The sequence below is a fragment of the Palleronia rufa genome (assembly GCF_000743715.1).
GTDB lineage: Bacteria > Pseudomonadota > Alphaproteobacteria > Rhodobacterales > Rhodobacteraceae > Palleronia > Palleronia rufa.
In genome coordinates this window covers 282,142-393,919 of sequence record NZ_JQEY01000001.1, presented here as the reverse complement: position 1 = coordinate 393,919, position 111,778 = coordinate 282,142, and the positions used below count along the sequence as shown (strand labels likewise).

The following is a 111,778-nucleotide window of genomic DNA, read 5'->3' as shown; positions in this document are numbered from 1 at the left end:
CCGCTTCCGGGGGCAGGGGAGGCTGCAGAACGGCAGGTTTCCGGCCGCCCCCGTATAGGCCACATCTCACCCGCCAACCGCAATCCAGTTATGTCCTGGTCCAGATAGAGCGCGGGGCGGCCTCTATCTATCGATACCGCCCCGACCCGAAACGCACTTTCGATCATCAAATGAATGGATCGCTGAACGACCATTTAACGGCGCGTTAATCGCCTCGGCATCGATTGACGAATTGGCCCTCGACGATTTCTACGCTCCCAGCGCCATCGTTGCTTCCGGGGCGCGCAGCATTCCGCCGCCGGTATGCCCCACGTCCCGTGCGAACACCAACCGCCAGGCAAACTCACAACCGTATTGGCGGGCGAATTGGCGCGCCGCCTCATAGGTGCGCACTGCCCGGTCGAGACGATTATCGCCCTGGCGCTGTGCCGCGCTGCTCATTGCCAGATCCTTGCTGCCAATATCGTCCGTGCCGAGGTAGATCGTGATCGGCATCCGCAGGTATTGGCGGATGCGATCCCGTTCTTCCGTTCCACCCTCTCCCCGGACCTCGAAGCCGTAGGGCATGTCCTCTCTGTCATCGGCGATCACGTAGGTCGAAGGGTTGGCGATGATGTACCGCTCGACCGTCAGATCGGGCGCGAAGGCCGCGACCCGGGACAGGAACTGGCCCCCCGCCGAATGCCCGAACATCCAGATCGGGATATGCGTCCGGTCCAGCCGTTCCGCGAAGACGCGCGCAAGCTCGGCTGCCGCACCCACGGTCCAGTCGGACGGATCGCTGCCGTACTCCAGACCGCCTCGATGGTATCGGGCGCTCGGGAACCGATCCTCATCGAACAGCGGCGCGACGACCTGGAGACCGCGCTCCTCGGCCAGATCGATGGCGGAGGCGCAGTATCCCTCCGCATCCCGGCCATTGCCATGAAACACCATCAGGATGCCGTTCAGGTCCGTTGGCGGGGTGTAGGTGAACACGTCGAAGTTTCCGTAGGACGTTCTGGCCTGGGTTTGCTCGATGCTGGGCATGGCTGCCTCCTTTTGATCGCTTGTTTCAGGTGATGTTGGCGGCGCCGGAGCCGTTGAAGACCTCGACCACGTTGCTTTCCGATGCCGCTGTGCCGTGATCGTTCGCGACGGCCGTGGAGAGTTTGAACTGTCCGGTCGTCGGGAAGTTGTAGGTCTGGTAGAGCGGGATCATGTAATCCAGCACACCGCGCCCCCGGTCATCGTCCACGAAGGTCGCGCCGCTGTCCTCCGACACCTTGAGCGTGGTTTCGTGGAAGGCGTATGGCCACCCGTCCGACAGCCCGTGGTCGAAATCCAGCAGGTTGAGCGCGAAGCTGTCGGCCCCGTTCGGGACGCGCGTCACGTCGATCTCCCCCATGTGGATGCGGGGCGTTTCCACGAACGCCGGGGGCGCGGCCCTGGATCGTGTAGGTGTTCGTGAACGTGGTCGTCTCGCCCGCATCGTTCTTGCCCGCATCATGTCGCGGATTGCGTGTCCAGCTTTCCAGGCGGCCTTCTGACTGACGCCGATCAACCGTACGAGCTCCACGGAAGAAATTCCGTTGAAGGCGTTCAGCACGGTATAGATGGCGGCAAGCCGGGCACGCAGGTCGAGTTCGGTACCGTGCATCGGGATCTTTACACTGATCGTGAGCTGACCGCGTCAGTCGTTGCCAAGGTAGGGTCCTGGGCGATGCGCAATGCTTTCAGGCCAGTCGATCGTTCAGGCCGGTCGACCGAAGCCAGGCGCAATGCGGGCAGACGCGCCCGTCGGGCCACATCTTTCCTGAGGGATGACGGTATTGGATTTTCTGGCAGGGGCAGGGGGACTCGAACCCACGACCCTCGGTTTTGGAGACCGATGCTCTACCAACTGAGCTATACCCCTGGGCCGGTCCCTCCGCTAACCCCCCCAGGTATCCCGGTCAAGCCCGATCCATCGGAACCCTGCCCCGCAGCGCGCGTTCTCCAGACAACCGACCCTTCCCCCGGAACAGGAGGCTCCCATGGCCATGAACTCTTTGAAAGACGTATATATCGACCAGATCCAGGACATCTACTCCGCCTGCAAGCAGTCGATCGAGGCGACCACCGCCCTCGGGCAGAAGGCCTCTGACGACGAGTTGGGCAAGGCCCTCGCCGCAGGCAGTGCCGGTATCGCAGAGGGCATGGAGAAGCTGGAGAAGATCTGCGGAGATCACGGCGTCGATCCCAATGGTGAATTCTGCAAGGGCATGGAAGGCTTGGTGAAAGAGGCCCACGCCCATGCTTTGGACGAGTCCTTCGGCTCGGACGCGGTGCGCGACGCCATGATCGTCACGCAATATCAGCGGATGGTCCACTATGCGCTGGCCGGCTACGGTTGTGTGGTGGCCTTCGCCAACCGCCTGGGACTCGACGGTGACGCGGCGCTTCTCCAGCAATGTCTGGATCAGACCTACGACGGCGACCGCCGCATGACCGAGATCGCGACACGCGGCGGTGTCAACGCCGACGCCGCCTGACCCGGCACCGTCCGGCCGGACGGCTTTACGGCCGGGGTTGCCTTGCCGACCCGCCCACCATCGTGGCCTGCTGCCGGTTTCGTGGACACGAAGATAAGATCGTGACCATGGAACTGGAGATTGGATATGACGAGACGGAAGTTCAGCCGCGAGTTCAAAATCGAGGCGGTGAAGCTGGTGACCGAGCGGGGCGTGACGGTGGCCCAGGCGTGCCGAGATCTGGACCTGGCGGAGAGTGTTCTGCGGCGGTGGATGCGTGAAGCGACGGTGGCGTCTGCCAGTGCCTTCCCCGGCAATGGCCAGCAGCGCGCCGAGCTGGCCGAGATCGCGGCCCTGAAGAAAGAGGTCGCCAAGCTCAGGGCGGAGCGTGACATCCTAAAAAAGGCCGCGGCCTTCTTCGCGCGGGAAGCGACATGACGTTCGCGTTCGTTGCGAAGCACCGGCATATCTGGCCCGTCAGCTGGATGTGCGCGGTGCTGGGCGTCTCTCGGTCTGGCTTCCACGCCTGGCTCAAGCGACCGATCAGCGCCCGGGCGATCTACGATGCGAAGCTCGTCTTGGAGATCGACAAGAGCTTCAAGGCCAGCGACCGCACCTATGGCGCACGTCGGGTCTGGCGCGACGTGCTCGAGGAAGGGTTGGCCTGCGGGCTGCACCGGATCGAGCGCCTCATGCGGCAGAACGCTATGAGAGCGCGACCAAAGCGGCGCGGGAATCCGAAGGATGATGGCGAACGCTCGGTCATCGCCGGCAACATCCTCGACCGCGACTTCCAAGCCGACCGGCCGAACCAGAAATGGACCTGTCGCGGTTTGATGCCGCTCCTTTGATAGCATTTACTGCAACAAAGGAGACGAACTATGGGATTGAAACGGACGGACGAATTCCGCCAGGATGCGGTGCGTATTGCGCTGACCAGCGGGCTGACGCGCAAGCAGGTGGCTGATGATCTGGGCGTTGGAATGTCGACGCTGAACAAATGGATCACAGCGCATCGAGACACGAACGTGGTTTCACAAGAGGATTTGGACCTCGCCAAAGAGAATGAGCGGCTTCGACGTGAGATCCGGCTTCTCAGGGAGGAGAGGGAAATCCTAAAAAAGGCCACCCAGTTCTTCGCGGGCCTAAAGCAATGAGATTTAGGTTTGTCGAGGAACACAGGAACCATTTCCCAGCCAACCGTTTATGCAGTGTCGTTGGCGTCAGCACACGTGGCTTGCGGGCCTTCCGTAGCCGCCCTGCCAGTCGCAGACAACGATCTGATATGGTCACGCTTGCACACATCAAAGAACAGTCCCGCCTGAGCCTTGGTAGCTACGGCAGGCCGCGAATGACCGAAGAGTTGAAGGAGATCGGCCTGGACGTCGGTCATCGCCGTGTGGGCCGTTTGATGCGCCAGAACGGCATATCTGTCGTCAGAACCCGCAAACACAAGGTGACGACCGATAGCGATCACAAGTTCAATATCGCGCCGAACCTGCTGGATCGAGACTTCAACACTGATGCGCCCAACCAGAAGTGGGCCGGTGACATTAGCTATGTCTGGACCCGCGAAGGCTGGTTGTATCTGGCCGTAATCCTCGATCTGCATTCACGGCGTGTGATCGGCTGGGCCGTGAGCAACCGGATGAAACGCGACTTGGCGATCCGGGCGTTGAACATGGCCATAGCTTTTCGGGCGCCGCCCAAAGGCTGCATCCATCATACGGATCGCGGGTCGCAATATTGTTCACACGACTATCAGAAGCTTTTGCGCCAGCATGGCTTCAAGGTGTCGATGAGCGGCAAGGGCAATTTCTATGACAACGCCGCTGTCGAAACCTTCTTCAAGACGATCAAGGCCGAGCTGATCTGGCGCAGGTCATGGGAAACGCGGCGGCAAGCTGAAGTGGCGATCTTTGAATACATCAATGGCTTCTACAATCCGCGTCGCCGCCACTCAGCACTGGGCTGGAAAAGCCCCGTCGCATTCGAAAGAAAAGTGGCTTAAACGAGCACTTGGGGCGGCACGAAATCGCGACAGGTCCAGGTGCCGTGGATGCGGCTGGCTTGTCTTGGGCCGTTTGTAAATCGCCTCCAACCCCATCTTGGCCATCAGCCGCCGAACCCGGTGGCGCCCCGCTACGATACCATCCCGGCGCAGATATGCCGCGATCTGACGCGATCCGAAGAACGGGTACTTGGTAAACACACGGTCGATGGCTTTCATCAGCGCCAGCGTCTTCGCATCGATCCCGACCGGCATGTAGTAGAACGCTGACCTGCTCAGCTTCACCAACCGGCATTGCTGACTGACGCCCAGTTCCGGATGGTCGCCGCGGATCATCGCTTTCTTCTTCGCAGGGCTCATCGCTTGAGCCCGGCGGACAAAAAATCGTTCTCGACCGCCAGCCTCCCGATCTTGGCGTGAAGCTCCTTCACTTCCGCCTCGCTCGGGCCTTCGGGCCTACTGCCACGGGCAAACACGTCGGCCATGCCGTCGACAGCCTGACGCTTCCAAGCGCTTACCTGGTTCGGATGAACCTGATGCCGCGCAGCAATCTCCTGGATCGTCTTGTCGCCTCGCAGCGCCTCGAGCGCGACCTTTGCCTTGAACTGATCCGTGAACTTCCGGCGTTTCGCCATTTCGTATCCCTCCAAAGGTTCGGGATACACCTTAGCTACCTGTCCGATTTCCTGGGACCACTTCAGATGCACAAGGGTCGGCGGGGCAGGCGGGTTGGGCGGCAAGGACACGGTTGGCGCGGGACGTCGCCGGAAGGGCGTTCCGGCGTTGCCGTAGGCCGCCTCTTGTGGCAAGCGATGTCCGAGACAGGAAGTACAAGGGTCTAATTATGGCCGATTTCGCAATGCGCCGCAGGATGATGGTGGACACACAGGTGCGTCCCTCCGACGTGACGCTGTTCCCGATCATCGAGGCGATGCTGACGATCCCGCGCGAACGCTTCGTGCCAAATCGTCTGCGGGAGGCCGCGTATCTGGGCGAGAACCTGCCCATTGGCCCCGGCCGCACGATCCTGGAGCCGCGCACTCTGGCCAAGATGCTGAACGCGCTGGAGATCGGACCCACGGACCTGGTTCTGGATCTGGGCACTGGGTTTGGCTACTCTGCCGCCGTGCTGGCCTGGATGGCCCAGGCCGTTGTCGCCGTGGAACCCGAAGAGCCCCTGGCCGCGGAGGCAGAGGCGGCGCTGGCCGATGCGGGCATCGACAATGCCGTGATCCACGTCGGACCGCTGGCCGAGGGCGCGCCGAAGCACGGCCCCTACGACGCCATCGCGATTCAGGGCGCGGTCAGCGTCCTGCCCGACGCGATAACCGACCAGTTGGCCGAAGGCGGCCGGATCGCCTGTATCTTCTTCGAGGACCGCCTCGGGACGTGCCGGATCGGCGTGAAGGCCGATGGCTACGTCAGCTGGCGGTTCGCTTTCAATGCTTCGGCCCCGGTGCTTCCGGGGTTCGACCGCAAGCCGGAGTTTACGCTATGACGTTCAAAGGGTATGCCATCGCCACGGCCACGGCCATGTCTTTGCTGATGGGGGCCGGGGCCGCGCGGGCGGAGTCCTTGGCGGATGCCCTGGTGCTGGCCTATCGCCATTCCGGTCTGCTGGAGAAGAACCGCGCCGTGCTCCGCGCCGCCGATGAGGGCGTGGCCCAGGCCATCGCCACCCTGCGCCCGGTGATCGACTACGTGGCGCAGGCCCAGCGAACCTACACATTCCCGAACGACAGTGCCGGCGCGACGCCCGTCAGGCGGATCAGCGACGGATTCGAGGACACCGCCAGCATCGCCATCACCGCGGATCTGCTGCTCTACGACGGCGGCCGGTCGCGGCTGGGGATCGACGTGGCGAAGGAGACCGTTCTGGCCACCAGGGAGGCGCTTGTCCAGGTCGAGCAACAGGTGCTCTTCAACGCGGTCACCGCCTTTTGGGGCGTGCGCGAGGCGATCGCCTTCGTGAACCTGCGACAGTCGAACGTGGATCTGAACTCCGAACTGCTGCGCGCCGCTCAGGAGCGTTTCGACGTGGGTGAGGTCACCCGGACCGATGTCGCCCTGGCCGAGGCGCAGCTTGCCGCCGCGCGGTCGCAGCTGTCCTCTGCCCGGGGCGATCTGGAAGTCGCGCGGGCGCAGTATGTGGAATTCATCGGTCAGCCGCCGGGAACGCTGACGGCGACCGACGCCGCCCCGGTCAGCGTTTCGACCCTGGAGGCGGCGCAGGCCGTGGCCCGCCAGAGGCATCCCAACATCCTTGCCGACATGCGCGGCATCACCATCGCGGAACTGAACGTGCTTAGGGCCGAAGCGGCGGTCCGGCCGACGGTATCCGCCGGGGCGCAACTGTCGGTGGACGACAATTACAACGAGGCCGCATCGTTCGGCGTGACCATGAGCGGGCCGATCTACCGGGGCGGGCGTCTGACCTCTGCCTACCGCCAGGCCGCCGCCCGTCGGGACGAAACCCGGGCCGACCTGCACGTGACCACCGACAATGTGCTTCAGAACGTGGCTCAGGCGTGGTCGCAGCGGGACGTCGCGCGGGCGCGCATCCAGTCCGGGCAGCTGCAGGTGCGCGCCGCGGAGATCGCCTATCGTGGCCTTCAGGAAGAGGTCAGCCTGGGCGCGCGGACCACGCTCGACGTGCTCAACGCGGACCAGGATCTTCAGGATGCGCGGGCCAACCTGATTTCGGCCCGGATCGACGATACGCTGGCCGGATACACCATCCTCTTCGCCATGGGGATGCTCACCGTGCAGCAACTGGGGCTGGGGATCACCACCTACGACCCGAGCGCCTATTACAACGCCGTCAGCGACGGGCCGGTGCGCAAGGTGAGCCCCCAGGGCAAGAAGCTGGACAAGCTGATGAAATCCCTGGCCCGTTAGAACAGGCGCGCCGGGGCGCTCCGCCCCGCCGGCGGCCCGGGTCGGGCCGAGCCGACCAAGGAGGGTCCGCCGATGTCAGATCCGACGATACCGGGTGGTTCGGATCCGGCCCCGGCATCCGGAATGCCGCCGGACGCGCAGGAACGGCCGGTCGCTGCGCGACCGGTGCTTCTGCTGGGGCCGGATCTTCGCGTCGATGCAGATGCCCGGACGCAGGCCGACCCCCTGCGGCTGGAACCCGGTGACAGGGCGCGCGACGGTCCCGCTGCCGGCTCAGTGGCCGCCGCGCCCGCGAAGACCGGAGCGGCGCAGGACGGCGGCAGCCCGGAAGACGCCGGTGCCGCGTCTCGGGCCAGGCCGCCCGGCTCCGAAGGGGCGGCCGACGACGTGTTCCGTGACGACCTCTCCCATGACGGGGCGGCGAGAGGAGTGGCTGCCCAGAGCGTATCGCCCCCGGACGGGCGGGAGGATGCGCCGTCCGGCGGACCGCAGGGCAGGAATACCGGCGCGGATATGGCCGACCAGATCCGGCAGGCGGTCCGCGACCCGGAAACTGCGCGGGACAGGGCGGATGCAGGCTCGCTGGAGGCGCTCGAACGGCAGGTTGCGGCGCTGAAGGCGGCGGTGTCGGCTTCTCATGCGGCGCAGGCGGACGGGCCGGACGAGACCCTCAGGCCAAGGAGCGGGGGCGTGTCGGCGCACGGAGCCGCGCACGAGCCCGGCGGCCCCCGGACCGCCGATGCGGCCAATGATGCCGACCAGCCCACGGCGACGCCGCGCTTTATTCACCGCAGGGGTGGCGAAGCGCAAATGGAGCCACGCCAGGCCGCGCGGAACGCCGTCCTGGATCCGTCGTCCCTGACCGAGGACATGCTTCGCGATCTCATTGCCGATGTGGTGCGCAAGGAGCTGTCGGGCGCGACGGGCCAGAAGGTCACCGGAAATATCCGCAAGCTGGTCCGCCGCGAAGTGGCCCGCCACCTGAGCACCCGCGACGACGAATGACGGAGCGCCGGGCAGTCGCGTGAATACGCCCGCACATCTGCTTCTCGGCGCCGCCGTCTTCGCGCGTCCGGACGACCCGCGCCGGACCTGGGGCGCCGTTCTGGGCGGGTTTGCGCCGGACCTGTCGCTCTATCTCATGGCGGGGGTGGCGATCGGGGTCATGGGCATCCCGCCCGAGCGCGTGTTCGGGACGCTCTACTACTCCGCCGCATGGCAGGGCGTCTTCGCCGTGGACAACAGCATCGTGCTGTGGGGCATCGGTTGCGCGCTGGCCATCCGGGCCGGATCAGGCTGGGCCGTCGCCCTGACAGGAGCGGCCCTGCTGCATCTGGCGACCGACCTGTTGCTGCACGGGCAGGACGCGCGGATGCAGTTCTGGCCCCTGACGGACTGGAAATTCTATTCGCCGCTGTCCTACTGGGACGGCACGTTCGGCCGGATCTGGACCGCGATCGAGATGGCCGGGGCTCTGGGCCTTGCCGTCGCGCTGATACGGCAGCCCTACGCCCGCGTCTGGCGCGTGGCTTTCGGTGTCATCGCCCTGGCCGAACTGGCGCCGCTTGCCATCTGGAGCGTGATGTTCTGACCTTGGGACCGGCCGCGGCACGCACCGGGCCCGGACAGACGGAAAGACGCCGCGAAGCGGGTCCGCGGCGTCCATCGGTATCCTCTGATCGGCCCGTTGGCAGAGGCCTCAGGCGGCCTCCGCCTCCGCCAGAGCGGCATTGCGGCGCTCGCTCTCTTCGCGGCTGAGGGCGACGGAAGTCCGCACACCCTTGCGGACAAACTCCATGAGACCGTTCACGACCCGCTCGTTGGGGTCGATGCCGGCACAACTCAGCACTTCGCGGCCGTCGCGCGACCGCGCCCAGCGCGCGATCTGCTCCGGACCGTTGCCGTATTTCTTGTCGTCGGCGATCGCATCGTCCAGAGCGGCGAGGACCACGGCAGCGAAGAGTTTTCGCGCGCGGTTGCCCTGCTCATGGTTGAATGCGGTTCCATCAACGAAGTCGGCCATTCGTCGTTCCTTGTTCTTGCTCTTGGCTTGGGGCGTAACGCTCCTTATGGACGCTTTGCGGGCCATGAGGGTTGTCTATTCAGAATATCACCCATGCAGGTAATGCATGGCTTTGGCGGTCCGCCTTCTAGATAGGCCATGTTGCGTACCGGCCGAGTGACAGATATAGGCGCAAGCAACGTTTCATCAACCGTCTGCCATGGTTTCGCCACATGCCGAAGATCAACGGAAACGAGATCCGCCCCGGAAATGTCCTTGACCACAACGGGGGACTCTGGGCGGCCGTCAAGGTCGACCACGTGAAGCCCGGCAAGGGCGGCGCCTTCGCCCAGGTCGAAATGCGCAACCTGAGGAACGGGTCGAAATTGAACGAACGCTTCCGCTCCGCCGACAAGGTGGAGCGCGTGCGCCTGGAGCAGAAGGACCAGCAGTTTCTCTATGAAACCGACGGGATGCTGGTGTTCATGGACAGCGAGACCTATGAGCAGATCGAGCTTCCGTCCGAGATCCTGGGCGACCGTCGTCCGTTCCTGCAGGACGGTATGATCATTCAGATCGAATACTACGATGCCGAGGCGCTCAATGCGACCCTGCCGCAGAAGGTCCAATGCAAGGTCGTCGAGACAGAGCCTGTGGTGAAGGGGCAGACGGCGGCCAACTCCTTCAAGCCGGCGATCCTGGACAACGGCGTCAAGGTCATGGTTCCGCCCTTCGTGGGCCAGGACGAGTACATCATCGTCAACACCGAAACGATGGAATATTCCGAACGCGCCTGATTTGCGGGAACCGACCTCTCGGTTCCGTGATTACCCCGGGGTACCGGGAGGTGGTCTGTAATGGGTGAGGCGCAATTCGAGCTGCACTGGATCGATTATCTGATCGTTGCGGCGTATTTCGCGGGCGTCCTTGCGCTGGGGCTCTATCATTCGAAGGTGCGCGGCGACGACGCCGACGACTACTTCCTTGCCGGCCGCAACCTGGGCTGGTTCGTGATCGGGTTTTCGCTGTTCGCGTCCAACATGTCAGGTTCCAGCTTCGTGGGACTGATGGGCGGGGCCTATGCCAACGGCATCGCGATCTACAACTACGAATGGACCGCCGCGATCGTGCTGATCGCATTCGCGATCTTCATCCTGCCGTCATACCTGCGTGCGCGCATCGCCACCACGCCGGAGTTCCTGGAAAAGCGCTACGATGTCCGGTCCCGCAAAGCGTATTCGCTGTTCACCATCCTGGCGGTGATGCTGATCGACGTGGCCGGCGCGCTCTACGCGGGCGGGCTGGTGATCGCGAACACGTTCTCCTTTCTCAACATCTGGACCGCAACGGCAACGCTGGCGCTGATCGCCGGGCTCTATACGGTGCTGGGCGGGCTGGCGGCGGTGGTCGTGACGGATACGGTGCAGTCGATCCTGCTGATCCTCGGCGGGCTGCTGATTTTCGTCCTCGGCCTCAATGAGATCGGCGGCTGGGACCAGATCTGGGTCGGGGTGGATGAGGGCAAGCAGCACCTGATCCTGCCGACAACGAACGACTTCACGCCCTGGCACGGACTCTGGGGGGTGACGCTGCTGTCCTTCTACCTCTGGACCATGAACCAGTTCGTGGCGCAGCGGACCCTGGCGGCCAAGGATTTGCGGAACGGCCAGATCGGAGCGCTGTTCGCAGGGTTCCTCAAGCTGCCAAACATCTTCATCATGATCATACCCGGCATCATCGCGCTGAAGCTCTACCCCAACCTGGAGACGCCCGACCTCGCGTTTCCGAAACTGGCCTTCGAACTCATGCCCATTGGGATCCGCGGCATCATCATGGCGGCGCTGATCGCGGCGATCATGTCGTCGGTGGACTCCGCGGCCACGGCGCTGTCGTCGCTCGTGGTCAAGGACTTCATCCAGCCCGCCAAGCCCGACTACAGCGACCGGAAACTGGTCCTGATCGGCCAGATCGCGACCGGCGGGTTCCTGGCCTTCGCCGCGGTATACGCGCCCTTCATCGGCAATTTCGGCTCTCTCTTCGGGTATTTCCAATCGTCGCTCAGCTATATCGTACCGACCATCGTGGCCACCTACATGGTCGGGCTGACGGTGAAATGGGCGAACGGCAATGGCGCGTTCTGGACGATCGTGCTGGGGCTCGTCGTGGGAATCCCGATCTTCATCCTCAAGGAGGTGTCCGGGGTCTGGGAAAGCGTCGGCCTGCCGCCGGTCCATTACACGGTGATGGGGACGATCTTCTTTTTTGCGGGTATCGCGGTGAACCTGGGCATTTCGGCCGCGACGCGCCGTCCGAACAAGGAGGGCGTGGACGAGCTGGTCTGGTCCGCGGACGAAACGCGCGAGGTTTTTGGACAGATCGGCAGCCCGTGGTATTTCAGCCCGCTGCTCTGGTCCCTGAGCCTTGGCGTGGCGACCGTCGGGTTCGTGGTCTGGCTCTGGTGAGCTAGACGCGCGCCGCGTTCAGGCAGGTCTCGACCATCCCGCGATAGCCGCCGCCGAAAAGCCGCAGGTGCAGCAGCGCGATCCACAGGCGGTAGACGGGGCGGCGGTCCTGCCAGCCGTCGCGGAGCGGGCCATAGCCGTGCCAAAAGCTTGCGGGCGGGGTGCCGAAGGTGGTCAGCGCGGCCAGGTCGACCTCGGCATCGCCGTAGTAGCTGGCCGGGTCGATGAGTCCCTGAAAGGCGCCGTCGAAGATCAGGTTTCCGGTCCAGAGATCGCCGTGCAGCAGGCTTGCCGGGGGGGCCTTCGGCAGCAGGTCCGGCAACCGCGCGGCGAGGGCGTCAAGGCGCTTGGCAACGTCGCCGGGCAGGGCCTCGGGCCAGGCCAGCAGGCGGCGTTCGGCCCAGAAGGCCGGCCAGTAGGCGGCGTTCGGCCCAGAAGGCCGGCCAGTCGTCCATCGGCGCGGCGGGCTGCAAGGCAGGGCCGATGGCATGGTCGGTCTCCCACCCGTACCGGGGACCGGTGGCGGCGTGGAGCGCGGCGACCGCGTGGCCTGCCTGTGCCCAGCCCGTATCGCTGGCGCGACCCTCCGCAAGCCGCTCCATCAGCAGGCAGCTGTCGTTCACCGCGACCACCCGTGCCGCCGGGCACCCCGTCGCGGCGATGGCGCGGAGCATGTCGGCCTCGGCCCGGACCGGGCCGCCGCTCTTGGCCACGATCCGGCGCCCGTCGGCAAGCCGCACCGCCGCGACCGATGACACGTCACCGCCCGACAGCGGTTGAAAGTCCACCACCGAACAGCCCGCAAGCCGCGCGATGGCGTCGCGCGGGGGCGTGTCAGCCAAGGGCGACCCGCGCTCCGCCAGCCTCCATATCCGGTCCGGCCCGATCCAGCCGCAGCCAGGCCAGCGCGCGCCCGCCGGACTGGGTGTAGAGCGTCCCGACGATACGCCCGTTCGCGGTGATCTCTGTGCCGACGGGAACCTCTCCATCGACCGCGACGGTCATAAGGCCCTTCTTGAGTTCTGTCTTGTGCTTCATTCGCGCGGTGACCTCCTGGCCCACGTAGCAGCCCTTGCGGAAATCGACGCCGTTCAGCCGTTCGAACCCCATCTCAAGGATGTAGCTGTCGTTCGGGACCAGTTCGATCCCGGCCTCCGGCACGCAGAGCGCCACGCGCAAGGCGTCCCAGTCGGTGCCGTCGTCGCCGCTGCCCGCCCCGTAGGCCCGCCAGCCCAGGTCGGGATGGCGCGGATCGGCCCGGGCGCCCTCTGGGGCCGGGCCGGTGCCGCGCGTGATGCCCAGCTCCGTCGCCTCGATCCCCACCTTGCGTCGTAAACGGTACATGGAGAGCCGCGCGGACAGGCTGTCGGCCAGATCCGCGTCCACGTCGATCAGCAGCCGCTCGCCGTCGTGAGCGACGAAGAAATCGGCCAGATACTTGCCCTGCGGGGTCAGCAGCGCGGCGTAGGTCAGCCGCTCGGGGCGGGTGATGTCGTTGGTCACGAGGTCCTGCAGGAAGTCCACGCGGTCCGCGCCGGTAAGCGCCAGGATGGTGCGGGTCATGTGTCCTCCGGGGATGAGAATTGCAGCCGGTAAAGATCGGCATAGCGGCCGCCGGCGTCAAGGAGGCTGTCGTGGGTGCCTTGCTCGACCACCCGGCCGTGGTCCATGACAACGATCCGGTCGGCGTCGCGGATGGTGGCCAGGCGGTGGGCGATCACCAGCGTCGTTCGGCCCCGCGACAGGCGCGACAGGGCCTCCTGGATCAGCCGCTCGGACAGGGCGTCGAGCGCCGAGGTCGCCTCGTCCAGCAGCAGGATCGGCGTGTCGCGCAGGATCGCGCGGGCGATGGCCACGCGCTGGCGCTGCCCGCCCGACAGGCCGGACCCGCGCGGGCCGGCGCGGGTGTCGAGCCCGCCCGGCAGATCGTCGGTGAAATCGCTGACATGGGCGGCCTCGACGGCAGCGCGCAGGCGCTCCTGCGGGATGTCGTCGCGGCCCACCAGAATATTGTCGCGGATCGTCTCGTCGAAGAGCAGCGCGTCCTGGGTGACGACCGAGAACATGGACCGCAGGTCGGCAAGCGACAGGTCGGTGATGGGCACGCCGTCGAGCGTGATGCGGCCCCTGTCCGGCTCGACCAGGCGGGTGAGGGTGTTGAAGATCGTGGACTTTCCGGCCCCCGATGCGCCCACCAGCGCGGTGGTCCGGCCCGCCTCCGCGGTGAAGGTCACGCCGCGCAGCACCGGCGTGTCGGCATAGTCCAGATGGAGGTCCTCCAGCGTGACGCGCGGCGGGGTCGTGGCCGGAGCGGCCCGTCCCGTCCGTGGGGCAAGGCGCGGGGCGGTGTCGAAGATGGCATAGACGTTCTGCAGCGACGCGGCCGCGACCTGGGCGGTGCCGGCGATGCCGCCGATGCGCCGGAGCGGCTGGAACGCCAGCGCCATGGCGGTGAAGAAGGACATGAACTGGCCGACGGATTTTTCCCCCTCCAGGATATCGCTGCCGCCCAGCAGCAGCACCCCGAAGAACCCCAGCCCGGTGACGATGTCGATCAGGCCGGGAATCATCGCGCGGCCGCCCGCGCTCTTGATCTCGGCCCGCACGATGGCGTCCACGAGGCCCTGGAACCGGCCCAGCTGGTAGCGTTCCATCCCGTTCAGCTTGATCGCGGCGATACCGTGAAAGATCTCGTCCAGGCGGGTGGCGCGGGCATGGGCGGTGGCGCGCATCTGCCCGGTCTTGCGGCGTACGTAGCGCTGCAGCAAGATCGAGGGCAGGATCAGGATGGGGACGCCGACGACGGCGGCGAGGGTCCAGCCCACGTCGATGCTGAGCGCCACGACGAAGAGCGACACCAGCGCCACCACATCGCGCCCCAGCCCCTGGATCAGCACCTGCCAGATGTTCTGTACCGCCAGCGTGTCGCCCTGCACCTTCTCGATCAGGGCGCCCGGCGGATTGGCCTGGAAGTAGTCGGCATCCAGCGTCATCACATGGGCCAGCAGGTCGGTCTGCATCCGGGTAGAGGTCAACTGCGCCACCCGCGTCAGGATCACGCGGTTCAGCACGCCGGTGACGGCCCGGACCACGAAGAGCGCGAAGATCGCGCCCCCCACCCACCAGATCGCAGAGCCGTCCCCGGCCACGAACACGCGGTCGAACATCGGCTGGAGCATCCAGCTCAGCAGGCCCAGGGTGGAGCCTTCGGCCACCATCAGCACCGCGGCGGCCAGAAGCCACCGCCAGTGCCGGCGCACGTAGTCGCGCCAGAGCCGGCCCATCAGGGCCCGCGATGTCTGCGAGAGGGGGTCGGCGCGGGACATGGACCTGCACCTATCGCGCCTGAAACCCAAGGGGAAGCGATTGACGGGCCGCGGAGATTGTCCCAAACCGCGCGCATGAGCCTTGCCCACGGACGCCCCTACCTTGCCATCCCCGGCCCGTCGGTCATGCCCGACCGGGTGCTGGCCGCCATGCATCGCGCCGCCCCGAACATCTACGAGGGCGAACTGGTCGAGATCACCCGCAGCATCGTCGCCGACCTCAAGACCGTGGCGCGCACCACGGCGGATTGCGCGATCTACATCGCCAACGGCCACGGGACCTGGGAAGCGGCCCTTGCCAACGTCCTGCGGCCGGGGGACGCGGTGCTGGTCCCCGCGACGGGCCGCTTTGCCCATGGCTGGGCCGAGGTCGCCCGCGCCATGGGGGCGGAGGCGCGGATCGTCGAATACGGCAAGGCGGCGCCCTTGGACGCGGAGCGGGTGGCCGACGCGCTGGCAGAAGACCGCGACCACACGATCCGGGCGGTCCTGGGGGTCCATGTGGACACGTCCACGGGCATCCGAAACGACCTGTCGGCGCTGCGCGCGGCCCTGGACCACACCGGACACCCGGCGTTGCTCATGGCCGACTGCATCGCCAGCATGGCCTGCGACCGGTTCGAGATGGACGCGCTGGGCGTGGACGTGGCGCTGACGGCCAGCCAGAAGGGGCTGATGACCCCGCCCGGGCTGGGCATCCTGTGGATCGGCGAAAAGGCCCAGGCTGCGCGGGCTGAGCTGGCCGCGGTCAGCCCCTACTGGGACTGGCGGCCGCGCTGCCGGCCAGAGGTCTACTACCAGCATTTCTGCGGCACGGCGCCCACCCATCATCTGTTCGGACTGCGCGCGGCCCTCGACATGCTGCTGGACGAGGGGATGGAGGCGGTCTGGTCCCGGCACGAGACCCTGGCCCGCGCGGTCTGGGCGGCGGTCGAGGCCTGGGGGGCGGACGGTCCCTTGCGGATCAACGCGCCACCGGGGCACCGCAGCCACGCGGTCACCGCCCTCAGCCTGGGCGGCGACCGGGCCGAGCGTCTGCGCGGCTGGTGCGCGGCCGAGGGCGGGGTGACGCTGGGCATCGGACTCGGGATGGCCGATCCGGGCGGTCCGGACGCGGGCGGGTTCTTCCGCATCGGCCACATGGGTCATCTGAACGCCCACATGGTCCTGGGCGCGCTGGGGGTCATCGAGTCCGGCCTGACCGCGCTCGACATCCCCCATGGTCCGGGCGCCCTTCAGGCTGCAGCGGCGATCTGCGCGGGAAAGTAGCGGTCGGCGCGCGATGCCGACGCGCGGTCAGGCGTCGCCGTGTGCGGCCCGCGCATCGTCCAGCGCCTGCGGAAGGGCCGCGGCGAACAGCGCCATCTCGGCCTCGCCGCCGCAGGAGACGCGCAGGCAGCGGTCGAGCGGCGCGACGGCGGGCTTGCGCACGAAGACACCGCGCCGGCCCATGGACGCGACCACGGCCGCAGAGAACGCGCCGTCGCGCTCCATGTCGAGCGCGACGAAATTCGCGGCCGAGGGCACGGCGGCGAAGCCATGATCCTGCCCGATCGCGGCGATCCGGGCGCGGCTCTCGGCGATCCGGCCGCGGATCAGCGACAGGTAGTCCCGGTCCCTCAGCGCGGCCAGAGCCCCCGCCTGGCTGACCCGGCTCAGGCCGAAATGATTGCGCACCCGCTCGAAAGCGGCGATCAGGTCGGGGTGGCCGATGGCATAGCCCATGCGCGCCCCGGCCAGCCCGTAGGCCTTGGAGAAGGTCCTGAGCCGGATCACCCGGCGGTCCGACGGGTCCATCGCCGGCGCGGTATCCTGATCGGAGCACTCGGCATAGGCCTCGTCCAGCACCAGCAGGCAGCCACCCGGGACGGCCGCGATCATGCGCGCCACCCGCCCGGCCTCGTGCCATGTTCCCATGGGGTTGTCGGGGTTCGACAGGTAGATCAGTTTAGCGCCGGTCTGTCGTGCCAGGGCCACCAGCGCGTCCGGATCCTCATGGTCGTCGCGGTAGTCGCAGGTGGCGATCTCTCCGCCGTAGCCCGCCACGTGATAGTTGAAGGTCGGGTAGGCGCCGCGGGAGGTCACGACGCGGTCGCCCGGGCCCACGGTCAGCCGCACGAGAGAGCCCAGAAGCCCGTCGATCCCGGCGCCGATGACGATGGAGTCGAACGGCACGCCGTGGTGCTCCGACAGGGCCTGCCGCAGGTCGAAACTCTCTGCGTCGGGGTATTTCCACGCCTCCCTTGCCGCCTCCGCCATCGCCTCCACCGCGCGGGGAGAGGGGCCGAAGGTGCTTTCGTTGGCGCCGATCCGGGCGTCGAACCGGCGGCCCATGCGGCGTTCGTGGGTTTCCGGCCCGACGAACGGGACCGAGGCGGGCAGGGAGGCCGCCAGGGGGGTGAGGCGCGGGTCGCTCACAACTCCGCCAAGCGCGCCCGGGCCGCCTGCAGCCGCGCGCGCTCCGCGGTCTTTTCGGCCAGCAGCGCCTCTGTCTCCGCCACGACATCCCCGGGGGCGGAGGCGCGGAACTTGGGGTTGTTCAGCCGCCCCTCCAGCCCGCCGATATCCTTGCCGATCTTTGCCAGGGACTTGTCGATGCGGGCCTTTTCCGCCGCCACGTCGATGATGTCGGCCAACGGCAGCGCAAAGCTGCCGCCCGGCACGGCCAGGATCATCGCGCCCTTCGGCGGCTCCGCGGCCTCCATCACCGGCTCCGTACGGGCCAGCCGCTCGATCAGCGCGGCGTTGCGGGCGTAGGCGGTGCGCCCGGCTTGGTCCAGCTCGACCATCAAGAGCGGCGCCTTGAGCGCGGCGGGGACGTTCATCTCGCCCCGGACCGAGCGGATCTGCTCGATCAGGCCGATGACCCAGGACATCTCAGTATCCGCCGCCGCATCGACCAGACCCGCGTCGAGCCGCGGCCAGTCTGCATGGACCAGACGGCCGGGGCGGTCGGTCTGGCCCCACAGCTCCTCCGTCACGAAGGGCATGAACGGGTGCAGCAGGACAAGGCAGTGGTCGAGCACAAAGGCCAGGGTCGCGCGGGTCTCCTGCGCCGCGTCGGGGTCGTCGAAGAGCGGCTTGGCCAGTTCCAGATACCAGTCGCACACCCGGCCCCAGACGAAGGCGTAGAGCGTGTTCGCGGCGTCGTTGAAGCGGTAGTCCGACAGCGCGGCATCCACGGTTTCGACGGTGCGGGAGAGCTCTCCGACGATCCAGCGGTTCGTCGTCCGAGACAGGTCGGACACCTGTGAGAGATCCGTATGACTTCTGTAGGACCCTGCGAACGCGCCGTTCATCTCGGCGAAACGGAAGGCGTTCCAGAGCTTGGTGCCGAAGTTGCGGTAGCCCGCGACGCGGGATTCGCTGAGTTTCAGGTCGCGACCCATGGCGGCCATGGACGCCAGCGTGAACCGCACCGCGTCGGCGCCGTACTTGTCGATCAGCGTCAGCGGGTCGATGACGTTGCCGAGGCTCTTGGACATCTTGCGCCCCTTCTCGTCACGGACGAGGGCGTGGACGTAGACGGTATCGAAAGGTTTCTGCCCCACCATCTGGAACTGCATCATCATCATCCGCGCGACCCAGAAGAAGATGATGTCGAAGCCGGTGATCAGGACGGAGGTGGGGAAATACTTCTGCAGCGCATCGTTTGCCGCGTCGGTCTCCGGGTCTCCGGTCCAGCCCAGCGTGCCCAGCGGCCAGAGGCCGGAGGAGAACCACGTGTCAAGCACGTCGGGGTCCTGGTAGACGGGATAGACCAGCTTCGTGGCGTCCTGGCTCACGTTGTATTCGGCCAGCGACGCGGCCAGCGCGTGGACGGCGGCCTCGCGGTCCCGGACCTCGATCACGCGCGCGGTGTTCAGCGGGTGCGGCAGACCGGCGATGTCGTCGCGGAACCGTTCGACAACGCCGTCGACGGCGATGGCGCTGTGCCGATGGTTGCCCGAATGGACGAGATGATCGCGGGTCAGAAGCGCCAGCAGTTCGACCTCGTCCAGCGCGTCGTTCTGCTCGTCGTCGCGGAAGCTGGAGGTGTGCAGGTCGATCCCGTACCACACCGGCACCCGGTGCCCCCACCAGAGTTGGCGGGAGATGCACCAGGGTTCGATGTTCTCCAGCCAGTGGAAATAGGTCTTGGCGTCGCGCTCGGGCAGGATCTTCGTGCCGTCCGACGAGCCGGCGTCACGGGCCTGACCCTCGCGCACCGCGTCGATGGCGGGGCCGACGATCCGCGCGGCGTCCACGAACCACTGGTCGGTCAGCATCGGCTCGATCACCACCTTGGATCGGTCGCCGAAGGGCTGGGTGATGACCTTTTCCTCCACCAGCGGGACCAGGCGATCCAGCCGGGACTCGCCGCCTTCCTCCGGGGCCGCGTCGGGCCTGGCGGCCCTGGCGCCGAGGCGCGGGTCGGTCGCGGGGACCATGACGGCGAGGCCCTCGGCGGTGATGTCCGCGACCACGCGGGCACGCGCGTCGAACCGGTCCAGGCCGCGGTAGTCGTCGGGCACCAGGTTGATCGGCGTGGCGTCGGCGGGGGCGTCCTCTTCGCCCCGCGCGATCCGGCCCGCCAGCGCCGCGGCATCGGCATAGGGCATCCCGTCGCTGCGCATCTTCGCGGTGGTGTCCATCAGCGCGTAGAGCGGGATGCCGTTGCGGGTGGCCACGCCGTAGTCGTTGAAGTCATGTGCGCCGGTGATCTTGACCGCGCCGGAACCGAAGGCGGGGTCCGGGTAGTCGTCGGTGATGATCGGGATCAGGCGGCGCTGCTCTTTCGGCCCGACGGGGATTTCGCAGATTTTCCCGACGATTGCCGCGTAACGCTCATCCGATGGATGAACCGCCACGGCGCCGTCGCCCAGCATCGTTTCCGGCCGCGTGGTGGCGATGGAGATATAGTCGCGCTCCTCCTCGAAGAGCGTGGTCCCGTCCTCGTCCCGCTCGACATAGGTATAGGTCTCACCGCCGGCGAGCGGGTATTTGAAGTGCCACATGTGTCCGGGCTGGTCGATGTTCTCGACCTCCAGATCGCTGATCGCCGTCTCGAAATGCGGATCCCAGTTCACCAGCCGCTTGCCGCGGTAGATGATGCCATCCTCGTAGAACGCCACGAAGGTGCGGATCACGGCGGCGTGGAAATCCTGCCCGCCCGCCGTGCCCTCGGGGTCACCCGGCGCGCCGGCCATGGTGAACGCCTCTCTCGACCAGTCGCAGGAGGCGCCGAGACGGTCGAGCTGCATCTTGATGTTGCCGCGCGACCGCTTCTTCTGGTCCCAGACGAGGGCGGTGAACGCCTCGCGGCTCATATCGGTGCGGCGGCGGCCCTCTGTGGCCAGCGCGCGCTCGACCACCATCTGGGTGGCGATCCCGGCGTGGTCGGTGCCCGGCTGCCAGAGCGTGTCGAAACCGCGCATCCGGTGCCAGCGGGTCAGGATGTCCTGCAGCGTGTTGTTGAAGGCGTGGCCCATGTGCAGGTTGCCCGTCACGTTGGGCGGCGGGATCATGATCGAGAAGGTCGCGGCGCCGGGGGCGGCATTGGCGCCGGCGGCAAAGCAGCCCTCGCGCTCCCAGTCGGCGAAGATGCGCGGCTCGGCCTCGGCGGCGTCGAAATGTTTCTCCATCGGCATGGGTCTGTCGTCCTCGATCCGGGTCGCCCGCGGCTTAGCCAATCGGCCGGCCGAGGGGAAGCCGGATTGGCTCTGGCAATCGCGGCGGACGGGGATAGGCTGTGCGCGACACAAGGAGACGCCGCATGAATGCCTTTGGCAAGAGCCAGCCCGTGACCCGCAGGGAGGACGCCCGGTTCCTGACCGGCCGGGGCCGCTATACCGCCGATATCGCGCCCGCGGGGGCGCTGGCGGCGGCCTTCGTGCGCGCGCCCGTGGCCCATGGCGACATCGCGTCGCTGGACCTGGAGGCGGCGCGCGGGATGCCGGGCGTGGTGCTGGCCATGGCCGCGGCCGACGCAGAGGCAGCGGGCGCCACGCTGGGCATGGGCTTTACGGTGACGTCGAACAGCGACGGCAGCAAGGGCGCGGCCCCGGAGCGGCCGTTCCTGGCGCGGGGGCGGGTGCGCTTTGTCGGTGAGCCGCTGGCGGTGATCGTGGCCGAAACCCGCGAACAGGCGCTGGACGCGGTGGAGGCCGCGACGGTCGAGATCGACGAACGCCCCGTCCACATGGACCTGGCGCCCGGCGGCCCGGCGCTGCACGCCGAGGCGCCCGACAACGTCGGCTACGATTTCGGGCTGGGCGACCGGGCGGCGACGCAGGCCGCGCTGGAGGCCGCGGCACACCGGGTCACGCTGCGGGTCGTGGACAACCGCATCGCCTCCAACCCGATGGAAACGCGGGCCTGCTGGGCCGAGATGGAGGGCGACCGGTTGCATGTCTGCTACGGCGGGCAGGGGGTCTGGAGCCTGAAGGGCGAGCTGGTGTCGCTTCTCGGTCTGGACGAGAGCCGGGTCCGGGTGACGACGCCGGACGTGGGCGGCGGCTTCGGCACCAAGGCGATGAACTACCCGGAGTATTTCTGCGTCGCTCTGGCCGCGCTGCGACTGGGACGGCCCGTCGCCTGGATGGCCGACCGCGGCGAGGGGATGCTGACCGACAACGCCGGGCGCGATCTGGTGAGCGAGGTCGAGCTGGGGTTCGACGCCGATCACCGGATCACCGCCTACCGGGTCGACACGCTGAACAACCTGGGCGCCTACAACTCCAACTTCGGGCAGCTGATCCAGAGCCACCTGTTCAGCCGCGTGCTGACCGGAACCTACGACATCCGGACGGCCTGGATGCGGTCGCGCGGGATCTACACCAACACCACCCAGACCGACGCCTATCGCGGCGCCGGCCGGCCCGAGGCGATCTTTGCGCTGGAGCGGATCATGGACCGCGCGGCGCGGGTGCTGGGCGTCGATCCGTGGGAGCTGCGGCGCAAGAATTTCATTGCGGAGGCGGCGTTTCCCTACCGGACCGTCGCCGACGAGACCTATGACGTGGGCGCGTTCGGGCGGGTGCTGGACCGGGCCGAGGCGGCGTCCGGCCGGGCCGGCTTCGCCGCCCGCCGGCGGGAAAGCGCGGCGCGCGGGCGGCTCAGGGGGCTGGGGCTGAGCTACTATATCGAGTCGATCCTGGGCGCGCCGTCCGAGGGCGTCACCATCGAGTTCCTGGAGGAGGGCGCGCGGATCTACGTGGGCACCCAGTCGAACGGCCAGGGGCACGAGACCGTCTTCGCGCAGTTCCTGGCCGACCAGACCGGGATCCCCGCCGACCGCATCGAGGTGGTGCAGGGCGATTCCGACCGCATCGCCTCCGGCGGGGGGACGGGGGGGTCGCGCTCTGTCACGGTGCAGGGCAATGCGACGCTGAAGGTCGCGCGGGAGGCCATCGCGGCGCTGGGCGCATTCCTGTCGGACGGGGGCGCGCCCGCCGCATTCGACGGGGAGCGGTTCCGCATGGACGGCACGAACGAGGCGCCGACCGTTCTGGAGGCCGTCGCCCGCGCCCGGGAGGCGGGGCGCGCGGATCTTGCGCGCGTCGCGGGAGAGGCGCGCCTGCCCGCGCGCTCCTTTCCGAACGGCGCCCATGTGGCTGAGGTCGAGGTCGATCCCGAGACCGGAGAGATCCGCGTGGAGCGCTATACGGTGGTCGACGATTTCGGGAACCTCATCAACCCCCTGCTGGCCGAAGGTCAGGTGCACGGCGGCATCGCCCAGGGTCTGGGCCAGGTGCTCTGGGAGCAGATCGCCCACGATGCCGACGGCCAGCTGCTGTCGGCCAGCTTCATGGATTACGCCATGCCGCGGGCATCCGACCTGCCGTTCATCGGCTTCGGCACGGAGCCGGTCCCCTCGACCGCCAACGCGCTGGGCATGAAGGGCTGTGGCGAGGCCGGGACCGTGGGCGCCATGGCCGCGCTGGTCAACGCGGTCGAGGACGCGCTGTGGGACCGCGGCGTGCGGGACCTGTCGCCGCCGCTGACGCCCGCCCGGGTCTGGAAAGCGCTTGGGGAGGCCGATGACGGCAGGTTCGCCGCGCAATAGGCTGGCGCGGCGCCTCCGGCACTGGCTCCGGCGGGCGCGGCTGGGCGGGCGCAGTGCCCGTGGCGCGCGGCGCGGCCCGGTCACACTGGTGGTGATCCTGGACGGCACCATGTCGAGCCTGGAGCCGGGGCAGGAGACCAACGCCGGGCAGATCTGGAAGCTGCTGTCCACCCGCGCGCCCTCTGCGTCCCTGGCGGTCTATTACGAGCCCGGGATCCAGTTCACCAACTGGCGGCAGCTGCGCGACGTGATCGAGGGGCGCGGGCTGAACCGCCAGATCCGCCGCGCCTATGGCTGGCTCGCGTCCCGCTACCGTCCCGGCGACCGGATCTTCCTGTTCGGCTATTCGCGCGGCGCCTATGCGGTGCGCTCCCTGGCCGGGGTGATCGACCGCGTGGGCCTGCTGACGGCGGCCGCCGCGACGGAGCGCAACGTGGCCCAGGCCTATCGCCACTACCGCACCATTTCCGAGAGCCCGGCGGCAGAGCGGTTCCGCGCCGTCAACTGCCATCCGTCGGTGGTCATCGACATGATCGGCGTCTTCGACACGGTCAAGGCGCTGGGCCTGCGCGCACCGCTGGTCTGGCGCTGGACCGAGGTCGCGCACCGGTTCCACGACCACGCCCTGGGCCGCTCCACGCGGCGCGGCTATCACGCGCTGGCGCTGCACGAGCGGCGCGAGGCTTATGCGCCGGTCATGTGGCGGACCGATCCGAACTGGACGGGCCTGTGCGAGCAGCGCTGGTTCCGCGGCACCCATGGCGACGTCGGCGGGCAGCTGGCCGGCGAGACCCGGTCGCGGCCGCTGGCCAACATCCCCCTGGTGTGGATGCTGGAGCGCGCCGAGGCGACCGGTCTGCGCCTGCCCGACGGCTGGCGAGAGGCCTTTCCCTGCGACCCGCGCGCGCCGTCGATCGGGCTGGACCGCGGCTGGGGGTGGGCGCTGCGCGCGCGAATGATGCGCCCCGTCGGCCGCGACCCCAGCGAGCGGGTGGACGACAGCGCCCTTGCGGGTCCCGAACCGCCGCCCTTCGCGGACGCTTTCCATCCCGCGGTGCGGCGCGCCGGGCAGACATGAGCGGCGCCGTTCGCATCGGGGGCGGGGCGAGGGGCCAGCCCCTCGCGCTCCCCGGGATATTTCTGGAAAGATGAAGGGGAGGGGCGGGTGTGGCGTGGCGGGGCGGACGGGACGGGATTTGTGGCCACGGCCGGGGGCCGGTGCGCTCGCGGGTCGCCCGGGCCGGGTCCGGCGCCGGGCGGCCGCGAGCGCGGCGATCTGTGCGCAGGCAGGAGCAGGGTCGGCGGCCCCCCCCCAAGGTCCGTCGCGTCAGCCCGGCGGGAGGGCGATGATCAGGCAGGTGGTCGATCCGGTGGCGTAGAGCGTGCCGGTCTTGGTGCAGCGGATCTCACCCCAGGCGATGCCGGTGGTGCGGCCGCTGTGGGAGACCTCTCCCGCGGCGCGCACCTCCGTGTCGGCGGGCAGGGCGCGGCAGATGTTCACCTTGTACTCCAGCGTCGTGTAGATCGAGCCGCGCGGGACGCGCGTCATCACGGCGCAGGCCATGCAGCTGTCCAGCAGCGTGCCGTACCAGCCGCCGTGGATGCCGCCCATGGGGTTGGCGTGGGCGAAGCGCGGCGTGCCGGTGAAGGTCACGCGCCCGTCCTCGACCGTATCCAGGCGGTAGTTCAGGCCCTGCGCGATGGGCGGTGCGGGCAGATCGCCCGACAGCATGGCGTCCATGAACTCCCGTCCCGACATGCTTCGGATGCGGTCCTCTCCGGGCAGGTCGGCGGCGCTTCTGGCGAAGGTCATGGTGCTGGTCTCCTCTTCGCCGCACCATGTAGCGGAACGGCGAGCCGGGACCAAGGGCCGCGGTCAGGCGACCTTTTCGAGCGCGGGGTCCGGGGCCAGGCCCAGGGCGTGGATCACGTCGCGCGTCAGATGCGGCTTGTTGAGCGTGTAGAAATGCAGCGCGTCCACGCCTTCGTCCAGGAGGTCCGAGCACATCTCTGTGCACAGGGCGGTGGCCAGCAGGTCCGACCGGCCGTCGCGCCGGGCGGCCGCGAAGGCGTCTTCGAGCCAGGCGGGAATGGCGGTGCCGCAAGACCGGGCGAACTTGGCGACACCGGTCCAGTTCTCGATCGGCAGGATGCCCGGCACGATGGGAGAGTCGATCCCGGCGGCGGCGCAGCGGTCGCGGAACCGCAGGAAGGTCTCTGCCTCGAAGAAGAACTGGGTGATCGCCTCCGCGGCGCCGGCGTCGAGCTTGCGCTTGAGGAACGCGACGTCGGCATCGGCGCTGGGCGCCTCCGGGTGGCGGTCCGGATAGGCGCCGGCCCTGAGCGTGAACCGGCCCGTGGCGGCCAGCGCGCCGATCAGCTCCACCGATGAGGCGAAGCCTTCCGGGTGGGGCACGAAGGCGCCACCGCCGGGCATGTCGCCGCGCAGGGCCACGATGTCGGTGATCCCGGCGTCCGCGTAGCTCCGGGCGATCTCCAGCGTCTCCGCCCGGGTCGCGTCCACGCAGGTCAGATGCGCCGCCACCCGCAGGCCGGTGGCGCGGTTGATCGTGGTGACCGCCTCATGGGTCAGTTTGCGGGTGGTGCCGCCCGCGCCGTAGGTGACCGACACGAAATCGGGCGCCGTGGGTGCCAGCGTGTGGATCGTGTCCCAGAGGCGGAACGACGCCTCCAGCGATTTCGGCGGGAAGAACTCATAGCTGATGCGGGTCATGGGGCGTGCTCTGTTCGGTGTTTCGCCGCTTGTCCCATGGATGGCTCTGTGAGACAAACTCATAATCCCGAAGATCATCATGAGCCGGACATGCATATCGAATTCCGCCATCTGCGCACCGTCAAGGCCATCCACGACGAGGGCGGGCTGGCCCGCGCCGCCGACCGGCTGAACATCACCCAGTCGGCGCTGAGCCACCAGGTCAAGAACCTGGAGGACCAGGCCGGGGTCGAGCTGTTCGTGCGCCGCTCCAAGCCGATGAAACTGTCGGCGGCGGGGATGCGCCTGCTTCGGGCGGCCGAGAGGATCCTGCCGGAGGTGGCCGCGCTGGAGGCGGAGTTCGCCGGGCTGGTGGCGGGGCGGTCCGGGCGGCTGCATATCGCCATCGAGTGCCACGCCTGTTTCGAGTGGCTGTTCCCCGTGCTGGAGCAGTTCCGCCGCGCCTGGCCGGACGTGGACGTGGACATACGCCCGGGGCTCGCCTTCGGGGCGCTGCCCGCATTGCAGAAGGAAGAGGTCGATCTGGTGATCTCCTCCGATCCGGAAAACCTGGACGGCGTGCGGTTCGTGCCGCTCTTCGACTACGCGCCGGTCTTCGTCGCGGCCTCTGCCCACCCCCTGGCCGCGAAGTCCCATGTGGAGGCCGCGGATTTCGCAGATCAGACGCTCATCACCTACCCGGTGCCGCGCGAGCGGCTCGATGTCTTTACCGAGCTCCTCACCCCCGCAGGCATCGCGCCGCTTGCCGTCCGGCAGGTGGAACTGACGGCGATGATCCTGATCCTGGTCGCCTCCCAGCGGGGGGTCGCGGTGCTGCCGGACTGGGTGGTGCGCGACGTGCGCCTTCAGTCGGATTACGTGACCCGCCCGCTCACCGCCGGCGGCCTCACCCGCAGGCTCTACGCCGCAATCCGGTCGGACATGGCAGACACCCCGTGGATGGCCCATGTCCTGCGCCTGGCGCGGACCGAGCCGTTGAAGCTCATGCGCGGCTAGGCTCGCGGCCCCGCCCGCCGCCGGAACCCCGCCCCCCTTCATCTTTCCCCAAATATCCCGGGGAGCGCGAGGGGCGGGCCCCTCGCTTCACCGCCGCCGCCGCGCGGGCGGTTGGCATTGGCCGCGCCGCGGGCTATGGCCCGGTCCGGGTCCAGGGAGTGCGACATGCAGGGCAGTGCCAACCTCACCATCATGATCAAGGCCGCGCGGTCCGCCGCGCGCAAGCTGGTGCGCGATTTCCAGGAGGTCGAGAACCTTCAGGCCTCGGTCCGGGGGGCGGAGGACTTCGTGGCCCGCGCCGAGGCCGAGGCCCTGCGGACCGTCCGCGACATCCTTACCTCCGAGCGACCCAACTACGGCTGGACAGGGGCGGGCAGCGACCCTGTCGAGGGCAAGGACCCGACCCGGCGCTGGATCGTCGATCCGCTGCAGGGCGGGCAGAACTTCGCCCACGGGTTGCCGCATTGGTGCATCTCCATCGCGCTGGAGCACAAGGGCGACGTGGTGGCGGGCGTGATCTTCGACGTGCCCAAGGATGACCTTTTCTGGGCCGAGCGGGGCGCCGGGGCGTTCATGAACGACCGGCGGATGCGGGTTTCCGGACGCGCCAGGCTGATCGACTGCGTCTTCGCCACCGGCCTGCCGTCCGGGGCGCGGCCGGACCTGCCGTTGACGCTCAAGGACCTGGCGCGGCTGCTCCCGGCCTCTGCCGGCGTGCGCCGCTGGGGCGTGCCGGCGCTGGATCTGGCCTATGTGGCCGCGGGCCGTTCGGACGGTTATTGGGAGCGTCGGCTGAGCCCCTGGGACGCGGCCGCTGGCATGATCCTGGTACGCGAGGCGGGCGGCTTCGTGGAGCCCCTGGCCGGTGAGGACGTGTTCGGTTCCGCAACGATCGTCGCGGCCAATTCGGAGGTGTTCCAGCCCTTCGCCAAGCTCCTGCGAGAGGACTGACCGCGCGGCCGGCGAGCTCTAGCGAACGGCCGGTATCCAGGTCTTGCGCTGCGAACCCCGGTCGGTTCGCGGCCCATGGTCCGCGACGATCGCGGGCGTCCTGAGGCGATGAATCACGCGGCGTACGACCGGGCCGCATATGTTGCGCTTCGACCGCCCTGCGCAAGAACGGTCTGGAAGCCCGGATCGGCGCGGGACGTGTCTCCGGGGTGCTCTCGGCGTCGATCTTGTCGGGTTGGGGGGCTGCCAATATGTCGAAGCCGACGATGTCGAGACCCCGGTCCCATCGACGTTTCTTGGTGAAAGTGAACGCATGCAGCGTCACCTGCACGAACGGACGCCGATGAACCGGCCCCGACAGGGCCGCTTCGCGGTGTCCCGCCCCGCCCGACAGAAATCCGACCCATTCCGCGGGCGGCTTGGTGTCCCTGATTGCGGGTAGCGCTGCAAAGAATGCGGCATCACGGGGTCATCTGGCGATTTGAACCCGGCCCGAACGCCCTGGTGACAAGCGCGTCGCCGGCGATCTCCCGCCCGTCGATCGGATCGAAGTCAGTGCCCGAGGGTCGATCGCCGAAAACGATCATCGCCGCGGCCGGGCTGTCGCGCACCGCGTTCCAGACGAGGCCATGCGCCCGCATAGTGTCGCGCCAAGCCATTTCCGCCAAGGCGCGGCACGCCCCAGAACCTTCGCCGGGGGCTGGAACAATGCGGCCCGATCCCATCGCGGTACGATCGGTTCCGGCGGGAAGAGCGGCACGAGATCGTGCCCGGCTTCGGGCGCGATGCGGCTGACACCCCGGATGTCCGGATCCTGCCGGGGGACGGGCGTGAATGGCCCCGGGGGTCCGGGGACCACGGTCTCACGGGCGGCACCATCGAAGGTCGTTGCGGCATGGGATGTCGGAATGCGGTCGCCGCCAGCGTTCGAGAGCGGCGCGAAGCGGGTCGCGCTGCCAGGGCATGGATCGAACCGGGCGCCGGGGCAGTCACGACGATGGTTGCGATAAGGACCGGTTCCGGAAGGGATCCGGTGCACCTGCGCCGGATGAACCCCGACCGGACGTTTCAGGGTCACCCGATCGGCATCCGGCCCGCATTCTCCGCGGCCTCGATGGCGTTCCGGTCGCCCGTCCGGAGTGCTTCATGGGGCAACCCTCCGTCGAGATGTTCGTTTGGCGACACCATCCGGAAGGCGCGCTACCAGGCCGACAAGTCAGAAGGCCACGTCCTCAGCACGTGCTGCATCAGCGGCCCGGGCTGGCCGTCCGCGTCGAACCGGACATCCGGATAGACCGTCTTGCCGGAGACGGGCAGGCCCGGGATGCGGTCGGACTTGCGCCATGCGGCGGCGGTCCGGGACTCGTTGGCCCCTTCCTGCCCGGCACGGTCATGCACGGCAGCGGCATCGCGCACCTTGGAGACTCCCAGGAATTCCCGCCCCATCTCGGCGTTCATCACGTCGATCCCGGCCTCGACTGCGTCGAGGCGGTGCAGATCGAGAAACTGTTCCAGCAGACCCTCGATCCGCTCTTCCTGTCGTTCCTTCGGTTTTCGGTTCAGATTACTGGGAACCCAGCCGCGAAAGCGCCTGTGATATTCTGGACATGCCTTCGTTCAGCGGTACGAACACGATCGCTCCCGCCCCCGTCCGGCCGCGAAGGAGGTCACCCATTCCCTCGACCGCAACCCTGCGCCCCCGGCTCTCAGGGACATTCTGAGGATCGAAGGCGAAGAGATCGCCGGACATGATGCACCTCTCTTTCGGGGCTTCGACGTAAATCGACCCCATGGGCCGCGCCACCCGCTACAACTATATTGCAGAAAAAGCATGCATCTTATCCGATGCAAGCCCATCCTGAGCGCCACGTGAGCGGCATCGGTATCGCCGAGGTGCAGACAGCGGGGGGCAAGCCTGACCTGTTCGCCGGCATTGACCGGACGGCCAGGTTCGCGGTCGCCCCACGCGTTGCGACGGCGGACAGAAAGACCGCACGCTTAAGGCCGTGCCCTGTCGGTCTACGCCAGTCTCACCGAAAACGGCATTCAGTTCCATTCGCTTCGACATGATCCCCGAGGCCAACGGCACCGAGCACGGGCCGCCGAAATCCATGGACGAACGGCCAGGTCGCGCGAATGAACCGCACGATCGCGGAGGCCACGGTCGAGCGCCTCCGCTCCGACATCCACGATCGGCTGCGCACGCAGCTCATGGACGTCCCGGCGCCCGACAACTCCGCCCGCCAAGGCACCACCCCGGACGGTCTCACGCCCTGCGGATACATCCGCAACATCCGGACACCAGTGCCGGATCGATTCATCCCGACCCGATCCACCGGATGCCGGGACGAAACATCCAGACACCGTTCTCCGCAGGAAAAAGGACGCCCCCGCCCGACGAACGTTGCCGTTCCGGCAGGTGCTCGGGCAGCCGGTGCTTCAGCCCATCATGTCCCCGGGACTTGTCGTGACACCGGGGATCACCCTTCTTGCCGGACGATCGGCATCCAGCAGGCGTGTCGGGCTCTGGAATTTCCAGCGGGGTTCGATGCGCGCGCGGACCGTGTCTTCCGCGTCGAAGACGGATGCGCCGCCCATGCGCGCGCTGCGGTCGCCTCGACGAGGTGCCTTCCCTTGACCTGATGAACGGCCGGACCCTCACCGGGCCTTGCCCGTCAGCGATAGACGTAGTCGATCCGGTCGAAGGCGCCGGCTTTGAAATCCTGCACGAACGCCTTGTGGTCGGCCTTGAGCCGGTCCGCGGCCTCCACGGTGAACCGCACCAGGTCTTCCAGGAAGAGCTCTCGCGGCTTGCAGGACTTCACGATCGAGGGCTCCACGTCGTAATCCACCTGCCCCAGGTCGTCGGACAGGGCGTGGGCCTGGGCCAGCGCCGCGCCGCAGACGCGGGCATATTCGCGCCAGGTCTTCTTGGACAGCTCATCGAGGTCGATGTCGTCGCGGAACGGCGCGCGCTCGCGGCTCATGAAGCTTTCGCCCTCGATCTCCACCGCGCCGTAGAACACATCGCCCTGGGCCAGCTGCACGGCCTGTCCGTGGGCGATGCGGTCGGCCTTGGTGCCGGCGTTGAAGTCGCTGGGCGGCACCAGCCCCTCCAGCGCGGAGCGCCGGGCGTGCTTGAACTCGATGATGATATCGTCGGTCGCATCCTTGGACGGTCCCTCGATCAGGACGTAGTAGCGCGGCAGGCCCAGAGAGGCGGTGCCCTGGCCGTGACGCTTGCACACATCCTTGACCTTCAGTTCGCCGGCGCGGGCGGGCACGTCCAGCCCCTTGGCCTTCATCAGCTCGTGGACCGCCTTCTGGAACGTCTCGGTGCGCGACGTCAGCGGCTCAAGCTCGTCATCCGCGCGGAAGCCGCGACCGTTCTCCTTGAGGTAGTCGCTCCAGAGCCAGCTCTCGCGCTCCTCCCAGGCCTCCTCGAAGAGCCGCCGGATCACCTTGGGGGAGTTGTCCATGCGGAAGGCGTCGCGCTTTTCGTCGCTCATCTCCGCAAACCCTTCGATGGCGTCGACATAGCCCTCGAAGAAGGCGCGCACGACGCGGCGGCGGTGCTTGCGCTTCATGCCGCCCTCTTCCTTGGCGGCGATCCAGAAGCCAACGGCGCCGCGCTTCATGTCCCAGGTGAACGGCGCATAGATGACCTCATCGAAATCGTTGACCGAAAAGATCGGCGCCCCGTCGCGGTTGGGCATGACGCCGAAATTCTCCGGGTGGACATCGCCCAGGGCCAGCACCGTCGGCATGTCCGCGTCGGTGCCGACCATGTCGCGGTAGAACAACAGCGCCGTGCCGCGAAAGAAGCTGAAGCGCGACTTGGCCAGCTTCTGGAACTTCTCGCGGGTGCCCGAGGCGCGTTCCTCGATGCGGTTCTGGTGATCCTCGCGCAGGGTGGCGCGCACATGGCGGCGGCGCTCGTGGCCCGACAAAAGCGCGGGCGGCACGATCTGCTCTCCCCGAGCGATCCGCTCCGCCAGGTCGCGATAGGCGTCCACGCGCCCTTCGGCCTTGGCGACCGGCGAATCCTTGGTCTTCGATCCGCCGCCGCCGCCGCCGCGGTTCGTCTTCGTCTTGGTCTGGCTCTTGCTCTGGGTCATCTGTGCGCCTCCTGGCGACCGAACGTCCGCGCGCCCCGTCGCGTTCCGGTCACGCCATGCGCGCGACAGGGGCGCGGCGGGGGCAGGCGGCCAGATGATCGTTCACAAGCCCGCAGGCCTGCATCCAGGCATAGGTGATGGTCGGCCCGCAGAACCTGAATCCCCGTGCCGTCAGGGATTTCGAGAGCGCGCGGGACGCGGGCGTCTGGGTCGGGACATCGGCCATGGCGACGGGCGCGTTCTGCAGCGGCGCACCGTCCACGTGGTCCCAGACGAAGGCGCTGAAATCGCCGATCGCCAGATAGGCGCGGGCATTGCCGATCGCGGCCTCGATCTTGCCGCGGTGGCGCACGATCCCCGAATCGCCCAGAAGCCGCGCGACCTCCGGTTCGCCCCAGCCGGCGATCACGGAGGGATCGAACCCACCGAACGCGGCGCGGAAATTGTCGCGCTTTCTAAGGATCGTGATCCAGGACAGCCCCGCCTGGAACCCGTCGAGGATCAGTTTCTCCCACAGCGCGCGCGGGTCGCGTTCCGGCACGCCCCATTCGGTGTCGTGATACGCGACATACAGGGGGTCGTCCCCGCACCAGGGGCAGCGACAAGCGGTTTCGGACATGGGCGGCGCTCCGGAATGAGAACAATTCGTGATTTTACCCCTTCTTAGCCTCGGCGTGACAGAACGATACCGTGAAATCGGGGATAACATGATGAAGGACGGCATGGGATACGGGGCCGACGGGCCGGGAACGGTGCCCGATCCGCTCAGTTACGCGGTGATGGAGCGGGACCGCAACACCATCGCCATGGTGGAACGGGCGATCGACCGGGCAGAGGTGATGCTGGCCTATCAGCCGGTGATGCTGGCCGGCCGTCCCGACCGCCCGGCCTTTTTCGAGGGGCTGATCCGCGTGCTCGACAGCACCGGCCGGGTGATCCCGGCGCGTGACTTCTTTCCGCAGGTCGAAGATCGGGAACTTGGCCGCAGGCTCGACGTGCTGGCGCTGCGCGCGGGGCTTGCCGCGCTGGCCGCGACGCCGACGCTGCGCCTGTCGATCAACATGTCGGCCCGGTCCATCGACTATCCGCCCTGGACGGCAGAGCTGGAACGCGGGCTGGCCGCCCACCCCCTTGTCGCGGAGCGGCTCATCCTGGAGATCACCGAAAGTTCGGCCATCACCATGCCGCGGGTGGTGATCGACTTCATCGCCCGCCTCCAGGACCGCGGCATCTCCTTCGCGCTCGACGATTTCGGGTCCGGCTACACCTCCATGCGGTATCTCAAGGATTTCTGCTTCGACATCCTCAAGATGGACGGTGAGTTCTGCACCGGCGCCGCCGAAAGCGCCGACAACCGCGCGCTGATCCGCGCCGTCGTGTCCATCGCGCAGCATTTCGACATGCTGGTGGTGGCCGAATCGGTCGAGACCAGCAGCGACGCCGCCGCGCTCACCGATCTCGGGGTCGATTGCCTGCAGGGCTACTGGTTCGGCGCGCCCGCCCTGCGGCCCCGCTGGCGCTCCTGCGTGCCGGAGGCGAAGACGGGCTGAACCGGCCCCCGCCGCGCCTGCCGGCGGTGGTCATTCCGAGGGCGCAGGCTATATCTTCCTTCCGAATCATCGGATGCGGCAAGCGGCCGCGCCCGCCAGAGGAGAGGGACCAGAATGACCAATATCGTAATCGCTTCTGCCGCGCGGACCGCGGTGGGAACCTTCGGCGGCGGGCTTGCGGATGTCCCGGCGCATGATCTGGGCAAGGCGGTGCTGGAGGCCATCGTCGAGCGCGCCGGCATCGACAAGGCCGATGTGAGCGAGACGATCCTGGGTCAGGTCCTGACCGCCGGCCAGGGTCAGAACCCGGCCCGCCAGGCGCATATCAACGCCGGATTGCCGATCGAATCGGCCGCCTGGGGCATCAACCAGGTCTGCGGGTCGGGCCTGCGCGCCGTGGCGCTGGGCGCTCAGCACATCATGCTGGGGGACGCCACGATCGTCGCCGCCGGCGGCCAGGAAAACATGTCCATGAGCGGCCATGTCGCCAACCTGCGCAAGGGTCACAAGATGGGCGACCTGAAGTTCGTCGACACGATGATCCGCGACGGTCTCTGGGACGCGTTCAACGGCTACCACATGGGCCAGACCGCTGAGAACGTGGCGGAGCAGTGGCAGATCAGCCGCGAACAGCAGGACGAATTCGCCGCCCGGTCCCAGAACAAGGCGGAAAAGGCGCGCGAGTCCGGGCGCTTCCAGGATGAGATCGTCGCCTACACGGTCAGCACCCGCAAGGGCGATGTGGTCGTCGACAAGGACGAACACATCCGCGAAGGCGCCACGGTCGAGGGGATGGCCAAGCTGCGCCCGGCCTTCACCAAGGACGGTTCTGTCACCGCCGGCAACGCCAGCGGCATCAACGACGGCGCGGCGGCCGTGCTGCTGATGACCGCGGAAGAGGCCGAAAAGCGTGGAATCGAGCCGATGGCGCGGATCGTCAGCTACGCCACGGTCGGGCTCGACCCGTCGATCATGGGCACGGGTCCTATCGGTGCAAGCCGCAAGGCGCTGGAAAAGGCCGGCTGGAAGGCGTCGGACCTGGACCTCGTAGAGGCCAACGAAGCCTTTGCCGCCCAGGCCTGCGCGGTGAACAAGGACATGGGGTGGGACCCGGAAATCGTGAACGTGAACGGCGGCGCCATCGCCATCGGCCACCCGATCGGCGCCTCGGGCTGCCGGATCTTCAATACCCTGCTGTTCGAGATGCAGAAGCGCGACGCCAAGAAGGGTCTGGCGACATTGTGCATCGGCGGCGGCATGGGTGTCGCCATGTGCGTCGAGCGGCCCTGACGGGGCCGGGGCCGCGGCGGACGCGGCCCCGACGCGCGCCATGGGCGACGCCACACTCTTCGACCAGCTGGTCTTTTCCGGCGGCGGCACGCGCTGCATGTGGCAGGGCGGGTTCATCCACGTGCTGCGCGATGCCGTTCCTCTGAAGCCCAAGCGCATCACCGGCGTGTCCGGCGGGGCGTGCTCGGGCTGCGGGTTCGTCACCCACCGCGGGCAGCAGGTTCTGGAGGCCTTCGTCGAGACGGCGGAATCGCTCGATTACAACCTGCCGACGTCGGAGCCGTTCGACGGCGAACCCGGCCGCTCCCCGCACCAGTCGCTCTACCGCGACGTGATCGAAAGCTGCTTCGGCGACGCGGAGGCGCGGCGCTCGGTCGCCGAAGGACCGTCCTTGCAGATCCTGATCGCCCGCCCGCCGGACACGTCATGGGCGCGGACGACCGGCGCCGCGATGACCCTGGTCTACGTGGCCGACAGCAAGATCCGCTCGAACCCGCATCTGACCTGGGCACAGAAGGCCGGCCTGACCGAAGAGCTGGTGGACGCGAACCAGGCCGCGCGGGACGGCCGCCTGACGGATCTGATCTGCGCCGCGGCGACGATCCCGCCGGCCTTCGATCCCCCGGAGTGGGACGGGCTGCCGGCCATCGACGCCGGGATGGCCGACCAGGCGCCGATGCCGACCCCCGACGAGGGCACGTCGCTGATCGTGCTGACCAAGCGGTTCCGCAACTTCCCCGACGTTCCCGGCCGGACCTATGTCCAGCCGTCCAAGGAGGTTCCGGCGGACAAGATCGACTTTACCGACCCCGACAAGCTGCGGCGGACCTGGGCGCTGGGAGAGGCCGACGCCCGAAGGTTCCTGAGCAAGATCGACAATCTGAGCAAACCCTGAGGAGGAGATCGACATGGGACGAGTAGCCATCGTGACCGGAGGCAGCCGCGGGATCGGCGCCGCCATCGCAAGAACGCTGAAGGAAGAGGGCCACCAGGTCGCGGCCACCTACGGCGGCAACGACGAGGCGGCGGCCAAATTCACCGAAGAGACCGGCATCAAGACCTACAAGTTCGACGTGGCCGACTACGAGGCCTGCAAGGCCGGCATCGCAAAGGTCGAGGAAGACCTGGGGCCGGTGGAGATCCTGATCAACAACGCCGGCATCACCAAGGACGCGCCGTTCCACAAGATGACGCCCGAGCAGTGGAACGCGGTCATCAACACCAACCTCACCGGCGTGTTCAACATGACCCACAACGTCTGGGTCGGCATGCGCGACCGCGGCTTCGGACGGATCGTCACCATCAGCTCGATCAACGGCCAGAAGGGGCAGTTCGCCCAGGCCAACTACGCGGCGTCCAAGGCCGGCGATCTGGGGTTCACCAAGACGCTGGCGCAGGAGGGGGCGTCCAAGGGCATCACCGTGAACGCGGTCTGCCCGGGCTACATCGCCACCGACATGGTCATGGCCGTGCCCGAAAAGGTGCGCGACCAGATCGTCGCGCAGATCCCCGTGGGCCGTCTGGGCGAGCCTGAGGAGATCGCGCGCTGCGTGGCGTTCCTGACCTCGGACGATGCGGGGTTCGTCACCGGCGCCACGATCTCGGCCAACGGTGGCCAGTACTTCGCCTGACGGTTGCGGATCGCGCAGGGAAAAGGCCGGCTCTTAGGAGCCGGCCTTCGTCGTTGGGAGCGCCCTGCCGCGGCAGGGCGCCGGGGTGCGCCTAGTGTCCGAGGCGTTCGATCTGTTCCTTGAGGCGCAGTTTTTCCAGCTTCATCTCTTTGATCGCAAGGTCGTCCGTGGATGGTCCGCGCTGCGCGGCCTCCACGCGATCCGACAAAGCCTGGTGTTTCCGTCGCAACTCCTGAACGTGCGAACTGACCGACATGCGTCACCTCCGTTGTTGATGATGCTTCCAATGTAGGAACTGTGTCGCGGCCTGTCACCGTTTCGTTGCAAAAGATGCGTCGATAGCGCGCACAACTTTCACGATATTACGGAATTTCCGCACCGTCCCTCAGGATTGCCTGCGCGACAGGCGAGAATCCGGCGCTTTTGTCCGTCCCGGAGGCTGCGTGGAGAATCAGATCCGGCAACAGGACGGCCGGGGCGCGGCCGCCCTTGGTCCCCTGCACGATGACCAGGCCGGCGGGACGGTCCGGCCGGGGCCGGACCGGGCGGACCCTCAGAGAGCCCAGCCGCGGGACCATGGCCGCCAGAAGATCGGGCAGCCGGTCGGCTTTCTGGATCACGGTGAACAGACCCCGCGGCACAAGCCGTTTCGCGCCATGGTTGATCCAGCCGTTGAGCGGAATGGCCTCTCCGATGGCGGTCTCCCGCGCGCTCCGGGGCGACGCCGTGCCGCTGCGGCGGTCGAAATAGGGCGGGTTGGCGATGACATGATCGAACCGCCTCTGCCGCAACGCGGCGGGCATCCGCGCCAGGTCGCCGCACCGGATGTCGGCGGCGATGCCGTTGGTCCGGGCGTTGCGGCGCGCCAGTTCCGCGGGGCCGCCCTGCAGCTCCAGCCCGGTGAGGTCCAGGCCGCCGACGCGCGCGCCCAGGCAGAAGAGCGCCGCGCCGACCCCGCAGCCCAGCTCCAGCACGCTCTGACCCGGCGTGGCGGGAACCGACGCCGCCAGCAGCACCGGGTCGATCCCGGCGCGGTAGCCCCGGGCGGGTTGCTCCAGGATCAGCCGCCCGCCCAGGAACGCGTCCCGCGTCGTGCCGGGCTCAGTGCCCGGTGTCGACATCGTTGTCCCTGAGGACCGCCGCAGCCTGGAAATGGTCGCGTCGGGCCACCATCAGCCGCCGCGGCAGGATGCCGATGGAGCCTTCCAGAACGCTCGTATGGACGTCCAGCTCGAACACCTCTATCCCCTCGCCGGACAGCAATGCCTTGGCGAACGCGATCACGGTCGGGTCGTTCGAGCGCAGGAGTTCCTTCATGGCATCCGGAATAGCCGCCGGGTCCGGCGGGGGAAAGGGGGTCCGATGGACGCGCAGGTGAAACCGCACGAACGAATGGCCAAGGCGCTGGCCGGGCCGCTGGCAGAGGTGGACGCGCTGATCCGCGACCGCATGGCCTCGCGGCACGCGCCGCGCATCCCGGAGGTCACCGCCCATCTGGTCGGCGCGGGGGGCAAGCGGATCCGCCCGATGCTGACCCTGGCGAGCGCCCGGCTGATGGGCTATCCCGGCCCCCACGACGTGCACCTGGCCGCGACGGTGGAGTTCATCCATACCGCGACGCTGCTCCATGACGACGTGGTGGACGCGTCCGACCGGCGGCGCGGGCGGCCCACGGCGAACCTTCTGTGGGACAACAAGTCCAGCGTCCTGGTGGGCGACTACCTGTTCGCGCGGTCGTTCCAGCTGATGGTCGAGACGGGCTCTCTGCGGGTGCTCGACATCCTGTCCAACGCCGCGGCGACCATCGCAGAGGGAGAGGTGCTGCAACTGTCGGCCATGAGCGACCTCGCCACCGCGGAAGAGACCTATCTGACGATCGTGCGCGGCAAGACTGCGGCGCTGTTCTCCGCGGCGACGCAGGTGGGCGGGGTGATCGCCGGCGCCGCCGAGCGTGAGGTCGAGGCGCTGTTCACCTACGGCGATGCGCTGGGCATCGCCTTTCAGATGGCCGATGACGCGATCGACTGGATGGAGGGAACCGGAAAGGGCGTCGGCGACGATTTCCGCGAGCGCAAGATGACCCTTCCGATCATCCGCGCCGTGGCGGGGTCAGAGGGCGACGATCGCGCGTTCTGGACCCGGACCATCGGCCAGGGCCAGCAGCAAGAGGGCGACCTGACCCGCGCCGCCGGCCTGCTGGAGCGCAGCGGCGCGCTGGCGAGCACGCGCCGGACGGCCCTGGGCTGGTCGGACCGCGCGAAGGGGGCGCTGGAACCGCTACCCGACGCGCCGCTGCGCGACATGTTGCGGGATCTGGCGGATTACGTGGTGGCGCGGCTGACCTGACGCCGCGGTGCCGGTTTGGGGCAGGGCGGCGCGCGCGCCCCCCGGTCAGCCAAGCACGGGGGCCGATGCGACCCACCAGCCGGGATGCCCGCCGGACAGGGCCGCCGCGGCGGTATCGGCCTGTGCCGCCGTGGCGTAGAGGCCGAAACAGGTCGCGCCAGAGCCGGACATGCGCGCGACAAGGCAGCCGTCCGTGTCCGCGAGGGCCGCCAGGACGGTGCCGATGGCCGGGTGCAGCGCACGTGCGGGCGGTTCCAGGTCGTTGCGGGCGGTGGCGAGCCAGCGGCCCACCGCCGCCGCATCGGGCATATCCGCCAGCGGCGGCAGCGGGGCGTTGTCGGGCGACGTCAGGGCGCGGAACGTGTCGGGCGTAGAGACCGGGACGCCGGGGTTCGCCAGGCAGAGATGCAGCGGGGGAAGGGGCGGAAGGGGTGACAGGCGCTCTCCGATCCCCTGCATCCGGGCCGGGCGGCCGTGGAGGCAGACAGGGACATCCGCCCCCAGGGGCAGCGGGTCCGGAAGGGCGCGGCCGTCCAGCGCGTGGAGCGCGCGGAGCGTGGCGGCGGCATCCGCGGACCCGCCGCCGATCCCGGAGGCGACGGGCAGGCGCTTGTCCAGCGTCAGCGCCGCGGGCGCCCCCCCCGTCAGCCGCGCGGCCCGGAGGCAGAGGTTCTTTGGCCCCTCCAGCCCGTGCGCGAAGGGTCCGGTGACCGCCAGCGACCAGTCCCGCGCCGGCTCTGCCGCGATCCGGTCGCCAAGGGCCGCGAAGACCACCAGCGAATCGATCAGGTGATAGCCGTCCGCCCGGCGCCCGGTGACGTGGAGCGCAAGGTTGATCTTTGCCGGCGCGTCCTGGACGACGCGCCGCGGCTCAGCCGCCATCGGCGACCTTGAGAGGTGGCGCGCCTTCCTCTTCCAGCACCCTGTCCAGCCCGACCTCCAGCTTGCGGCGGATGCGGTCCGGCTCGACCTCTCCGCTCTGGTCGTTGTCCACGAAGGACAGGGCGCGCTGCCACTGGAACCGGGCCTCCAGCTTGCGGCCCACGGCCCAGAGCACATCGCCCAGATGGTCGTTCAGCACCGGATCCACGGGCATCAGCTCCACGGCGCGCTCCATGGGTTCCACCGCCTCGCGGTAGCGGCCGAGCCGGTAGAGCCCCCATCCCAGGCTGTCGATGATGTAGCCGGAATTGGGCGCCTGGGCCGCAGCCTGCTCGATGAGGTCGAGCGCTTCCTGCAGCCGTTCGCCTCGCTGCAGCAGGGAATAGCCGAGGTAGTTCAGCACCTGCGGCTGGTCCGGGTTGAGCTCCAGCGCGCGGCTGAAATCGGCCTCTGCCCGGTCCCAGTCGCCCAGCCGTTCGGAGGTGATGGCGCGGGCGAAATAGACGATCCACTGGCCGCTCCGCTCTTCGTCGAACAGGGCGATGGCGGCGTCGTAGGCGTCGCGCGCTTCCGCGAAGCGGTCGGCGTCGCGGAACGCGTCGCCCAGGGTGACATGGGCCAGGGGCAGGTCCGGGTAGGCCTCGGCCAGGGCGCGCATGGCGGTCAGCGCCTCCTCTGTCCGGCCGGCGGCGCGCAGGGCCTCCGCGCGGGCCAGTTCGGCGGTCGGATACGCCGGCGCATCGGCGGGGATCGAGGCATAGGCGTCGATCGCCAGGTCGATCTGGCCCATGTCCTCAAGCAACACCGCCGACAGCAGCGTCGCCTCCACCAGATCCGGGCGCAGCCGTTCGGCCGCGCGCGAATAGAGCAGCGCATAGCTGGGGGCGGTGGAGCCGACCACCGCGTTGGCGATGTCCACGGAGACCTCCGCCAGCCCGGCGCGGGGGGTCGGCGCGATGGTGAACGCCAGCGTCTCGCCGGCCTCCAGCTCCGCGCGGGTGGTGTCGATGGTGGCGTCGAGCGCATCGCCCGTCTGCGCGTCCAGAAGCGCCAGCGCCTCCTCGTTTCGGCCCAGCTGCGACAGGATCTGCACCCGGGCGCGCAGGCCGCGGCGGGTCAGGCTGAGGTCACCGGCCCCCTCGAACGTCGCGGCGGCGTCCTCGAACCGGCCCAGCGACGCCTCGGCCAGGGCGCGGTAGTAGATGCCGTAGGCCGCCACGTTTCCCGTCCCGTCGTCGGACAGGCTGTCGAAGGCGGTCAGCGCCTCTTCGACGCGGTCCTCCGCCACCAGCGCCCAGCCGCGGGCCAGCCCGTCGAACAGCGGCCCGACGCTGATGCCGTTGTCCAGATCGTCCATGAGGTCGGCCCAGTTGCCCGATGCGGCCTCCTGGACCACAAGCGCCAGCGCCGCCACCTGGCTGGTGCCGTGGGCCGCGACAAGGTCGGAGGCGACCGCCTCCGCCCGGTCGAACCGCCCGAGCGAGACATAGGCGCCGATCAGCGCCTCCATCACCGGCAGGTTGGACGGGTCGCGCCTGTAGGCTTCGGCAAGATAGCGCGCGGAGGCGGCGAAATCGTCGTCGATCTGGGCGGCGCGGCCGGCCAGATAGGGGCCCGCGTTCTGCGCGGCCGCCGCGGTGAGGCCAAGGCTGAGACCGGCGGCAAGAAGCAGGGCGCGAAACATGGTTCGTCCTTTCCGTGACGGGACCGGGAGAGCCTAGTCCCGCCCGCGTCCGAGGGCAATGCGACACCCGGCGGCAGAATGCGTCGGATTGCTCACATATTGGGGTAGTTCGGCCCGTCGCCGCCCTGCGGCGTGGTCCAGACGATGTTCTGCGACGGATCCTTGATGTCGCAGGTCTTGCAGTGGACGCAGTTCTGGAAATTGATCACGAACCGGTCCTCGCCGCTGTCCTCGTCCTTGACGAATTCATAGACGCCCGCCGGGCAGTAGCGCTGCGACAGGCCGGCGTATTTCGGCAGGTTCACCTTTACCGGCACGTCCTTGTCCTTGAGCCGCAGGTGCGGCGGCTGGTTCTCGGCGTGGTTGGTGTTGGAGAACGATACGTTGGTCAGCCGGTCGAAGCTGAGCTTGCCGTCGGGCTTGGGGTAGGTGATCGCCTTGTGCTTGCCGGCCTCTTCGGTGGCGGCGGCATCGGTCTTGCCATGCTTCATGGTGCCGAAGAGCGAAAAGCCCATGGTGTTGGTCCACATGTCCAGACCGCCCAGCGCCAGCGACGCCTTGAGGCCCCATTTCGACCAGATCGGCTTGACGTTGCGCACCGGCTTGAGATCCTTGCCGATCGGCCCCTCGCGCACGTCGCGGTCGTACTCCTCCAGCAGGTCGGACGCGCGCCCGGCCTCGATGGCGGCATGGGCGGCCTCGGCCGCGGCCTTGCCCGACAGCATGGCGTTGTGGTTGCCCTTGATGCGGGGGACGTTGACCATGCCGGCGGCACAGCCCAGCAGCGCGCCGCCCGGAAACACGGTCCGGGGCAGCGACTGCCAGCCGCCCTCGGTGATGGCGCGGGCGCCGTAGGCCACCCGCTTGCCGCCCTTCAGCAGGTCCCTGACATAGGGGTGATGCTTGAACTGCTGGAACGCCAGGTAGGGGTTCACATGCGGGTTGGCGTAGCCCAGGTGGACCACGAAGCCGATGGACACCTGGTTGTCGTTCATGTGGTAGATGAACGACCCGCCGCCGGCCGTGTCGCCCAGCGGCCAGCCCATCGTGTGCACCACGCGCCCCTCTGAGTGGTTCTGGGGGTCGATCTCCCAGATCTCCTTCATTCCCAGGCCGTATTTCTGCACGTCGGCATCCGCGTCCAGACCGTATTTCGCGATCGCCTGCTTGGACAGCGATCCGCGCACGCCTTCGGACAGGAACACGTATTTGCCGTGCAGCTCCATGCCCGGCTCATAGCCGTCGCCGGGGGTGCCGTCGGGGTTGCGCCCGAATTCGCCCGCGACGACGCCCTTCACATGGCCGTCCGGTGCATAGACCAGTTCGGAGCACGACATGCCGGGGAAGATCTCGACGCCCAGCGCCTCGGCCTTTTCGGCCATCCAGCGGCAGACATTGGCCATGGAGACGATGTAGTTGCCGTGGTTGTTCATCAGCGGCGGCATCAGCGCGGTCGGCAGGCCCATCTTGCCGGATTCGCCCAGATAGAAGAACTTGTCCTGCGTGACCGGAACGGTGACCGGCGCGCCCTTGTCCTTCCAGTCGGGGATCAGCGCGGTCAGCCCGGCCGGGTCCAGCACCGCGCCCGACAGGATGTGCGCCCCCACCTCAGAGCCCTTTTCCAGCACGACCACCTGCCGTTCGGGGTCAAGCTGCTTGAGGCGGATCGCCGCCGACAGGCCGGCCGGTCCCGCGCCGACGATGACGACATCGTACTCCATCGCTTCGCGTTGGGTCTCGGGCTCTGGGTCGGGCATGGTCGGTTCCTCGGTTGGACGGCTTGTGGCTATGGTCACAGTGCAATATCGACTGGTGCGCGTCGCGGTCAATTGCGACGCCGTGTCAGGGCGGTCCGCGCGCCGCCGGCCCGGCGCCTTGCACTTTCGGTTGCGGGCGGCGATCTGTTGGCGTGACATGTGCGTAACGATGACAAGGTCGCCCCCCGTCCGGGCGGCAGGCAGGAGACCATGGACAAGATACCCCTGACCCGGGCCGGCCAGACGGCCCTGAACGAAGAGCTCAAGCGGCTGAAGTCCAGGGACCGCCCTGAGATCATCCAGGCGATCGCCGAGGCACGCGCCCATGGCGACCTGAGCGAGAATGCCGAATACCATTCCGCCAAGGAAAAGCAGTCCTTCATCGAGGGCCGCGTGAAGGAGATCGAGGGCATCCTGGCCCGCGCAGAGGTGATCGACCCCGCCAGGCTGTCCGGCCCGATCAAGTTCGGCGCCACCGTGCGGCTGCTGGACGAGACCACCGACGAGGAGAAGACCTATCAGATCGTCGGCGAGCCGGAGGCCAACCTGGAGAAGGGAAAGCTGAACCTGCGCTCGCCCCTGGCGCGTGCGCTGATCGGCAAGGATGAGGGCGACTCGGTCGAGGTGCGCACCCCCGGCGGGGAGAAATCGTACGAGATTCTCTCCGTCGCCTACGTCTGAGGGCCCGATGGATCTGCGCGGCGCATATCGACCGGAGCTTTCCGCCCTTGGGCGGTTCGGCGTGGCCTGGGGCGCGACCGTGGCCTGGCTGCTGATCGCGGCGGTCGGGCTGTTCGGCATGACCGGCGGAGAGGCGGACCTGGACCCGGTACGGATCATGGTCGTGCCGGTGATGGTGTTCGGCCCCATCGCGGTGATCTGGATGGCCGCGGTCCTGTCGCGCAGGCTGGCCGCGCTGACCCGGGCGGTGGCAAGGCTGCAGGACGCGGCCCCGGCGGCCGCGAACGCCGGGACGGACGACCTGGCCCTGCGGATCGAGCGTCTGGCGGCGGGGCAGAAGGCGATCCTGGCCGCGGTGGCGCGGTCGTCCGCCCCGGCGGAGACCCGCGCCCCGCCCGCGCCGGCACAGCGTCCCGCGCCGCCCCGTCCCGCGCCGCCCCGTCCCGCCGCGGCCCCGCCCGCCGCGTCGGCGCCCGCGCCCGCGCCCGCGGCCACCGCGCCTGCTCCGTCCGCTCCGTCCGGGCCGGAGCTCGATCTCGACGACCATGAGGGCCGGTCCGCCCTGGCGGCGGCCGATCTGATCGCGGCGCTGCAATTTCCCGAAGATCCCGACGACAAGCAGGGCTTCCGCGCCCTGCGCGCGGCGATGCGCGACCACCACGGCCGCCAGATCGTGACCGCCGCGCAGGACGCCCTGACCCTGCTGAGCCAGGACGGGCTCTACATGGACGATTTCGCGCCCCGTCCCGCCGCGCCCGACGCGTGGCGGCGCTTCGCCCGTGGCGCGCGCGATGCCGACACCCGCGCCGTGGGCGGGGTCGAGGACGATGGCGTCGTGTCCCTCGTGGCGCTCCGGCTGCGGTCGGACGCGGTGTTCCGCGACACCTGCCAGCACTTCATCCGGTTCTTCGACCGCCTCCTTGCCAGAGAGGAACCGCGTCTGAGCGACGCGGAGCTGCTGCTCTTGGCCGACACCCGCAGCGCCCGCGCGTTCATGCTGCTGGGCCGGGCGATGGGCACGTTCGACTGAGCCCCCCGGTTCCCGACCCGATGTCCGGCCCGACCCCATGTCCGGCCCGGCTCGGTGCCGGGCCCGCTGCCAGTCCGTGCCGGCGCCGCGTTGCCCGATGACCCACCGGCGCGGCGCCGGTCGGGCCTTCGCGCACTACGGCGCGCCGGCGGGCTCTGGGTATCGTGACCGGCAAGCCCGGCAAGCCCCGTGTCAGAAGCGGTCGAGCAGCCGCCTGAGGTAGTCCAGCTCCTGCTCGGGCCGCGCCTGGTCGCCGGAGCGGCGGCGGATCTCGTCCAGCAGTTCGTCGGCCCGCCGGCGGACGTCCTCGTTGCCCAGCATCTGCTGGTCAGACCCCATCTGGCCGGTCTCGCCCGCCTCGCGTCCCAGCGGATCGCGCGAGCGGCCGTTGGGGTCGCCCTGGGCCTGGGATTGTCCCTGGCCCTCCCGCTGCTCCTGGGCCAGCGCCTCGCCGAGGTTGCGCATCCCTTCGCGCAGGGCCTCCATGGCGTCGGCCTGGCGGTCGAGCGCGCGGGGGGTGTCGCCGTCGCGCAGCGCGTCCTCGGCGCCTTCCATGGCGCCCTCGGCCCGGTCCAGCGCCTCGCGGGCCGCGTCGCCCTCTTCGGTGCCGGCGCCGGGCAGGGTGCCGCGCTGGCGGTTCAACTCGTCCCGGAGCGCCTGCTGGCGGTCGGCCAGGCTCTGCTCGCCGCCGGGCTGCCCCTGGCCCGGCTGACCCTGGCCGGGCTGACCCTGGCCCGGCTGACCCTGACCGGGCCGGTCGCCTTGCTGACCCGGTTGTCCCTGCTGCCCGGGTTGGCCCTGCTGGCCCTCCTGCAGGTCGCGGAACGCCTCGTCGGACAGGCCCTGCTGGTCGCGCAGCGTCTCCTGCAGCCCGTCCATGGCCTGCTGGCCGGGGGACTGGCCCTGCTGGCCCTGGCCCTCGGCGACCTGCATGTTCTCCAGCATCCGGTTCAGCTGCTCCATGAGCGCCTGCGCCTCGGCCATGCGGCCCTCTTCCATGAGGCGCTGGATCTCGTCCATCATCTCCTGCAGCTGGTCGCCGGTGATCTCCTGACTCTCGCCCTGGGCCTGCTGGCGGTCCTGCTGCTCGCGGCTCTGCTCGGCCAGCTGGCGGATGTAGTCGTCCATCGCCTCGCGCAGCTCCTGCATCAGCTCGGCGATCTCGGCCGGGTCGGCGCCGTCCTGCATCGCCTCCGACAGCCGCTGCTGCGCGCGGGCCAGACGCTCGCGGGCATCGTCAAGGTCCCCGAACTCGATTTCCTCGGCGATGGCCCAGAGCTCGGCGGCGATCTCGTCCTGACGCTCGGCGGTCAGCGGCGCGACGCCCTGCCCGGCCTCCAGCCGGCGGATCGCCACGCGCAGGCGCAGGTAGAGCGTTTCGGAACTGAACACCTGCTCGGGGCGCCATGACACGGCGCGAAGAAGCTCCGCGACCCGGTCCGCATTCGCGCGCGACCAGAGCAGGTCGCGGCGCTGCTCCACGATCGCCCTGGCCAGCGGATCGAAGAACCGCTGTCCTGCCAGCTTGGTGGGGTAGGGGGCCGATGTGCCGGTCTGGCCCGGCTGGTCGGAGACCTCATAGGTGATGGTGACCGGCAGGTTGGCCCACGGATGCTGCGAGAAATCCTCGACCAGGGTGCCGGTGAACTCCGCCCGGTCGCCGGAGATCGGCAGCGGCAGGTCCACGGTGATCGCCTCCCGCGCGTCCGGCTCGGCCGCCAGCCCGTGGCGCCGGTCCACGGCCCCGAGGTCCAGCGCGATGGTGGCCTGTCCGGCGACCACCCCGTAGTCGTCGCGGGCCGAGAAGGGCTGGCGGAACTCGCCGCCCATGGCGCGCTCAGGCTCGCCCTCCGCCGACACGGCGGGGGCCGTGTCGGGCAGGATCGTCAGTTCCCAGTCGCGCCCGCCGGGCCCGTCGACCGACATCTCGCCCGACCGGGCGACGGTAAAGCTCTGCACCGGGTCGGACGCGGCGCCGGTGCCGTCGGTCCGCCCCGAAACCGTCTCCGCCACCGTCAGGTCGCCCACGTCGCCATAGAGCCGGAGCGTCACGGTGCTGCCTTCGGGCACCTCGACCGGCGCGTCCGGGAGGTCGGCCAGGTAGAGCGACGGCCGCCCGGTATGGGCCGGCGGCTCGACCCACCCTTCCCAGGACGGGCCGCCCGCGACGGCCTGACCGCCGCCCGGGGCGATGGCGGTCACGCTGCCGACGCGCAGGAAAGAGCCGAACAGCAGCGCCATGGCGAAGGCCAGAACCGCGACGTAGCGCAGGGCGTAGGGGTCGCGCGCGGCCAGGCGCAGGTCGGGCTCGACCGCGCGGGCGTCGCGGATGCGGGCGGCCATGCGGGTGACATGGGCCTCCCAGATCGCGCGGGAGGCGGGATCGCCGGCACCGACCACCTGCGCATCGGTCAGGGCAGCGATGGGCCGGCCGGGCAGGGTACGGTCGAGCCGGTCCAGCGCTTCGGCCTCCGACGGCCAGCGGAAGGCCCGGACGCCCCGCCAGAGGCCGGCGACCAGCCCCGCGGCCACCGCCACCGCCAGACCCCATGCGGCCTCCAGCGGCAGAACGTCCTGCAGGCCCAGCATCAGCGCGGCAAGCGCCGCAAGGGCGACGGTCCAGACCGGCCAGAAGGCACGAGTCGCACGCTCCGCTACCAGACCGGCGCGGGTCAGGAAAAGCGGCCGCTGCAATCCCCTGCGGGCCGCGTCGGGGAGGGGCGTCGTCGGGGGCATGGACCTCCGCGGTCGGTCCGGTCTGACGGCCCGATGCGGAGGATGCCGCGTTAGAGCCACGCCGGGATGGTATCGCGTGCCAGCATCTCGTCAATCGTGGGACGGGCGCGGATGACGGCGAATTGATCGCCCTGGACCAGGACCTCTGGGACCAGCGGGCGCGAGTTGTACTCGCTCGCCATCACCGCGGCATAGGCGCCGGCGGAGCGCAGCGCGACCAGGTCGCCCTGTGCCAGCGGCGGCAGCGGGCGGCCGCGGGCGAAGGTGTCGCCGCTTTCGCAGACCGGGCCGACCACGTCGGCGACGATGCCCTCCGCGCCCGGAGCGGATTGCGTCAGCGGCACGATGTCGTGATGCGCGCCGTACATGGCCGGGCGCACCAGATCGTTCATCGCGGCGTCCAGGATCACCCAGCGCAGGCCGGATTCCTCCTTGAGATACAGCACCTCAGAGACCAGGACGCCGGCGTTCCCGGCGATCAGCCGGCCCGGCTCGATCTCGATCTCGCAGCCCAGATCGCCCACGGTGCGGCGGATCAGGGCGCCGTAGTCCAGCGGCACGGGGGGGGCGGCATTGTCCCGCGCATAGGGGATGCCCAGACCGCCGCCCAGATCCAGGCGGCGGATGTCATGCCCGTCGGCGCGCAGCGCCCGGGTCAGGTCCGCCACCTTCAGATACGCCGCCTCGAACGGCGCGAGAGAGGTAAGCTGCGAGCCGATATGGACGTCGATGCCCACGACCGCGATCCCGGGAAGGCGCGCGGCCTGCGCATAGATGTCGCGGGCCCGCGCGATCGGGACGCCGAACTTGTCGTGCCGGCGCCCGGTGGCGATCTTCTCGTGGGTGCCGGCATCCACGTCCGGATTGACGCGCAGCGCGATCGGCGCGGTCCGCTCCAGCCCGGCGGCGACCTCGCTCAGCGCCATCAGCTCGGGCACGCTCTCGACGTTGAATTGCCGGATCCCGCCGGTCAGCGCCGCGGCCATCTCCGCGCGGGTCTTGCCGACGCCGGAGAACACGATGCGTCCGGGCGCGATGCCGGCGGCGCGGGCGCGGGCGTATTCGCCGCCCGACACCACGTCCATGCCGGCGCCCAGATCGCCCAGCAGCTTCAGCACGGCCAGGTTCGACAGCGACTTCATGGCAAAGCACACCAGATGGTCGAGCCCGTCCAGCGCCTCGTCGAAGAGGCGGAAATGGCGCGTCAACGTGGCGGCGGAATAGACATAGACCGGTGTGCCGACCTGCCGCGCGATGGCGGCAAGCTCCACGTCCTCGGCCATCAGCCGCCCGTCGCGGTAGAGAAAGTGATCCATCGTCGTCCTGCCAAGCGGAGCGGCTGCGCCGCATTCGATCCCCTGCGCGCCTCCGGCGCGGCCATGTCCGCAACGGGCGTATGTCCGCGCGGCGGGGGAGGCAACGAAAAACCCCCGAACGCGGGTCCGGGGGCCGTTGGCTTTCGCTTGTCGAAGGGTCCTAGAGGAGACCCTCGCGCTGGGCCTTCTTCCGGGCGAGCTTGCGCTGCCGGCGGATGGCCTCGGCCCGTTCCCGCGCTTTCTTTTCGGACGGTTTCTCGAAATGCTGCTTGAGCTTCATTTCGCGAAAGACGCCCTCACGCTGGAGTTTCTTTTTCAGGGCACGAAGCGCCTGATCGACATTGTTGTCGCGAACGCTGACCTGCATGTGGTTTTCACCACCTTTCTAGGCTGAAGTTGCGGAATTCTTGCAGGAGGTGGCCTTTTACAGGGGAATGGCTAGCTTGTCCAGCGAAGCGACAGGGTTTGGAGACTCTCGATGACCGATGCCATGAACCGGCTGCTGGACGCCGCCCTTGCCAACGTGGCCTTCGACGGCTGGAGCGACGCGACGCTGAAACGGGCCGCGGCCAAGACAGAGATGCCGCTGGCCGAGGCGCGGGCGCTGTTTCCGCGCGGCGGGGTGGACCTGGCGATGGCCTGGCACCGGCGCGAGGACGCGCGGCTTGCCGCCCGCCTGGCCGATACGGATCTGTCGGGGATGCGCTACCGCGACCGGGTGGCGCGGGCGATCTGGATGCGGCTGGAGGACGCGGACAAGAACGCGGTCCGCCGCGGCACGACGCTGTTCGCCCTGCCCATGCACACGGCGGTCGGGGCGCGGGCGCTCTGGGAGACGGCCGACACGATCTGGACCGCGCTGGGCGACACGTCTTCGGACGGCAACTGGTATTCCAAGCGCGCGACCCTGGCCGGCGTCCATGGTGCCGCGGTGCTGTTCTGGCTGGGCGACGACAGCCGCGACCATGAGGACACGCGGGCGTTCATCGACCGGCGGATCGACGACGTGATGCGGATCGAACGCGCGAAATCCGCGCTCGCGGCAAATCCGGCGGGCCGGGCGGTGCTGGCGGGGCCGAATTTCGTGCTGTCGCGGATGCGGCCGCCGAAGGGGCTGGCGGGGTTTCCCGGCCTGCGGCGCGGCCGTTAGCCAAGCGCGCATTTCGTGGTGCATCCCGGGCGGCTTGTCCTCTACCTTACGCGGGATGTCCGGTTCAGGGGAAAGTGACGATGGCCGACCGAATGCGCGTGATCGAGATTTCAGAGCCCGGCGGCCCGGAGGTTCTGCGCCGCGCGGAACGCGACGTGCCCCGGCCCGCGGCCGGAGAGGTGGTGATCCGCATCGCCTATGCGGGCGTGAACCGGCCCGATGCGCTGCAGCGCGCCGGCGCCTATGCGCCGCCGCCCGATGCGTCCGATCTGCCGGGGCTGGAATGTTCGGGTGAGGTCGTCGCCGTGGGGCAGGGCGCGGATCTGGACGTGGGCGACCGGGTCTGCGCGCTGCTGCCCGGCGGCGGCTACGCGGAATACGCCGCCACCCCCGCGGCGCACTGTCTGCCGGTCCCCGAGGGGCTGTCCATGAAAGAGGCCGCGGCCCTGCCGGAGACCTATTTCACCGTCTGGACCAACGTCTTCGAGAGGGGGCGCCTGGACGCCGGTGAGACCGTCCTGATCCACGGCGGCTCGTCGGGGATCGGGACGACGGCGATCCAGCTTGCGGCGGCGCGCGGCGCGCGGGTCTTCGCCACCGCCGGAAGCGCCGAGAAATGCGCGGTCTGCGAACGGCTGGGCGCCGAACGCGCGATCAACTACCGGCAGGAGGATTTCGGAGCCGTGCTGTCGGAGGCGGGGGGCGCGGATCTGGTGCTCGACATGGTCGGCGGCGACTACATCGCGCGGAACGTCAAGCTGCTGAGGCCGGACGGGCGGCTGGTCATGATCGCCTTTCTGGGCGGCCCGACGGCCGAACTGAACTTCGCGCAGGTGATGGTCAAGCGGCTGACCCTGACCGGATCGACCCTGCGGCCCCAGAGCGTCGCGGCCAAGGCCCGGATCGCCCGGGCGCTGGAGGCGGAGGTCTGGCCGATGATCGCCGCGGGCCGTCTCGGCCCGGTCATGGACCGAACCTATCCCCTTGACGACGCGGCAGCGGCCCATGCACGCATGGAGACCTCCGAACATATCGGAAAGATCGTGCTGGAGGTCGCCGGCGGCTGACCCACGTCGGACGCTAGAATGCGCCGGTCCGGCCCGTATCCACCAGATAGTCTGACCCGTTTGCCGACCGCCCGTGGCTCCCCGTGGAGATGGAGGCCAGCACGGCGATGCCGATGCCCAGAACGGCAACGGTCATCACCACCCAATCGACCGTGACCGCCCCGGGCCGGTCGTCCTCACACGTCTTGGGTTCGTTGACGGCACGCATTCCGCTTTTCCCTGAATGACTGGGTCAGACACCGTTCGGACGACCCGCGGCGTTCCTGTCGCCCCGGAATCCGGCAAGATCGCGGCAGCGATGCGACGCTTTCGGGGAATCGTCAATCCGGACCTTGCGGAACGCCGGGCGGCCAGACCATTTCGGGCCGAAAAACCCCGCAAGATCGGCCTGTTGGCGCGGTGTGCGCGACGGGTCGCGGCCGCCCCGCCGCGGCGATCCCGAAGGGCGCAGGCGGGCGCCTCAGACGATGGTCGCCTCTGTCGCCGCGCGCAGCGCGTCCTCGGACACCTCGGGGGCGGTCTCGACGATTCGGAGCCCCCCCTCGACCACGTCCAGCACGCCCAGGTTGGTGATGATCCGGTCCACCACGCCCGCGCCCGTCAGCGGCAGCGTGCATTCCTTCAGCAGCTTCGACTCACCGGCCTTGTTCTGGTGGTCCATGACCACCACCACGCGCTTGACCCCGGCGACCAGGTCCATCGCGCCGCCCATGCCCTTGACCAGCTTGCCGGGGATCATCCAGTTCGCCAGATCGCCGTTCTCGGCCACCTCCATGGCGCCCAGGATCGCGCAGGCGATCTTGCCGCCGCGGATCATCCCGAAGCTGGTGGCGCTGTCGAAATAGGCGGTGCGGGACAGTTCGGTGATGGTCTGCTTGCCGGCGTTGATGAGGTCGGGATCCTCCTCTCCCTCATAGGGGAACGGGCCCATCCCCAGCATCCCGTTCTCGGACTGCAGCGTGATGTCCTTGTCGCCGATATAGTTGGCCACCAGCGTCGGAATCCCGATCCCGAGGTTGACATACCAGCCGTCCGCCAGCTCGGCGGCGGCGCGCTCGGCCATCTGTTCGCGGGTCCAGGGCATCAGGCGGTCTCCGCTTTTCTGAAGCTGTCGTTCGACGGGCGTCTGAGCATCACGATCCCCGGTTGTGGATGACAAATTGCATGATCGAAGCGCCGAGAGTGGATGCGGCCGCGGCTTTCGCGTCCATTGAAGCTTTCGGCATCTGTTTTTCGACGATATCCTGCGCACGCGCCAGGCACTGCGTGGCGAGGTCCGAACCGGATCTCAAGAGCGCTTTGTCCGGATCGTTCGACGCACTCATCACGCCGCCTCCTTCTTGCGGGTCGTGCGCTGCTCGATGCGCTTCTCGTGGTCGCCCTGCACCAGCCGGTGCACGTAGACGCCGGGCAGGTGGATGGTGTCCGGATCGAGGCTGCCGCGGGGCACGATCTCCTCGACCTCGGCGACGCAGACCTTGCCGCACATGGCCGCGGGCACGTTGAAGTTGCGCGCGGTCTTGCGGAACACCAGGTTGCCGGTGTCGTCGGCCTTCCACGCCTTGACGATGGCCAGATCCGCGAAGATGCCGCGTTCCAGGATGTAGGTCTCGGTGCTGCCGTCGGGCCCCTCGAACTCCTTGTGTTCCTTGCCTTCCGCGATCTGCGTGCCGACGCCGGTCTTGGTATAGAAGCCGGGGATGCCGGCGCCCCCCGCACGCATCCGTTCGGCCAGGGTGCCCTGCGGGTTGAACTCGACCTCCAGCTCGCCGTCCAGAAACTGCCGCATGAACTCCGCGTTCTCGCCCACATAGGACGACATCATCTTCTTGACCTGCTTGCTGGCCAGCAGGATGCCGATGCCGAAATCGTCCACGCCGGCGTTGTTGGAGGCGAAGGTCAGGTCCCTGACGCCGCTCTTGCGGATCGCGTCGAGCAAAAGCTCGGGGATGCCGCACAGCCCGAACCCGCCCGCGGCGATGAGCATGTCGTCGCGCAAGAGCCCGTCGAGCGCGGCCTCCGCTGTGTCGTGGATCTTCTGCATGGACCGGCCTCTTTTCGTCAGATGAGGCATGTATCGGCGCGGTCGGCGTGACAGTCAACGCGTGCGAGCGGTATCGGCGCTGCGGCCGGAGCCGCCGCCGTAACGGGCCGGCGCCGGCCGCCCCGTCAGGCGGTCTTCTTGCCCGTGGCGGCCGGCGTCTTTTTCGGCGCGGCTTTCTTTTTCGGCGCGGTCTTTTTCTTGGCGGGCTTCTTGGCGGCGGGCTTCTTCTTGCCGGCCTTTTCCGCACGCTCGTCCAGAAGCTGCACCGCCTGGTCCATGCTCAGGCTCTCGGGCTCGATCGTGTCCGGAATCGTGGCGTTGATCTTCTCCCATTTCACGTAAGGCCCGTACTTGCCCTTCATCACGTTCACCGGCCCCCCGGCCGCGGGGTGCTCCCCCAGTTCGCGCAGCGGCTTGGCCGCGGCGCCGCGCCCCCCGCGGGACGCGGCCTTTTCGGCCAGAAGCTGCACCGCGCGGTTCATGCCCACGGTCCAGACGTCCTCCAGCCCTTCCAGATTGGCGTTGGTGCCGCCCTTGTGGGACGTGCTTTCGGCGTGTTTCAGGTACGGCCCGTACCGCCCGATATTGGCCCAGACGGGCACGCCGTCCTCCGGGTGGGGGCCGACCTCGCGCGGGAGCGCCAGCAGCCGCACCGCCTGCTCCAGCGTCAGATCCTCGGGCGGCCATTCCTTGGGGACGGACTGGCGGGGCGGCTTCTTGTCGTCCTCGGTCACCTCGCCGCGCTGGACATAGGGTCCGAACCGGCCCTTGTGGATCCAGATCTTGTCGCCCTGGTCCTCGCCCAGCAGCTTGCCCTCCGGCGGGATCGCGCTGGCCTCTGCCTCCGGGTCCGGCGGGCCGAAGGGCCGCGTGTACTTGCATTCGGGGTAGTTGGAGCAGCCGATGAAGGCGCCCCCGGACCGCGCCGTGCGCATGGAGAGCCGCCCCGCGCCGCAGTTCGGGCACAGCCGCGGGTCCGTCCCGTCGGGGGTGGGCGGGAACAGATGCGGCTCCAGCACCTCGTTGATCTTTTCCAGCACCTCGGTGATCCGCAGGTCCGACGTCTCCGCGATCGCGGCGGAGAAATCGCGCCAGAACCGCGCCAGCAGCTTCTTCCAGTCCTCGTCTCCGGCGGACACATGGTCGAGGCTGTCCTCCAGATCGGCGGTGAAGTCGTATTCCACGTAGCGGCGGAAGTAGTTCTCCAGGAACGCCGTCACCAGCCGACCCTTGTCCTCCGGGATCAGCCGGTTCTTGTCCTTGCGCACGTAGCCGCGGTCCTGGATCGTCGTGACGATCGAGGCATAGGTGGACGGCCGCCCGATGCCCAGTTCCTCCATCCGCTTGACCAGCGTCGCCTCGGTGTAGCGGGGCGGCGGCTGGGTGTGGTGCTGGAGCGCCAGGACCGCGCCGTTGTCGCTGATCTGCGCGGTCTCCGCGCGGGCGTGGTCGTCCTTCAGCGCGCCGTCGGAGAACGCCGTGGCGTCGCCGCGCGCGATCTGCGGCAGGCGGTTGTCGTCCTCATCCGCCGCCGGCTCGTCGCGCCCTTCCTCGTAGACCTTGAGGAACCCGTCGAACAGGATCACCTGTCCCGTGGCGCGCAGGCCCACGTTGCCGCCCGCATCGGCGATCTCGACCGTGGTGCGTTCCAGCCGCGCGGCCTCCATCTGGCTGGCCAGCGTGCGCTTCCAGATCAGGTCGTAGAGCTTGCGCTGGTCGGCGTCCCTGATGCCCAGGCTCTCGGTATCGGCGGCCATCTCCGTGGGGCGGATGCACTCATGCGCCTCCTGCGCGTTCTTGGCCTTGTTCTTGTAGATCCGCGCGCTTCCGGGAACGTATTCGGCGCCGTAGCGGTCCTTGATCGCGGCCCGCGCGCCCGCGACGGCCTCGGGGGCCATGTCGATGCCGTCGGTGCGCATGTAGGTGATGTGCCCGGCCTCGTAGAGTCGCTGGGCGGCGGACATGGTCTGGCGCGCGCCCATGCCGAACTTGCGGCTGGCCTCCTGCTGCAGGGTCGAGGTCATGAACGGCGGCGACGGGTTGCGGCTGCCCGGCTTGGCCTCGACGCTCTGGACGCCGAGCTTGCGGGTGGCCACGGCGCTCAGCGCCATTTCGGCCTGGGTGGCGTCGGCCAGGTCGAACCGGTCGAGCTTGCGGCCCGCCAGCGTGGTCAGCCGGGCCTCGAACTCCTGTCCGCGGGGGGTCAGCAGGCGGGCGCGGATCGACCAGTACTCGCGCGGGCGGAACGCCTCGATCTCCATCTCGCGTTCGACGATCAGGCGCAGGCAGACGGACTGGACGCGGCCGGCGGATTTCGCGCCCGGCAGCTTGCGCCACAGCACCGGCGACAGGTTGAACCCCACCAGATAGTCCAGCGCGCGGCGGGCGAGATACGCCTCGACCAGCGGCGCGTCGACCTGGCGCGGGTTCTTCATCGCCTCGGTCACGGCCGATTTGGTGATCGCGTTGAACACCACCCGGCTGACCGGCGTATCGGCCTTGAGGATCCTGCGGTTGCGCAGCGTCTCCTGGAGGTGCCATGAGATCGCCTCGCCCTCGCGGTCGGGGTCGGTGGCGAGGATCAGCTCGCCGTCGGCCTTCAGCGCGTCGGCGATGGCCTTGACGTGCTTCTTGGAGTCGCTGCCGACCTCCCATTCCATGTGGAAGTCGTTCTCCGGATCGACAGAGCCGTTCTTGGGCGGCAGGTCCCGGACGTGCCCGTAAGAGGCAAGGACCGTATAGCCGGGTCCCAGATACTTGTTGATTGTCTTGGCCTTGGCAGGCGATTCGACGACGACGACCGGCATGGGACTCCCTTCGGGCTGCGTGTCGCAGGCGGGGCTAGATGTGGGAGCGGGGCAGGTGTTGTCAATCGGGTCCGGCGGCGGAACCGGGTTTCAGCCCGCACCGGACAGCCGCAGGAACCCGCCCGGATCCCGCGCCACCAGCCCGTCGAGCTCCAGCCGGGTCAGCGCCGGAGAGATCGCCGATGCCGGCAGCCCCATGTCGTGAAACAGCGCGTCCTGGGGCGTCGGCGCGGGCGACAGCCGGTCCAGGATCATGCGGTGGACCTGCGCCGTCTCCGCCAGGCCCAAGGCCCCCCCGGGGGTTGCGGACGGGGCTGCGGACGGGGCCACGGAGGGTGCGGGACAGATTGCCCGGTCCGCCCCCTCCGGCCCTGCGGGGACGGCGTCCAGCACGTCGGCGGCGCCGCGCACCAGGATCGCGCCGTCGCGGATCAGCATGTTGCCGCCGGAGGCGCGCGGGTCGAACGGGTGGCCGGGTACGGCCAGGACGTCGCGGCCCAGGTCCAGCGCCTCCCGCGCGGTGATGAGAGAGCCCGACTTCGCCGCCGCCTCGACCACGACGAGGGCCGGGCACAGCCCCGCGATCAGCCGGTTGCGGCGCGGAAAATGCCGCGCCTGCGGGCGCATCCCCATGGGCTGGTCGCTGACCAGGCAGCCGGTTTCGGCGATCCGCCGGGCCAGCCCCTCGTTCTCTGTCGGGTAGATGACATCGACCCCGCCGGCCATGACGGCGACGGTGCCGCCGGCCAGGGCCGCGTCGTGGCAGGCGGTGTCGATCCCGCGCGCCAGGCCCGACACGATCACCCGCCCGGCCCCCGCCAGCCCGCGGGCCATGCCGCGCGCCATGCGCAGCCCCAGCGACGACGCGTTGCGCGCCCCGACCATGGCGATGGCCGGGCGGCGCAGCACGGCCGGATCGCCCACCACCCACAACAGCGGCGGCGGGTCCGGCATCTCTGCCAGCCAGGGCGGGTAGTCCTGCGTGCCGTGGGCCAGCGGGGCCGCACCGGCGCGGCGGGCGCGGGCGAATTCGTCGCGGGCGTCGTCGCGCGAGCAGACGCGGTAGTCGCGGCTTCCGGCGTCGCGCGCGATGCCCGGCAGGGCCGCCAGGGCGGCGCCCGCGGTGCCGTATTCTGCCAGAAGTCTGTGGAAGGTCGCCGGTCCGACGCGGCGTGAGCGCAAGAGACGAAGCCGGTCCAGCCAATCGTCCGAAGTGGGGTGTGGGGTGAGGGGGGAATCGGAAGATCCTGGCTTCACGTGTCGTCCCGTCTCCGTCTCTTGCACGATCACATTGCCACCGGGACTGTGAATTTTGCGTTAACGTGCGCCATGGTTTTCGCGCGGTTAAGCTTACCCTTTGATAAACCGCCCCATTCCGCATCGTGCTGCGGCGCGCGCCCGCGATGGGCGCGGCCCCGCGCGGCGACTCACCCCCCCCCCCCCCCCCCCCGCGGCCGGCCGCGGGCGGGCCTCGGTCCGGACCGCCCGCCCCGCGCGGGGCGGCCCGCCGCGGCCTATGCCGCCGATCCGCCCACCGTCAGCCCGCCGATCAGCAGCGTCGGCTGGCCCACGCCCACCGGCACCCACTGGCCCGCCTTGCCGCAGTTGCCGATGCCCGGGTCCAGCGCCATGTCGGTGCCGATGGCGCGGATCCGGCCCAGCGCGGTCGCCCCGTCGCCGATCAGCGTGGCCCCCTTGACCGGCGCGCCGAGTACCCCGTTCCGCACCCGGTACGCTTCCGTACAGGAGAACACGAACTTGCCGTTGGTGATGTCCACCTGCCCGCCGCCGAAGCCCACCGCGTAGATGCCGTTCTCGACCCCCGCGACGATGCTGGCCGGATCCTCGGGTCCCGCCAGCATGTAGGTGTTGGTCATCCGCGGCATCGGCGGGTGGGCGTAGCTCTGGCGCCGGCCGTTGCCGGTGGCCTCCACCCCCATCAGCCGCGCGTTCTGGCGGTCCTGCATGTAGCCCACCAGCACCCCGTCCTCGATCAGCGTGTTGCGCGCCGACGGCGTGCCCTCGTCGTCGAAGGTGATCGACCCGCGCCGGTCGGGCAGGGTGCCGTCGTCCAGCACGGTGACGCCGGGGGCCGCGATGCGCTGTCCCATCAGCCCGGCGAAGGCCGAGGACCTCTTGCGGTTGAAATCGCCCTCCAGCCCGTGGCCGATGGCCTCGTGCAGCAGGATGCCGGGCCAGCCCGGGCCCAGCGCCACGTCCATGACACCGGCCGGGGCGGCCTCGGCCCGCAGGTTCACCAGCGCGATGCGCAGCGCCTCGCGGGTGACGCCCTGCCAGTGGTCGCGCGCCATCAGCGGCAGGAGCCGGGTGCGCCCGCCGCCGCCCGACGATCCCTGCTCGCGGCGGCCGCTCTCTTCGACGATGACGCTGACGTTGAGCCGGGTCATCGGGCGGATGTCGCGGAAGATGCGCCCGTCGGGGCGCAGGATCTCGACCTCCTGGATCGACGCGGCCAGCGACGCGGTGACCTGCACCACGCGGGGGTCCAGATCGCGGGCGAAGGCGTCGATCTCGCGCACGGTGTCGAGCTTGGCGGCGAAGGGCGCGTCGGACATCGGGTCCGCGTCGGTGTAGAGGTGGCGGTTGGTGGCCGCCGGCGCCTCCGCCAGCGTGCCGCCGCCGTCGCCCACCGCCAGGCGGGCGGTGTCGGCGGCGCGCATCAGCGCGGCGGCCGACAGTTCGGTGGAATGGGCGTAGCCCGACACTTCTCCGCGGACGGCGCGCAGGCCGAACCCCTCGGTCGCGTCGTAAGAGGCGCTGCGCACCCGGCCGTCGTCGAACACGATCCCTTCGGACCGGCGCCGCTCGAAAAAGACCTCGCCATCCTCGGCCCCGTCCGTGGCCCGTCGCAGGGCTTTCAGCGCGGCTGCCTCGTCGATGCGGGTCTCGAGCGGGCGGAAGGGGGCGTCTGGCATGGGATCTCCGGGGATTGCGGCACGCGCTACAGGTAGGAGGCGGGCGGCCGGGAATCCATAAGGCGCGTTCAAGGTGGCACTAAGCCGCAACGCCGCGACTTGCCGTCATGGCCGCGATATGGTTCTAAGCGATGAGTTTCCTACGGACCGGGTCCGCGCGGGGTCGATCGCCGCGCATGTCCGGGTCCGGCCAGAGCCGAACAGGACCATCCGATGCGCGCACGCCACCTTCTCACCGCCATGTTCCCGCTCGTCGCCGCCCCGGCCGCCGCGCAGGAGGGCAATCCGATCGGCGACCTTCCGATCCTCGGCGCCCCGAAGCCCGGCGGGATCGACTTCCAGAACGCCGCCACCAAGATCGCGGAGGATCTGCAATGGCTCGACGGGATGGTGCTCATCATCATCACCGCCATCACGATCTTCGTCATCGGGCTGCTTGGCGTCGTTTTGGTGCGCTACAACCGCCGCGCCAACCCGGAGCCAAAGGCCTTCACCCACAACACACCGGTTGAGATCGCGTGGACCATCGTGCCCATCGTGATCCTGATCTTCATCGGCGCCTTCTCCCTGCCGGTCCTGTTCGAGCAGCAGGAGATCCCGGAGGCGGACGTGACGGTGAAGGCGGTCGGCTACCAGTGGTACTGGGGCTACGAGTATCCCGACAACGACGTGGCCTTCGACAGCTACATGATCGGCTCGCCCGCCACCGGGGGCGACAACCGCCTGACCGACGAGGTGCGCGCGCAGCTTCAGGAGGCCGGCTATTCGGAGGATGAGTTCAAGCTGGCCACCGACACCGCCATGGTCGTGCCGGTCAACAGCACGGTGGTGGTGCAGGTGACGGGGGCCGACGTGATCCACTCCTGGACCGTTCCGGCCTTCGGCGTGAAGCAGGACGGCATCCCGGGCCGTCTGGCCGAACTGTGGTTCGAGGCCAAGGAAGAGGGCGTCTATTTCGGCCAGTGCTCCGAGCTCTGCGGGATCTCCCACGCCTTCATGCCGATCACCGTGAAGGTGGTGAGCCAGCAGGAGTATGAGGCCTGGCTCGACTGGGCCATCGCCGAATACGGCGGCACACCGCGCCAGGTGGCCGACGCCGCCGCCGCCGCCGCGCAGCAGGGCGACGGCACCGAAGGCCAGGGCGGACTGACCGCCGCCGGGGACGCCGGGGACGGATCGTCCGGCGACGCCGCCGGGACGGGTGGCGACACGCAGGCGCCCGAAGGCGGGGACGCTGGCGCAGTGGCCCCCGCCGACGGGGACGGCGCGGAGCAACCCGCCGCCCGGCTGGTGCCGGACGAGGGTGAGACCGAGGGCGAGGCCGGCGGCAACTGAGCCGCCCCGAAGCAGGGGACCGCAGGATGACCGACGTCACGACCGCCATGGACGACGCGTACGAAGCCCAGTTCGGCGATTACTTCGCCCTGCTGAAACCGCGCGTGATGACGCTGGTCGTGTTCACCGCCCTTGTGGGGATGCTGGTCGCGCCGGTGCTGCCGCACCCGTTCGTCACCCTGTCCGCGATCCTGTTCATCGCCGTGGGCGGCGGCGCCTCCGGGGCGCTGAACATGTGGTGGGACGCCGACATCGACGCGGTGATGAAGCGGACCCGCAAGCGCCCGATTCCGTCGGGCCGGGTCACCGGGCAGGAGGCGCTGGCCATCGGCCTGGCGCTGTCTGGTTTCTCGGTGGCGATGCTGGGGCTGGCGACCAACTGGGCCGCCGCGGCGCTTCTGGCCTTCACCATCTTCTTCTACGTGGTGGTCTATTCCATGTGGCTGAAGCGATCGACGCCGCAGAACATCGTCATCGGCGGGGCCGCCGGGGCCTTTCCGCCGATGATCGGCTGGGTCGCGGCCACCGGGTCGGTCAGCCTGGAATCGGTGCTGATGTTCTCGCTCATCTTTCTGTGGACGCCGCCGCATTTCTGGGCGCTGGCGCTGTTCATGCGCTCCGACTACGACGACGCGGGGGTGCCGATGCTGACGGTCACCCACGGCCGTCCGGCCACGCGCCGCCACATCTTCGCCTATACCGCCGTGCTGGCCGCCTTCGCCGTCTGGCTGGGCTTCACCGCGGCGGGCGGTCCGGTCTATCTGGTGACCGCCGTGGCGCTGAACGCCTGGTTCCTCAAGGGCGCGTGGGAGATCCTGCGCCGGGACGAGGGCATGGCCGAGGCCGACAACTACAGGGCCGAAAAGGCGTTCTTCCGCTTCTCTCTGCTCTATCTCTTCGTCCACTTCGGCGCGCTTCTGGCCGATGCCGTGCTGCGCACATACGGGGTATTCGCATGATCCGGGCCGAGCATGAACTGCATCGCCGCCGCCGTTCCCGCAATTTCGGGGTCGGGCTGGTCCTGGTCGCGCTCATCGGCGTGGTGTTCGGGCTGACGGTGGTCAAGGTCAGGCAACTGGGTGAGATGCAGGCCTTCGACAGCGTGGTGCGGCCGGAAATCCTGCCCGGCGAAAGGGATGAGAAATGACCAGAATGGACGGCAAGACCAAGACCCTGCTCTCGACCCTGGGGGTGATCGTGTTCATGGGCGCCATGGCCTGGGCGGCGGTGCCGATCTACACCTGGTTCTGCCAGGTCACGGGGTATGGCGGCACGACCAACACCGCCACCGCCGGCTCCGACACCGTGCTGGACCGCACCATCAAGATCCGCTTCGACGCGACCACGGAGGCCGGGATGCCGTGGGAGTTCCGCCCCGTGGAGCGTGAGGTCGAACTGAAGATCGGCGAGACCGGCATCGCCTTCTACGAGGCCTACAACCCCACCGACCGCCCCGTCGCGGGGCAGGCCAGCTACAACGTCGCACCCTTCTACGCGGGCGAGTTCTTCACCAAGATCGACTGCTTCTGCTTCACCGAACAGGTGCTCCAGCCCGGTGAGCGGGTGCAGATGCCGTTGACCTACTACGTCGATCCCGCCATCGTCGACGACCGCGACGCGAAGTTTGTGAAACACATCACGCTGTCCTACACGTTCTATGAGATCGACCTGCCCGAAGACGACCGGCAGGCGGCGCTCGGGACCAACTGAAAAGACCACCTTCGAGGGACGAAATGGCGCACGAAAAGAACCACGACTACCACATCCTGCCCCCGTCGCTGCATCCGCTGGTGGCGGCAGTGGGCGCGTTCGTCATGCTGTTCGGCGCGGTCCTGTGGATGAAGGGCATCACCCTCTACATGTTCTTCATCGGCCTTGCCATCGTGCTCTACGCGATGGTCGCCTGGTGGTCCGACGTGATCCAGGAATCGAACGTCGGCGACCACACGCCGGTGGTCCGCATCGGCCTGCGCTACGGCTTCATCATGTTCATCATGTCAGAGGTCATGTTCTTCGCCGCCTGGTTCTGGTCGTTCTTCAAGCACGCCATGTACCCGATGCAGACCTTCTCCGAAGGCCAGTGGCCGCCCCCGTCGATCGAGACCTTCGACCCCTGGCACCTGCCGCTCATCAACACGCTGATCCTGCTCTGCTCGGGCGCGGCGGCGACCTGGGCGCACCACGCGCTGGTGCATGAGAACAACCGCAAGGACCTGGCCAACGGCATCATCATCGCGGTGCTGCTGGGCCTGCTCTTCACCACGTTCCAGGCCTACGAATACTCCGAGGCGGCGTTCGGCTTCTCGGGCAACATCTACGGCGCCAATTTCTTCATGGCCACGGGCTTCCACGGCGCCCATGTCATCATCGGCACGATCTTCCTCTTCGTGTGCTACCTGCGCGTCCGCGCCGGCCATTTCACCCCCGAAAAGCACATCGGGTTCGAGGCCGCGGCCTGGTACTGGCACTTCGTGGACGTGGTCTGGCTGTTCCTCTTCGCCTCCATCTACATCTGGGGGTCCTGACCCCACGCACCCGGTGATCGGCGTCCCGGGGCGGCGCGGCGTGCCGGCCCGCCCCATTCGGAGAGTTGCCATGCGGTGGATCGGTCTGGCGGTGATCGGGCTGGGCGGCCTTGCCCTGCTGCTGGCGCTGGGCGCCTGGCAGGTCCAGCGCCTGACCTGGAAGACCGCCCTGCTGGAGGAGATCCGCGCCGGCATCGCCGCGGACCCTGTGCCGCTTCCGGCCGCGCCGGACCCGCAGACCGACCGCTACCTGCCGGTCCGGGCGGCCGGGCGCACCACCGGGGCAGAGCTTCACGTCCTGACCTCCAGCGCCGAGACCGGCCCGGGCTACCGCGTCGTCGCCCCGTTCGAGACCGGCGGGCGGCGCGTGCTTCTCGACCTCGGGTTCATCCGCACCGCCGACAAGACGCCCTCTCGCGGCGCGCTCGGCCTGACGGTCCTGGGCAACCTCGACTGGCCGCGGGAGACCGACGGCTTCACCCCGGCGCCGGAGCGCGACCGCAACATCTGGTTCGCCCGCGACGTCGCCCTCATGTCCGACGCGCTGGGCACGGAGCCGGTGCTGATCGTCGCCCGCGACCTCAACCCCCCGGTACCCGGCGTCACGCCGCTCCCGGTGTCGCCGCAGGGCATCCCCAACGACCACCTGGGCTATGCGATCACCTGGTTCTCGCTCGCGGCGCTCTGGGCGGGGATGACAGGGTTCCTCGGCTGGCGTATGGCCTCCCGGACCGATTGAGGACAGCGATGCAGTACCATTCCACCCGCGGCACGGCGCCCGCGCTCGGCTTCGAGGACGCGATGCTGGCGGGTCTGGCCCGCGACGGCGGCCTCTACGTGCCGGCAGAGATCCCGCGGATGGACGCCGCCGCCATCGCCGACCTCGCCGGGCGGCCCTACGAAGAGATCGTGCTGCGCGTTATCCGGCCCTTCACCGGCATGGCGGAGTCGCGGCTGTCGGACCTGATCGGCCGCGCCTATGCCGGGTTCGGCCACGACGCCCGCGCGCCGCTGGTCCAGCTCGGCCCGAACCACTTCCTGCTGGAGCTGTTCCACGGGCCGACGCTGGCCTTCAAGGACTTCGCCATGCAGCTGATCGGCCAGCTCTTCCAGGACGCGATGCGCCGGCGGGGCCAGCGGATCACCATCGTCGGCGCCACCTCCGGCGACACCGGATCGGCGGCGATAGAGGCGTTCCGCGGCCTCGACAACGTCGAGTGCTTCATCCTCTTTCCCCACGGCCGCGTCTCGGACGTGCAGCGCCGGCAGATGACCACCCCGGCCGAATCCAACGTCCACGCACTGGCCATGGACGGCGATTTCGACGATTGCCAGGCCGCGGTGAAGGAGATGTTCGGCGACGGCGCGTTCCGCGACCGGGTGGGGCTGACGGCGGTCAACTCCATCAACTGGGCGCGGGTGCTGGCGCAGGTGGTCTATTACGTCTCCGCCGCCGTCAGCCTCGGCGCGCCGCACCGCGCCGTCGGCTTCACGGTGCCCACCGGCAATTTCGGTGACATCTTCGCGGGCGACATCGCGCGGCGCATGGGCCTGCCCATCGACCGGCTGGTGATCGCCACCAACCGCAACGACATCCTGCACCGCACCATCCTCACCGGCGACCACCGCAAGGAGGGGGTCGAACCCACCATCAGCCCCTCCATGGACATCCAGGTCAGCTCCAACTTCGAGCGGGCGCTCTACATGGCCTACGGGCGCGACGGGCGCGCCGTGGCCCAGCTCATGGATGAGCTGAAGTCCGACGGCGGGTTCGCCGTCAGCCAGGGCGCGCTGGGATCCCTGCGCGACACCTACGCCTCCGGCCGCGCGTCGGAGGAAGAGACCCGCGCCACCATCCGCGACATGCACCGCCGCACCGGCCAGACGCTCTGCCCCCATACGGCGGTCGGCGTGAAGGTGGCCGAGGAGCACATCGGCGCCAGCCCCATGGTCACGCTGGCCACCGCCCATCCGGCGAAGTTTCCCGACGCGGTCGAGGCCGCCACCGGCCAGCGCCCGGCGCTGCCGCCGCGCATGGCGGACCTCTTCGACCGGCCCGAACGGGTGACGCGCGTCGCCAACGACATCCCCGCCCTCCAGTCCCTGATCGAGGACCGCATCGCTTGACCGTCCACCTCCACACCCTGCCCAACGGCCTGCGCGTCGTGACAGAGCACATGCCCGGCCTCGAAAGCGCCAGCGTCGGCGTCTGGGTCACCGCCGGCGGCCGCCACGAACGCGCCGAACAGAACGGCATCGCGCATTTCCTCGAACACATGGCGTTCAAGGGCACGGCGCGGCGCAGCGCCCTGCAGATCGCCGAAGAGATCGAGGACGTGGGCGGCTATATCAACGCCTACACCAGCCGCGAGATGACGGCCTATTACGCCCGCGTGCTGAAGGCCGACGTGCCGCTGGCGCTCGACGTGATCTCGGACATCGTGCTGAACCCCGTGTTCGACCCCCGCGAGATAGAGATCGAGCGCGGCGTGATCCTGCAGGAGATCGGCCAGACGCTCGACACGCCCGACGACATCGTGTTCGACTGGCTGCAAGAGGCCGCCTATCCCGGCCAGCCCATCGGCCGGTCGATCCTGGGCCCCTCCGAGCGGGTCGAACATTTCTCCCGCGCCGATCTGTCCGGCTTCGTGGCCGAACGCTACGGGCCCGGGGATCTGATCCTGGCCGCCGCCGGTGCCGTCGATCACGACGCCATCGTGCGCTTCGCCGAAGCCGCCTTCGGCGCCATGGTCCCGCGGGAGACCCTTCGCGCAGAGCCCGCGCGGTTCATCGGCGGCGAGCGGCGCGAGACCCGGGCGCTCGAACAGGTGCATTTTACACTGGGGTTCGAGGCGCCGTCCTACCGGGACGCCGATTTCTACACCGCCCAGATCCACGCCGGGGCGCTGGGCGGCGGCATGTCCTCGCGGTTGTTCCAGGAACTCAGGGAACGCCGCGGCCTGTGCTATTCGATCTTCAGCCAGGCGGGCGCCTATGACGACAGCGGCATGATGACCGTCTATGCCGGCACCTCCGCCGAAGAGATCGCCGGGCTGGCGCGGGTCACCGTGGATGAGGTCCGGCGCGCCGCCGACGCCTTTTCGACGGCCGAGATCGAGCGCGCCCGCGCCCAGCTCAAGGCCGGTCTGCTGATGGGTCTGGAAAGCGCCTCCAGCCGGGCCGAGCGGCTGGCGCGGCTGCTGTCGATCTGGGGCCGGATCCCGGCCCTGGAAGAGACCGTCGCCAGGATGGAGGCGGTGACGGTGGACGACGTGCGCCGCTACGGCGCGGCGCTGGCCTCCGGCGGGCGGGTCGCCATGGCGCTCTACGGGCCGGTGGACGGCGCACCGGGTCTCGAAGAGCTCGGCGCCCGGCTCGCGGCCTGATGCGGCTGCTGCGCCGGGGGTTCCGGATCGAGACGGACCGGATGACCCTGCGCCCGCCCGAACATTCCGACTTCCGCGCCTGGACCGACCTGCGCCGGGCCTCCCGCGCGTTCCTCCAGCCGTGGGAGCCGACCTGGGCCGCCGATCACCTGTCGCGCAAGAGCTTCACCAACCGCGTCTACTGGGCGCAGCGGTCGGTGCGCGGCGAAACCGCGCTGCCGCTGTTCATGTTCCGCCGCGACACCGGCGACCTGCTGGGCGCCATCACGCTCGACAACATCCGCCGCGGACCGGCGCAATCGGGCACGCTGGGCTACTGGACCGGAGAGGCGCACGCCCGCCACGGCTACATGCGCGAGGCGATCGAGGGCGTCGTCCACCACGCCTTCCACCGGCTCGACCTCAGCCGGATCGAGGCCGCCTGCCTGCCGGAGAACGCCGCCTCCCGCGCGGTGCTGGAACGCTCCGCCTTCAAGTACGAGGGGGTCGCCCAGAGCTACCTGCAGATCGCCGGACGCTGGCGCACCCATGTGCTCTATTCCAACCTCAGGTCGGACCGGCGCGGCCGCACCGGTGCCGGCTGACCCTGCGACACCGCGGGCCCACGCGGATGTGGCGGCACGGCGCGCTTCGCGCTAGGATCGGCGCGGGAGGGTCCGCCATGACCAGTCGCCTCACGCCCGTCGCCGCCCTTGCCCTCTGGGCGCTCGCCCTGCCGGCCGCCGCGCAGGAGCGCCAGAGCCACTGCATCGCCATCGCCGAATCCGCCCCGGGGCTGACCTACCTGCAGCAGGCCGACTGGCGCGCCCCGCTGGAGGATTACACCGTCCGGCTCAGCTATCTCGACCATTCGATGTTCCTGATCCAGGCGCCCGACGGCACCACCGCCGTGACCGACTACAACGGCTTTCTCGGCAGCGTCGATTTCGTCCCCGACATCGCCACCATGAACTACGCCCATTCCTCGCACTGGACGCTCCGGCCCGATCCGCGGATCCCCAACGTGCTGGAAGGCTGGGGCGACGGAGAGACCCCGGCCCGGCACCGCCTGGAGCTGGGCGACATGTTCGTGCGCAACGTCGCCACCGACATCCGCTCGGGCATGGGCGGGGTCGAGAAATTCGGCAACTCCATCTTCGTGTTCGAGGCGGCGGGCCTGTGCATCGGCCATCTGGGCCATCTCCACCACGAACCCGATGAGGCGCAATACGCCGCGCTCGGCCGGCTCGACGTGGTGATGGCGGCGGTGGACGGCGGCATGACCGTCGACCTGCCGACGATGATCCGCGTGCTGGGGCGGCTGAAATCGTCGGTCGTCATCCCGATGCACTGGTTCGCAACGCCGACGCTGGGACGGTTCCTGGACGGCATCTCCAAGGACTTCACCGTCGAGATGCGCGACGAAAGCTCTCTGGAAATCAGCCTGCGGACCCTGCCGGACCGGCCCACGGTCATCGCGCTCCGGCCCGCGTTCCTGCGCGCGGAATGACCGCTCCCTGGCTGGACGATCTGGCCGGCGTCCTGTCGGACGGCGCCCTGCGCCAGGCGGGCCCGGCCTATCTGACCGAACCGCGCGGCACCTGGGCGGGCAGCGCCGGTGCCGTGGTCGCCCCCCGCGACACCGCAGAGGTCGCCCGCGTGATCCGCTTCGCCGGCGAGAGGCGCATCGCCGTGGTGCCCTGGGGCGGCGGCACCGGGCTGGTCGGCGGCCAGACCATGCCCGACGCCGCCCCCATCCTGCTGTCGCTGGAGCGCATGACCGCGATCCGCGCCGTCCACCCGGCCGAAAACGTCATGGTGGCAGAGGCGGGCTGCATCCTGGCCGACATTCAGAACGCCGCCGCCGACGCCGGCCTGCTGTTTCCACTGTCGCTCGCCTCGGAGGGCACGGCGCGGATCGGCGGGTGCCTGGCCACCAACGCCGGCGGGGTGAACGTGCTGCGCTACGGCAACGCGCGCGAGCTCTGCCTGGGGCTGGAGGCGGTGCTCCCGTCGGGAGAGATCCTGCACGGGCTGAAGCGGCTCAGGAAGGACAACACCGGCTACGACCTGCGCGGCCTGCTGATCGGGGCGGAGGGCACGCTGGGCGTCATCACCGCCGCGGCCCTCAGGCTGCATCCGGTCCCGGCGCGCGCCGGCACGGCGATGCTGGCGGTGCGCGACCCCGGGGCCGCGCTGGACCTGTTGTCCATGGCGCAGGCGGGGGGCGGGGTCTCGGCCTTCGAGCTGATGTCGGGGCAGGGGATGCGGTTCCTGGCGGAGACGGGCCTGCCGGTCCGGCTGCCCTTCGATGCGGCGCCGGACTGGTCGGTGCTGCTGGAGCTCGGCCTCGGCCCGGGCGAGGATCCGCAGACCCGGCTGGAGGATCTCTTCGCCGAAGGCCACGGCGCCGGCCTGGTCAGCGACGGCGTGATCGCCCAGAGCGAGGCCCAGCGGCGCGATCTCTGGGCCGTGCGAGAGACCATCCCGGAGGCCAACAGGCGCATCGGCGCGATCGTCTCCAACGACATCTCCCTGCCGCTCTCAACGATCCCCGATTTCATCGCGCGCTGCTCGGCCAGGCTGCGCGCGGAGACGGACCTGCGCATCAATTGCTTCGGGCATCTGGGCGACGGAAACCTGCACTACAACCTGTTTCCCGCCGAAGGCCGGCGCACGTCCGACGAGCAGGGCCGGGCGGCCGACCTGCGCGCCATCGTGGACGAGGAGGTGGCCGCCCGCGACGGCTCATTCTCGGCCGAACACGGCATCGGGCGGCTCAAGGTGGCCGAACTGGAGCGCTATGGCGACCCGGCCGGGCTGACGGCGATGCGCGCGATCAAGTCCGCCCTCGACCCCCTGGCCATCATGAACCCCGGCGCGGTCCTGCGCTGATTTTCGTTCCGAAAATCGGCCTCACCGCAGGAAATTCGGCCGCAGGCTCATCTTCCGGCGGCGCTCCGCGGGAAGGTGCCGGTTCAGCCGCCGGGATGCCTTCCCGAACAGCGCCGCGATGCAGAGCGTCAGACCGATGAAGTACAGCGCCAGGATCGGATAGGGCACGAAGGGGTTGAACGTCCTGTCGGCGAAATAGCTGGCGTAATAGAGCGCGTCGCCGCGCTGCTGCCAGGCCGGAAACCCGGTGAAGAAGACCAGCGTGGTGGCGTGGAACAGAAAGATCGCCTCGTTCGTATAGGCCGGCCAGGCCAGGCGCAGCATGGTCGGAAAGGTGATCCGCCGGAACCTGGTCCAGCCGGTAAGCCCGTAGGCCTCCGCCGCCTCCATGTCGCCCCTGGGGATGGCCCTGAGCGCGCCGTAGAAGATCTCGCCGGAATAGGCGGCGGTGTTGAAGAACAGCACCACCAGCGCGCCCGCCCAGGCGGCGGTGAACGGATCGAAGATCGCCGACCGGCCCTTGAGCGACAGGAACACGAAATAGGCAAAGAAGAACTGGATGAAGAGCGGCGAGCCGCGGAAAAGAAAGATGAACCATTCCGACGGCTTGCGCAGCACCGTCCGGCGCGCCGCCTTGCCCATGGCCAGCGCCACGGCCAAAAAGAACCCCATCGACAGGGCCAGCACGCCGAAATAGACGTTCCAGATCATCCCCGACCCGATCAGCACGACCTGCTTGCACAGCGTGAAGTCGTCCCGCGGCAGCAGCCGCTCGCCGATCCCGATCGACCGCAGCGCGTAATCCTGCACCGTGTCCCAGCAGCTCACCGCGCCACCGCCTGGCCAAAGGTCAGCCGCGCCATGAGCCGGTCCAGCGCGATCTCCGACACCCGCGTGAGCCCCAGGTAGAACACCAGCAGCGCCAGGAAATACCACATCCGCCAGTCGCCATGGGGGTAGTCGGTGAACTGCGGCGTCTTGGTGCCGCCGAGCTCTCGCGCCCAGTAGACGACGTCCTCGATCCCCAGCAGGAACAGCAGCGGCGTCGCCTTGATGAGCACCATCCACAGGTTCGACAGCCCCGGCAGCGCATAGACCCACATCTGCGGCACGACGATGCGGCGGAAGGCCTGCGCGCGGCTCATCCCGTAGGCTTCCGCGGTCTCGATCTGGGCGCGCGGCACGGCCATCATCGCGCCGTGAAGCACATTGGCCGCGAAGGCGCCGAAGACGATGGCAAAGGTGACCACGGCGATGGCGAAGCCATAGACCTCATGGACCCATTGCGGCGCGTTCGAGGACGGCATCTTGGCCGCCGCGCAGACCACGAAATCGGATCCCTGCCGCACCGGCAGCGTCCAGTCCGGGCACAGCGCCTGGTGGCGGACCCATTCGATGCCCTGGTCCAGCGCGATGACGAAGAAGAGGAAGAAGGCGATGTCGGGCACGCCCCGGACGATGGCGATATAGGCCCGGCCCAGCCAGCGGACCGGCAGCACGCGCGCGCGCGCCGCGATCGCCCCGCCGAACCCGAACAACAGCGCCGTGGGCGCGGTCACGGCCAGCAGCAGCAGCACCGTCCCGAACGACCCGTAGAACGCCAGGTGCTTGCCCGTGGTCAGGTAGCAGCCCAGCCAGGCCAGGCCGTCGAGCGTCGCGGGGTCGGTGCAGACCGGGATGGGCTGGCTCCTTCACGCGGCGGATGCCGCGCGGCGCGGCGGTCCGGAGGGGCGGAAGGCGCGCGCCGGGCCGTGCCGGCCGCGCGCGCCGGTTGCTCAGAACGTGTCGGCGTCGGGAAACCACTTCTCGATCAGCGTGTTGAGGGATCCGTCGTCCTTCATGGACTGGATCGCCGCGTTCAGCGTCTCCTTCAGCTCGGTATCGCTTTCGCGCAGCCCCACACCGATCCCGTCGTCGAGTTTGACCGCATCCCCGACAAAGGACAGCTCGGCGTCGTTCTCCACGATCGGCACCAGGAACGCCCGGTCGGCCAGCACCGCGTCGGCCTCGCCGTTGCGGACCGCGGCGACGGTTTCCTCCGGCGTCGCGAACTCGACCAGCGTGGCGCCATCCATCGTGGCGACGTGGCTGGCCTGGACCGTGCCCGTCTGCGCCGCGATCACGGCGCCGGACAGGTCCACCTCGCCCATGGCGGCGAAGGCGGAGGAGGCGGGCGGGATGTAGGGCTGGGTGAAGTCGATGACCTCGTCGCGCTGGTCGTTGATCGCCATCCCGGCGATGATCGTGTCGTAATTGCCCGACACCAGGTTGGGGATGATCGAATCCCAGTCGTTGGTGACCCATTCGCAGGTCAGCTCGGCGCGGGCGCAGAGCTCGTCGCCCACCTCGCGCTCGAAACCGGCGACCTCGCCATCGTCGTTGAGGAAGTTGTACGGCGGATAGGCGCCTTCGGTGCCCATGCGGATGGTCGCGCCGTGCTCGGCCGCCATGGCCACGCCGGCGGTGAGAACCAGCGCCGAGGCGCAGAGGATCGGAAATCTCATGTCAGTCTCCCTGTCAGGACAGTCGCGCGATCTTTGCGGCCGCGTCGCCGGGACAGAGCGTTACGGCAATCGCCGGATTTGGCAAGCCGCACACGCCGTCGCGGCGCGGCGTCACGCCCCGATCGCCCGAAAAACCGCCCCCCCGGCGGGCCGTCAGGCGGTGGAGGACAGAAACCCCCTCAGCCGCGCGCTTTCGGGCTGGCCGAACAGGCGGTCCGGCGCACCCTCCTCCTCGACCAGACCCTGGTGCAGGAACACCACGTGGTCCGAGCAGTCGCGTGCCATGCGCATGTCATGGGTGACCAGGATCATGGTGCGCCCCTCCTCTGCCAGGGCCTGGATCACCCGCACCACCTCCTGCTCCAGCTCCGGGTCCAGCGCCGACGTCGGCTCGTCGAACAGCAGCGCGCGGGGCTCCATCGCCAGCGCCCGCGCGATGGCCGCGCGCTGCTGCTGGCCGCCGGACAGCTCCGCCGGATAGCGGTCCGCCTTGTCGCCGATGCCCACCTTGTCCAGATAGGCGCGCGCGGCCGCCTCGACCTGCGGGCGGGGACGGCCCAGCACATGGACCGGCGCCTCCATGACGTTCTGCAGCACGGTCATGTGCGCCCACAGGTTGAACGACTGGAACACCATCGACAGGTTGGTGCGGATCCGTGTGACCTGTTTCGCATCCGCCGGCCGGCGGGTCGCGCCCCTGCCGGTCCAGCGCACCGGCTCGCCCTCGAACGCGATCTCGCCGCCCTGGCTGTCCTCCAGCAGGTTGCAGCACCGCAGAAGCGTGGACTTGCCGGAGCCGGACGATCCGATCAAGGACACCACATGGCCGCGCGGGGCCGTCAGGTCGATGCCCCGGAGCACCTCCAGCGTGCCATAGCTCTTGTGCAGGTCTCGGACCGACAGGACCGGTTCGGCGGATGTCATCGCCGGACTAGGGCCGATCCGGCGCGCAATTGCAACGCCCCGCGACGCCGCCGCCGCCTCAGAACCACTGGCCCGGCTCCATCAGCCCCAGGTCCAGCAGCTGCCCGGAGCGCCAGTCGAACGGCACCGACCGGTCCCACATGAAGCTGTCGATCCCGGCCCGCGAACCGGCATTGGTGGCCAGCGCCTTGGCCGCCCGGAAAGAGCAGACCGCCGCCGTCAGGTTGTTGTGCCACGGGCAGGCATAAGTGTTGTACTCCGTCTCCGAAAAGGTGAAATCGGGCCGCATCCGCAGCCCCGGCACGGCCCGGAACAGGCCGATGCGGTCGATCCTGCGGCGCGCCGCCGGCACGTGCTCCTCATAGCGCCAGCGCAGCCCGCCGAAGAAATCCAGCTGCCGGTCCAGCGCCGTGTCGGGCCGGTCGGGATCGGGGCGCGCATTGGCGTAGTAGCCGGACGCGTCCAGATGCGCCGTCTTCAGGCAGACCGCGCCCGTCGCACCCAGGTCGGCGGCATAGAGGTCCACCACATAGGTCATCATGGCGGCGCGCCGTTCCTCTGCGTGAAAGGCCAGCATCTCGGCCACGCGGCGGGTCTCGCAGAACGGAAAGAACAGGTATTCGGCGTTGAACGCCATGTGCATCCACAGGCCCGGCCCCTTGTCGATCAGCGTGTTGACGGCCGCGGCCACCGCATCGGGCCGGTCGTTGCGCCAGCCGATGCGGACCGTGCGGACCCCCTCCGCGCCGGGGGGCGGAACGGCGGCGCCCATGACCACGACGGTGCGGAACCCCCGCGCGACCATGTGGCCGAAAGAGCTTGCGACCTCGGTCGCGTCCTCGCACAGCAGCAGCGCCACCGGCCCGTCCAGCGCGACACGCGGCGCGTCGCGGAAGGCGTCGAGTGAGTCGTATGTCTGCATCCCTCCTTCTTGCCAGCGCCGCGGCGCATTGCAAGCGTCGCCCGGCCCCGTGCGCCCCCGTGCGTCCCCGTGCGTCCCCGTTGCGGGACGCCGCGCGACGCGGTACATGCTGCCGGTCCCCAGAGCCAGAGGCCCCCATGCCGGCAGAGCGCAAGCTTTTCATCAAGACCTACGGCTGCCAGATGAACGTCTACGACAGCGAGCGCATGGCAGAGGCGCTGGGCGGGTCCGGCTACGTCGTCACCGACGACGCGGAAGAGGCGGACATGATCCTGCTCAACACCTGCCACATCCGCGAGAAGGCGGCGGAAAAGATGTATTCCGAACTCGGCCGGCTGCGCGGGCTCAAGGATGCCAACCCCGACCTGCGGATCGGCGTCGCGGGCTGCGTCGCCCAGGCCGAGGGGCAGGAGATCCTGCGCCGCCAGCCGCTGGTCGATCTGGTGGTCGGCCCGCAAAGCTACCACCGCCTGCCGCAGATGGAGGCCCGCGTGCGCGGCGGCGAACGCGCGCTCGACACCGACTTCCCCGATGAGGACAAGTTCGACCACCTGGCCGCCCGTCCCAGGGCGCGGCGCGGGCCGGGCGCGTTCCTGACCGTGCAGGAGGGGTGCGACAAGTTCTGCGCCTTCTGCGTGGTGCCCTATACCCGCGGCGCGGAGGTCTCGCGCCCCGCCGCCCGTGTCCTGTCGGAGGCCCGCGACCTGGTCGAGCGCGGCGTGCGCGAGATCACGCTTCTGGGCCAGAACGTGAACGCCTATCACGGCGACGGGACGGGCGGGGAATGGAGCCTGGCGCGGCTGATCCGTGAGCTTGCGCGCATCGACGGGCTGGACCGGATCCGCTACACCACCAGCCATCCCAACGACATGGACGACGACCTGATCGCCGCCCATGGCGAGGTGGCAGAGCTGATGCCCTACCTGCATCTGCCGGTGCAGTCCGGCAGCGACCGGGTGCTGAAGGCCATGAACCGCAAGCACACCGCCGACAGCTACCTGAGGTTGATCGGGCGCATCCGCGCCGCGCGTCCCGACATCCTCATCTCGGGCGATTTCATCGTCGGCTTCCCGGGTGAGACGGAGTCCGATTTCGCCGACACCCTGGCGCTGGTGGGGGCGGTCGAATACGGCCAGTGCTATTCGTTCAAGTACTCCACCCGCCCCGGCACCCCCGCCGCCGAACGCCCCCAGGTGGAAGAGCCCGTCAAGGACGACCGCCTCCGGCGGCTCCAGGCGTTGCTGCGCGACCAGCAGCACGCCGTCCAGCGCCGGATGGTCGGCCAAGAGGTCGGCGTGCTGTTCGACAAGCCGGGCCGCGAGCCGGGGCAGATGGTCGGCAAGTCCGATCACCTCCATTCCGTGTTCGTGTTCGTGGCCGGCGACGGCGTCGCGCGGGGCGATCTCCGGCGCGTCAGGATCACCGCCAGCGCACCGAATTCCCTGGCCGGGACGCTCGTCTGAGGCGTGTTCGCCGGCGGCGGCGCAATCGGGACGATTTTTGACCCGCCGCGACTCGCCGGGCCGGTTTTTTGACGCGGGGCGGCCCGCCGGGCGGGGTTTTTGTACGAAACCGCGGTGTCGGGCCTTGTGTCGGGACCGGGCAGCGCCCACTCTGACTGCGAACCCTTCGCCCCGGAGCATCGCTTGGCCCAGACCACCCGTCCGCTGCCACCGCTCGACCAGACCGCATCGGCCCCGTCCGAAACCACCCTCGAATTCCAGGACAACCGCCTGCTGATCGACCTCTGCGGGGTCGGCGACGCGAACCTGGTCCAGGTCGAGAAAGAGCTTGACGTGCAGATCCTGCGCAGGGGCAACCATCTGACGATCATGGGAAATCCTGAGTCCCGCGCCCAGGCGGCAGAGGTTCTCGGGGCGCTCTACGTCCGTCTGGAATCCGGCCGCGACGTGGATGCGGGCGCGATCCTGGCAGAGATCCGCATGGACAGCGCCGCGGGTCCGGACGGCGCGCGCGACGGCGACCAGATCGAGATGTTCTCGGCCGGCGCCGTAGAGATCCGCACCCGCAAGAAGCTGGTCGAACCCCGCACCGACGCGCAAAAGGCTTATGTTCGTTCACTTTTTTCCAAGGAGCTGTGCTTCGGCATCGGCCCCGCGGGCACCGGCAAGACCTATCTGGCGGTGGCCGTCGGGGTCAATCTCTTCGCCCAGGGAGAGGTCGACCGCATCATCCTGTCCCGCCCCGCCGTGGAGGCCGGCGAGAGGCTGGGCTTCCTGCCCGGCGACATGAAGGACAAGGTCGATCCCTACATGCAGCCGCTCTACGACGCGCTGAACGACTTCCTGCCCGGCAAGATGCTGGCCAAGCTATTGGAAGAAAAGAAGATTGAGATCGCGCCCCTGGCCTTCATGCGCGGCCGCACGCTGTCGAACGCCTTCGTCGTGCTGGACGAGGCGCAGAACGCCACCGCGATGCAGATGAAGATGTTCCTGACCCGTCTGGGTCAGGGCAGCCGCATGGTGGTGACCGGCGACCGCACCCAGATCGACCTGCCGCGGGGACAGACCTCCGGTCTCGGCGATGCCGAGCGTCTGCTGGGCGGGATCGACAAGATCGCGTTCAACTATTTCACCTCCGCAGATGTTGTGCGTCACCCGCTGGTGGCCCGCATCATCCAGGCCTATGAGGGCGACGCGGCGGGCTGACCCGCCGGACAACGGGAGACGGGCGTGGCCGTCGAGATCCTCATCGAGACCGAAGGCTGGCGGGACGTGGACGTGACGGCCCTGGCGTTCCGTGCCGTCGGCGCCACCCTGCGTCACCGGCGCGTGGATCCGGCCTGCGATGTCTCTGTCCTGGCCTGCGACGACGCCCGCATCGCCGCGCTCAACAGCGATTTCCGCGACCGTCCGCGCCCCACCAACGTCCTCTCCTGGCCGTCGGAAGAGCGCGGCGCCTGCCGCGACGGCGCGGCACCCGCCGCGCCCCGGGACCCCGAACTGGGCGACATCGCCATCGCGCTCGGGACCTGCGCGGCAGAGGCCGCCGCCGCGGGCATCCCGCTTGCCGATCACGCCACCCATCTGCTGGTCCACGCCACGCTGCACCTGCTGGGCTACGACCATGTCCGCGACGGCGACGCGGCGCTGATGGAAACGCTCGAAACCGAAATACTTGCAGACCTCGGGCTGCCCGACCCATATAGCCGGTAGACGACGCGGCCCCGACACCATGGAAAGGCGACATGTCTCAGACGGAAGAGGGCGACCGCCCCGACCGCGACCCGGAAACCGAAGAGGACGACAGTCCCGAACGCGGTTTCTTCGGGCGCATCTTCAATACGTTCTCGGGCGTCGAGGATCCGGCCGACCCGGATGCCGAACGGCCCGCCGGCCAGAGGCAGACGCCCGGCCTGCTCAACCTCAGCCGGATGCGGGTGGAGGACGTGGCCATCCCGTCGGTAGAGATCGTGTCGGTTCCGCTCGACATGTCCATGGAGGATCTCGTCGGGACGTTCCGCGAGTCCGGCCTGACCCGGCTGCCGGTCTATGACGGCACGCTCGACCACCCCAAGGGGATGGTGCATCTCAAGGACTTCGCCCTGCGCCACGGGTTCGGCAACGACCGCGATTTCGATCTGGAGCGGATGATGCGGCCGCTGATCTACGCGCCGCCCTCGATGCCCATCGGGGTTCTCTTGCAGCGGATGCAGAGCGAGCGCACGCACATGGCGCTGGTGATCGACGAATACGGCGGCGTGGACGGCCTGGTGACCATCGAGGATCTGATCGAGCAGGTCATCGGCCAGATCGAGGACGAGCACGACGAGGATGAGGACCAGCTCTTTTCTGAGGAGAAGCCCGGCGTCTGGCTGGCGCAGGCGCGCACGCCTCTGGACCAGTTCGAGGAGGCGGTGGGCGCGTCGCTCACCGACCCCGAGGACGATGAGGAGGCCGACACGCTGGGCGGCGTCGTCGTGGTTCTCACCGGACGCGTGCCCGCGCGGGGTGAGGTCATCCCCCATCCGTCCGGTGCGGAGTTCGAGATCGTGGACGCGGACCCCCGGCGCCTGAAACGGCTGCGGGTCCGTTTCCCGGCGCGCGATTGATGCGCACGGCCGAACGCAAAGACGCGCGCCCTTGACGGAAGGTCGCCGCCGGGCGCTGGCACTGCTGGCCGGGATCGGGGTCGCCCTGGGGCAGGTGCCGTTTTCGCTGGTGCCTCTGGCCTTGGCCGCGCTGGGATTGGCGGGGTGGCTGGCGATGCGCTCTTCCACCGCCTGGCGCGCCGCGTGGATCGGACTGGCGGCGGGCACGGGATACTTCGGCACCACGCTGCACTGGATCGTCGCGCCGTTCCTGGTCGAGCCAGAGGTTTACGGCTGGATGGCGCCCTTCGCCTTCGTGTTCACCGCGGTGGGGTTCGGCCTTTTCTGGATGCTGGCCTTCGGGGTGGCGCGGCGGGTCGCCGCCAACGGCTGGCGCTTCGCTCTCGCTTTCGCGGGGGCGTTGGCGGGGGCGGAGGCGCTGCGCGCGCTCATCCTCACCGGCTTTCCCTGGGTACTCCTGGGCACGGTCTGGTCGGAGGGACCCGGTGCGCAGCTTGGCGCCTTTGTCGGTCCGTTCGGGCTGACGCTGCTGGTCGCGGGCATCGGTGGCGGGCTGGCGGCCCTTGGGCCCAGGCCGGTGTCGCTGGCCGGCCTTGTCCTGGCCTGGACCGTGCCGATCGGCCTGGGCGCGCTCCGCCCCCCAGCGCCGCCCGTTGCCGATGACGCCGCCACGGTCCGGCTGGTCCAGCCGAACGCCCCCCAGGACGAAAAATGGGATCCGGTCCTGTCGCAGGAGTTTTTTCAGCGCGCTCTGGAATTCACCGCTGCCGGCGCCGTGCCGGATCTGGTGATCTGGCCCGAAACCTCCGTCCCCTTCCTGATCGAAACCGGACAGGGTCCCGCAATCGACCGTATGGCCATGGCCGCCCGCGGCGCGCGGCTGGTCTTCGGCGCGCAGCGGCTGGGCGACGGCTGGCGCTATTTCAACTCGGCCCTCGTGCTTGGCCCGGACGGACAGATCGCGGACAGCTACGACAAGTACCACCTGGTGCCCTTCGGCGAATACGTTCCTTTCGGCGATTTCGCCGCGCGGTTCGGGATCCGCGGCCTCGCCGCGTCGCAGGGTTTCGGCTATTCGGCGGGGCCGGGCCTGCGCACCATCGACCTTGGCCCCCTCGGCAACCCTCTGCCGCTGATCTGCTACGAGGCGATCTTTCCCGAAGAGGTCGGCGCCGTCTCGCCGCGGCCTGACTGGCTCATGCAGATCACCAACGACGCCTGGTTCGGCACCTTCGCCGGACCGCAGCAGCACCTGGCCATCACACGGATGCGCGCGATAGAGCAGGGATTGCCGATGATGCGCGCCGCCAATACCGGCATCTCCGCTGCCATAGACGCCGGCGGGCGCGTCCTGGCGTCGATCCCGCTGGGAGAGGCAGGCTATCTGGACGTGCCGTTGCCGCCGGCACGGTCGCCGACGCTGTATGCGCGGACCGGCGACTGGCCCGCCTGGGGTGCCATGCTGCTGTCCCTGCTGGCCGCGCGGTGGCTCCGCCCGAAACGCCTTGAAGCGGGCGGTCGGCCCCGATAGTGCGTCACTTCAAAGCGCACAACGGCTTCCTGACGTGCGCTCCACGCGGACTCATCGGAGCACTCCACATGCCACGTCAGAACTATATCTTCACTTCGGAATCCGTGTCCGAGGGTCATCCGGACAAGGTCTGCGACCGGATCTCGGACGCCGTGCTCGACGCCTTCCTGTCCGAGGAACCCGAGGCCCGCGTCGCCTGCGAGACCTTCGCCACCACCAACCGGGTCGTCATCGGCGGAGAGGTCGGCCTTTCGGACAAGGGCAAGCTGGACGAGTACCTCGGCCAGGTCGAGACCATCGCCCGCGACTGCATCCGCGACATCGGATATGAACAGGAGAAGTTCCACTGGGAGACCTGCGAGGTGTCGAACCTGCTGCACGCCCAGTCCGCGCATATCGCGCAGGGCGTGAACGGCGACGGCAACAGGGACGAGGGGGCGGGCGACCAGGGCATCATGTTCGGTTACGCCGTCGAGGACACGCCGGAACTCATGCCCGCCGCCATCCACTACGCCCATCATGTGCTCCGGCGTCTGGCGGACGTGCGCAAGTCGGGCGAGGAACCGACCCTGCGCCCCGATGCCAAGAGCCAGATCTCGCTGCGGTACGAGGACGGGCACCCGGTGGAGGTCACGTCCATCGTGCTCTCCACGCAGCATGAGCGCGAGGACCAGACCAGCGACGACATCCGCGCCATCGTCGAGCCCTATATCCGGGAGGTCATTCCCGATGGCTGGATCACCGACGCGACGGAATGGTGGGTGAATCCCACCGGCGTCTTCGTGATCGGCGGCCCTGACGGCGACGCGGGGCTGACGGGGCGCAAGATCATCGTGGACACCTACGGCGGCGCGGCCCCCCACGGTGGCGGCGCCTTTTCGGGCAAGGACCCCACCAAGGTGGACCGGTCGGCCGCCTATGCCGCGCGCTACCTTGCCAAGAACGTGGTCGCCGCCGGCATGGCCAAGCGGTGCTGCATCCAGCTGTCCTACGCCATCGGGGTGTCCAAGCCGCTGTCGATCTACGCCGACACCTACGGCACCGGAGAGGTCCACGAGGAAGAGATCGAGCGCGCCGTGGCAGAGGTCATGGACCTGACGCCGCGCGGGATCCGCACCCATCTCGGCCTCAACCGCCCGATCTTCGAGCGCACGGCCGCCTACGGGCATTTCGGCCGCGCGCCGGAGGAAGACGGCGGATTTTCGTGGGAGCGTACCGACCTGGCCGATGCGCTGAAGCGCGCCGTCTGAACGGGATCGGGGCAGGGCGGGCCACCGGGACCGTCCTGCCTGCGCCGCCGGGCGAAGCCGGGCGTCCGCCGGCATTGCGGCCCGGCCGGCAGCCGAATATGCCACGCACCATGTCCGAAAAGCCCCAAAGCGCGCCCTGGCGCAACTTCTACGGCCGTCGCAAGGGCCACAACCTCAAGCCCAGCCAAGAGCGCTATCTGGCCGAGGATCTGGCCGCCCTGGCGCCCGGCCCGGTCGGCTGGGAGGTCAACCCGGAGCGCAGGCCGCTGGACCTGGCGGCTCTCTTCGGACAACGGGACGTGTGGCTGGAGATCGGCTTCGGCGGCGGAGAGCACCTGATCCATCAGGCGCTGCGCAATCCGGACGTAGGGATCATCGGGGCCGAACCCTACATCAACGGCGTCGCCATGTTGCTGGGCAAGGTCCGCGCGGCCGGGTGCGGCAATCTCCGCATCCATCCCGGCGACGCGCGCGATCTCTTCGACGTGCTGGAGGCGGGGTCCATCTCCCGCGCCTTCCTGCTCTATCCCGATCCCTGGCCGAAGGCGCGCCACCACCGCCGGCGATTCGTCACGCCGGAGCATCTGGAACCGCTCGCCCGCTGCCTCCGGCCCGGCGCGATCCTGCGGGTGGCCACCGACATTCCCGACTACGTGCGGCAGACGCTTGGGGAAGTGCCGCGTGCAGGCTTCGACTGGCTGGCCGAGGGCCCGCAGGACTGGCGTCTGCCCTGGGACGACTGGGTTCCGACCCGCTATGAGCGCAAGGCCCTGCGCGAGGGGCGGGTGCCGCATTACCTGACCTTTCGACGGCGCTGACGGACGTGGCCGCCGGGCCACGGCACCGCCGAATTGCGCAAAGACCGGCCGACCGACAGGTGACACACGCCATCGTGTCTGCGAGGCGCGTAACAGATCATCTATGGGATTCAGCATCCTTCGCCCCGATCTTCGAGTGACCCCAATGCGTCTCAACACCTTCGCGCCGCTGCTTCTGTTCGTCTTCGTGCTCCTGCCGATCCTCGCCGCGTTCTGATTGCGCCCGATCCGCCGCAGGGCATCGCCGCTTGCGCGGCCTGCGCCGCCATGCGACTCCGGCGGCGGTTTTCTGGCATCCATGAGGGGTCCCGCCATGTCTGGCCACGGCGCGCCACAGCCCTTGACCGCCCACCGCGGCGGCCCCCTGACCGGCACGGCCCAGGTGCCCGGCGACAAGTCCATCAGCCACCGCGCGCTGATTCTGGGCGCCATGGCCGTGGGCGAGACGAAGATCGCCGGGCTGCTCGAAGGACGGGACGTGCTCGACACGGGCCGGGCGATGACGGCGCTGGGGGCGGATGTGGTTTCGCACGGGGCGGGGCGGTGGTCCGTCCATGGCGTCGGCGTCGGCGGGTTCGCGGAGCCGGAGACCGTCATAGACTGCGGCAATTCCGGCACCGGGGTCCGGCTGTTGATGGGGGCCGTGGCGACCCACGACTTCGCCACCACCTTCACCGGCGATGCCTCTCTGAACGGCCGTCCCATGGGGCGGGTGACCGATCCGCTGGCGCTGTTCGGGGCGCGGGCCGTGGGACGCTCCGGCGGGCGACTGCCGCTGACGCTGGTGGGCGCGGCCTCTCCGGTCCCGGCGCGCTACGCAACGCCGGTCCCCTCGGCGCAGGTCAAGTCCGCCGTGCTGCTGGCCGGGCTCAACGCGCCGGGAGAGACCGTGGTGATCGAGCGCGAGGCGACGCGCGACCATTCCGAGCGGATGCTCGCGGGCTTCGGCGCGACCGTCACGACCGAAGCGTCTCGGGAGGGCCGCATGATCACGCTTCAGGGCCGCCCCGAGCTGGTCCCGCAGGAGATCACCGTGCCGCGTGACCCGTCTTCGGCGGCATTTCCCGTCTGCGCGGCGCTGATCGTCGAGGGGTCCGACGTGCTGGTTCCGAACATCGGGCTGAACCCGACGCGGGCGGGCCTGTTCGAGACGCTGCGCGAGATGGGCGCGGACCTGACCTACGAATCCCCGCGTGTGGAAGGCGGCGAGCCGGTGGCAGACCTGCGCGCGCGCTTTTCGCCCGACATGAAGGGGATCGAGGTTCCGCCCGGCCGCGCCGCGTCGATGATCGACGAGTACCCGATCCTGTCGGTCGTCGCCGCCTTCGCAGAAGGCGTGACCGGCATGCCCGGCGTGGCGGAACTGCGCGTCAAGGAAAGCGACCGCATCGACGCCATGGCGACCGGTCTGCGCGCGTCGGGCGTCACGGTCGAGGACGGGCCGGACTGGTGGCGCGTCACTGGCCGCGGCCCCGCCGGCGTGCCGGGGGGCACCACGGTGGCGGCACGGCTCGACCACCGGGTCGCCATGTCGTTCCTCTGCCTTGGCCTTGCCGCGCGGGATCGCGTGACCGTGGACGATGCCGGACCCATCGCCACGTCCTTTCCCGCGTTCGAGCCGCTGATGCGCGATCTCGGCGCGCGCTTTACCCGCCCCGAATGATCGCTGGACGTTCTGCGCGCCGTCGCTAGGTCGATGACCGTGCCGGGGGCGGCAGCAGAAACGGGAGACACCATGTTTGCAACCGAGACCGAAGGCCTGTCGGTGACCGGAGGGTGCCTCTGCTCGGAGGTCAGCTTTCGCGTGACCGGGCCGCTCAGACCCGTGGCTGCCTGTCACTGCCGCCAGTGCCGCCGCAGTTCCGGCCACTATGTCGCCGCCACGGCCGCCCCCCGCGACGCGGTCGAGATCGAGGGCGAGGTGCGCTGGTACCGGTCTTCCGACACCGCCATACGCGGGTTCTGCCCCGCCTGCGGATCGAACCTGTTCTGGGACGGCGGCGGCGAAACCCTGTCGATCTTCGCGGGCGCCCTGGACGCGCCTTCGGGGGTGACTCTGGACCGGCACATCTTCTGCGCCGACAAGGGCGACTACTACGAGATCTCGGACGGCTTGCCGCAGTTCTCCGCCTCTGATCGCTGATGGCGTTCACGGTGGCGATCGACGGACCGGCGGCGGCGGGAAAGGGCACGATCTCGGCGGCCGTGGCGCGGCATTTCGGGTTCCGCCATCTCGATACCGGATTGCTCTATCGCGCCACCGGCGCGCGGGTGCTCAACGGGCAGGATGCCGCGGAAGCCGCGCGGACTCTGGAGCCGGAGGATATACAGCCCACGGATCTGCGCACGGCGGAGGTGTCCGAAGCCGCGAGCCGCGTCGCCGCCATCCCGGAAGTCCGCGCGGCGCTGGTGGCGTTCCAGCGCCGGTTCGCGCGGCTGGGCGACGGCGCGGTGCTGGACGGGCGCGACATCGGCACGGTGATCTGCCCGGAGGCGGAGGTGAAGCTTTTCGTCACCGCCTCTGCCCGCACCCGCGCCGCGCGCCGTCACGCCGAACTGGCGGACGGCACGTCGCTGGAAGAGGTGCTGGCCGATGTGGAGCGCCGAGACGCGCGGGATCGGGGCCGCGTGGATTCGCCGCTCAGGCCCGCGTCGGACGCGGTGACGATCGACACCTCGACGCTTTCCGCCGAGGAGGCCATCGCCCGTGCCATCGCGACGATCGCGCCGATCTGGGCGAATCGCTGATCCGGCAACGGGCTGCGATCCGGCCGCGGCCGGCCCTGACGCCTCGCCTTGACCCCGGTCGCCGGATCGGCGCCTTGGGCGCCGACCGGGTCGCCTCCCGCGCCTGACGGGTCGGACCTCGGGTGCCATGCATCTGCCGTGGCTGCGGGCAGGGGTGCCGCCGGCGCTCAGCACCACATAGTCCCCGCACGCAACGACGGATCGACGACATCGTAGGCACGGCGCACGCGCGGGTATTGGCCGGGCGTGCCCTCTGCCCTTGCCAAACGGGTCGGTCTGGCATAGCACACCCCCGTCGAAGGGGCGGGACAGCCTCGGGCGTGAGCAGGGTCGGTTCCGCCGGCCCTTTTTCGCATCCCGATCCCCGGCCCCGACCAATCCACCGGAGACCCGCGGAGACAACCGCGCGGCCAGAATAGACGACGTAAAAGGAAACCAGAGACCCTTATGGCTCAGAACGCATCCATGGAGGAATTCGAAGCCCTCCTGAACGAAAGCTTCGACATCGACACGCCGGACGAGGGTTCGGTGGTCAAGGGCAAGGTCCTCGCCATCGAGGCGGGACAGGCCATCATCGACGTCGGCTACAAGATGGAAGGCCGCGTCGATCTCAAGGAATTCGCCCAGCCCGGCGAAGCCCCCGAAATCAACGTCGGCGACGAGGTCGAGGTCTATCTGCGCCAGGTCGAGAACGCCCGCGGCGAGGCGGTGATCTCCCATGAGATGGCCCGCCGCGAAGCCGCCTGGGACCGCCTGGAAAAGGCCTACGCCGACGAGAACCGCGTCGAGGGCGCGATCTTCGGCCGGGTCAAGGGCGGGTTCACCGTCGATCTGGGCGGCGCCGTCGCGTTCCTGCCGGGCTCTCAGGTCGATGTGCGCCCGGTGCGCGACGCCGGCCCGCTCATGGGACTGAAGCAGCCGTTCCAGATCCTCAAGATGGACCGCCGCCGCGGCAACATCGTCGTCTCCCGCCGTGCGATCCTGGAAGAATCCCGGGCCGAGCAGCGCGCCGAGGTGATTTCGAACCTCGAAGAGGGCCAGGCCGTGGACGGCGTGGTGAAGAACATCACCGAATACGGTGCGTTCGTGGACCTGGGCGGCGTCGACGGCCTGCTCCACGTCACCGACATGGCGTGGCGCCGGGTCAACCACCCGTCCGAGATCGTCACCATCGGCGAGACGATCAAGGTTCAGGTCATCAAGATCAACAAGGAGACCCACCGCATCTCCCTGGGTATGAAGCAGCTCCAGGACGATCCGTGGGATTCGGTCGAGGCGAAGTTCCCGCTGGGATCGGTCCATGCGGGCCGCGTGACGAACATCACCGACTACGGTGCGTTCGTCGAGCTGGAACCGGGCGTCGAGGGCCTGGTCCACGTCTCAGAGATGTCCTGGACCAAGAAGAACGTCCATCCGGGCAAGATCGTCTCCACCTCTCAGGAGGTCGAGGTCATGGTGCTGGAGATCGACAGCCAGAAGCGCCGCGTGTCGCTGGGCCTCAAGCAGACCATGCGCAACCCGTGGGAGCTGTTCGCCGAGAGCCATCCGGAGGGCACCAAGGTCGAGGGCGATGTGAAGAATATCACCGAGTTCGGTCTGTTCGTGGGACTCGACCACGACATCGACGGCATGGTGCATCTGTCCGACATCTCCTGGGACGAGCGCGGCGAGGACGCCATCCAGCGTTTCCAGAAGGGCGATACCGTGCAGGCTGTGGTGACTGAGGTCGATGTGGAGAAAGAGCGCATCAGCCTGTCCATGAAGGCCATGGACGACAGCTTTACCGATGTGGTCGGAGGCGTGCAGCGCGGATCGATCATCACGGTGGAAGTGACCGCGATCGAGGATGGCGGCATCGAGGTGGAATACGAGGGGATGAAATCCTTCATCCGCCGCTCCGACCTCAGCCGCGACCGCTCCGAGCAGCGCCCCGAGCGTTTCGGCGTCGGCAACAAGGTCGATGTGCGGGTGACCAACGTGGACCAGAAGTCCCGTCGGCTGGGCCTGTCGATCAAGGCGCGTGAGATCGCCGAGGAGAAGGAGGCCGTGCAGCAGTATGGTTCTTCCGACTCGGGCGCGTCCCTTGGCGACATTCTTGGCGCCGCATTGAACCGCGACGACGACTGAGCGCGCCACGGGATGTGGAAATCCCGCAACCCCGCTCCGGTCCCGGAGCGGGGTTTTTTGCGCGAAAACCCGCTGCGGACCGGGCGCGGTCCGCGCTGGTTGCGCATGACAAAATAGGTATTTGACATGCGCGCGGGGTTTCATTTGCCGCCGCGTTCGATTTAATGGAGATCGCGCGTCGCCTGTGGCGGTTCCGCAGGGGTGGGTGCCCGGCGTCTCTCGAACGGAGGGCCGGTTCGACAAAGGGGGCTCTATCCATGATCCGCTCGGAACTGATCCAGAGAATTTCCGAAGAGAATCCGCATCTGACGCAGCGCGATGTCGAGCGGATCGTGAACACGATCTTCGAGGAGATCATCGAAGCCATGTGCAGCGGAAACCGGGTGGAGTTGCGCGGTTTCGGCGCGTTCTCCGTGAAGAAGCGCGACGCGCGGATCGGGCGGAACCCGCGCACCGGCGAAGCGGTTCAGGTCGAGGAGAAGCACGTCCCGTTCTTCAAGGCCGGCAAACTTCTCAGGGACAGGCTGAACGGGGGCTAGGACATGCGATACGTGAAATTCATCCTCTTGGCGGTCATCGCGGTGCTGCTGGTCGCCGTCGCGCTGGCCAACTCCGAGATGGTGATGCTTCGCGTCCTGCCGGAAGCGATGGCCGGTTTCCTCGGCCTGTCCTGGACCGTCCGGCTGCCGATGTTCGTGGTGATCCTTCTGGCCATCGGCGCGGGGCTTCTGGTCGGCTTCGTCTGGGAGTATGCGCGCGAGCACAAGTACCGTGTCGCCGCCCGGACGGAGCGGCGCGAACGCGTCGCGCTGGAGCGCGACATGAAGTCGTCCGGCACGCCGCGCGCCGACCGGGGCGACGATATCCTTGCGCTCCTCGAAGACGGCTCCGTTCCGACCAGACGGGCTTCGTGAGCGGAACGCGCGTCAAGTTCTGCGGACTGACCGATCCGGCCGATATCCCCGCGGCAATTCTGGCGGGAGCCGCATACCTGGGATTCGTGTTCTTTCCCAAGTCGCCCCGGCATCTGTCCACCGCCATGGCTGCCGCCATGGCCCGGTCCGTTCCGCCGGGCATCATGAAGGTGGCGCTGACGGTCGATGCCGACGATGACACGCTCGACGCTCTTCTGGCCGCGGTGCCGATCGACATGCTCCAGCTCCATGGCGACGAATCCCCGGCGCGCGTGTCCCAGGTGCGGTCGCGCAGCGGTCTTCCGGTGATGAAGGCCGTCCCGGTCTCTGACGTGTCCGACCTGGAGGCGATCGACCGCTACGCCGCCGTGGCGGATCAGCTGCTGATCGACGCGAAGGCCCCCCCCGGCGCCGATCTGCCGGGCGGCAACGGACTGGCCTTCGACTGGACGCTGATCGCGGGGCGTCGCTGGAGCGTGCCGTGGATGCTTGCTGGCGGTCTTACCCCGGACACCGTGGCCCGGGCGGTGCGGGTGACCGGCGCGCGGCAGGTGGACGTCTCCTCCGGCGTGGAAAGCGCGCCGGGGATCAAGGACGCCGGCCGAATGGCGGCCTTCGGTGCCGCGCTCGCCTGACGCGGCGGCTTGCCCCGGCCTGCCCTGGGGGCTATCGCTGGGCGCGCGCCCAACCATGAGGCCCCCATGCCCGATGACCTGATCAACTCATTCATGAGCGGCCCGGATGAGAACGGCCGGTTCGGCAAGTTCGGCGGACGCTTCGTGTCCGAGACACTGATGCCGCTGATCCTGGAGCTTGAGGCACAATACGAACATGCCAAGACCGACGACAGTTTCTGGGAAGAGATGCACCATCTGTGGACGCATTACGTCGGCCGTCCCTCGCCGCTCTATTTCGCCGAGCGGCTGACCGAACGGTTGGGCGGCGCCAAGGTCTACCTCAAGCGCGACGAACTCAATCATACCGGCGCGCATAAGATCAACAACGTGCTGGGCCAGATCATCCTGGCCCGCCGCATGGGCAAGACCCGGATCATCGCAGAGACCGGCGCCGGCCAGCACGGCGTGGCGACCGCGACGGTCTGTGCGAAGTTCGGCTTGAAATGCGTGGTTTACATGGGCGCCCATGACGTGGAGCGCCAGCAGCCCAACGTGTTCAGGATGCGCCTGCTGGGGGCAGAGGTTATACAGGTCACTTCGGGTCGCGGCACGTTGAAGGACGCCATGAACGACGCCCTGCGCGACTGGGTGACGAACGTGCGCGACACGTTCTACTGCATCGGCACAGTTGCCGGACCCCACCCCTATCCCGCGATGGTCCGCGATTTTCAGGCGATCATCGGCACGGAGGCCAAGGCGCAGATGCAGGCCGCCGAGGGGCGGCTGCCCGACACCATCATCGCGGCGATCGGCGGCGGCTCCAACGCCATGGGGCTGTTCTATCCGTTCCTCGACGACAAGGAGGTGCACATCATCGGCGTTGAGGCCGGCGGCAAGGGCGTGGACGACAAGATGGAGCATTGCGCGTCCCTGACCGGCGGGCGGCCCGGGGTGCTCCATGGCAACCGCACCTATCTGTTGCAGGACGACGACGGGCAGATCCTGGAGGGCTTCTCGATCTCGGCCGGGCTGGATTATCCCGGGATCGGGCCGGAGCACGCATGGCTGCACGACATCGGCCGGGCGGAGTATGTGTCGATCACCGACCGCGAGGCGCTGTCGGCGTTCACCCTGTGCTGCGAAACCGAAGGCATCATCCCCGCCCTTGAGCCGTCGCACGCGCTGGCCCATGTCGCCAAGATCGCGCCGGACCTGCCGTCGGACCATATCATCTGCATGAACATGTGCGGGCGGGGCGACAAGGACATCTATACGGTGGCCAAGGCGCTGGGCGTCGAACTCTCCTGACCACCCCCGGCCTGGTCACACGTGCACAGAAGCGCGTGATGTCGGTATCTTACCGCCGGAAAATCCTGCGTTTGCGGCGTGATCGCGCCGACGGTTGTGCACGTGGTGGAACGTTCGCGGCCAATGCCCATTCATGCGGGTAAGGGGTCGCGACCGGCGACCGCCATAAAAGGAGAAAATCATGACGACCAAGACACGAATTGCGACGATGGGCTCGATGCTCGGCCTGGCGACTGTGCTGACGGTCGGAGCCGCAAGCGCGCAGAACGTCTATGAGTTCGAGACAGTTGATGTGAACGGCGACGGGATCCTCAGCGAAGAGGAAATGCGGGCCGTGATGCCCGATGCTGAGGTCGTCTACTTCATGGAAAGCGTCGATTCCGATCAGGACGGCCAGCTCAGCGCCGAGGAGTTCCGCCAGCGACAGGCCCAGGCGGGCGACGATGAGAACACCGATATGTCGAACTCGGCGATGGGCGCCGGCGAAGGCGACATGACCGACAACGGTATGTCCCAAGACGGCATGATGAATGACGGTATGTCGGCAGACGGCACGTCGGACGGCGGAATGGCAATGGACGGCATGTCCGAAGACGGAATGAACGCCGACGGCATGTCCGCGGACGGTATGACCGACGGCACGGACATGTCCGATGGTTCCACCCCCGCGGAGGACTCGGGCGATACGGAAGGCAACTCCGCGAACTGATTCGCGAAGATCGCGTTCGCCAAGCCACGAAACGGCCTCCGGGGCTTCGGCTTCGGGGGCCTTTCCGCGTCAGCGGGTCAGGACAAGGATGTCGAACCGGGATTCGAGAACCGGGTACGGAAAGAGCAACCTGGCGCGGTCCGGTCCCGTCTGTTCGAACACGGCAACCTCCGGAACCGTCTGACCGGGCTCGATCGGATCCGAGCCTGCGGGCAGGTCGGCATAGTCATAAGCCGGCCCCCCCTTGACGTAGCCGACGCCGCGATAGATCGCACGGCCTTCGTGAAACGCAATGGTGCCACGGGTCAGCTGCGATCCGGTCAGTTTTTCGAACCGCCATTCCGTTGCCGATAGCTGCACGATGCGGCAGCGAAATGGCGTATAGACGACCAGATCCGTAATCCCGCCCATCTTGATCGTTCGGCAGGCCCAATCGCCATCGGGAGCAGGGGGCTGGGCGGTGCCGGAAAGCGCGTCCGTGAGGATGGCCACATCGCCGGTCGCACCGCCCGCCAGCGCGCCCAGGATCGCGGCACCCGCCGCCTCATCGAACCTCTGCAACCGGTCAAGGTCCGCTGCGCGGATGTCGGGCGCCGCGACCGCCGGTGCCGCGATCCAGACGGCAAGGATCAGGCTAGTCCAGCGCATGATCTTTCAGGATCTCCAGGGACACGATCTCCAGCGCGTTTCTATGGGTCGCGGCCAGAGAAACGCGGGGTGCACAGCCTTCCTCGGCCGCCTGCAGGAAGCGTTCGGCGCAGAGACACCAGCGATCGCCCGCCTTGAGGCCGGGAAATCCGAACTCCGGCCGCGGCGTCGACAGGTCGTTGCCTAGATATTTCGAAAGCGCCAGGAATTCGTCCGTCATGACCGCGCAGACCGTGTGGCTGCCGCGATCCTCTGTGCAGGTATTGCAATGACCGTCGCGGAAGAATCCTGTTACCGGATCCTCCGAGCAGGACAGCAGCGGGTCTCCCAAAACATTGATGGGCGGGTCTTTTTTCATCTCGTCTCCGATCGGCGGCAGAGTGCACCATTGCCTGTGCGTAGGCCAGGGGTCAGCGGAACTTGTCGATCAACTGCTGGAGAGGGGACCGGTCCGGCGGCGTCTCCGGGTCCGGCGCGGCATGCGATCGGGACTGCGGCGCGGGGCCTGCCGTACCCGCCGCGGCCTTCGGCGCCGATGTGGACGATCGCGGCGGGGCCAGGCGCAGGGCGACGGCGTTCAAGAACCGGCCCGTGTCGCCGGCTGCCAGCGCCTCCGCCCCGTCGGACACGCCCCGGAGCATGTCGTCCAGCCAGCCGTGATCCGCCTTGGCGAAGTCGTGAAGGACATAGCCCGGCACCTTGTCCTTGTGTCCCGGGTGACCGACGCCCATACGCACCCGATCGTAATGCGGCCCGAGATGCTGGTGGATCGACCGCAGGCCGTTATGGCCCGCATGGCCGCCCCCCGCCTTCCATTTCAGCTTGCCGGGCGCAAGGTCGATCTCGTCGTGGAACACGGTGACATCGGTCGAGTCCATCTTGTAAAAGCGCATCGCCTCGTTCACGGACCGGCCGGAGTCGTTCATGAACGTCTCGGGGCGGAGAAGCACCACGGGCTCCGTTCCCAGCCGCCCCTCGCAGACCCGGCCCTGAAACTTGGCCCGGAATGGCCCGAAACCATGATCGGCGGCGATCCGGTCGATGGCCATAAAGCCGATATTGTGGCGGTGCCCCGCGTATTTCGGTCCCGGATTTCCCAGACCCACGAACAGTCTCATCGCCGCGCCCTCTCGATCGGTCTTTCATAGCCGCCCGCGCGACCCGCGTCACCCGGGGGCGCGATCCGCCAGCATCAATGCGCGCTCCACCACATCGGCGGAATCGGCGGGCTTGGGGATCACTTCTGCGTCGATACGAGAGATCAGCTCTCCCTGGCGCACCAGATCGCCCGAATGGATCAGAAACGGAATCCCCCGCGCCCGGAGCGCCTTCGCCACCGGCTCACATGTCGTGCCACGTCCCAGGTTGACGTCAAGGATCGCAGCGTCGGGGGCCGAGTCCTCAAGGGCAGAGAGCGCCTTGGCCACGGTATTGGCCGATACGGGATCTGCGCCATGGTCCTCCAGCGCAAAGCACAGCTCCATGAGGATCAACGGCTCGTCCTCCAGAACGAGAACCCTCAGGGGCGTGGTCCGGTGCGCCGTCATTTCCGCGCCACCGCGTCCGGGATCGCGATCTTTACGCACGGACCCTCCGCGCGGCGGTCCTGCAACACGCTGCCGCCGATGGCACCGACCAGCGCCTCGATGATCCCGAAGCCCGTGCCGGCGTCGCCAGGGGGTTCAATTCCCGCGCCCACGCTTTCGGACCAATGCACGAGCAGACCGCCGGCCGCGGAAACCGTCCATCCCAGCGTTACGCCGCCATCGGCAGACACCAGTGCGCCGCGCTTCGCCGCGTCGGCGGCCAGTTCGTTGAGCGCGAGTCCCACAGTGGTCGCAAGGCTCGGATCCACCCGTACCGGCGCACCGGTCAGGCGGATCCGGTCCTGTGCAGGGTCATAGGGACCAAGCACCGCCGCGACTGCGGGGCGGAGGTCGACCGACCCCTGCGAGGCGTCGTCGAGCGTGGTCTCGAACGCGCGGGCCAGGGCGCGAATCCTCTCGTTGATCTCGATCGCCTCGCGTTCGATCCCGTGCGTGCGACCGGTGACGGTGACCACCCCGCCGATCACCGCGAAGAGGTTCTTGATCCGATGGCTCAGCTCTCGCGCCATCATCCGTGCGTGCTGCTCGTCGGCGCGGGCGGCGCGGACGTCGCTCACATCCCACTGGGAGCCGAAATAATACACCAGCCGTCCCGTGTCGTCGTAGATCGGGCCCAGATGCAGGGCATTCCAGAACCGGCTGCCGTCCTTGCGATAGTTCAGAATCTCAACCGCTACCACGTCTTTGCTGTCGAGTGCGCTGCGGATCTTGGCCACCGTCCGCGGGTCGGTGTCCGGACCCTGGAGGAACCGGCAGTTCCGGCCTGTCACCTCATCCCGGCCATAGCCGGTCAGGTCCGCGAAGGCGTCATTGACGAAGACGATGGGCATGTTCGGCTCTGCCGGATCCGCCAGACAGATCGCCATGCGGGTCTGGGCCATGGCCTGACCGAAGAGCACGCCAGAAGGGCCGCTGAATGTCTGGCCCGCATGGCGTTCGCGGAACCTGTCGGCCCGGCTGTCGGACTGCAGGGTGTTTTCCGCATTCCGGTCGTCTGGGGTTTCTGACATTCAGGACACCGGGCACCTATACGGATGGGCGGTCCGGGCGCATCACCTCGTTCAGCACCCCGCCGCCGGATTTTCGATACGTTCCTGGACGGAGAATGGAAATGGCGCGGGAATGTTCCCGCGCCATCGTTGCAATCTTGCGCGCAAGGGCCGATCAGTTGTCTGCGGTCTCGGCGTCCGGACCGGCTTCCATCTCGGTCGCTGGAACCTCGTCGGCGGCGACCTCTTCGTCGTCCTCGTCCTTCTGGCTGGCAAGCCCGGACGGCGCCTGGATGTTCGCGATCACGAAATCCCGGTCGATGGTCGGTCGTGTGCCCTTGGGCAGATCGACCTCGGAAATATGGATCGAGTCGCCGATTTCCTTCCCGGCGATCGAGATCGTGACGCTTTCCGGGATCTCGCCCGCGGTGCAGCGCAGTTCGACCTCGTTGCGGACCATGGTCAGCACGCCGCCGGCGGTCAGGCCCGGGCAGTCATCCTCTCCGGTCACTTCGACGGGGATGAACAGCGACACGCGGCTGGTGCGGCGCAGGCGCATGAAGTCCACATGCGTCGGCAGGTCCTTGACCACGTCGCGCTGGACGTTGCGGCAGATGACCCGCACGTCCTCCTGGCCCTCGACCTTCAGGTTGAACAGCGTGGACAGGAAGCGGCCTGCCTTGAGGTTCTTGATAAGCTCGTTGTAGGGCAGATTGATGGGAAGCGGATCGGATCCGCCGCCATAGACGATCCCGGGCACGAGGTTTTCGCGCCGGGCTTGACGAGCGGCCCCCTTGCCTGTCCCCGTCCGTTCCATGGCGATGATGTCTGGCGTTTCGCCGGCCATATCGAGTCTCCTGTGGGTTCACATCCCGCCGCCTCCAAGGGTGGGCACACGGGGATGGCGGCGTATAGGACAGGAAGGGCGGTTTGAAAAGGCCTCCGATGAACGGAACCGCACCTTCTGCGCGACGGCACCGGTATGCAGCAGGACTGCAACGAGGCCAAAGACCCTGGCCCGCTCAAGCGCCTGGTCGGCGCCCGACCCCGTCCGACGTGCGGACCGGGGCGGCTTCTTGTGGCGAAGGCCCTAGGCGCCCCACGTCCGGATCGGTCCGGAATCCACATGGGTGAACGACGATCCGTAGCGGCCTACACCGCCGACCTGCAGCCATTCAGCCATGTCCGCGATCTGTTCCGGCGGAATGCCGTCGAAACGGATGTCCGCCGCGCGCCGACGCATATGATAGCTTCGTGAGGCGGCACCCACGCCGCGGCTTTGCAGATCGTAGGTTGTCTGCGCGGTGCGAAAGCCCGAAAGCAGGGTGATCTGGCCCGAATGGCCGTTGCGCCGCGCGAAGTTGGAAAGCGTGGCCAAGCTCCAGTAGATCCGGCGATCCATATCCGGGGCTTCGCCTTGTCGCCAGTCGCGGAACACCCAGTCGAGCTTTCGCAGCGCCCTTCGGTTTTCGCGGCCGTCTTCGACGAAGCGAACGGCCACCCGCTCATCGGTATGCGCGTTCCTGATATTCAGGTAGCTGTCGCCTTGGGGAAACAGATAGTCCAGCCGGGTGTCGGCACGGGTCGGCGGCGGCAGGCTTTCATAGCCCGAACCGCCACAGCTCGCCAGGGCGGGGACGGCCAAGCTTGCGCCGAAGGCGCGGAGAAGTCCACGCCGGTTGAAATGGCCCGCGGACGGGCGTGCTGTATTCATCGGTTACCTCATCACTGCTCGGCCCCGTTGCCCGGGGTCTCGAAAGGATCATCGTCGAAGACGCGTCCTGCGCGGCAGCATGGGGCCGATGAACCCTATCGGCAAGATCAATTGGCGTGGATCGCCGAAGAACCGGTCGGCGCGGTTTTCCGATCACGGTCGCCCGGAAGCGGTTGCCGAACAGAAATGCCGCTTCGGGCCCCGGCAATCCGTCGCCCGATCGGGGATGGCGCGGCGCGTCCCCGGCCCGTCGCGTCGCCCGGCGGCGGCGGCCTCCGTTCGGCCCGGCCTCGATCGTCGGCCGGTTTTCGCCGCCGGTGCGCCATGAGAATTTTGACGCCGTTCACAAGACGCCGAATACGCGGTCCTTCGCCGCGAAACCGGCCTCCCCGATCTGTGGATTGAGGTGCAGCGCGGGGTGCTTTCAAGCTTCGCCTTGCAGCACGACGCAGCACCTGCCGGGCAAATCCGGCACACGCAACTCAGGACAGAGGTCAAACATGACACACGCCAGCCCAGTCGAACTCTTGATGCTCGATCTGGTGAACGAGGAACGAACATCCCGCGGGCTAAATCCTCTTCGGATCAACGACGATCTGAGCCAGTCGGCGGAAGATCATAGCGAATGGATGCTCGACACCGACAGGTTCGGCCATACCGGCGCGGGCGGCTCCTCGGCGACCGATCGCATTCGCGAGGCCGGCTACGCGCTGGATGGCAACTGGGAGACGGCCGAGAATATTGCTTGGCAAAGCGAGCGCGGCCGCCCGGGAATTTCGGACGATGTGGCCCAGATCCACGAAAGCTTCATGAACAGCCCCCGCCATCGCAGCAACATTCTCGATCCTGACCTGGAAGAAATCGGGATCGGGGTCGAGAGGGGTGATTTCACCACCACCACAGGCACGTTCGACGGGGTCATGATCACGCAGAATTTCGGACGGACCGATGCCGAAGAAGAGATGCTCGTCGCCTCGCTGGAAACGGCAAATGCGGTTGCGCGCAACCTCGACGACGCCGCCCTGCGGCAGCCGGTCGGGGGGCCGCTCGATCTGTCCGAGACCCAGGCCCTCGACATGTCGGACACCTTCGTCTTCGTCTGAGACGCGACCGCGTGAGAGGCCCGCGGCGCAGGCGGGCCTCAGGCCGATCCGTCATCCTGTCGATCGGAGCTGACTCTGGCCGGCCCTCCGAGAATCGCGTGCGTCGCGCTACCGGTGTGCCGCGCGGAAGAACCGCGACGACCGGCAGCCGCGCCTGTCCCCTGCCCGGCCCGTGAAACCGGGTCGGCGGCCAGCCACCCCGAATGCGATCCTAATCGTCGTACCACATCCGGGACAGGTTCGCCTTGGCCTTGAACAGCCGGTCGAAGGCGGGCGACTTGCCGTGTTCGTCGAAAATCGCCTTGGCCGCCGCGTCCAGGTCGAACAGGATGTCCCGCCGCGCCGGATCGCGAACCCAGCTGGTGACCCATCCGACGATCGCGACCCGTTCGCCACGTGTCACCGGCTCCACGCGGTGCAATGCGGAAGTCGGATAGAGAACCAGCTCTCCGGCCTCCAGCCGGACGCCGCGCGCTTCCACTGCATCCTCCATCACCAGGTCGCCGCCGTCGTAGTCCCCGGAGTCGCTGAGTGTGAGGGTGAACGACAGGTCGGTCCGGCTCCCGTTCATCACCGGATCGTCCACGTGGGTCCCGTAGCTCATGCCGCCGCGGTAGCGCGACAGCAGGAGGCGGGCGAACTTCTTAGGCCGCGCCGCTGCGCGGAAGACCTCGTTGCCGTTCAGCTTGTCGCGGACCTTTGCGAAGATGGCGTCGAGTCCCGGTGAGGCGACCGCCTGCAGATTGCTTTTCACGTCGCGCGCATAGCGACCGGCGGTGCGCTTGCCGTCTTCGTAGTCGAGCTTCTCGGCGGCCTCTCGCAAGGCCGCCGTTTCGTATGCGTCAAGAACGTTCCCGATGACGATCATCCCGGTTCAGTCCGATCCGAGCCCGGTCAGTTCCATCCTCGCCGCTGCCGCGTAGAGAATGGACGGATCCTTTTCGTAATCTCCCTGTCCCTGCAGATCACCGAACGCGGCACCTGCCGCCTCGACCTGTTCCACGATCGCCTCCGCCGCATCCGACGCCTTGGCGTCGTCGCTTGCCGCAAGCTCGCCTGCCTCGGCCTCGATCACCCGCATGAAGCCCCAGGCATCATGGTATTCCTTTACATTCGCCAGTGTTCCGCCTTCGACCGCTATTGCGTATTCGTCGGCCGCGACACGGGTCAGCGCCGCAAAGGATTTCAACTGATCAGCCGCGTCGAAATTCGTCCGGACCTCTTCATGCGTCTGGCGCACCTTGCCGAACATTTCCGCAATCTTCTCATAGGGCTCCTCCGCCTCTGCCGCGGCGGCAAGCGCTGTGATCTCTTCCCGCAGTTCGCCGTAGCCGAGCCGGTCGAGGCGCGCGGCCACGGCCTCGTATTTCTCCTCGATCGGATGCCCCATGTGGGTCTTGGCCGCCGACAGGTCGCCCGCTTCGTAAAGCGCGAGTCCCGCGCGCAGATGACCTTCCATGAACGCAAGGTCGGTCAGGAAGGCGACGTCGGGCGCTAGGCCGGCGGTTCCGCCCTCACCCTCGCCCCCGCTGCCCGCGGCGGATTCGCCTTCGCCTTCGCCTCCGGTGGCAGGTGCCCCTTCTCCTTCGCCCGCGGCTGCCGCTTCGGCCTCGCCTTCGCCTTCGCCTCCGGTTCCGGCGGTTTCGCCTTCGCCCTCGTCATTGTCCGCTGCGCCTTCAGCGGCGAGCTCGGGCGGTGCTTCACCCTCGGCTGTCGCTTCGCCTTCCCCTGTGCTGGCTGGGGCTTGCGCGGACCCTTCGCCTTCGCCCTCGGCCTGTGCGACGACGTAGGCGGGCACGTCCTCTGCCCGTTCTGTCTGAGCGGCCAGGGGCGTCCCGATCGCCACTACGGCCACGCCGCCAAGGGCGACCATCCGCCTTGGTGCGATGACCCGAAATTTCCGCGTGCCTGTGTCCATCATGTCCGACTCCTTTACTCGACTATTATCGGGTTGTCATGGATGCGGTTTGATCTGTCAATGGGGCGATCCGATCAGGGATGGCCATGTCACCGCTGCCGGTCGACGAGCCGGCCCATCCCCGAATACGCAGGGCCGAGCATTGCCAGGGGTTTCACCGCGCGCGCCGGGATCTCGTTGGCTCACGGTGCACGGCCCGGACCGTGCCCCGCGGCACAGGATACACGTTCGACCCGATACCGGGACGTCCGCGACGTCCCGATGCGCCGGGGCGATTTTCGCAACGCTGGGTGCGATCGCGCGCGCCACCGGATGCGCCGATCGCGCGGCCTGCGACGCGACAGCCGTTTGCAACGCGGCATTCAATCGGGGCACGGCTGGAGCCGCCGGTCGTCGGCGTGCGGCCTGGTCCCATGCCAAGCCGGTCTCCATGGGGGGAGACATCTGCCTGGCCCTCGATCCCCCGATGATGCGCTTGCCGGCCGGAAGGCGATTGTCTAGACGACCAGGAGGGTTGCTCCCTTAGCTCAACTGGATAGAGCAGTCGACTTCTAATCGACAGGTTGAGGGTTCGAGTCCTTCAGGGAGCGCCCTCCGGTTTCTTTCACGCCAAGCCACCGGATCGCGATCCGCGCTGGAAAGCGAACATCCCGACACGTTGAAACGGCGGTCATGATTGCCCCCCTCCGACCGGCGCGCGCGAATGCGCCGGGATCCGCGTCGCCGTGCAGGGGACAGGCGCCCCGTTCGCCCGCTAGCCGCCGAGGCGGCGCAGCAGGTCCAGCGACGGCTCTCCGGTCACTGGCAGTCTGCGGGCCTGCTGGAAGGCGGAGATCGCCGTGCGGGTTCCGGATCCGATGACGCCGTCGGGCTCTCCCGCGTCGAAGCCGGCGGCGTTCAGCCGTGATTGGAGCGCGATGCGCTGGTCCTTGGACATCCCGTATCGATCTGGCGGGAAGGGCCCGTCGATGGCCGGCCCGCCCACCAGCCGGTCGCTCAGATGACCGACGCCAATCGCGTAATTGGTCGAGTTGTTGTAGCGTTTGATGACGTTGAAGTTGGGAAACACGCGGAAGGCCGGGCCGCCCGGCTGCGGCTGGATGATCGTCCCGCCGGACCCCTGGCTGGCCAGCATCCCCCAGGGCTCTCCCCGCCGCCAGCCCGACCGGGCCAGGTAGTTGGCGGCCGAGGCGAGCGCGTCGGTGGGATCCTCCGCCCAGATGTCGCGCCGTCCGTCGCCGGTGAAGTCGACCGCATAGGCCTGATACGACGTGGGGATGAACTGGGTGTGGCCCATGGCGCCGGCCCAGCTTCCGGTCATGCGCTCTGGCGTGGTGTCGCCGCGCTGCAGGATCTTGAGGGCGGCGACAAGCTGCGCCTCGAAGAAGCTTGCGCGGCGGCCGTCATAGGCCAGGGTCGAGAGAGCCGAGACGACGGGCACGGTCCCGCGCCGCTCTCCGAAGTTGCTCTCGACCCCCCAGATCGCCGCGACGATGTTGGCGTCTACGCCGTAGCGGCTCTCGATGGCCTGGAGTGTTGCGCGTTGCTGGGCGAAGCTGGTGCGCCCCAGCGCAACCTTGCGCTCGCCCGCGGCGATCTGAAGGTAATCCTCAAGAGTGCGGCTGAACTCTGTCTGGTTGCGGTCGCGTTCGATCACGCCGGGCACGAACCCTGCCGAGGCGAAGCTGCGGTCGAACACCGGACCCGACACGCCCTGCGCCAGGGCGCGGGGGCGGAAAGAGGCCACCCAGGCGTCCCAGCCGGGGTTGGCCGCTGTCGGCAGGGACGCCTCGGCCGGTGTGCCGGCCAGCCGCGCGGGCGCGCCACATGCCGTCAGCACCAGGCCAGCAAGTCCGAATGTGACCGTTCGCCTGTGGATTGCCGCCATCTCCGCCTCCGTCCATGGTTCGGAGCGACAGTGAATCGGCACGCTCCGAAGAGCAAGGGGGCGCAGGCGACGGACGCCTTCCGTCTGGTGGGAGATCGTGGGTTCAACCAACCTTCAATAAACAAAGGGCCGCGATCGAAAAGGGCGCGGCCCGACTTGTATTCTAATAGAGATGTTCCGACCTGCCACGGGATTTTCCCGCCACCGTTGATTAGAGTCCGGCCCCAGTTGACCTGCTTCCGGAAAGCTGGACCGCTGAACTGGCCTGCTGCCGGTTTCGTGGACACGAAGATAAGATCGTGACCATGGAACTGGAGATTGGATATGACGAGACGGAAGTTCAGCCGCGAGTTCAAAATCGAGGCGGTGAAGCTGGTGACCGAGCGGGGCGTGACGGTGGCCCAGGCGTGCCGAGATCTGGACCTGGCGGAGAGTGTTCTGCGGCGGTGGATGCGTGAAGCGACGGTGGCGTCTGCCAGTGCCTTCCCCGGCAATGGCCAGCAGCGCGCCGAGCTGGCCGAGATCGCGGCCCTGAAGAAAGAGGTCGCCAAGCTCAGGGGCGGAGCGTGACATCCTAAAAAAGGCCGCGGCCTTCTTCGCGCGGGAAGCGACATGACGTTCGCGTTCGTTGCGAAGCACCGGCATATCTGGCCCGTCAGCTGGATGTGCGCGGTGCTGGGCGTCTCTCGGTCTGGCTTCCACGCCTGGCTCAAGCGACCGATCAGCGCCCGGGCGATCTACGATGCGAAGCTCGTCTTGGAGATCGACAAGAGCTTCAAGGCCAGCGACCGCACCTATGGCGCACGTCGGGTCTGGCGCGACGTGCTCGAGGAAGGGTTGGCCTGCGGGCTGCACCGGATCGAGCGCCTCATGCGGCAGAACGCTATGAGAGCGCGACCAAAGCGGCGCGGGAATCCGAAGGATGATGGCGAACGCTCGGTCATCGCCGGCAACATCCTCGACCGCGACTTCCAAGCCGACCGGCCGAACCAGAAATGGCTGGCCGACTTCACCTACATCTGGACCGCAGAGGGCTGGCTCTATGTCTCGGTCGTGCTGGACCTCTTCTCCCGGCGCGTCGTCGGCTGGTCCATGAAGGCGGACCGGGATGCCTCACTGGTCATGGATGCCCTGATGATGGCGGTTTGGCGGCGCGGCAAGGCCGACGCTCTGCTCCACCATTCCGACCAGGGATCGCAATATACCAGCGAGCAGTTCCAACGCCTGCTGCTCGACAACGGCATCACCTGCTCCATGAGCCGGGCGGGCAATGTCTGGGACAACTCGGCGATGGAGAGCTTCTTCTCGTCGCTGAAGACCGAGCGCACGGCCCGCAGGGTCTACCGGACCCGCGACGCGGCACGCGCCGACGCGTTCGACTACATTGAGCGCTTCTACAATCCGAGACGACGTCATTCCAAGCTGGGCTATCTCAGCCCAATGGCGTTCGAGGACCGCGCTATGCAAACCTAACCCGGTGTCCACGAAACCGGCAGCAGGCCAACGCGGCATCTTTCCCCTCCGCATCACCGGCGCAACACTCTTCCTTAAGGAAGTCGATCAGCCGTTCGAGGTTCTGGAACTCGGGAATGCAGATGGTCGTTCGGCTGTGTTTTTCCTGCCGGATGAGTCGCACCTTCGTCATTCGTGCGAGATGATGTGACAGGGTAGACGCCGGGATGCCGAGTTCTTTCTGGATTTCCCCGACCGATGCGCCCTCATGCCCAGCCCTCACCAGGAAGCGGAAGACCGCCAATCGATGCGTGTTGCCGAGCTCGGTCAGGCTGTCTGCGGCTTGTTCGTGATCCATACCGTCCTCCATTAATTCGAGACCTCTAGAAATATGGTTGACCCGAGCGCGATAAGCAACTAGATCAGTGGAAATTTCGACATATCTAGAAGGATGGTTTCATAATGTCACCCCAACTGCAAGACACCCTCGGCATGTTCGTCTTTCTCGCTGTCGAACTCTCGGTTCTGTTCATCGGGATCAGTGCACTGGTTGGCGTTCTCCAGCGTCATATTCCCCCGGCCAAAGTGGAAGCGTTGCTCAGCTCCACCGGTACTCGCGGCTATCTCCTCGCCGCAGGTCTTGGGGCAATCACGCCCTTCTGCAGTTGTTCGACCATTCCGATGCTGAAGGGTTTGATCCGAGCGCGCGCCGGGTTCGGTCCGATGATGGTGTTTCTCTTCTCCTCCCCGCTCCTGAACCCGGTTGTTGTCGTTTTGCTGGCGGCCACGTTCGGACTGACTCTCACATCCACCTACGTGATTGCCGCCCTTGCAGTATCGCTGGGTGCCGGATGGCTGATGCATGCGTTCGGTTTCGAGCGGTATATCCGTCGCACAGCAACGAAAGAGACCGGCGGATGTGGCTCGTCGCAAAGCCAGTGTGGTGCTGCACCGGCCGTACCGGATTGCGGAAGTCCGAAAACCGATAGCTGCGGCTCTCGGTCGGAAAGCGCCTGCGGCGACACCGCAATCAAGATCACTCCTGCGTCCGGCAGCTGCTGTGACAGCCAGTCTTCCGTCCGAACGAAGGAGACGGGAAAATACAGCGGTGTGTGGCGGGATGCATGGATCGACTTCGTCGACGTGTTACCCTCTCTGCTCGTCGGCATTGCGCTCGGCAGCTTGATCTACGGATTCATGCCGACCGCTCTGCTTGAGCAGTATGCCGGTCCGGACAATCCGTTCGCTATTCCTGTTGCCGCCGTCATTGGCGTGCCGCTGTATATCCGCGCAGAGGCGGTCATACCGCTCGCCGGGGCTCTTATGGCGAAAGGAGTGGGCGCAGGGACCGTCCTTGCACTGATCATCGGAAGCGCCGGGGCCAGTTTGACCGAACTCATCCTGCTGCGCTCCCTCTTCACGATGAAGCTTCTCGTGGCATTCGTCGGGGTCATCTTCGCCATGGCGATGATCGCAGGCTACGCGACCTACCTGTTTTTCTGACTTAGATCAGAGATGATTAAGTCCTCAAACCACTTGGATACCTTTCGCAGTCTTGGCCTTTTCTCTCCCGGCCAAGGCCAAGACTGCCGCCGGATGACAGGGGGCAGTTAGCGATGCGACGGAGACGGCGTTTGACGCTGACTTTAGATAGTCGATCGGGTATGCCTTCCCGGCTGGGATCACGCATTCCCCTTGTGTCGCTCATCCACACACTCGCCGTTGCCGAATATCTGAACTTCCGTCACGCTGCTAACGCGCTGGGTGTCAGCGTTTCGACTGTCAGCACCCGTGTGAAAACCTTAGAGGAAGACCTAGGCATCCTTCTGTTCGAGCGTCACGCACGCGGCGTCCGGCTAACCGATGCAGGTCATCGCTTTATCGAGCAAGTATCAGCGGGCGTCGATCAACTCGACCATGCGGTGAAGACCGCCGGCTTGGCCGCCTCGGGCGAGTGCGGTCGCCTGCGTCTCGGCATCCACGCCCTTATCCCGCGCAGCTTCCTCGCGGAACTCATCGCACAATATCGGGAGACCCATCCGGGCATCGCAGTCGAGATCACCGAAAGCACGGCCCGCGATGCGGTGATCCAGCTTCGCTCCGACCTTCTGGACCTGGCGTTCGTCGCCGGCCCGGCCGAGTTGCCCGATTTCCATTCCCGGCGCATTTGGACCGAGCCGCTGGTGGCGGTGCTGCCGGAACGGCATCCGCTCGCTGGGCAGTCGACCGTCACATGGCCTGATCTGGCGGGAGAGACCTTTCTCGTGCGCTATGACAGCACCGGCCCGCAGGTCCACGACCATATCATCCTGCGCCTCGCCGGGCGCTTGCCGCCGCCCTCGATTCAGCGCTTCGGTGTGGGGCCCGGAGCCGGTTTCGTTCTCGGCCATCTGGTCGCCGTTCAACCAAAGCCCGGCCATCCGCAACATGCTGGTCCTCGCGGGCAAGCTGGGACGCATCTGCGATTCGGCTCCGGGTGGCATCCAGAATGAGCCGCGCGAGCGCCCGCAATGACGTGACCCGTCCTATTTGCCGCCGATAGTATCCGGCAGCCCTCCCGTATCCGTTTTCCTGTTGCCTGTAGTGGATTTGCCTATTCTCTGATCGGCTCCGTCTCTTTGTCCGACTGGAGCCCGTATGCGCGGAGGCCGAATCCTTTGGGGTCAGATTGCTATCGTCTTCACCATCGTTCTGGTGATGACCTGGGCGGCGACGCAATGGGTCGCCTTTCGCCTCGGCTTCCAGCCGCAGCTTGGAGCACCGTGGTTCGAGCTGGCGGGTCTGCCGGTCTATTACCCGCCAGCCTTCTTCTGGTGGTGGTTTTCCTTCGACGCCTATGCGCCCGCGATCTTCGTCGAAGGTGCGATCATCGCCGCGTCCGGCGGCTTCATTGCCATCGCCGCCGCCATCTTTATGTCGATCATCCGCGCGCGGGAGGCGAAGAACGTCGCCACCTACGGATCAGCGCGATGGGCGGAGGACAAGGAAATCCGCGCGGCCGGATTGCTCGGCCCCGATGGCGTCCTGCTCGGCCGCTACGAACGCGACTATCTGCGCCACGACGGTCCCGAGCATGTCCTTTGCTTCGCCCCGACGCGCAGCGGCAAGGGCGTCGGCCTCGTGGTGCCCACGCTCCTGACCTGGCCGGGAAGCTGCATCGTCCACGACATAAAGGGGGAGAACTGGACGCTGACAGCCGGCTTTCGCGCAAAGCACGGCCGCGTCCTGCTGTTCGATCCGACCAACGCGAAGTCGTCGGCCTACAATCCGTTGCTGGAGGTGCGACAGGGCGAGTGGGAAGTCAGGGACGTGCAGAATATCGCGGATATTCTGGTCGATCCCGAAGGCAGCCTCGACAAAAGAAACCATTGGGAAAAGACCTCCCATTCCCTGCTTGTCGGCGCGATCCTGCATGTTCTCTATGCCGAGAAGGACAAGACGTTGGCGGGCGTCGCCAGCTTCCTGTCCGATCCGCGCCGCCCGGTCGAGGCGACCTTGCGCGCGATGATGGACACGCCGCATCTTGGGCCGAGCGGCGTTCATCCCGTCATCGCATCGTCGGCGCGGGAGCTGTTGAACAAATCCGAGAACGAACGGTCGGGCGTGCTCTCCACCGCCATGTCGTTTCTCGGCCTCTACCGCGATCCCGTGGTGGCGCGTGTGACGGCGCGCTGCGACTGGCGCATTGCCGATCTGGTCGAAAGCAAGGAGCCGGTCAGCCTCTACCTCGTTGTGCCGCCATCCGACATCAACCGCACCAAACCGCTCATCCGCCTGATCCTCAACCAGATCGGCCGCCGGCTGACCGAGGACTTGAACACCTCCGGCAAGCGCCACCGCCTGCTGTTGATGCTGGACGAGTTTCCGGCGCTCGGCCGGCTCGACTTCTTTGAGAGCGCCCTGGCGTTCATGGCCGGCTACGGCCTCAAATCCTTCCTGATCGCGCAGAGCCTCAACCAGATCGAGCGCGCCTACGGCCAGAACAATTCGATCCTCGACAACTGCCATGTCCGCGTCAGCTTCGCCACCAATGACGAACGGACGGCCAAGCGGGTGAGCGACGCTCTCGGCACCGCGACCGAGTTGCGCGATTCCACCAACTATGCCGGCCATCGCCTCGCGCCCTGGCTCGGGCATCTCATGGTGTCCCGGCAGGAGACGGCTCGGCCATTGATGACGCCGGGCGAGATCATGCAGCTTCCGCCCACCGATGAAATCGTCATGGTCGCGGGCACGCCGCCGATCCGCGCCACCAAGGCGCGCTACTTCGAGGATTCGCGGTTCACTGAACGCCTCCTGACCCCACCCGATCCGGCGGCCGGTCCCGCCACGAACCCGTCATCCGATGATTGGTCGAGCCGGTTGGTCGCGCAGAAGGGCGATGCCCAGTCCATGGCTAGCGGAACGGAAGGCGATCCGGCCAATGCCGGCATCCGCCGTGAACCGGAATTGCCCGAGCATGAGGAAATCGTTCCGCCGCCGTCTCCGGCGCGGGAGTTCGACATCCTTGACGACGAACCGGACCTGGACGCGGCCAAAGCCCGCGCCCTGCGTCAGCGCATGCGCGCGGTCGCCCGGCAGGCGTCGATGAACCCCGATGACGGGATCGAGCTTTGAGGAACCCTCCCATGGCCACACGAACCCGCATGAACGTCTATTTCGATCCCGAATTGCTGCAACAGGTCGAGATGCTGGCGCTGCGCCGCAATGTCTCCAAATCCGCCATCGTGGAGGCGTCCGTCGCTTCCTTCCTGTCCGGCGACGCAGCGGATCGGCTGGAGGCGGCCATGACGCGCCGCCTGGACAGGCTCGGCCGACAGATGGACGGGCTCGACGAAGATCTCGCCGTGCTCGGCGAGACGCTTTCGCTGTTCGTCCAGTTCTGGTTGACGATCACGCCGCCGATCTCCGACACCGGGCAATCGTCCGCCCGCGCGAAAGGCGTGGAACGGTTCGAGGGCTTCATTCAGACCCTCGGCAAGCGCCTCGCCACCGGAGACAGGTTCCTCAAGGAGCTGTCGCGCGATGTCGATTCGCTTGGGGACAGTCCCGCGCAGCGGCCGTCCGACCCCGATAGCGACCGACCCTGAATTTTCAAACCGTCCTATTTGCCGCCGATCACCGCCGGTGGCCGCACGCGCGTAAATAGTTGTTGAGTCGGCCAAAAATCAGGTTCTTTTAATCGACCCCGATGCGGGGACCGACTGTCGTGCGCCCCGTCGAAAGCGGGGCCGACATGACTGCCACACATCACAGACCGGAGGCGATCCAGCGCGGCGCGCGGATGCTGCGCACGGCGCTCGGCCCGGCCATTGCCCGGTTTCTGGAAGACCCGGCCGTGGTCGAGGTCATGCTGAACCCGGATGGCCGCATCTGGATCGACCGGCTGTCCGAAGGATTGGCGGATACGGGCGAAACGATGCCGCCGGCCGATGGCGAGCGCATCGTGCGCCTGGTCGCACACCATGTCGGCGTCGAGGTTCATGCCCGCAGTCCCCGCGTTTCGGCCGAGCTTCCCGAGAGCGGCGAACGCTTTGAAGGCTTGCTTCCCCCGGTGGTTTCCTCGCCGGCCTTCGCCATCCGCAAGCCCGCCGTCGCGGTGTTCACGCTCGACGACTATGTGTCCGCCGGCATCATGTCCGCCGATCAGGCGGAAACGCTACGCGCGGCCGTCGCATCCCGCGCCAACATCCTCGTGGCGGGCGGCACCAGCACCGGCAAGACCACACTGACCAACGCGCTTCTGGCCGAAGTCGCCAAGGGCGCGGATCGTGTCGTCATCATCGAGGACACTCGCGAGCTGCAATGCGCCGCGCCCAACCTTGTCGCTATGCGGACGAAAGACGGCGTGGCGACGCTTTCCGATCTGGTCCGTTCCTCGCTGCGCCTGCGCCCCGACCGCATCCCCATCGGCGAGGTGCGCGGATCGGAAGCCCTCGATCTGCTCAAAGCATGGGGCACGGGCCACCCGGGCGGGATTGGCACCATCCACGCAGGCACCGGCATTGGCGCGCTGCGCCGGCTTGAACAGCTCATTCAAGAGGCTGTCGTCACCGTCCCGCGCGCCCTGATCGCGGAAACCATTGACCTTGTTGCCGTCCTTTCCGGGCGCGGTTCCGCGCGCCGGCTGGCCGAACTCGCCCGCGTCGAAGGGCTGGGGCCGGACGGCGACTACCGCATCACGCATCTCAGCCCCTTGGCAACCCCCACCAGAACTGGAGACCCCGAATGATCCGTCATACCATGCGCATCCGCCGCCACGTCGCCACGGCCGCGACCTTCACCTATGTCGGCCTCTTCATGGCTCCGGCCGCCCATGCCTCGGGATCGTCGATGCCGTGGGAAGCGCCGCTCCAATCCATCCTCGAATCCATCGAGGGGCCGGTCGCCAAGATCATCGCCGTCATCATCATCATCGTGACCGGCCTGACGCTGGCCTTCGGCGACACCAGCGGCGGTTTCCGTCGCCTGATCCAGATCGTGTTCGGCCTGTCCATCGCGTTCGCCGCATCGAGCTTCTTCCTGTCGTTCTTCTCGTTCGGCGGCGGGGCGCTCGTCTGATGGCGGGCGGTCTCGAACAACTGGACGCGGTGCCGGGATTCTCGATCCCGGTCCACCGGGCGTTGACCGAGCATATCCTGCTCGGCGGCGCTCCGAGAAGCATCGCCATCATGAACGGGACGCTTGCCGGGGCCGTGGGTCTCGGCCTGCGCCTCTGGCTGGTCGGCATCGCCATATGGGCCATCGGGCATTTCGCGGCGGTATGGGCGGCGAAGCGCGATCCCCAATTCGTCGAAGTCGGGCGGCGGCATCTGCGCATCCCGGCTTTTCTGGCGGTCTGAGGGGAGCCCATCCATGATGAACCTTGCCGAATACCGCCGCACCGCCGCGCGCCTCGCCGACTATCTGCCCTGGGCGGCGCTGGTCGGTCAGGGTGTCGTGCTCAACAAAGACGGATCGTTCCAGCGCACCGCGAAGTTTCGCGGTCCCGATCTGGATTCCGCCGTCGCCGCCGAGCTAGTCGCCGTCGCCGGTCGCATCAACAACGCCGTGCGCCGTCTCGGCTCCGGCTGGAGCATCTTCGTTGAGGCGCAGCGCAGCGAGGCCGCGACCTATCCCGACAGCGCCTTTCCCGACGCCGCCTCGGCGCTGGTCGATGCAGAGCGCAAAGCGGGTTTCGAAGAAGCCGGCACGCATTTCGTGTCCGGCTATTTCCTGACCTTCCTCTGGCTGCCCCCGGCCGAGGAAGCCGCCCGCGCGGAAAGCTGGCTCTACGAGGGTCGCGAGCAATCCGGCGTGAACCCGTGGGAGGTCCTGCGCGCCTTCATCGATCGCACCGATCGCGTGCTGGCGCTGCTCGACGGATTCATGCCGGAGTGCCGCTGGCTCGATGACGGGGAGACGCTGACCTACCTCCATTCGACCATATCGACCAATCGCCACCGTGTGCGCGTGCCCGAGGTGCCCATGCACCTCGACGCGCTGCTGGCCGATCAGCCCTTGACGGGCGGGCTGGAGCCGCGCCTTGGCGACGCGCATCTGCGCGTCCTGACCATCGTAGGTTTCCCGACCGCGACGACGCCTGGCCTGCTCGACGAGATGAACCGGCTGCCGTTCCCCTACAGGTGGAGCACGCGCGCGATCCTGCTGGACAAAGTGGACGCCACAAAGCTCCTGACCCGCATCCGCCGCCAATGGTTCGCCAAGCGCAAGAGCGTCGCCGCGATTCTGAAAGAGGTGATGACCAACGAGGCGTCCGCCCTTGTGGACACTGACGCCGCGAACAAGGCGCTCGACGCCGACATGGCGTTGCAGGAGCTTGGGGCGGACGTGGCGGGCATGGCCTACGTCACAGCGACCGTCACCGTATGGGATGCCGACCCGCGCCTTGCCGACGAGAAGCTGCGCCTGGTCGAGAAGATCGTTCAGGGCCGCGACTTCACCGCCATGCCCGAGAGCGTCAACGCGGTTGACGCATGGCTCGGCAGCCTGCCCGGACACGCCTACGCGAATGTCAGGCAATCGCCCATCAGCACTTTGAATCTCGCCCACATGATCCCGCTTTCGGCGGTGTGGGCGGGGCCGGAACGGGACGAGCATTTCGGTGCGCCCCCTTTGCTCTTTGGAAAGACCGAAGGCTCAACCCCGTTCCGGTTGTCTTTGCATGTCGGCGACGTAGGGCACACCCTTGTCGTCGGCCCCACGGGCGCGGGCAAGAGCGTGCTGCTCGCCCTCATGGCGCTCCAGTTCCGCCGCTACGAGGCCAGCCAAGTCTTCGCCTTCGACTTCGGCGGCAGCATCCGCGCCGCGTCGCTCGCCATGGGCGGCGACTGGCATGACCTTGGCGGCGGGCTGACAGAAGGGGCCGAGGCGTCCGTCTCGCTCCAGCCGCTGGCCCGCATCCACGACACCTATGAACGCGCATGGGCGGCGGACTGGATTGCCACCATCCTCATGCGCGAAGGCATCGCCATCACGCCCGAGGTCAAAGAGTATCTTTGGACGGCGCTGACTTCGCTCGCCTCCGCGCCGGTCGAAGAACGCACGATCACCGGCCTTGCGGTGCTGTTGCAATCCAACGATCTGAAACAGGCGCTCCGGCCGTTCTGCGTCGGCGGTGCCTATGGCCGGTTGCTCGACGCCGAGACAGAGCATTTGGGATCGGCGGACGTGCAGGCGTTCGAGATCGAAGGGCTGGTCGGCACCGGCGCGGCCCCGGCCGTTCTGTCCTACCTGTTCCATCGCATCGGCGACCGGCTCGACGGCCGCCCCACGCTGCTCATCATCGATGAAGGCTGGCTTGCGCTCGACGACGAGGGATTCGCCGGCCAGCTCCGCGAATGGCTGAAGACGCTGCGCAAGAAGAACGCCAGCGTCATCTTCGCCACGCAAAGCCTGTCCGACATCGACGGCAGCAACATCGCGCCCGCTATCATCGAGAGCTGCCCGACGCGGCTCCTGCTGCCGAACGAGCGCGCCATCGAGCCGCAGATCGCGGCCATCTATCGCCGCTTCGGCCTCAATGACAGGCAGATCGAAATCCTCGCAAGGGCCACGCCCAAGCGGGATTATTACTGCCAAAGCCGCAGGGGCAACCGCCTGTTCGAGCTGGGCCTGTCCGAAGTCGGCCTCGCCCTCTGCGCCGCATCCGCCAAATCCGACCAGACCCTCATTGCGCAGATCGTTGCGGAGCACGGCCGCGATGGTTTCCTCGCCGCATGGCTGCGCGAGCGCGGCGTCGAGTGGGCGGTCGAGCTGATCCCCAACCTCACCAATCTTGCCGACCGGCCGGAATCCGCCGCGCCGGCCCGACTCGATACCCCACAGGAGATTCTTCCATGACCTATTCCAAGTTTGTCGGGGCCTCGGCCCTTGCGCTGGCGCTCGCCATTCCGGTCGCGCTTTCGCCCATGCTGGCAAGCCCGGCCCATGCGCAATGGATCGTCTATGATCCGACCAACTACGCGCAGAACGTGCTCACGGCCGCGCGCACGCTGGAGCAGATTAACAACCAGATCACCTCGCTCCAGAACGAGGCCCAGATGCTCATCAATCAGGCCCGCAATCTGGCGAGCTTGCCATATTCCTCGCTCCAGCAGATTCAACAGAACGTCAGCCGCACGCAGCAGCTTCTCAGCGACGCGCAGAACATCGCGTTCGACGTGCAGAACATCGACCAGGCGTTCCAGAGCCAATACGGCAATGTGTCGCTGTCGGCGACCGACGCCCAGCTTGTCGCCGATGCGCGCGACCGTTGGCAAAACACGGTCGGCGGCTTGCAGGACGCCATGAAGGTGCAAGCCGGTGTCGTCGGCAATATCGACAGCAACCGCGCCGAGATGGCCGCGCTCGTCGGCCGGAGCCAGGGTGCGACCGGCGCATTGCAGGCCACGCAGGCCGGCAATCAGATCCTCGCCCTCCAGTCGCAGCAGCTTTCCGACCTGATCGCCATGCTCGCCGCCAACGGCCGGTCGGAAGCGCTGATCGAGGCCGAGCGTGCGACGGCCGCCGAACAGGGCCGTGTCCAGCGCGAGCGCTTCCTGACCCCCGGCAGCGGCTACCAGCCGGGCAACGCGCAGATGTTCAACGGCAACAACTGACCACGGGAGGGGCCGCCCATGGACGGCAAGATGCTGGCCCGGCTCGGGGCCGTCGTATTCGTCGCCATGGCCATCGCGGCCACGGTGATCGAGATGACCCGCAAGGACGATCCCGCGCCGGCCAGCACCGCACCGGCGCTGCAACCGCCGGCCGATCCGCTCCGCGCGACGCTTCGCCGGTGCCAGCAGCTTGGGGAAGCGGCGACGAGCGATCCGGTCTGCCTTTCCGCATGGGCCGAGAGCCGCGACCGCTTTCTTGGCCGGACGCCCGCCCAGACCGCTCCGCGACAGAACGAGGAACAGTGATCCATGGGCGGAACCGGCGTCATCGACTCGTTTCTTGGGGTCTTCACCAGCTACATAGATTCCGGCTTCGGCCTGCTCGGTGGGGAAGTGGCGTTTATCGCCACCACCCTGATCGTCATCGACGTGACGCTGGCGGCGCTCTTCTGGGCCTGGGGCGCGGATGACGACATTATCGCAAGGCTGGTCAAGAAGACCCTGTTCGTCGGTGTCTTCGCCTACGTCATCGGCAACTGGAACAACCTCGCCCGCATCGTCTTCGACTCATTCGCCGGTCTCGGTCTCATGGCGTCGGGCACGGGCTTTTCCGCTGCCGACCTCATGCGGCCAGGCCGGGTGGCACAGACCGGCCTCGATGCCGGCCGACCATTGCTCGATTCCATTTCCGACCTGATGGGCTACTGGTCGTTTTTCGAGAACTTCATCCAGATCGCCTGCCTGCTGTTCGCCTGGGCGCTGGTGATCCTCGCCTTCTTCATCCTCGCCGTGCAGCTCTTCGTCACGCTGATCGAGTTCAAGCTGACCACGCTGGCCGGCTTCGTGCTGAT

The 111,778-nt window shown here is 68.1% G+C and carries 109 protein-coding genes, 2 tRNA genes and 3 pseudogenes (1 of these 114 cut by a window edge); 64 read left to right on the top strand and 50 right to left on the bottom strand.

The genetic code is table 11. From position 1 onward, the window contains the following. Positions 1-249: 249 nt before the first annotated feature. The 3 genes from KW83_RS01920 to KW83_RS01910 form a co-directional block, all read right to left on the bottom strand. On the bottom strand, positions 250-1,029 hold the full coding sequence (locus KW83_RS01920) for an alpha/beta fold hydrolase (protein WP_036173651.1): 780 nt from the start codon (positions 1,027-1,029) through the stop codon (positions 250-252). A gap of 25 nt (positions 1,030-1,054) precedes the next feature. Further along, positions 1,055-1,372, bottom strand: a complete 318-nt coding sequence (locus KW83_RS01915) for a hypothetical protein (protein ID WP_161785433.1) — start codon at positions 1,370-1,372, stop codon at positions 1,055-1,057. Positions 1,373-1,821: 449 nt separating this feature from the next. Continuing rightward, positions 1,822-1,897, bottom strand: a tRNA-Trp gene (locus KW83_RS01910). A 118-nt stretch (positions 1,898-2,015) separates the two neighbouring features. Here KW83_RS01910 and KW83_RS01905 point away from each other — a divergent pair. The 3 genes and pseudogenes from KW83_RS01905 to KW83_RS01885 all read left to right on the top strand — a co-directional run bounded on the left by KW83_RS01905 (position 2,016) and on the right by KW83_RS01885 (position 4,503). Beyond that, the gene (locus KW83_RS01905; protein ID WP_036173648.1) at positions 2,016-2,513 is read left to right on the top strand and encodes a ferritin-like domain-containing protein; all 498 of its coding nucleotides are present in this window, start codon (positions 2,016-2,018) and stop codon (positions 2,511-2,513) included. A 126-nt stretch (positions 2,514-2,639) separates the two neighbouring features. Further along, positions 2,640-3,313, top strand: a pseudogene (locus KW83_RS21325) (IS3 family transposase); the annotation flags it as partial. Between the two features lie 60 nt (positions 3,314-3,373). After that, a protein-coding gene (locus KW83_RS01885) for an IS3 family transposase (protein WP_152563444.1) occupies positions 3,374-4,503 on the top strand; the annotation gives its coding sequence in 2 pieces (ribosomal slippage) (positions 3,374-3,617 and positions 3,617-4,503; 1,131 coding nt in all). Here the strand turns inward: KW83_RS01885 and KW83_RS19530 are convergent. Then, positions 4,453-4,839 carry an IS3 family transposase gene (locus KW83_RS19530; RefSeq protein ID WP_161785432.1) on the bottom strand — a complete coding sequence of 129 codons (387 nt, stop codon included), beginning with the start codon at positions 4,837-4,839 and terminating at the stop codon, positions 4,453-4,455. The two genes, KW83_RS01885 and KW83_RS19530, sit on opposite strands and share 51 nt — an antisense overlap. Before the next feature lie 20 nt (positions 4,840-4,859). Further along, entirely contained in the window at positions 4,860-5,138 is a 279-nt protein-coding gene (locus KW83_RS01880) for a transposase (protein WP_036173639.1), read from the bottom strand. Positions 5,139-5,347: 209 nt separating this feature from the next. Between KW83_RS01880 and KW83_RS01875 the strand changes: the two genes are divergently transcribed. The 4 genes from KW83_RS01875 (at position 5,348) to KW83_RS01860 (ending at position 8,992) form a co-directional block, all read left to right on the top strand. Next, entirely contained in the window at positions 5,348-6,001 is a 654-nt protein-coding gene (locus KW83_RS01875; protein ID WP_036173631.1) for a protein-L-isoaspartate O-methyltransferase family protein, read from the top strand. After that, positions 5,998-7,401 carry a TolC family outer membrane protein gene (locus KW83_RS01870; protein ID WP_036173628.1) on the top strand — a complete coding sequence of 468 codons (1,404 nt, stop codon included), beginning with the start codon at positions 5,998-6,000 and terminating at the stop codon, positions 7,399-7,401. The genes KW83_RS01875 and KW83_RS01870 overlap by 4 nt, the downstream gene beginning before the upstream one ends. A gap of 513 nt (positions 7,402-7,914) precedes the next feature. Next, positions 7,915-8,406, top strand: a complete 492-nt coding sequence (locus KW83_RS20365; protein ID WP_152563443.1) for a hypothetical protein — start codon at positions 7,915-7,917, stop codon at positions 8,404-8,406. A gap of 19 nt (positions 8,407-8,425) precedes the next feature. Continuing rightward, a complete protein-coding gene (locus KW83_RS01860; protein ID WP_036173623.1) occupies positions 8,426-8,992 on the top strand; it encodes a hypothetical protein in 567 nt (188 codons plus the stop codon). A 108-nt stretch (positions 8,993-9,100) separates the two neighbouring features. On the opposite strand, the gene KW83_RS01855 is transcribed toward KW83_RS01860, so the two are convergent. Continuing rightward, complete coding sequence (locus KW83_RS01855) at positions 9,101-9,424, bottom strand: DUF6280 family protein (protein ID WP_036173620.1); 324 nt, start codon at positions 9,422-9,424, stop codon at positions 9,101-9,103. A gap of 212 nt (positions 9,425-9,636) precedes the next feature. On the opposite strand from KW83_RS01855, the gene efp reads away from it, so the two are divergent. Both efp and KW83_RS01845 read left to right on the top strand, forming a co-directional pair. Further along, the gene (gene efp / locus KW83_RS01850; protein WP_036173615.1) at positions 9,637-10,200 is read left to right on the top strand and encodes an elongation factor P; all 564 of its coding nucleotides are present in this window, start codon (positions 9,637-9,639) and stop codon (positions 10,198-10,200) included. 60 nt (positions 10,201-10,260) lie between these two features. Further along, positions 10,261-11,865 carry a sodium:solute symporter family transporter gene (locus tag KW83_RS01845; protein WP_036173613.1) on the top strand — a complete coding sequence of 535 codons (1,605 nt, stop codon included), beginning with the start codon at positions 10,261-10,263 and terminating at the stop codon, positions 11,863-11,865. Position 11,866: 1 nt separating this feature from the next. Here the strand turns inward: KW83_RS01845 and KW83_RS21680 are convergent, their stop codons facing one another. From KW83_RS21680 to KW83_RS01830, 4 genes are read right to left on the bottom strand one after another with little or no spacing between them, the layout of a single operon-like run. Further along, positions 11,867-12,250 (bottom strand): fructosamine kinase family protein, encoded by a 384-nt coding sequence (locus KW83_RS21680; RefSeq protein ID WP_327203955.1) that lies wholly within the window; start codon positions 12,248-12,250, stop codon positions 11,867-11,869. Then, positions 12,204-12,707 carry a fructosamine kinase family protein gene (locus tag KW83_RS21675; protein ID WP_268745523.1) on the bottom strand — a complete coding sequence of 168 codons (504 nt, stop codon included), beginning with the start codon at positions 12,705-12,707 and terminating at the stop codon, positions 12,204-12,206. The genes KW83_RS21680 and KW83_RS21675 overlap by 47 nt, the downstream gene beginning before the upstream one ends. Next, positions 12,700-13,428: a CAF17-like 4Fe-4S cluster assembly/insertion protein YgfZ gene (ygfZ, locus tag KW83_RS01835; RefSeq protein WP_036173611.1), complete on the bottom strand. Its 729-nt coding sequence runs from the start codon at positions 13,426-13,428 to the stop codon at positions 12,700-12,702. The genes KW83_RS21675 and ygfZ overlap by 8 nt, the downstream gene beginning before the upstream one ends. Next, a complete protein-coding gene (locus KW83_RS01830; RefSeq protein ID WP_036173609.1) occupies positions 13,425-15,191 on the bottom strand; it encodes an ABC transporter ATP-binding protein in 1,767 nt (588 codons plus the stop codon). The genes ygfZ and KW83_RS01830 overlap by 4 nt, the downstream gene beginning before the upstream one ends. A gap of 75 nt (positions 15,192-15,266) precedes the next feature. Between KW83_RS01830 and KW83_RS01825 the strand changes: the two genes are divergently transcribed. Continuing rightward, entirely contained in the window at positions 15,267-16,460 is a 1,194-nt protein-coding gene (locus KW83_RS01825) for a pyridoxal-phosphate-dependent aminotransferase family protein (RefSeq protein ID WP_036173607.1), read from the top strand. A gap of 27 nt (positions 16,461-16,487) precedes the next feature. Here the strand turns inward: KW83_RS01825 and KW83_RS01820 are convergent, their stop codons facing one another. Both KW83_RS01820 and KW83_RS01815 read right to left on the bottom strand, forming a co-directional pair. Then, on the bottom strand, positions 16,488-17,609 hold the full coding sequence (locus KW83_RS01820) for a pyridoxal phosphate-dependent aminotransferase (RefSeq protein ID WP_036173605.1): 1,122 nt from the start codon (positions 17,607-17,609) through the stop codon (positions 16,488-16,490). Beyond that, positions 17,606-20,821: a valine--tRNA ligase gene (locus tag KW83_RS01815; protein WP_036173603.1), complete on the bottom strand. Its 3,216-nt coding sequence runs from the start codon at positions 20,819-20,821 to the stop codon at positions 17,606-17,608. The genes KW83_RS01820 and KW83_RS01815 overlap by 4 nt, the downstream gene beginning before the upstream one ends. 125 nt (positions 20,822-20,946) lie before the next feature. Here KW83_RS01815 and KW83_RS01810 point away from each other — a divergent pair, with 125 nt between their 5' ends. Continuing rightward, positions 20,947-23,238: a xanthine dehydrogenase family protein molybdopterin-binding subunit gene (locus tag KW83_RS01810; protein ID WP_036173599.1), complete on the top strand. Its 2,292-nt coding sequence runs from the start codon at positions 20,947-20,949 to the stop codon at positions 23,236-23,238. Next, positions 23,213-24,316, top strand: coding sequence for a DUF2235 domain-containing protein (locus KW83_RS01805; RefSeq protein ID WP_051928121.1), 1,104 nt, complete (start codon positions 23,213-23,215; stop codon positions 24,314-24,316). Before KW83_RS01810 ends, KW83_RS01805 begins: the two co-directional genes overlap by 26 nt. A gap of 249 nt (positions 24,317-24,565) precedes the next feature. Here the strand turns inward: KW83_RS01805 and KW83_RS01800 are convergent, their stop codons facing one another. Further along, on the bottom strand, positions 24,566-25,051 hold the full coding sequence (locus tag KW83_RS01800) for a PaaI family thioesterase (RefSeq protein ID WP_036173598.1): 486 nt from the start codon (positions 25,049-25,051) through the stop codon (positions 24,566-24,568). A gap of 63 nt (positions 25,052-25,114) precedes the next feature. Beyond that, positions 25,115-25,972, bottom strand: coding sequence for a methylenetetrahydrofolate reductase [NAD(P)H] (gene metF, locus KW83_RS01795; RefSeq protein ID WP_036173596.1), 858 nt, complete (start codon positions 25,970-25,972; stop codon positions 25,115-25,117). A gap of 90 nt (positions 25,973-26,062) precedes the next feature. Between metF and KW83_RS01790 the strand changes: the two genes are divergently transcribed. Both KW83_RS01790 and KW83_RS01785 read left to right on the top strand, forming a co-directional pair. After that, positions 26,063-26,968: a LysR family transcriptional regulator gene (locus tag KW83_RS01790; RefSeq protein WP_036173594.1), complete on the top strand. Its 906-nt coding sequence runs from the start codon at positions 26,063-26,065 to the stop codon at positions 26,966-26,968. A 165-nt stretch (positions 26,969-27,133) separates the two neighbouring features. Then, on the top strand, positions 27,134-27,919 hold the full coding sequence (locus tag KW83_RS01785; RefSeq protein ID WP_036173590.1) for an inositol monophosphatase family protein: 786 nt from the start codon (positions 27,134-27,136) through the stop codon (positions 27,917-27,919). A gap of 461 nt (positions 27,920-28,380) precedes the next feature. Here KW83_RS01785 and KW83_RS01780 read toward each other — a convergent pair whose 3' ends face one another. The 4 genes from KW83_RS01780 to KW83_RS01760 form a co-directional block, all read right to left on the bottom strand. Further along, positions 28,381-28,560: a hypothetical protein gene (locus KW83_RS01780; protein WP_036173588.1), complete on the bottom strand. Its 180-nt coding sequence runs from the start codon at positions 28,558-28,560 to the stop codon at positions 28,381-28,383. 559 nt (positions 28,561-29,119) lie between these two features. Next, positions 29,120-29,377 (bottom strand): hypothetical protein, encoded by a 258-nt coding sequence (locus tag KW83_RS01775; protein WP_036173586.1) that lies wholly within the window; start codon positions 29,375-29,377, stop codon positions 29,120-29,122. A 1,217-nt stretch (positions 29,378-30,594) separates the two neighbouring features. Next, on the bottom strand, positions 30,595-32,037 hold the full coding sequence (locus KW83_RS01765) for a DUF2252 domain-containing protein (protein WP_081904403.1): 1,443 nt from the start codon (positions 32,035-32,037) through the stop codon (positions 30,595-30,597). A 49-nt stretch (positions 32,038-32,086) separates the two neighbouring features. After that, the gene (locus KW83_RS01760; RefSeq protein WP_036173581.1) at positions 32,087-32,656 is read right to left on the bottom strand and encodes a DNA-3-methyladenine glycosylase I; all 570 of its coding nucleotides are present in this window, start codon (positions 32,654-32,656) and stop codon (positions 32,087-32,089) included. 91 nt (positions 32,657-32,747) lie between these two features. Between KW83_RS01760 and KW83_RS01755 the strand changes: the two genes are divergently transcribed. The 4 genes from KW83_RS01755 to phbB all read left to right on the top strand — a co-directional run bounded on the left by KW83_RS01755 (position 32,748) and on the right by phbB (position 36,508). After that, positions 32,748-33,587, top strand: a complete 840-nt coding sequence (locus KW83_RS01755) for an EAL domain-containing protein (protein WP_036173579.1) — start codon at positions 32,748-32,750, stop codon at positions 33,585-33,587. 114 nt (positions 33,588-33,701) lie between these two features. Continuing rightward, entirely contained in the window at positions 33,702-34,877 is a 1,176-nt protein-coding gene (locus KW83_RS01750) for an acetyl-CoA C-acetyltransferase (protein WP_036173576.1), read from the top strand. A 40-nt stretch (positions 34,878-34,917) separates the two neighbouring features. Then, positions 34,918-35,772, top strand: a complete 855-nt coding sequence (locus tag KW83_RS01745; protein WP_036173574.1) for a patatin-like phospholipase family protein — start codon at positions 34,918-34,920, stop codon at positions 35,770-35,772. A 13-nt stretch (positions 35,773-35,785) separates the two neighbouring features. Then, positions 35,786-36,508 carry an acetoacetyl-CoA reductase gene (gene phbB / locus KW83_RS01740; RefSeq protein ID WP_036173571.1) on the top strand — a complete coding sequence of 241 codons (723 nt, stop codon included), beginning with the start codon at positions 35,786-35,788 and terminating at the stop codon, positions 36,506-36,508. 91 nt (positions 36,509-36,599) lie between these two features. Here the strand turns inward: phbB and KW83_RS19525 are convergent, their stop codons facing one another. The 3 genes from KW83_RS19525 to KW83_RS01730 form a co-directional block, all read right to left on the bottom strand. After that, positions 36,600-36,764, bottom strand: a complete 165-nt coding sequence (locus KW83_RS19525) for a YdcH family protein (RefSeq protein WP_081904402.1) — start codon at positions 36,762-36,764, stop codon at positions 36,600-36,602. A 106-nt stretch (positions 36,765-36,870) separates the two neighbouring features. Further along, a complete protein-coding gene (locus KW83_RS01735; RefSeq protein ID WP_036173568.1) occupies positions 36,871-37,629 on the bottom strand; it encodes a tRNA1(Val) (adenine(37)-N6)-methyltransferase in 759 nt (252 codons plus the stop codon). Next, positions 37,610-37,825, bottom strand: coding sequence for a putative signal transducing protein (locus KW83_RS01730; protein WP_036173565.1), 216 nt, complete (start codon positions 37,823-37,825; stop codon positions 37,610-37,612). The genes KW83_RS01735 and KW83_RS01730 overlap by 20 nt, the downstream gene beginning before the upstream one ends. 45 nt (positions 37,826-37,870) lie before the next feature. On the opposite strand from KW83_RS01730, the gene KW83_RS01725 reads away from it, so the two are divergent. Then, the gene (locus KW83_RS01725; protein ID WP_036173563.1) at positions 37,871-38,854 is read left to right on the top strand and encodes a polyprenyl synthetase family protein; all 984 of its coding nucleotides are present in this window, start codon (positions 37,871-37,873) and stop codon (positions 38,852-38,854) included. A 45-nt stretch (positions 38,855-38,899) separates the two neighbouring features. Here the strand turns inward: KW83_RS01725 and KW83_RS01720 are convergent, their stop codons facing one another. From KW83_RS01720 to KW83_RS01710, 3 genes are all read right to left on the bottom strand, one after another. Beyond that, entirely contained in the window at positions 38,900-39,736 is an 837-nt protein-coding gene (locus KW83_RS01720; protein WP_036173561.1) for a 4-(cytidine 5'-diphospho)-2-C-methyl-D-erythritol kinase, read from the bottom strand. After that, positions 39,726-41,420, bottom strand: a complete 1,695-nt coding sequence (locus KW83_RS01715; RefSeq protein WP_036173560.1) for a tetratricopeptide repeat protein — start codon at positions 41,418-41,420, stop codon at positions 39,726-39,728. The genes KW83_RS01720 and KW83_RS01715 overlap by 11 nt, the downstream gene beginning before the upstream one ends. A 92-nt stretch (positions 41,421-41,512) precedes the next feature. Beyond that, positions 41,513-43,177: an electron transfer flavoprotein-ubiquinone oxidoreductase gene (locus KW83_RS01710; RefSeq protein ID WP_036173559.1), complete on the bottom strand. Its 1,665-nt coding sequence runs from the start codon at positions 43,175-43,177 to the stop codon at positions 41,513-41,515. 210 nt (positions 43,178-43,387) lie between these two features. On the opposite strand from KW83_RS01710, the gene greA reads away from it, so the two are divergent. Together greA and KW83_RS01700 are read left to right on the top strand one after the other, a co-directional pair. Then, a complete protein-coding gene (gene greA / locus KW83_RS01705) occupies positions 43,388-43,858 on the top strand; it encodes a transcription elongation factor GreA (protein WP_036173556.1) in 471 nt (156 codons plus the stop codon). A 7-nt stretch (positions 43,859-43,865) separates the two neighbouring features. Then, positions 43,866-44,888, top strand: coding sequence for a hypothetical protein (locus KW83_RS01700; protein ID WP_051928119.1), 1,023 nt, complete (start codon positions 43,866-43,868; stop codon positions 44,886-44,888). Between the two features lie 192 nt (positions 44,889-45,080). Here the strand turns inward: KW83_RS01700 and KW83_RS01695 are convergent, their stop codons facing one another. The 3 genes from KW83_RS01695 to rpsU form a co-directional block, all read right to left on the bottom strand. Next, positions 45,081-47,624, bottom strand: coding sequence for a TIGR02302 family protein (locus tag KW83_RS01695; protein ID WP_036173553.1), 2,544 nt, complete (start codon positions 47,622-47,624; stop codon positions 45,081-45,083). A gap of 50 nt (positions 47,625-47,674) precedes the next feature. Beyond that, a complete protein-coding gene (gene lysA / locus KW83_RS01690; protein WP_036173550.1) occupies positions 47,675-48,940 on the bottom strand; it encodes a diaminopimelate decarboxylase in 1,266 nt (421 codons plus the stop codon). A gap of 160 nt (positions 48,941-49,100) precedes the next feature. Continuing rightward, positions 49,101-49,307: a 30S ribosomal protein S21 gene (gene rpsU, locus KW83_RS01685; RefSeq protein WP_036173538.1), complete on the bottom strand. Its 207-nt coding sequence runs from the start codon at positions 49,305-49,307 to the stop codon at positions 49,101-49,103. Positions 49,308-49,418: 111 nt separating this feature from the next. On the opposite strand from rpsU, the gene KW83_RS01680 reads away from it, so the two are divergent. After that, positions 49,419-50,090: a COQ9 family protein gene (locus KW83_RS01680; protein ID WP_036173537.1), complete on the top strand. Its 672-nt coding sequence runs from the start codon at positions 49,419-49,421 to the stop codon at positions 50,088-50,090. 80 nt (positions 50,091-50,170) lie between these two features. Continuing rightward, positions 50,171-51,157, top strand: coding sequence for an NAD(P)H-quinone oxidoreductase (locus KW83_RS01675; RefSeq protein ID WP_036173536.1), 987 nt, complete (start codon positions 50,171-50,173; stop codon positions 51,155-51,157). Between the two features lie 13 nt (positions 51,158-51,170). Here KW83_RS01675 and KW83_RS01670 read toward each other — a convergent pair whose 3' ends face one another. From KW83_RS01670 to tldD, 7 genes are all read right to left on the bottom strand, one after another. Continuing rightward, complete coding sequence (locus tag KW83_RS01670; RefSeq protein WP_051928118.1) at positions 51,171-51,365, bottom strand: hypothetical protein; 195 nt, start codon at positions 51,363-51,365, stop codon at positions 51,171-51,173. Between the two features lie 252 nt (positions 51,366-51,617). Beyond that, positions 51,618-52,241, bottom strand: coding sequence for a 3-oxoacid CoA-transferase subunit B (locus KW83_RS01665; RefSeq protein ID WP_036173535.1), 624 nt, complete (start codon positions 52,239-52,241; stop codon positions 51,618-51,620). Between the two features lie 49 nt (positions 52,242-52,290). Then, positions 52,291-52,482, bottom strand: a complete 192-nt coding sequence (locus tag KW83_RS01660) for a hypothetical protein (protein ID WP_036173534.1) — start codon at positions 52,480-52,482, stop codon at positions 52,291-52,293. Then, positions 52,482-53,201: a CoA transferase subunit A gene (locus KW83_RS01655; RefSeq protein WP_036173531.1), complete on the bottom strand. Its 720-nt coding sequence runs from the start codon at positions 53,199-53,201 to the stop codon at positions 52,482-52,484. The genes KW83_RS01660 and KW83_RS01655 overlap by 1 nt, the downstream gene beginning before the upstream one ends. A 125-nt stretch (positions 53,202-53,326) precedes the next feature. Further along, positions 53,327-56,008, bottom strand: a complete 2,682-nt coding sequence (gene topA / locus KW83_RS01650) for a type I DNA topoisomerase (protein WP_036173528.1) — start codon at positions 56,006-56,008, stop codon at positions 53,327-53,329. Between the two features lie 90 nt (positions 56,009-56,098). After that, positions 56,099-57,265, bottom strand: coding sequence for a DNA-processing protein DprA (gene dprA, locus KW83_RS01645; RefSeq protein ID WP_051928115.1), 1,167 nt, complete (start codon positions 57,263-57,265; stop codon positions 56,099-56,101). A gap of 257 nt (positions 57,266-57,522) precedes the next feature. After that, a complete protein-coding gene (tldD, locus tag KW83_RS01640) occupies positions 57,523-58,944 on the bottom strand; it encodes a metalloprotease TldD (RefSeq protein WP_036173523.1) in 1,422 nt (473 codons plus the stop codon). Between the two features lie 213 nt (positions 58,945-59,157). Here tldD and coxB point away from each other — a divergent pair. The 11 genes and pseudogenes from coxB to KW83_RS01585 all read left to right on the top strand — a co-directional run. Continuing rightward, positions 59,158-60,021 (top strand): annotated as a pseudogene (gene coxB, locus KW83_RS01635) (cytochrome c oxidase subunit II); the annotation flags it as partial. A gap of 284 nt (positions 60,022-60,305) precedes the next feature. Continuing rightward, positions 60,306-61,238, top strand: a complete 933-nt coding sequence (gene cyoE, locus KW83_RS01630) for a heme o synthase (protein WP_036173522.1) — start codon at positions 60,306-60,308, stop codon at positions 61,236-61,238. Beyond that, positions 61,235-61,426 (top strand): hypothetical protein, encoded by a 192-nt coding sequence (locus tag KW83_RS01625; protein ID WP_036173520.1) that lies wholly within the window; start codon positions 61,235-61,237, stop codon positions 61,424-61,426. Before cyoE ends, KW83_RS01625 begins: the two co-directional genes overlap by 4 nt. 5 nt (positions 61,427-61,431) lie before the next feature. After that, on the top strand, positions 61,432-61,989 hold the full coding sequence (locus tag KW83_RS01620) for a cytochrome c oxidase assembly protein (protein ID WP_407667837.1): 558 nt from the start codon (positions 61,432-61,434) through the stop codon (positions 61,987-61,989). 23 nt (positions 61,990-62,012) lie between these two features. After that, a complete protein-coding gene (locus KW83_RS01615) occupies positions 62,013-62,804 on the top strand; it encodes a cytochrome c oxidase subunit 3 (protein WP_036173515.1) in 792 nt (263 codons plus the stop codon). A gap of 70 nt (positions 62,805-62,874) precedes the next feature. Then, the gene (locus tag KW83_RS01610; protein WP_036173512.1) at positions 62,875-63,543 is read left to right on the top strand and encodes an SURF1 family protein; all 669 of its coding nucleotides are present in this window, start codon (positions 62,875-62,877) and stop codon (positions 63,541-63,543) included. Between the two features lie 8 nt (positions 63,544-63,551). After that, positions 63,552-64,931, top strand: a complete 1,380-nt coding sequence (gene thrC, locus KW83_RS01605) for a threonine synthase (RefSeq protein WP_036173507.1) — start codon at positions 63,552-63,554, stop codon at positions 64,929-64,931. After that, positions 64,928-66,190 carry a M16 family metallopeptidase gene (locus tag KW83_RS01600; RefSeq protein WP_036173505.1) on the top strand — a complete coding sequence of 421 codons (1,263 nt, stop codon included), beginning with the start codon at positions 64,928-64,930 and terminating at the stop codon, positions 66,188-66,190. Before thrC ends, KW83_RS01600 begins: the two co-directional genes overlap by 4 nt. Then, the gene (locus KW83_RS01595; RefSeq protein WP_036173503.1) at positions 66,190-66,774 is read left to right on the top strand and encodes a GNAT family N-acetyltransferase; all 585 of its coding nucleotides are present in this window, start codon (positions 66,190-66,192) and stop codon (positions 66,772-66,774) included. Before KW83_RS01600 ends, KW83_RS01595 begins: the two co-directional genes overlap by 1 nt. Positions 66,775-66,851: 77 nt before the next feature. Continuing rightward, positions 66,852-67,679 (top strand): MBL fold metallo-hydrolase, encoded by an 828-nt coding sequence (locus KW83_RS01590; protein ID WP_036173501.1) that lies wholly within the window; start codon positions 66,852-66,854, stop codon positions 67,677-67,679. After that, positions 67,676-69,064, top strand: a complete 1,389-nt coding sequence (locus KW83_RS01585; protein ID WP_036173498.1) for an FAD-binding oxidoreductase — start codon at positions 67,676-67,678, stop codon at positions 69,062-69,064. Before KW83_RS01590 ends, KW83_RS01585 begins: the two co-directional genes overlap by 4 nt. Before the next feature lie 21 nt (positions 69,065-69,085). Here KW83_RS01585 and KW83_RS01580 read toward each other — a convergent pair whose 3' ends face one another. The 5 genes from KW83_RS01580 to KW83_RS01560 all read right to left on the bottom strand — a co-directional run bounded on the left by KW83_RS01580 (position 69,086) and on the right by KW83_RS01560 (position 73,414). After that, entirely contained in the window at positions 69,086-69,892 is an 807-nt protein-coding gene (locus KW83_RS01580) for an ABC transporter permease (protein ID WP_036173495.1), read from the bottom strand. After that, positions 69,889-70,743, bottom strand: coding sequence for an ABC transporter permease (locus tag KW83_RS01575; RefSeq protein ID WP_081904400.1), 855 nt, complete (start codon positions 70,741-70,743; stop codon positions 69,889-69,891). The genes KW83_RS01580 and KW83_RS01575 overlap by 4 nt, the downstream gene beginning before the upstream one ends. A 96-nt stretch (positions 70,744-70,839) precedes the next feature. Then, on the bottom strand, positions 70,840-71,568 hold the full coding sequence (locus KW83_RS01570) for a transporter substrate-binding domain-containing protein (RefSeq protein ID WP_036173489.1): 729 nt from the start codon (positions 71,566-71,568) through the stop codon (positions 70,840-70,842). 153 nt (positions 71,569-71,721) lie between these two features. After that, entirely contained in the window at positions 71,722-72,492 is a 771-nt protein-coding gene (locus KW83_RS01565) for an ABC transporter ATP-binding protein (protein WP_036173487.1), read from the bottom strand. A gap of 58 nt (positions 72,493-72,550) precedes the next feature. Next, on the bottom strand, positions 72,551-73,414 hold the full coding sequence (locus KW83_RS01560; protein WP_036173485.1) for a hypothetical protein: 864 nt from the start codon (positions 73,412-73,414) through the stop codon (positions 72,551-72,553). 137 nt (positions 73,415-73,551) lie between these two features. Here KW83_RS01560 and miaB point away from each other — a divergent pair, with 137 nt between their 5' ends. The 16 genes from miaB (at position 73,552) to KW83_RS18960 (ending at position 89,508) form a co-directional block, all read left to right on the top strand. After that, positions 73,552-74,877 carry a tRNA (N6-isopentenyl adenosine(37)-C2)-methylthiotransferase MiaB gene (gene miaB, locus KW83_RS01555; RefSeq protein ID WP_036173482.1) on the top strand — a complete coding sequence of 442 codons (1,326 nt, stop codon included), beginning with the start codon at positions 73,552-73,554 and terminating at the stop codon, positions 74,875-74,877. Positions 74,878-75,081: 204 nt separating this feature from the next. After that, complete coding sequence (locus tag KW83_RS01550; RefSeq protein ID WP_036174817.1) at positions 75,082-76,083, top strand: PhoH family protein; 1,002 nt, start codon at positions 75,082-75,084, stop codon at positions 76,081-76,083. Between the two features lie 24 nt (positions 76,084-76,107). Beyond that, the gene (gene ybeY / locus KW83_RS01545) at positions 76,108-76,590 is read left to right on the top strand and encodes an rRNA maturation RNase YbeY (RefSeq protein ID WP_036173475.1); all 483 of its coding nucleotides are present in this window, start codon (positions 76,108-76,110) and stop codon (positions 76,588-76,590) included. A gap of 32 nt (positions 76,591-76,622) precedes the next feature. Continuing rightward, positions 76,623-77,486, top strand: coding sequence for a CBS domain-containing protein (locus tag KW83_RS01540; protein ID WP_036173473.1), 864 nt, complete (start codon positions 76,623-76,625; stop codon positions 77,484-77,486). Between the two features lie 31 nt (positions 77,487-77,517). Further along, positions 77,518-79,017 carry an apolipoprotein N-acyltransferase gene (gene lnt, locus KW83_RS01535; RefSeq protein WP_036173472.1) on the top strand — a complete coding sequence of 500 codons (1,500 nt, stop codon included), beginning with the start codon at positions 77,518-77,520 and terminating at the stop codon, positions 79,015-79,017. Between the two features lie 68 nt (positions 79,018-79,085). Further along, positions 79,086-80,267 (top strand): methionine adenosyltransferase, encoded by a 1,182-nt coding sequence (metK, locus tag KW83_RS01530; RefSeq protein WP_036173470.1) that lies wholly within the window; start codon positions 79,086-79,088, stop codon positions 80,265-80,267. Between the two features lie 98 nt (positions 80,268-80,365). Further along, entirely contained in the window at positions 80,366-81,085 is a 720-nt protein-coding gene (gene trmB / locus KW83_RS01525) for a tRNA (guanine(46)-N(7))-methyltransferase TrmB (RefSeq protein WP_051928113.1), read from the top strand. A gap of 313 nt (positions 81,086-81,398) precedes the next feature. Next, entirely contained in the window at positions 81,399-82,748 is a 1,350-nt protein-coding gene (gene aroA / locus KW83_RS01520; RefSeq protein WP_036173467.1) for a 3-phosphoshikimate 1-carboxyvinyltransferase, read from the top strand. 72 nt (positions 82,749-82,820) lie between these two features. Next, positions 82,821-83,228, top strand: coding sequence for a GFA family protein (locus KW83_RS01515; RefSeq protein WP_036174811.1), 408 nt, complete (start codon positions 82,821-82,823; stop codon positions 83,226-83,228). Next, complete coding sequence (locus tag KW83_RS01510) at positions 83,228-83,833, top strand: (d)CMP kinase (protein ID WP_036173464.1); 606 nt, start codon at positions 83,228-83,230, stop codon at positions 83,831-83,833. Before KW83_RS01515 ends, KW83_RS01510 begins: the two co-directional genes overlap by 1 nt. A 354-nt stretch (positions 83,834-84,187) precedes the next feature. After that, positions 84,188-85,960 (top strand): 30S ribosomal protein S1, encoded by a 1,773-nt coding sequence (gene rpsA, locus KW83_RS01505; RefSeq protein ID WP_327203954.1) that lies wholly within the window; start codon positions 84,188-84,190, stop codon positions 85,958-85,960. Positions 85,961-86,217: 257 nt separating this feature from the next. Then, positions 86,218-86,499: an integration host factor subunit beta gene (gene ihfB, locus KW83_RS01500; RefSeq protein WP_036173458.1), complete on the top strand. Its 282-nt coding sequence runs from the start codon at positions 86,218-86,220 to the stop codon at positions 86,497-86,499. Positions 86,500-86,502: 3 nt separating this feature from the next. After that, entirely contained in the window at positions 86,503-86,874 is a 372-nt protein-coding gene (locus tag KW83_RS01495; protein ID WP_036173455.1) for a LapA family protein, read from the top strand. Beyond that, positions 86,871-87,509: a phosphoribosylanthranilate isomerase gene (locus KW83_RS01490; protein ID WP_036173452.1), complete on the top strand. Its 639-nt coding sequence runs from the start codon at positions 86,871-86,873 to the stop codon at positions 87,507-87,509. The genes KW83_RS01495 and KW83_RS01490 overlap by 4 nt, the downstream gene beginning before the upstream one ends. A gap of 66 nt (positions 87,510-87,575) precedes the next feature. Continuing rightward, positions 87,576-88,799, top strand: a complete 1,224-nt coding sequence (trpB, locus tag KW83_RS01485; protein WP_036173450.1) for a tryptophan synthase subunit beta — start codon at positions 87,576-87,578, stop codon at positions 88,797-88,799. A gap of 181 nt (positions 88,800-88,980) precedes the next feature. Then, on the top strand, positions 88,981-89,508 hold the full coding sequence (locus KW83_RS18960; protein WP_051928111.1) for a hypothetical protein: 528 nt from the start codon (positions 88,981-88,983) through the stop codon (positions 89,506-89,508). Between the two features lie 69 nt (positions 89,509-89,577). Here the strand turns inward: KW83_RS18960 and KW83_RS01475 are convergent, their stop codons facing one another. The 7 genes from KW83_RS01475 to KW83_RS18955 form a co-directional block, all read right to left on the bottom strand. Beyond that, positions 89,578-90,156, bottom strand: a complete 579-nt coding sequence (locus tag KW83_RS01475) for a DUF4893 domain-containing protein (RefSeq protein ID WP_036173448.1) — start codon at positions 90,154-90,156, stop codon at positions 89,578-89,580. Then, positions 90,143-90,514 (bottom strand): DUF2237 family protein, encoded by a 372-nt coding sequence (locus KW83_RS01470; RefSeq protein WP_036173445.1) that lies wholly within the window; start codon positions 90,512-90,514, stop codon positions 90,143-90,145. The genes KW83_RS01475 and KW83_RS01470 overlap by 14 nt, the downstream gene beginning before the upstream one ends. A 52-nt stretch (positions 90,515-90,566) precedes the next feature. After that, complete coding sequence (gene pth, locus KW83_RS01465) at positions 90,567-91,274, bottom strand: aminoacyl-tRNA hydrolase (RefSeq protein WP_036173443.1); 708 nt, start codon at positions 91,272-91,274, stop codon at positions 90,567-90,569. A gap of 48 nt (positions 91,275-91,322) precedes the next feature. Continuing rightward, the gene (locus tag KW83_RS01460; RefSeq protein WP_036173440.1) at positions 91,323-91,703 is read right to left on the bottom strand and encodes a response regulator; all 381 of its coding nucleotides are present in this window, start codon (positions 91,701-91,703) and stop codon (positions 91,323-91,325) included. Beyond that, positions 91,700-92,773: a PAS domain-containing protein gene (locus KW83_RS01455; RefSeq protein ID WP_036173437.1), complete on the bottom strand. Its 1,074-nt coding sequence runs from the start codon at positions 92,771-92,773 to the stop codon at positions 91,700-91,702. Before KW83_RS01455 ends, KW83_RS01460 begins: the two co-directional genes overlap by 4 nt. Positions 92,774-92,927: 154 nt before the next feature. Then, positions 92,928-93,599, bottom strand: a complete 672-nt coding sequence (locus tag KW83_RS01450; RefSeq protein WP_036173434.1) for a 50S ribosomal protein L25/general stress protein Ctc — start codon at positions 93,597-93,599, stop codon at positions 92,928-92,930. 243 nt (positions 93,600-93,842) lie between these two features. After that, entirely contained in the window at positions 93,843-94,466 is a 624-nt protein-coding gene (locus tag KW83_RS18955; protein ID WP_051928107.1) for a YcbK family protein, read from the bottom strand. Between the two features lie 530 nt (positions 94,467-94,996). Here KW83_RS18955 and KW83_RS01440 point away from each other — a divergent pair. Further along, positions 94,997-95,569: a CAP domain-containing protein gene (locus tag KW83_RS01440; protein WP_051928105.1), complete on the top strand. Its 573-nt coding sequence runs from the start codon at positions 94,997-94,999 to the stop codon at positions 95,567-95,569. A gap of 211 nt (positions 95,570-95,780) precedes the next feature. Here KW83_RS01440 and KW83_RS01435 read toward each other — a convergent pair whose 3' ends face one another. Next, on the bottom strand, positions 95,781-96,437 hold the full coding sequence (locus KW83_RS01435) for a Fe2+-dependent dioxygenase (protein ID WP_036173431.1): 657 nt from the start codon (positions 96,435-96,437) through the stop codon (positions 95,781-95,783). Between the two features lie 6 nt (positions 96,438-96,443). Next, a complete protein-coding gene (locus KW83_RS18950) occupies positions 96,444-97,490 on the bottom strand; it encodes a hypothetical protein (protein WP_051928103.1) in 1,047 nt (348 codons plus the stop codon). A gap of 513 nt (positions 97,491-98,003) precedes the next feature. Here KW83_RS18950 and KW83_RS01420 point away from each other — a divergent pair. After that, positions 98,004-98,077, top strand: a tRNA-Arg gene (locus KW83_RS01420). Positions 98,078-98,241: 164 nt separating this feature from the next. Here the strand turns inward: KW83_RS01420 and KW83_RS01415 are convergent. Next, positions 98,242-99,375, bottom strand: a complete 1,134-nt coding sequence (locus tag KW83_RS01415) for a lytic murein transglycosylase (protein ID WP_036173427.1) — start codon at positions 99,373-99,375, stop codon at positions 98,242-98,244. A gap of 324 nt (positions 99,376-99,699) precedes the next feature. Here KW83_RS01415 and KW83_RS01405 point away from each other — a divergent pair. Then, a pseudogene (locus KW83_RS01405) lies at positions 99,700-100,848 on the top strand (IS3 family transposase). Here KW83_RS01405 and KW83_RS01400 read toward each other — a convergent pair. Further along, a complete protein-coding gene (locus KW83_RS01400) occupies positions 100,835-101,185 on the bottom strand; it encodes an ArsR/SmtB family transcription factor (protein ID WP_081904396.1) in 351 nt (116 codons plus the stop codon). The pseudogene KW83_RS01405 and the gene KW83_RS01400 sit on opposite strands and share 14 nt — an antisense overlap. Positions 101,186-101,289: 104 nt before the next feature. Here KW83_RS01400 and KW83_RS01395 point away from each other — a divergent pair, with 104 nt between their 5' ends. From KW83_RS01395 to trbL, 11 genes are all read left to right on the top strand, one after another. Then, entirely contained in the window at positions 101,290-102,330 is a 1,041-nt protein-coding gene (locus KW83_RS01395; protein WP_036173423.1) for a permease, read from the top strand. A gap of 131 nt (positions 102,331-102,461) precedes the next feature. Then, positions 102,462-103,319, top strand: coding sequence for a LysR family transcriptional regulator (locus KW83_RS01390; RefSeq protein ID WP_235191339.1), 858 nt, complete (start codon positions 102,462-102,464; stop codon positions 103,317-103,319). 145 nt (positions 103,320-103,464) lie between these two features. Beyond that, entirely contained in the window at positions 103,465-105,444 is a 1,980-nt protein-coding gene (locus KW83_RS01385; protein WP_036173421.1) for a conjugal transfer protein TraG, read from the top strand. Between the two features lie 11 nt (positions 105,445-105,455). After that, on the top strand, positions 105,456-105,917 hold the full coding sequence (locus KW83_RS01380) for a ribbon-helix-helix domain-containing protein (protein ID WP_034828596.1): 462 nt from the start codon (positions 105,456-105,458) through the stop codon (positions 105,915-105,917). A gap of 194 nt (positions 105,918-106,111) precedes the next feature. Beyond that, positions 106,112-107,059 (top strand): P-type conjugative transfer ATPase TrbB, encoded by a 948-nt coding sequence (gene trbB, locus KW83_RS01375; RefSeq protein ID WP_425466427.1) that lies wholly within the window; start codon positions 106,112-106,114, stop codon positions 107,057-107,059. Next, positions 107,056-107,388, top strand: coding sequence for a TrbC/VirB2 family protein (locus KW83_RS01370; protein ID WP_034828598.1), 333 nt, complete (start codon positions 107,056-107,058; stop codon positions 107,386-107,388). The genes trbB and KW83_RS01370 overlap by 4 nt, the downstream gene beginning before the upstream one ends. Further along, complete coding sequence (locus KW83_RS01365) at positions 107,388-107,669, top strand: VirB3 family type IV secretion system protein (RefSeq protein ID WP_026782251.1); 282 nt, start codon at positions 107,388-107,390, stop codon at positions 107,667-107,669. Before KW83_RS01370 ends, KW83_RS01365 begins: the two co-directional genes overlap by 1 nt. Before the next feature lie 13 nt (positions 107,670-107,682). Beyond that, entirely contained in the window at positions 107,683-110,169 is a 2,487-nt protein-coding gene (gene trbE / locus KW83_RS01360; protein WP_034828599.1) for a conjugal transfer protein TrbE, read from the top strand. Beyond that, positions 110,166-110,927, top strand: a complete 762-nt coding sequence (gene trbJ / locus KW83_RS01355) for a P-type conjugative transfer protein TrbJ (protein ID WP_034828600.1) — start codon at positions 110,166-110,168, stop codon at positions 110,925-110,927. Before trbE ends, trbJ begins: the two co-directional genes overlap by 4 nt. An 18-nt stretch (positions 110,928-110,945) precedes the next feature. Then, complete coding sequence (gene trbK-alt, locus KW83_RS01350; protein ID WP_034828601.1) at positions 110,946-111,233, top strand: putative entry exclusion protein TrbK-alt; 288 nt, start codon at positions 110,946-110,948, stop codon at positions 111,231-111,233. A 3-nt stretch (positions 111,234-111,236) separates the two neighbouring features. Continuing rightward, on the top strand, positions 111,237-111,778 hold the 5' end (the start) of the coding sequence (gene trbL / locus KW83_RS01345; RefSeq protein ID WP_036173417.1) for a P-type conjugative transfer protein TrbL. 835 nt of this gene lie beyond the right edge of the window; 542 of the gene's 1,377 nt are visible here — the first part of the coding sequence; its start codon is at positions 111,237-111,239; its stop codon lies beyond the right edge, outside the window.

Bases quoted from the DNA above. Each gene is read 5' to 3' on its own strand.
- KW83_RS01920 (WP_036173651.1), bottom strand. From the start codon at position 1,029: ATGCCCAGCATCGAGCAAACCCAGGCCAGAACGTCCTACGGAAACTTC.
- KW83_RS01905 (WP_036173648.1), top strand. From the start codon at position 2,016: ATGGCCATGAACTCTTTGAAAGACGTATATATCGACCAGATCCAGGAC.
- KW83_RS19530 (WP_161785432.1), bottom strand. From the start codon at position 4,839: ATGATCCGCGGCGACCATCCGGAACTGGGCGTCAGTCAGCAATGCCGG.
- KW83_RS01880 (WP_036173639.1), bottom strand. From the start codon at position 5,138: ATGGCGAAACGCCGGAAGTTCACGGATCAGTTCAAGGCAAAGGTCGCG.
- KW83_RS01875 (WP_036173631.1), top strand. From the start codon at position 5,348: ATGGCCGATTTCGCAATGCGCCGCAGGATGATGGTGGACACACAGGTG.
- KW83_RS01870 (WP_036173628.1), top strand. From the start codon at position 5,998: ATGACGTTCAAAGGGTATGCCATCGCCACGGCCACGGCCATGTCTTTG.
- KW83_RS20365 (WP_152563443.1), top strand. From the start codon at position 7,915: ATGGCCGACCAGATCCGGCAGGCGGTCCGCGACCCGGAAACTGCGCGG.
- KW83_RS01855 (WP_036173620.1), bottom strand. From the start codon at position 9,424: ATGGCCGACTTCGTTGATGGAACCGCATTCAACCATGAGCAGGGCAAC.
- efp (WP_036173615.1), top strand. From the start codon at position 9,637: ATGCCGAAGATCAACGGAAACGAGATCCGCCCCGGAAATGTCCTTGAC.
- KW83_RS01845 (WP_036173613.1), top strand. From the start codon at position 10,261: ATGGGTGAGGCGCAATTCGAGCTGCACTGGATCGATTATCTGATCGTT.
- ygfZ (WP_036173611.1), bottom strand. From the start codon at position 13,428: ATGACCCGCACCATCCTGGCGCTTACCGGCGCGGACCGCGTGGACTTC.
- KW83_RS01830 (WP_036173609.1), bottom strand. From the start codon at position 15,191: ATGTCCCGCGCCGACCCCCTCTCGCAGACATCGCGGGCCCTGATGGGC.
- KW83_RS01825 (WP_036173607.1), top strand. From the start codon at position 15,267: ATGAGCCTTGCCCACGGACGCCCCTACCTTGCCATCCCCGGCCCGTCG.
- KW83_RS01815 (WP_036173603.1), bottom strand. From the start codon at position 20,821: ATGCCGATGGAGAAACATTTCGACGCCGCCGAGGCCGAGCCGCGCATC.
- KW83_RS01810 (WP_036173599.1), top strand. From the start codon at position 20,947: ATGAATGCCTTTGGCAAGAGCCAGCCCGTGACCCGCAGGGAGGACGCC.
- KW83_RS01805 (WP_051928121.1), top strand. From the start codon at position 23,213: ATGACGGCAGGTTCGCCGCGCAATAGGCTGGCGCGGCGCCTCCGGCAC.
- KW83_RS01800 (WP_036173598.1), bottom strand. From the start codon at position 25,051: ATGACCTTCGCCAGAAGCGCCGCCGACCTGCCCGGAGAGGACCGCATC.
- metF (WP_036173596.1), bottom strand. From the start codon at position 25,972: ATGACCCGCATCAGCTATGAGTTCTTCCCGCCGAAATCGCTGGAGGCG.
- KW83_RS01790 (WP_036173594.1), top strand. From the start codon at position 26,063: ATGCATATCGAATTCCGCCATCTGCGCACCGTCAAGGCCATCCACGAC.
- KW83_RS01785 (WP_036173590.1), top strand. From the start codon at position 27,134: ATGCAGGGCAGTGCCAACCTCACCATCATGATCAAGGCCGCGCGGTCC.
- KW83_RS01780 (WP_036173588.1), bottom strand. From the start codon at position 28,560: ATGCGGGCGCATGGCCTCGTCTGGAACGCGGTGCGCGACAGCCCGGCC.
- KW83_RS01775 (WP_036173586.1), bottom strand. From the start codon at position 29,377: ATGAACGCCGAGATGGGGCGGGAATTCCTGGGAGTCTCCAAGGTGCGC.
- KW83_RS01765 (WP_081904403.1), bottom strand. From the start codon at position 32,037: ATGACCCAGAGCAAGAGCCAGACCAAGACGAAGACGAACCGCGGCGGC.
- KW83_RS01760 (WP_036173581.1), bottom strand. From the start codon at position 32,656: ATGTCCGAAACCGCTTGTCGCTGCCCCTGGTGCGGGGACGACCCCCTG.
- KW83_RS01755 (WP_036173579.1), top strand. From the start codon at position 32,748: ATGAAGGACGGCATGGGATACGGGGCCGACGGGCCGGGAACGGTGCCC.
- KW83_RS01750 (WP_036173576.1), top strand. From the start codon at position 33,702: ATGACCAATATCGTAATCGCTTCTGCCGCGCGGACCGCGGTGGGAACC.
- KW83_RS01745 (WP_036173574.1), top strand. From the start codon at position 34,918: ATGGGCGACGCCACACTCTTCGACCAGCTGGTCTTTTCCGGCGGCGGC.
- phbB (WP_036173571.1), top strand. From the start codon at position 35,786: ATGGGACGAGTAGCCATCGTGACCGGAGGCAGCCGCGGGATCGGCGCC.
- KW83_RS19525 (WP_081904402.1), bottom strand. From the start codon at position 36,764: ATGTCGGTCAGTTCGCACGTTCAGGAGTTGCGACGGAAACACCAGGCT.
- KW83_RS01735 (WP_036173568.1), bottom strand. From the start codon at position 37,629: ATGTCGACACCGGGCACTGAGCCCGGCACGACGCGGGACGCGTTCCTG.
- KW83_RS01730 (WP_036173565.1), bottom strand. From the start codon at position 37,825: ATGAAGGAACTCCTGCGCTCGAACGACCCGACCGTGATCGCGTTCGCC.
- KW83_RS01725 (WP_036173563.1), top strand. From the start codon at position 37,871: ATGGACGCGCAGGTGAAACCGCACGAACGAATGGCCAAGGCGCTGGCC.
- KW83_RS01720 (WP_036173561.1), bottom strand. From the start codon at position 39,736: ATGGCGGCTGAGCCGCGGCGCGTCGTCCAGGACGCGCCGGCAAAGATC.
- KW83_RS01715 (WP_036173560.1), bottom strand. From the start codon at position 41,420: ATGTTTCGCGCCCTGCTTCTTGCCGCCGGTCTCAGCCTTGGCCTCACC.
- KW83_RS01710 (WP_036173559.1), bottom strand. From the start codon at position 43,177: ATGCCCGACCCAGAGCCCGAGACCCAACGCGAAGCGATGGAGTACGAT.
- greA (WP_036173556.1), top strand. From the start codon at position 43,388: ATGGACAAGATACCCCTGACCCGGGCCGGCCAGACGGCCCTGAACGAA.
- KW83_RS01700 (WP_051928119.1), top strand. From the start codon at position 43,866: ATGGATCTGCGCGGCGCATATCGACCGGAGCTTTCCGCCCTTGGGCGG.
- KW83_RS01695 (WP_036173553.1), bottom strand. From the start codon at position 47,624: ATGCCCCCGACGACGCCCCTCCCCGACGCGGCCCGCAGGGGATTGCAG.
- lysA (WP_036173550.1), bottom strand. From the start codon at position 48,940: ATGGATCACTTTCTCTACCGCGACGGGCGGCTGATGGCCGAGGACGTG.
- rpsU (WP_036173538.1), bottom strand. From the start codon at position 49,307: ATGCAGGTCAGCGTTCGCGACAACAATGTCGATCAGGCGCTTCGTGCC.
- KW83_RS01680 (WP_036173537.1), top strand. From the start codon at position 49,419: ATGACCGATGCCATGAACCGGCTGCTGGACGCCGCCCTTGCCAACGTG.
- KW83_RS01675 (WP_036173536.1), top strand. From the start codon at position 50,171: ATGGCCGACCGAATGCGCGTGATCGAGATTTCAGAGCCCGGCGGCCCG.
- KW83_RS01670 (WP_051928118.1), bottom strand. From the start codon at position 51,365: ATGCGTGCCGTCAACGAACCCAAGACGTGTGAGGACGACCGGCCCGGG.
- KW83_RS01665 (WP_036173535.1), bottom strand. From the start codon at position 52,241: ATGCCCTGGACCCGCGAACAGATGGCCGAGCGCGCCGCCGCCGAGCTG.
- KW83_RS01660 (WP_036173534.1), bottom strand. From the start codon at position 52,482: ATGAGTGCGTCGAACGATCCGGACAAAGCGCTCTTGAGATCCGGTTCG.
- KW83_RS01655 (WP_036173531.1), bottom strand. From the start codon at position 53,201: ATGCAGAAGATCCACGACACAGCGGAGGCCGCGCTCGACGGGCTCTTG.
- topA (WP_036173528.1), bottom strand. From the start codon at position 56,008: ATGCCGGTCGTCGTCGTCGAATCGCCTGCCAAGGCCAAGACAATCAAC.
- tldD (WP_036173523.1), bottom strand. From the start codon at position 58,944: ATGCCAGACGCCCCCTTCCGCCCGCTCGAGACCCGCATCGACGAGGCA.
- cyoE (WP_036173522.1), top strand. From the start codon at position 60,306: ATGACCGACGTCACGACCGCCATGGACGACGCGTACGAAGCCCAGTTC.
- KW83_RS01625 (WP_036173520.1), top strand. From the start codon at position 61,235: ATGATCCGGGCCGAGCATGAACTGCATCGCCGCCGCCGTTCCCGCAAT.
- KW83_RS01620 (WP_407667837.1), top strand. From the start codon at position 61,432: ATGGACGGCAAGACCAAGACCCTGCTCTCGACCCTGGGGGTGATCGTG.
- KW83_RS01615 (WP_036173515.1), top strand. From the start codon at position 62,013: ATGGCGCACGAAAAGAACCACGACTACCACATCCTGCCCCCGTCGCTG.
- KW83_RS01610 (WP_036173512.1), top strand. From the start codon at position 62,875: ATGCGGTGGATCGGTCTGGCGGTGATCGGGCTGGGCGGCCTTGCCCTG.
- thrC (WP_036173507.1), top strand. From the start codon at position 63,552: ATGCAGTACCATTCCACCCGCGGCACGGCGCCCGCGCTCGGCTTCGAG.
- KW83_RS01595 (WP_036173503.1), top strand. From the start codon at position 66,190: ATGCGGCTGCTGCGCCGGGGGTTCCGGATCGAGACGGACCGGATGACC.
- KW83_RS01590 (WP_036173501.1), top strand. From the start codon at position 66,852: ATGACCAGTCGCCTCACGCCCGTCGCCGCCCTTGCCCTCTGGGCGCTC.
- KW83_RS01585 (WP_036173498.1), top strand. From the start codon at position 67,676: ATGACCGCTCCCTGGCTGGACGATCTGGCCGGCGTCCTGTCGGACGGC.
- KW83_RS01570 (WP_036173489.1), bottom strand. From the start codon at position 71,568: ATGAGATTTCCGATCCTCTGCGCCTCGGCGCTGGTTCTCACCGCCGGC.
- KW83_RS01565 (WP_036173487.1), bottom strand. From the start codon at position 72,492: ATGACATCCGCCGAACCGGTCCTGTCGGTCCGAGACCTGCACAAGAGC.
- KW83_RS01560 (WP_036173485.1), bottom strand. From the start codon at position 73,414: ATGCAGACATACGACTCACTCGACGCCTTCCGCGACGCGCCGCGTGTC.
- miaB (WP_036173482.1), top strand. From the start codon at position 73,552: ATGCCGGCAGAGCGCAAGCTTTTCATCAAGACCTACGGCTGCCAGATG.
- KW83_RS01540 (WP_036173473.1), top strand. From the start codon at position 76,623: ATGTCTCAGACGGAAGAGGGCGACCGCCCCGACCGCGACCCGGAAACC.
- metK (WP_036173470.1), top strand. From the start codon at position 79,086: ATGCCACGTCAGAACTATATCTTCACTTCGGAATCCGTGTCCGAGGGT.
- trmB (WP_051928113.1), top strand. From the start codon at position 80,366: ATGCCACGCACCATGTCCGAAAAGCCCCAAAGCGCGCCCTGGCGCAAC.
- aroA (WP_036173467.1), top strand. From the start codon at position 81,399: ATGTCTGGCCACGGCGCGCCACAGCCCTTGACCGCCCACCGCGGCGGC.
- KW83_RS01515 (WP_036174811.1), top strand. From the start codon at position 82,821: ATGTTTGCAACCGAGACCGAAGGCCTGTCGGTGACCGGAGGGTGCCTC.
- KW83_RS01510 (WP_036173464.1), top strand. From the start codon at position 83,228: ATGGCGTTCACGGTGGCGATCGACGGACCGGCGGCGGCGGGAAAGGGC.
- ihfB (WP_036173458.1), top strand. From the start codon at position 86,218: ATGATCCGCTCGGAACTGATCCAGAGAATTTCCGAAGAGAATCCGCAT.
- KW83_RS01495 (WP_036173455.1), top strand. From the start codon at position 86,503: ATGCGATACGTGAAATTCATCCTCTTGGCGGTCATCGCGGTGCTGCTG.
- trpB (WP_036173450.1), top strand. From the start codon at position 87,576: ATGCCCGATGACCTGATCAACTCATTCATGAGCGGCCCGGATGAGAAC.
- KW83_RS18960 (WP_051928111.1), top strand. From the start codon at position 88,981: ATGACGACCAAGACACGAATTGCGACGATGGGCTCGATGCTCGGCCTG.
- KW83_RS01475 (WP_036173448.1), bottom strand. From the start codon at position 90,156: ATGCGCTGGACTAGCCTGATCCTTGCCGTCTGGATCGCGGCACCGGCG.
- KW83_RS01470 (WP_036173445.1), bottom strand. From the start codon at position 90,514: ATGAAAAAAGACCCGCCCATCAATGTTTTGGGAGACCCGCTGCTGTCC.
- pth (WP_036173443.1), bottom strand. From the start codon at position 91,274: ATGAGACTGTTCGTGGGTCTGGGAAATCCGGGACCGAAATACGCGGGG.
- KW83_RS01460 (WP_036173440.1), bottom strand. From the start codon at position 91,703: ATGACGGCGCACCGGACCACGCCCCTGAGGGTTCTCGTTCTGGAGGAC.
- KW83_RS01455 (WP_036173437.1), bottom strand. From the start codon at position 92,773: ATGTCAGAAACCCCAGACGACCGGAATGCGGAAAACACCCTGCAGTCC.
- KW83_RS01450 (WP_036173434.1), bottom strand. From the start codon at position 93,599: ATGGCCGGCGAAACGCCAGACATCATCGCCATGGAACGGACGGGGACA.
- KW83_RS18955 (WP_051928107.1), bottom strand. From the start codon at position 94,466: ATGAATACAGCACGCCCGTCCGCGGGCCATTTCAACCGGCGTGGACTT.
- KW83_RS01440 (WP_051928105.1), top strand. From the start codon at position 94,997: ATGCTCGATCTGGTGAACGAGGAACGAACATCCCGCGGGCTAAATCCT.
- KW83_RS01435 (WP_036173431.1), bottom strand. From the start codon at position 96,437: ATGATCGTCATCGGGAACGTTCTTGACGCATACGAAACGGCGGCCTTG.
- KW83_RS18950 (WP_051928103.1), bottom strand. From the start codon at position 97,490: ATGATGGACACAGGCACGCGGAAATTTCGGGTCATCGCACCAAGGCGG.
- KW83_RS01415 (WP_036173427.1), bottom strand. From the start codon at position 99,375: ATGGCGGCAATCCACAGGCGAACGGTCACATTCGGACTTGCTGGCCTG.
- KW83_RS01400 (WP_081904396.1), bottom strand. From the start codon at position 101,185: ATGGATCACGAACAAGCCGCAGACAGCCTGACCGAGCTCGGCAACACG.
- KW83_RS01395 (WP_036173423.1), top strand. From the start codon at position 101,290: ATGTCACCCCAACTGCAAGACACCCTCGGCATGTTCGTCTTTCTCGCT.
- KW83_RS01385 (WP_036173421.1), top strand. From the start codon at position 103,465: ATGCGCGGAGGCCGAATCCTTTGGGGTCAGATTGCTATCGTCTTCACC.
- KW83_RS01380 (WP_034828596.1), top strand. From the start codon at position 105,456: ATGGCCACACGAACCCGCATGAACGTCTATTTCGATCCCGAATTGCTG.
- trbB (WP_425466427.1), top strand. From the start codon at position 106,112: ATGCTGCGCACGGCGCTCGGCCCGGCCATTGCCCGGTTTCTGGAAGAC.
- KW83_RS01370 (WP_034828598.1), top strand. From the start codon at position 107,056: ATGATCCGTCATACCATGCGCATCCGCCGCCACGTCGCCACGGCCGCG.
- KW83_RS01365 (WP_026782251.1), top strand. From the start codon at position 107,388: ATGGCGGGCGGTCTCGAACAACTGGACGCGGTGCCGGGATTCTCGATC.
- trbE (WP_034828599.1), top strand. From the start codon at position 107,683: ATGATGAACCTTGCCGAATACCGCCGCACCGCCGCGCGCCTCGCCGAC.
- trbJ (WP_034828600.1), top strand. From the start codon at position 110,166: ATGACCTATTCCAAGTTTGTCGGGGCCTCGGCCCTTGCGCTGGCGCTC.
- trbK-alt (WP_034828601.1), top strand. From the start codon at position 110,946: ATGGACGGCAAGATGCTGGCCCGGCTCGGGGCCGTCGTATTCGTCGCC.